This window comes from Acidobacteriota bacterium, assembly GCA_040756905.1.
GTDB lineage: Bacteria > Acidobacteriota > Aminicenantia > JBFLYD01 > JBFLYD01 > JBFLYD01.
Genome location: JBFLYD010000058.1, coordinates 1 through 87,347, shown reverse-complemented (window position 1 = coordinate 87,347; position 87,347 = coordinate 1). Strand labels below are relative to the sequence as shown.

The 87,347-nt window shown below is 34.4% G+C and carries 87 protein-coding genes, 2 tRNA genes and 1 CRISPR repeat array; of the genes, 30 read left to right on the top strand and 59 right to left on the bottom strand.

Going from position 1 to position 87,347, the window contains the following annotated elements; all coding sequences use genetic code 11:
• Nucleotides 1-199, top strand: a 199-nt coding sequence (locus tag AB1410_10485; GenBank protein MEW6457123.1) for a hypothetical protein, incomplete at its 5' end; no start/stop codon positions are given.
• Between the two features lie 171 nt (nt 200-370).
• Here the strand turns inward: AB1410_10485 and AB1410_10480 are convergent.
• Nucleotides 371-2,704, bottom strand: a complete 2,334-nt coding sequence (locus AB1410_10480; protein ID MEW6457122.1) for a M20/M25/M40 family metallo-hydrolase — start codon at nt 2,702-2,704, stop codon at nt 371-373.
• 105 nt (nt 2,705-2,809) lie between these two features.
• On the opposite strand from AB1410_10480, the gene AB1410_10475 reads away from it, so the two are divergent.
• Nucleotides 2,810-3,052, top strand: coding sequence for a hypothetical protein (locus tag AB1410_10475; protein MEW6457121.1), 243 nt, complete (start codon nt 2,810-2,812; stop codon nt 3,050-3,052).
• Between the two features lie 14 nt (nt 3,053-3,066).
• On the opposite strand, the gene AB1410_10470 is transcribed toward AB1410_10475, so the two are convergent.
• The 5 genes from AB1410_10470 to AB1410_10450 form a co-directional block, all read right to left on the bottom strand.
• On the bottom strand, nt 3,067-3,321 hold the full coding sequence (locus tag AB1410_10470; protein ID MEW6457120.1) for a translation elongation factor-like protein: 255 nt from the start codon (nt 3,319-3,321) through the stop codon (nt 3,067-3,069).
• A 65-nt stretch (nt 3,322-3,386) separates the two neighbouring features.
• A complete protein-coding gene (locus AB1410_10465; GenBank protein MEW6457119.1) occupies nt 3,387-4,724 on the bottom strand; it encodes an MFS transporter in 1,338 nt (445 codons plus the stop codon).
• A gap of 99 nt (nt 4,725-4,823) precedes the next feature.
• Complete coding sequence (locus tag AB1410_10460) at nt 4,824-5,156, bottom strand: type II toxin-antitoxin system PemK/MazF family toxin (GenBank protein ID MEW6457118.1); 333 nt, start codon at nt 5,154-5,156, stop codon at nt 4,824-4,826.
• Complete coding sequence (locus AB1410_10455) at nt 5,141-5,335, bottom strand: DUF2281 domain-containing protein (GenBank protein MEW6457117.1); 195 nt, start codon at nt 5,333-5,335, stop codon at nt 5,141-5,143. The genes AB1410_10460 and AB1410_10455 overlap by 16 nt, the downstream gene beginning before the upstream one ends.
• A 122-nt stretch (nt 5,336-5,457) precedes the next feature.
• A tRNA-Ser gene (locus AB1410_10450) sits at nt 5,458-5,550 on the bottom strand.
• A gap of 143 nt (nt 5,551-5,693) precedes the next feature.
• Here AB1410_10450 and AB1410_10445 point away from each other — a divergent pair.
• From AB1410_10445 to AB1410_10425, 5 genes are all read left to right on the top strand, one after another.
• Nucleotides 5,694-6,818: a 6-bladed beta-propeller gene (locus tag AB1410_10445; protein MEW6457116.1), complete on the top strand. Its 1,125-nt coding sequence runs from the start codon at nt 5,694-5,696 to the stop codon at nt 6,816-6,818.
• Nucleotides 6,819-7,061: 243 nt separating this feature from the next.
• Nucleotides 7,062-7,271: a hypothetical protein gene (locus tag AB1410_10440; GenBank protein ID MEW6457115.1), complete on the top strand. Its 210-nt coding sequence runs from the start codon at nt 7,062-7,064 to the stop codon at nt 7,269-7,271.
• Nucleotides 7,272-7,602: 331 nt separating this feature from the next.
• Entirely contained in the window at nt 7,603-8,739 is a 1,137-nt protein-coding gene (locus tag AB1410_10435; GenBank protein ID MEW6457114.1) for an NHL repeat-containing protein, read from the top strand.
• Between the two features lie 30 nt (nt 8,740-8,769).
• Complete coding sequence (locus tag AB1410_10430; protein MEW6457113.1) at nt 8,770-8,994, top strand: hypothetical protein; 225 nt, start codon at nt 8,770-8,772, stop codon at nt 8,992-8,994.
• The gene (locus AB1410_10425; protein ID MEW6457112.1) at nt 8,991-9,620 is read left to right on the top strand and encodes an ATP-binding cassette domain-containing protein; all 630 of its coding nucleotides are present in this window, start codon (nt 8,991-8,993) and stop codon (nt 9,618-9,620) included. The genes AB1410_10430 and AB1410_10425 overlap by 4 nt, the downstream gene beginning before the upstream one ends.
• A gap of 20 nt (nt 9,621-9,640) precedes the next feature.
• Here AB1410_10425 and serS read toward each other — a convergent pair whose 3' ends face one another.
• The 8 genes from serS to coaD all read right to left on the bottom strand — a co-directional run bounded on the left by serS (nt 9,641) and on the right by coaD (nt 18,631).
• Nucleotides 9,641-10,918: a serine--tRNA ligase gene (gene serS, locus AB1410_10420; protein ID MEW6457111.1), complete on the bottom strand. Its 1,278-nt coding sequence runs from the start codon at nt 10,916-10,918 to the stop codon at nt 9,641-9,643.
• A gap of 427 nt (nt 10,919-11,345) precedes the next feature.
• A complete protein-coding gene (locus AB1410_10415; protein ID MEW6457110.1) occupies nt 11,346-12,107 on the bottom strand; it encodes a hypothetical protein in 762 nt (253 codons plus the stop codon).
• Between the two features lie 57 nt (nt 12,108-12,164).
• Nucleotides 12,165-13,334: a glycosyltransferase gene (locus AB1410_10410; GenBank protein MEW6457109.1), complete on the bottom strand. Its 1,170-nt coding sequence runs from the start codon at nt 13,332-13,334 to the stop codon at nt 12,165-12,167.
• Nucleotides 13,315-14,532, bottom strand: a complete 1,218-nt coding sequence (locus AB1410_10405) for an ABC transporter permease (GenBank protein ID MEW6457108.1) — start codon at nt 14,530-14,532, stop codon at nt 13,315-13,317. Before AB1410_10405 ends, AB1410_10410 begins: the two co-directional genes overlap by 20 nt.
• Nucleotides 14,519-15,289 carry an ABC transporter ATP-binding protein gene (locus AB1410_10400; GenBank protein MEW6457107.1) on the bottom strand — a complete coding sequence of 257 codons (771 nt, stop codon included), beginning with the start codon at nt 15,287-15,289 and terminating at the stop codon, nt 14,519-14,521. The genes AB1410_10405 and AB1410_10400 overlap by 14 nt, the downstream gene beginning before the upstream one ends.
• Nucleotides 15,290-15,310: 21 nt before the next feature.
• Nucleotides 15,311-16,648 (bottom strand): efflux RND transporter periplasmic adaptor subunit, encoded by a 1,338-nt coding sequence (locus tag AB1410_10395; GenBank protein ID MEW6457106.1) that lies wholly within the window; start codon nt 16,646-16,648, stop codon nt 15,311-15,313.
• A 104-nt stretch (nt 16,649-16,752) separates the two neighbouring features.
• A complete protein-coding gene (locus tag AB1410_10390; GenBank protein MEW6457105.1) occupies nt 16,753-18,135 on the bottom strand; it encodes an FAD-linked oxidase C-terminal domain-containing protein in 1,383 nt (460 codons plus the stop codon).
• Nucleotides 18,113-18,631, bottom strand: a complete 519-nt coding sequence (gene coaD / locus AB1410_10385; protein MEW6457104.1) for a pantetheine-phosphate adenylyltransferase — start codon at nt 18,629-18,631, stop codon at nt 18,113-18,115. Before coaD ends, AB1410_10390 begins: the two co-directional genes overlap by 23 nt.
• A gap of 234 nt (nt 18,632-18,865) precedes the next feature.
• On the opposite strand from coaD, the gene AB1410_10380 reads away from it, so the two are divergent.
• The 22 genes from AB1410_10380 (at nt 18,866) to trxB (ending at nt 38,277) form a co-directional block, all read left to right on the top strand.
• Entirely contained in the window at nt 18,866-19,783 is a 918-nt protein-coding gene (locus AB1410_10380) for a TIGR01212 family radical SAM protein (protein MEW6457103.1), read from the top strand.
• Between the two features lie 65 nt (nt 19,784-19,848).
• Nucleotides 19,849-20,121, top strand: coding sequence for an HU family DNA-binding protein (locus AB1410_10375; GenBank protein ID MEW6457102.1), 273 nt, complete (start codon nt 19,849-19,851; stop codon nt 20,119-20,121).
• A gap of 100 nt (nt 20,122-20,221) precedes the next feature.
• Nucleotides 20,222-20,293: transfer RNA gene (locus AB1410_10370), tRNA-Val, on the top strand.
• A gap of 55 nt (nt 20,294-20,348) precedes the next feature.
• Entirely contained in the window at nt 20,349-22,085 is a 1,737-nt protein-coding gene (thrS, locus tag AB1410_10365; protein MEW6457101.1) for a threonine--tRNA ligase, read from the top strand.
• A 4-nt stretch (nt 22,086-22,089) separates the two neighbouring features.
• Nucleotides 22,090-22,647, top strand: a complete 558-nt coding sequence (gene infC / locus AB1410_10360; GenBank protein ID MEW6457100.1) for a translation initiation factor IF-3 — start codon at nt 22,090-22,092, stop codon at nt 22,645-22,647.
• A complete protein-coding gene (gene rpmI, locus AB1410_10355) occupies nt 22,616-22,816 on the top strand; it encodes a 50S ribosomal protein L35 (protein ID MEW6457099.1) in 201 nt (66 codons plus the stop codon). Before infC ends, rpmI begins: the two co-directional genes overlap by 32 nt.
• A 17-nt stretch (nt 22,817-22,833) precedes the next feature.
• Nucleotides 22,834-23,184, top strand: a complete 351-nt coding sequence (rplT, locus tag AB1410_10350; protein MEW6457098.1) for a 50S ribosomal protein L20 — start codon at nt 22,834-22,836, stop codon at nt 23,182-23,184.
• Between the two features lie 3 nt (nt 23,185-23,187).
• On the top strand, nt 23,188-24,231 hold the full coding sequence (gene pheS / locus AB1410_10345) for a phenylalanine--tRNA ligase subunit alpha (GenBank protein ID MEW6457097.1): 1,044 nt from the start codon (nt 23,188-23,190) through the stop codon (nt 24,229-24,231).
• Nucleotide 24,232: 1 nt separating this feature from the next.
• The gene (pheT, locus tag AB1410_10340; protein ID MEW6457096.1) at nt 24,233-26,275 is read left to right on the top strand and encodes a phenylalanine--tRNA ligase subunit beta; all 2,043 of its coding nucleotides are present in this window, start codon (nt 24,233-24,235) and stop codon (nt 26,273-26,275) included.
• Between the two features lie 17 nt (nt 26,276-26,292).
• Nucleotides 26,293-26,481 carry a cell division protein ZapB gene (locus AB1410_10335; protein ID MEW6457095.1) on the top strand — a complete coding sequence of 63 codons (189 nt, stop codon included), beginning with the start codon at nt 26,293-26,295 and terminating at the stop codon, nt 26,479-26,481.
• The gene (locus AB1410_10330) at nt 26,478-26,762 is read left to right on the top strand and encodes a cell division protein ZapA (protein MEW6457094.1); all 285 of its coding nucleotides are present in this window, start codon (nt 26,478-26,480) and stop codon (nt 26,760-26,762) included. Before AB1410_10335 ends, AB1410_10330 begins: the two co-directional genes overlap by 4 nt.
• A gap of 160 nt (nt 26,763-26,922) precedes the next feature.
• Complete coding sequence (gene rny / locus AB1410_10325; protein ID MEW6457093.1) at nt 26,923-28,491, top strand: ribonuclease Y; 1,569 nt, start codon at nt 26,923-26,925, stop codon at nt 28,489-28,491.
• Nucleotides 28,481-29,278, top strand: a complete 798-nt coding sequence (locus AB1410_10320; protein ID MEW6457092.1) for a TIGR00282 family metallophosphoesterase — start codon at nt 28,481-28,483, stop codon at nt 29,276-29,278. The genes rny and AB1410_10320 overlap by 11 nt, the downstream gene beginning before the upstream one ends.
• A complete protein-coding gene (gene xseA / locus AB1410_10315; protein MEW6457091.1) occupies nt 29,244-30,638 on the top strand; it encodes an exodeoxyribonuclease VII large subunit in 1,395 nt (464 codons plus the stop codon). The genes AB1410_10320 and xseA overlap by 35 nt, the downstream gene beginning before the upstream one ends.
• Nucleotides 30,639-30,691: 53 nt before the next feature.
• The gene (gene xseB, locus AB1410_10310) at nt 30,692-31,018 is read left to right on the top strand and encodes an exodeoxyribonuclease VII small subunit (GenBank protein MEW6457090.1); all 327 of its coding nucleotides are present in this window, start codon (nt 30,692-30,694) and stop codon (nt 31,016-31,018) included.
• The gene (locus AB1410_10305; protein MEW6457089.1) at nt 30,975-31,853 is read left to right on the top strand and encodes a polyprenyl synthetase family protein; all 879 of its coding nucleotides are present in this window, start codon (nt 30,975-30,977) and stop codon (nt 31,851-31,853) included. Before xseB ends, AB1410_10305 begins: the two co-directional genes overlap by 44 nt.
• On the top strand, nt 31,853-33,730 hold the full coding sequence (gene dxs / locus AB1410_10300) for a 1-deoxy-D-xylulose-5-phosphate synthase (protein ID MEW6457088.1): 1,878 nt from the start codon (nt 31,853-31,855) through the stop codon (nt 33,728-33,730). Before AB1410_10305 ends, dxs begins: the two co-directional genes overlap by 1 nt.
• Nucleotides 33,727-34,512 carry a TlyA family RNA methyltransferase gene (locus tag AB1410_10295; protein ID MEW6457087.1) on the top strand — a complete coding sequence of 262 codons (786 nt, stop codon included), beginning with the start codon at nt 33,727-33,729 and terminating at the stop codon, nt 34,510-34,512. Before dxs ends, AB1410_10295 begins: the two co-directional genes overlap by 4 nt.
• A complete protein-coding gene (locus AB1410_10290; protein ID MEW6457086.1) occupies nt 34,499-35,350 on the top strand; it encodes an NAD(+)/NADH kinase in 852 nt (283 codons plus the stop codon). The genes AB1410_10295 and AB1410_10290 overlap by 14 nt, the downstream gene beginning before the upstream one ends.
• A gap of 158 nt (nt 35,351-35,508) precedes the next feature.
• Nucleotides 35,509-37,011, top strand: a complete 1,503-nt coding sequence (gene glgA, locus AB1410_10285; GenBank protein MEW6457085.1) for a glycogen synthase GlgA — start codon at nt 35,509-35,511, stop codon at nt 37,009-37,011.
• A gap of 10 nt (nt 37,012-37,021) precedes the next feature.
• On the top strand, nt 37,022-37,348 hold the full coding sequence (locus tag AB1410_10280; GenBank protein ID MEW6457084.1) for a thioredoxin domain-containing protein: 327 nt from the start codon (nt 37,022-37,024) through the stop codon (nt 37,346-37,348).
• Complete coding sequence (gene trxB / locus AB1410_10275) at nt 37,345-38,277, top strand: thioredoxin-disulfide reductase (protein ID MEW6457083.1); 933 nt, start codon at nt 37,345-37,347, stop codon at nt 38,275-38,277. Before AB1410_10280 ends, trxB begins: the two co-directional genes overlap by 4 nt.
• Before the next feature lie 46 nt (nt 38,278-38,323).
• Here the strand turns inward: trxB and AB1410_10270 are convergent, their stop codons facing one another.
• Nucleotides 38,324-39,604, bottom strand: coding sequence for a DUF362 domain-containing protein (locus AB1410_10270; protein MEW6457082.1), 1,281 nt, complete (start codon nt 39,602-39,604; stop codon nt 38,324-38,326).
• 84 nt (nt 39,605-39,688) lie between these two features.
• Nucleotides 39,689-41,251: an aldehyde dehydrogenase family protein gene (locus tag AB1410_10265; GenBank protein MEW6457081.1), complete on the bottom strand. Its 1,563-nt coding sequence runs from the start codon at nt 41,249-41,251 to the stop codon at nt 39,689-39,691.
• A gap of 169 nt (nt 41,252-41,420) precedes the next feature.
• Here AB1410_10265 and amrS point away from each other — a divergent pair, with 169 nt between their 5' ends.
• The gene (gene amrS, locus AB1410_10260) at nt 41,421-42,440 is read left to right on the top strand and encodes an AmmeMemoRadiSam system radical SAM enzyme (GenBank protein MEW6457080.1); all 1,020 of its coding nucleotides are present in this window, start codon (nt 41,421-41,423) and stop codon (nt 42,438-42,440) included.
• A 238-nt stretch (nt 42,441-42,678) separates the two neighbouring features.
• On the opposite strand, the gene lpxD is transcribed toward amrS, so the two are convergent.
• The 43 genes from lpxD to AB1410_10045 form a co-directional block, all read right to left on the bottom strand.
• Nucleotides 42,679-43,719: a UDP-3-O-(3-hydroxymyristoyl)glucosamine N-acyltransferase gene (gene lpxD, locus AB1410_10255; protein ID MEW6457079.1), complete on the bottom strand. Its 1,041-nt coding sequence runs from the start codon at nt 43,717-43,719 to the stop codon at nt 42,679-42,681.
• Nucleotides 43,706-44,572: a YihY/virulence factor BrkB family protein gene (locus AB1410_10250; protein MEW6457078.1), complete on the bottom strand. Its 867-nt coding sequence runs from the start codon at nt 44,570-44,572 to the stop codon at nt 43,706-43,708. Before AB1410_10250 ends, lpxD begins: the two co-directional genes overlap by 14 nt.
• Before the next feature lies 1 nt (nt 44,573).
• Entirely contained in the window at nt 44,574-44,927 is a 354-nt protein-coding gene (locus AB1410_10245; protein ID MEW6457077.1) for an ATP synthase F0 subunit C, read from the bottom strand.
• 220 nt (nt 44,928-45,147) lie between these two features.
• Nucleotides 45,148-45,897: a F0F1 ATP synthase subunit A gene (gene atpB / locus AB1410_10240; protein ID MEW6457076.1), complete on the bottom strand. Its 750-nt coding sequence runs from the start codon at nt 45,895-45,897 to the stop codon at nt 45,148-45,150.
• A complete protein-coding gene (locus AB1410_10235; protein ID MEW6457075.1) occupies nt 45,885-46,280 on the bottom strand; it encodes an ATP synthase subunit I in 396 nt (131 codons plus the stop codon). The genes atpB and AB1410_10235 overlap by 13 nt, the downstream gene beginning before the upstream one ends.
• Before the next feature lie 59 nt (nt 46,281-46,339).
• Nucleotides 46,340-46,723: an AtpZ/AtpI family protein gene (locus AB1410_10230; GenBank protein MEW6457074.1), complete on the bottom strand. Its 384-nt coding sequence runs from the start codon at nt 46,721-46,723 to the stop codon at nt 46,340-46,342.
• A gap of 474 nt (nt 46,724-47,197) precedes the next feature.
• A complete protein-coding gene (locus tag AB1410_10225) occupies nt 47,198-47,395 on the bottom strand; it encodes a hypothetical protein (GenBank protein MEW6457073.1) in 198 nt (65 codons plus the stop codon).
• Nucleotides 47,392-47,805, bottom strand: a complete 414-nt coding sequence (locus tag AB1410_10220) for a nucleotidyltransferase domain-containing protein (protein MEW6457072.1) — start codon at nt 47,803-47,805, stop codon at nt 47,392-47,394. The genes AB1410_10225 and AB1410_10220 overlap by 4 nt, the downstream gene beginning before the upstream one ends.
• Before the next feature lie 43 nt (nt 47,806-47,848).
• Complete coding sequence (locus AB1410_10215; GenBank protein ID MEW6457071.1) at nt 47,849-48,016, bottom strand: DUF433 domain-containing protein; 168 nt, start codon at nt 48,014-48,016, stop codon at nt 47,849-47,851.
• Nucleotides 48,013-48,456, bottom strand: coding sequence for a type II toxin-antitoxin system PemK/MazF family toxin (locus AB1410_10210; GenBank protein MEW6457070.1), 444 nt, complete (start codon nt 48,454-48,456; stop codon nt 48,013-48,015). Before AB1410_10210 ends, AB1410_10215 begins: the two co-directional genes overlap by 4 nt.
• Nucleotides 48,425-48,742, bottom strand: coding sequence for a hypothetical protein (locus AB1410_10205; protein ID MEW6457069.1), 318 nt, complete (start codon nt 48,740-48,742; stop codon nt 48,425-48,427). Before AB1410_10205 ends, AB1410_10210 begins: the two co-directional genes overlap by 32 nt.
• 14 nt (nt 48,743-48,756) lie before the next feature.
• On the bottom strand, nt 48,757-49,749 hold the full coding sequence (locus AB1410_10200) for a hypothetical protein (GenBank protein ID MEW6457068.1): 993 nt from the start codon (nt 49,747-49,749) through the stop codon (nt 48,757-48,759).
• A 133-nt stretch (nt 49,750-49,882) separates the two neighbouring features.
• Nucleotides 49,883-50,332, bottom strand: a complete 450-nt coding sequence (locus AB1410_10195) for a gamma-glutamylcyclotransferase family protein (GenBank protein MEW6457067.1) — start codon at nt 50,330-50,332, stop codon at nt 49,883-49,885.
• Nucleotides 50,333-50,398: 66 nt separating this feature from the next.
• Nucleotides 50,399-53,533, bottom strand: coding sequence for a tubulin-like doman-containing protein (locus AB1410_10190; protein MEW6457066.1), 3,135 nt, complete (start codon nt 53,531-53,533; stop codon nt 50,399-50,401).
• Between the two features lie 31 nt (nt 53,534-53,564).
• Nucleotides 53,565-55,634, bottom strand: a complete 2,070-nt coding sequence (locus AB1410_10185; protein ID MEW6457065.1) for a vWA domain-containing protein — start codon at nt 55,632-55,634, stop codon at nt 53,565-53,567.
• A 155-nt stretch (nt 55,635-55,789) separates the two neighbouring features.
• A complete protein-coding gene (gene ltrA, locus AB1410_10180) occupies nt 55,790-58,102 on the bottom strand; it encodes a group II intron reverse transcriptase/maturase (protein MEW6457064.1) in 2,313 nt (770 codons plus the stop codon).
• A 120-nt stretch (nt 58,103-58,222) separates the two neighbouring features.
• Nucleotides 58,223-61,815: a CRISPR direct-repeat array (repeat unit 37 nt; unit sequence GTTTCAATTACCTCAGCGGTTCTTTAATCAATTCCAT).
• A 559-nt stretch (nt 61,816-62,374) separates the two neighbouring features.
• Nucleotides 62,375-62,617 (bottom strand): CRISPR-associated endonuclease Cas2, encoded by a 243-nt coding sequence (gene cas2, locus AB1410_10175; GenBank protein MEW6457063.1) that lies wholly within the window; start codon nt 62,615-62,617, stop codon nt 62,375-62,377.
• 1 nt (nt 62,618) lies between these two features.
• Nucleotides 62,619-63,590 (bottom strand): CRISPR system precrRNA processing endoribonuclease RAMP protein Cas6, encoded by a 972-nt coding sequence (gene cas6 / locus AB1410_10170; protein ID MEW6457062.1) that lies wholly within the window; start codon nt 63,588-63,590, stop codon nt 62,619-62,621.
• Complete coding sequence (locus AB1410_10165; GenBank protein ID MEW6457061.1) at nt 63,591-64,889, bottom strand: TIGR02710 family CRISPR-associated CARF protein; 1,299 nt, start codon at nt 64,887-64,889, stop codon at nt 63,591-63,593.
• 47 nt (nt 64,890-64,936) lie between these two features.
• On the bottom strand, nt 64,937-65,905 hold the full coding sequence (locus tag AB1410_10160) for a hypothetical protein (GenBank protein ID MEW6457060.1): 969 nt from the start codon (nt 65,903-65,905) through the stop codon (nt 64,937-64,939).
• 10 nt (nt 65,906-65,915) lie between these two features.
• Nucleotides 65,916-66,719, bottom strand: coding sequence for a uridine phosphorylase (gene udp / locus AB1410_10155; GenBank protein ID MEW6457059.1), 804 nt, complete (start codon nt 66,717-66,719; stop codon nt 65,916-65,918).
• 57 nt (nt 66,720-66,776) lie between these two features.
• Entirely contained in the window at nt 66,777-66,992 is a 216-nt protein-coding gene (locus tag AB1410_10150) for a DUF2283 domain-containing protein (GenBank protein MEW6457058.1), read from the bottom strand.
• Between the two features lie 53 nt (nt 66,993-67,045).
• Nucleotides 67,046-67,348, bottom strand: coding sequence for a hypothetical protein (locus tag AB1410_10145; GenBank protein MEW6457057.1), 303 nt, complete (start codon nt 67,346-67,348; stop codon nt 67,046-67,048).
• Nucleotides 67,332-68,240, bottom strand: coding sequence for an RAMP superfamily CRISPR-associated protein (locus AB1410_10140; protein ID MEW6457056.1), 909 nt, complete (start codon nt 68,238-68,240; stop codon nt 67,332-67,334). The genes AB1410_10145 and AB1410_10140 overlap by 17 nt, the downstream gene beginning before the upstream one ends.
• On the bottom strand, nt 68,233-68,667 hold the full coding sequence (locus AB1410_10135) for a hypothetical protein (protein MEW6457055.1): 435 nt from the start codon (nt 68,665-68,667) through the stop codon (nt 68,233-68,235). The genes AB1410_10140 and AB1410_10135 overlap by 8 nt, the downstream gene beginning before the upstream one ends.
• The gene (locus AB1410_10130; GenBank protein ID MEW6457054.1) at nt 68,657-69,721 is read right to left on the bottom strand and encodes an RAMP superfamily CRISPR-associated protein; all 1,065 of its coding nucleotides are present in this window, start codon (nt 69,719-69,721) and stop codon (nt 68,657-68,659) included. The genes AB1410_10135 and AB1410_10130 overlap by 11 nt, the downstream gene beginning before the upstream one ends.
• On the bottom strand, nt 69,702-70,502 hold the full coding sequence (gene csx7, locus AB1410_10125; protein MEW6457053.1) for a CRISPR-associated RAMP protein Csx7: 801 nt from the start codon (nt 70,500-70,502) through the stop codon (nt 69,702-69,704). Before csx7 ends, AB1410_10130 begins: the two co-directional genes overlap by 20 nt.
• The gene (locus tag AB1410_10120; GenBank protein ID MEW6457052.1) at nt 70,486-70,878 is read right to left on the bottom strand and encodes a hypothetical protein; all 393 of its coding nucleotides are present in this window, start codon (nt 70,876-70,878) and stop codon (nt 70,486-70,488) included. The genes csx7 and AB1410_10120 overlap by 17 nt, the downstream gene beginning before the upstream one ends.
• A gap of 12 nt (nt 70,879-70,890) precedes the next feature.
• Nucleotides 70,891-72,690 (bottom strand): RAMP superfamily CRISPR-associated protein, encoded by a 1,800-nt coding sequence (locus tag AB1410_10115; protein MEW6457051.1) that lies wholly within the window; start codon nt 72,688-72,690, stop codon nt 70,891-70,893.
• Between the two features lies 1 nt (nt 72,691).
• Nucleotides 72,692-74,182, bottom strand: coding sequence for a hypothetical protein (locus tag AB1410_10110; GenBank protein MEW6457050.1), 1,491 nt, complete (start codon nt 74,180-74,182; stop codon nt 72,692-72,694).
• Nucleotides 74,183-74,184: 2 nt separating this feature from the next.
• A complete protein-coding gene (locus tag AB1410_10105; GenBank protein MEW6457049.1) occupies nt 74,185-76,206 on the bottom strand; it encodes a hypothetical protein in 2,022 nt (673 codons plus the stop codon).
• Between the two features lie 649 nt (nt 76,207-76,855).
• Nucleotides 76,856-78,292 carry an NADH-quinone oxidoreductase subunit N gene (locus AB1410_10100; GenBank protein MEW6457048.1) on the bottom strand — a complete coding sequence of 479 codons (1,437 nt, stop codon included), beginning with the start codon at nt 78,290-78,292 and terminating at the stop codon, nt 76,856-76,858.
• On the bottom strand, nt 78,270-79,928 hold the full coding sequence (locus AB1410_10095) for an NADH-quinone oxidoreductase subunit M (protein MEW6457047.1): 1,659 nt from the start codon (nt 79,926-79,928) through the stop codon (nt 78,270-78,272). Before AB1410_10095 ends, AB1410_10100 begins: the two co-directional genes overlap by 23 nt.
• A 9-nt stretch (nt 79,929-79,937) precedes the next feature.
• Nucleotides 79,938-81,938, bottom strand: a complete 2,001-nt coding sequence (nuoL, locus tag AB1410_10090) for an NADH-quinone oxidoreductase subunit L (protein MEW6457046.1) — start codon at nt 81,936-81,938, stop codon at nt 79,938-79,940.
• Nucleotides 81,939-81,941: 3 nt separating this feature from the next.
• Nucleotides 81,942-82,247 carry an NADH-quinone oxidoreductase subunit NuoK gene (gene nuoK / locus AB1410_10085; protein ID MEW6457045.1) on the bottom strand — a complete coding sequence of 102 codons (306 nt, stop codon included), beginning with the start codon at nt 82,245-82,247 and terminating at the stop codon, nt 81,942-81,944.
• Nucleotides 82,244-82,747 (bottom strand): NADH-quinone oxidoreductase subunit J, encoded by a 504-nt coding sequence (locus AB1410_10080; GenBank protein MEW6457044.1) that lies wholly within the window; start codon nt 82,745-82,747, stop codon nt 82,244-82,246. The genes nuoK and AB1410_10080 overlap by 4 nt, the downstream gene beginning before the upstream one ends.
• Complete coding sequence (locus AB1410_10075) at nt 82,744-83,196, bottom strand: NADH-quinone oxidoreductase subunit I (protein ID MEW6457043.1); 453 nt, start codon at nt 83,194-83,196, stop codon at nt 82,744-82,746. The genes AB1410_10080 and AB1410_10075 overlap by 4 nt, the downstream gene beginning before the upstream one ends.
• A complete protein-coding gene (gene nuoH / locus AB1410_10070; GenBank protein MEW6457042.1) occupies nt 83,196-84,230 on the bottom strand; it encodes an NADH-quinone oxidoreductase subunit NuoH in 1,035 nt (344 codons plus the stop codon). The genes AB1410_10075 and nuoH overlap by 1 nt, the downstream gene beginning before the upstream one ends.
• Nucleotides 84,231-84,293: 63 nt before the next feature.
• Nucleotides 84,294-85,391, bottom strand: coding sequence for an NADH-quinone oxidoreductase subunit D (locus AB1410_10065; protein ID MEW6457041.1), 1,098 nt, complete (start codon nt 85,389-85,391; stop codon nt 84,294-84,296).
• A gap of 40 nt (nt 85,392-85,431) precedes the next feature.
• Nucleotides 85,432-85,926, bottom strand: a complete 495-nt coding sequence (locus tag AB1410_10060; protein MEW6457040.1) for an NADH-quinone oxidoreductase subunit C — start codon at nt 85,924-85,926, stop codon at nt 85,432-85,434.
• Complete coding sequence (locus AB1410_10055) at nt 85,923-86,402, bottom strand: NADH-quinone oxidoreductase subunit B family protein (protein MEW6457039.1); 480 nt, start codon at nt 86,400-86,402, stop codon at nt 85,923-85,925. Before AB1410_10055 ends, AB1410_10060 begins: the two co-directional genes overlap by 4 nt.
• Complete coding sequence (locus tag AB1410_10050; protein MEW6457038.1) at nt 86,389-86,751, bottom strand: NADH-quinone oxidoreductase subunit A; 363 nt, start codon at nt 86,749-86,751, stop codon at nt 86,389-86,391. The genes AB1410_10055 and AB1410_10050 overlap by 14 nt, the downstream gene beginning before the upstream one ends.
• Before the next feature lie 61 nt (nt 86,752-86,812).
• Nucleotides 86,813-87,142 carry a hypothetical protein gene (locus AB1410_10045; GenBank protein ID MEW6457037.1) on the bottom strand — a complete coding sequence of 110 codons (330 nt, stop codon included), beginning with the start codon at nt 87,140-87,142 and terminating at the stop codon, nt 86,813-86,815.
• Nucleotides 87,143-87,347 lie beyond the last annotated feature (205 nt).

Genomic DNA, 87,347 nt, shown 5'->3' with positions numbered 1-87,347 from the left:
AAGTATATATCAATTATTGAAGCACATAAGAAGGTGCAATGTGGTTAGTACAGGAATGCCAGAATACGGTTCTTTTAGTGAATATAAGCATGGGTACTTATCAGGTGAGCTTATTTTAGGGTTGCTTTTCGCAAGGCTAAAGCCTTGCCCTACATGTAAAAATATTTTGTGCGTTTGTATTAGTGTGCTGTCCCCATAAATATCTTCGCAGGCAGACGGTCTCTCTTACAGCACACTGAAGGGGTATGGGGAAGGTATCTTCCCCATGTCTGGGAGGTGCTCAGCGAAGCGTCTAAGGAGATCTTTCTCCCATAGGGAAAGTGTCGTGTCACAGAAGAGTATAACAAAGAGATATTTAAGTGACACGACACTAAAAGGGACGAACATAGAGAGGAGCTACTTCTCTTTCGCCTTTTACTTTTCTGAAAATTTCCCTGAAATTTCCGCCTAATATTTTTCCGATATCATCTCTTGTATATTTGTTCTCAAGCATTATTAATGTTAAATCCAAAAGGGACTTAAGATAATCATCGCAGCTTGAATATTTTGAAAAAATCAAGATATTATCTATTCCGATTTCTTTCTTTATGTTATCAATCCTATGAAAAGCAATGTTTGCTGGTATATCAAATCCTATAGAGATTCCTACAGCCCATCCTTTTTCCTTTATTAACCTGAGAAAATCTTTATCAAGATTCTCATCGGTAAGAATTATCCCTGGTTTTGAAGAAGATTCCACAAGGGACTTCATCTGAGATATTATCTGCTTAGTTCCTATTATTAAAATTCCCTCCTCATTAAATATCTTTAAAAGCTTCTTTCCTTTCTCTGAAATACTCTCTTCTAAGAAAAACGGAGGTTTTCCTTCAAAAAATATGTAATCCATTCCAACTTTTCCGAAAATTCTCGCCCATTCCATATCCTCAACAAATGGCTTCGTATCTGTCAATCCCAGTATAAAAGTTAATTTATTTCCTCTTGGATTTGTAATCAGGTCAGAAGAAGACTTAATCAGAGATACTTTTTTCATTTCTTTTATTTCCTGAGACAAAGAAACAACCTGTTTTAAAATTGTTTCAATCTTCATGTCTTCACCGTAATCTATATAAAAAGGAGTTATAAACTGAAGGTCCACATCGAATTCTTTTTTAATAGCAATTTTATCGTATTCTCTCTTTTCAATTGGATTTATATTTAACAAAGGAGAATACTTAACAATGTACCTTTCTTCTCTTTTCGTTTTAATTAAATTTTCATCATGATTTGCAACAACTAAAGTTGCGTTATAGACTAATTTTCCTGTCTTCTCCAGTATTACTGGATCGATGATGTCCCACTCATCTCTTGGCTTATGGTATTTATAATGTCTCCCATCTGTCATGATGGCGTAAGCTGGTATTCCTTTCATGATAAAGTATGTCTGATCTGAACCGCCAGGGCCTCCTCTTCCAGAAACAGCGTAATCGAGTATTTCTTTGGGTAAGGACTTTTCAATCAAATTCCAAACCTCAGGACTGTAATATTCTCCCCTGAAATTTACTTTCCCAGTTCCATGCCCGACCATATCCATGTTAAAATATGCGACTGTTTTTTCCATAGGAAAGAGTGGATGCTCTGTATAATATTTTGAACCTAAAAGACCCTGCTCTTCAGCTGCCCACAATGCAAAAATCACGGTTCTCTTTGGCTTTATACCAGCTTGTTTCATTTCCCTTGCAATTTCCATGCATACTGCAGTGCCAGAGGCATTGTCATTGGCACCATTGTATATATCTCCAAGAGGAGACTTTCCAAGGTGATCCATATGAGCTCCTACAATTACATATTCACTCTTCAATTTCGGGTCAATTCCTGATATTTTTCCAAGCACATTTTTAGTCTTTCTACCTTTGTCAAAAGTTGACTTACCAGAAACTTCTATCTTAACCCTGGTATCAAAAGAGTAAGGCTTGAAATTTTCACTTATCAGAGCAACAAGGTCTCTTAGATCATACTTTATGTATTTAAAAATAAAATTAGTTGCATTATCCTCAAGGCTACCTATAAAAAAATTCTTTCTGTATAATTCTTTTTTAACTGAAACTCTGAAGAACTGAGTTTGCTGTTCAGGATTCTTAAGAAATATTACACCTTTTGCTCCTTTTTTCTGGGCGGTCTCTATTTTTTTATTAACATTTTCGAAATCTTTCAATTCCTTCTCTTTTCCTTTCGGAATCCCGTATACTACAAGAACTAATTTTCCCTTTGGATCTATATCTCTATATTCATCAAATTTATTCTCCGGCGAGGAGATACCAAAACCCACAAATATTAATTTTGACTTGAATCTGCCAGACCCTGAAAATTTCGTTATATGCCAGTCTTCACCATAAATAAATTCTCTTTTTTCAAAGCCATTGTTTAGCACCATTTTTACATTCTTATCCACATTAAAATATTCAATGGTAAAAAATTGAAAATAAGAATTTTTCTCCCCGGCTCTTTCTATTCCCCATTTTTCAAACTGCTTTGCTATCCAATCAGCGGCTTTCTCAGCGCCTTTTTGGCCGCTCTTTCTTCCTTCAAATTTGTCAGAAGCTAAATGTTTGACATATTTAAGAGCTTTCTTACCATCTACATCTGAAAAGGCGGATGAGGTAGCTAAACAAAAAATCAAAATAAATGTGCTTAAAACTAAAATTGATTTTTTAAATCTCAGCTTCATCTCTCCTCCTTCAATGGTCTTCATATATTAAACCAATTTCAAAAAAGTTTCAAAAAATTAAAATTTTTATTTGACATTATGATAAACTTAAACGAAAATTTTTTTATGGAAAGAAGTATTTTAATAGAAGAAGAGAATAAAAAAATAAAATTGCTAAAATTTGTAATCGATGCATCCCTCTCTGAAATTTACCAATCAAAAAATCTAAATCTTATTGAAGCATATAGAATCTTTAAAAAGGCAAGAAAAATAGCCACGATTCTTTTCCCCGATTCAGAGCTCACTTTTGATTTAATTTACAAGAAGAAATTTTTCAGAGCAATAATGGAGAGATTCCCTTTAAGCTGATAGTAAATTCTCTTTTATGGAATCACCTTGTATATAACATCATTTTCTCTTACATGGTCATCAACTTTCAGAGCTACATTATCTCCAGGCTTTGCCTTCTGAATTGGTTTATGTTCAATCTGAAGAGAGGCGACTTTCTGAAAAAAGTCTGTGGTACGGCCCAATATATGAATTTCATCTCCAACTTCTAAAGTATCTTCAAGATCTAAAACTGCAACACTTATATTTGTGAAATAATGAGTAACCTTACCGATTCTTTTCTCTTCCATAATGCTACCTCCTCCTTACTTTTTTATTTATTTACCACAATAAATAAAATTAATCAAAAGGTTTATTATTCATGAGACCTTAACTCAGGAACATAAACTAAAATTCCAGCAGCAACTATAGCGCATAGAATTGCTCCGAGACAAACTGTTAGTGGAGCACCAATTAATTCCGCAATTATTCCAGCCTGAATGCTTCCGATGGGCATCATCCCAAAAAAAGTCAAAGTGTAAAGACTCATTACCCTTCCTCTTAGATTGTCTGGCACTATCGATTGGATTAACGAATTCGCACTTGCCATCTGAGTTATCATTGACCACCCTACACCAAATATAAATATCGAGGAAATTGTAAATGATTTTGAAATTGCGAAGAAAAAAAGAGTTATCGGAAGAACCAGGTTTCCAGCTGTAAGAAGAAGCCCTTTCTTTTTATAATCTCCCAGTGAAGCAAGACTCAATGCTCCTATCAAAGCGCCTATACCTGAAAATGCCATTAAAAATCCCAGTCCTGAAGCTCCTACCTGCAGGATATCTCTGGCAAAAACTGGCATGAGCATCATGTAGGATGTTCCAAAAACGCTAAAAGAGGCAACAAGAATTATTATGGAGATTATCAGTCTATTATTTTTTACATATTTAAAACCCTCTTTAAGGTTCTCCCATATCGAATCATGAGAATTGTTCGAGTTTATTTTAACACTATTAATCAAAAATAAACTCCAAATTACCGCAAGGAAACTGATTCCATTTATTATAAAGATTCCTGAAATTCCAATCACTGCCATCAAAATTCCTGCAAGGGCTGGGCCAATTATTCTTGCACTGTTGAACATTGTTGAATTTAATGCTATCGCGTTTGTAAGGTATTCTTTCGAAACAATCTCAGCAATAAAAGATTGTCTTGTGGGTGCATCTATTGCGTTTACTGTTCCAAGAAATGTAGCTAAGAAAAGAATATGCCAGACATTCACAGCTTTAGATATTGTTAAACCTGCTAAAATAAATGCCTGCACCATCGCAAATGTTTGAGTTGTGATAAGAAGATTTCTCTTTGAAAATCTATCTGCAAGAACACCTCCAAACAATGAAAAAAAGAGAACAGGAATAGAGCCAGCAAAACCTGCAAGACCTAAATAGAATGGAGAGTTTGTTAAAATTAAAACGAGCCATCCAAGGGCTACACTCTGCATCCATGAACCTGTCAGAGAAATTAGCTGACCAATCCAGTAAATCCTATAATCTCTGATTCTCAACGAACTGAAAGTAATGCTAAGCCATCTGTTTGCCATCCTTTCTGGACTTCCATTAACCTTCAATTCCATAATTTTTCTCTGTTTACTCTTTACCGTCCATTCTTCATTCTTTTTATCTCCATGTTCATAATTTTGCTCAATATTTTTCACAATCTTTTACTACGTACTTTTTGTCTTTTTTGATAATTGTATGTCCTTCTGTTTATAAAAGCGTTTTTTGGTTATCAATATCCCTTGGAAATTGCGAATTTACCTATGAATAATCTCAATCACTTTTTCAATAATCCCATTTACTTTGTCGGGTTTAAGGTTGCCGGCTCGATATAAGACAATGAGACTATCTGCTGTAAATATACGGTTAGGTCTCACATTGCTTGGTTGCTTCAGACTCCCTTGCACAAAATCATCATCATCAATTGGAACAGTATATTTATCCTTAATCGTTTGACTGGTTATCTGGCAAAGAATTAGGTCATCACCTTCCAACACTGAAATGACTAAAGCAGGCCGCCTTTTGGCTTGGGTTAAATCAGAGAAGGGAAAGGGAACAACAACGACATCGCCCTTCACAAATCTTGCCACGCCTCGTCCTCTTCTGGCCTCATCCAATCTTTTTTGAGAGAGGACTCACTTGCAATGGCAGTATCGATACGTTCCTTGATTCTCTTTGTTTTCAAAAAGTGAATAAAGTCCAATACTTCGTCAAGGAAGGATTCAGGAACTTGCTCAATCTCGCTTAGAAATAACTCTTTTTTACTCATAATCTTATCTCCCTAATTTCCTCATTTCAATATATCACAATGACTAATTCCTTGCAATTTCCCGAATTGATAGAAAAATACTAACATGAAATTAACTTCTTCACAAATAAACAGAAAATGGCTGGCGGAGGGAGAGGGATTCGAACCCCCGTCTCCCGGGCTACGAGAGAAGCGATTTTCAAGACCGCCGCCTTAAACCACTCGGCCATCCCTCCAAACTAAATAAATATTATAACTTAAAAGTTTAAAAAATTCATTTGACTTCTTGAATTCTAAGTGTTTAAATAAAAAGCATCAAAGGGGAAAGAAATGACCCTTAAGATTATTTGAAAAGAATAGTGAAAACCAAAGAGGAAATATGTCTATTAAGAATAAAATATATTTCGTTTTAGAAATAATGCCAATTATCACGATTTTAATTTCATGTAGCTCGAAAAGTGATAAAATCCCAAAAATAATCAGCTCTTCGCCAATATATCGAGATAATAATTACGTGTATTTAGAAAAATTATATAGTATCGATGTTACACAAATAAATTTATTTAGTAAGCAATATGAGTATCAGGGTTGCGTCGATTTTGATATGAACAATAATCTATACATTCTTGATAGATATGAAGGAACAATAACCGTATTTGACGAAAATGGGAAATTCGTGAATAAATTTGGAAGACGAGGGCAGGGGCCAAATGAATTTTTAGATGCAAATTTTACGGTTATTAGAAAGGATAAAATCTATGTATTTCAAGGGTTTTTTGAGCTAAAAATTGCCAATCTTCAAGGTGAATATATTTCTAAACATATTATCCAATTAATATATGATAACCCGCTAAAAATAATAGCCGTAGGTGATAAGTTTTATCTTCTTAAGGGGAAAACAGACCGCACCTTTACTAAATTAGAATTGATCTTAACCTCTTTGGAAGAAACTTTTTCTGGAGGAAAAGAGCTCTTTAGATACAAATATCCTCTTGGATTAAGTGGGCCTCCCTGCTGGGAATGGATATTAATATTAGATAGCGGTGAGTTTTATTTCCCTGAAGATAATCTTAATAAATATTCGATAATAAAGTATGATAAGTTAGGAAAACCGAGGCTGATATTCGGCAGGGAATATCAAATAGAAAAATACTCAGAAGAAGCAAGAGAAGAACTTTATTCAAAGCATAAGAAATCGATTGATATGGGAAAAACGAAATTTCCTCCAGCACCTCCCGTTCTTCGAACGATGTTTCAGGATTTGAGGGAGAATATATGGGTAATTTCAGGAGAAACATACGAAGATAATATGAATCCAAATTATGAAAATTCTGTTGATATTTTTAATAAAAAAGGAGAATGGTTGTACTTTTTTAAATCCAAAAATATTTCTAAGAACTGCTTTTATAAAGATGGGAAAATATATAAAGTCTTGCCTATAGACCCTGAAACATATGCTCAGTATATTGAGGTATATAAAATAAAATATTTGAATAGTCAATAAATTGAGACTGCTCAACGCTTGCAAGTAATGATATATCATATAATTACAACTGCCAATTTTTTAACTTACCCCCCATTTTTGGCCGAAAAATACCCCAAATAGCTCATTTCGGGCAAAAGTTACCTCACTATTCATAAAAAATTCCCCCACTATTTCGGTATTATTTTCTATTTACGTTTAAAAGGCATATTTTATGAATCAGAGGAAAAAGAAAATGAGAAAAAATATGAGGTACAAGGGGGTGTGTATGAACTTGTGCATGGGCTGGCGATTAGACTTTATAATCAATGCTATATTCATGCTTTTGCGTTTGGAAAATTAAGCATTGAAAAAAAGAAGTGGTATTGTGCTCATACTAAAAGATCAAAAGAAGATTTATTAAAAATGTATTGTAAACTTTTAGAAAAAAATCCGGAAGGACTTAATTATCTTAGAGAGTATAAATTGACATGATTTAAATTTTTATATAAGGAGGTTTAAATGTGGAGGATTGAAGGAGAAGACTTTGGAGGGACAGTTGCACTTGAAGGGAGTGGTTGTGCATGTATTTGCAGTACGGGAAGCGCTAACACGGATACCGATGCGTATGGCGGTTGCGGTTGTCAATGTAGTTATGGGACTCAGAACGCTATTGCAAATTTTGAGTTGGCCTTTAGTTACATGTTCTAGTGGTAAAGTAGGTATGGGATCTTTCCCCATACCTACCATTCCTATTTTCAAATGTGAAATAATTTATAAAAAAAATTATAATTATATTTAAGGAAGAAGGAAAAGAGAAGTTAAAGTGATAAAGAGTAGAAGATTAAAAAAATACTATTTCTTGTTTGTGGTTTTCACTGTTAACCATTTTATTTATTCATCTCCAAAAAATGTTCATATTTCATTGACAGAGATAAATGAATGTGAAGGTAAAATTAAAATAGATTTAATAAGAGTTTGGGGAGGAGAAGAAGATGATGAAGCAAAGTTCTTCAAAGAGCCAACAGATATAAAAATTAATAAAGATGGTCTATTTTATATAGTTGATTCAAAACAAAATAGAATTCAAGTCTTTGATTCAACTGGAACATTTATACAAACCATAGGAAGAAAGGGTCCCGGCCCAGGAGAATTTTTAAAACCTTATGTTTTATCAATAGACGGGAAAAATCGCCTTATAGTTTCAGACATATTTAACCGTAGGATTCAAATTTTAGATGATAAAGGCAAATATTTAAACAGCTTTAAAACAAAATCGTCTGTTTATTCGATTGACGTAACTCAGAAGGGAGAAATAACAGCATTAGAGAAAATGGGGAAAAATTACAATGATTCTCATATAGTTTTATATGATTTCCAAGGGAAAATGATAAGAGAGATAGGGAAATTTGTTTTCAGGATAAATTCTCATAGTGATTGGGATTCTGTATTTTTCAGTACGGATGATTCAGACAATTTTTATGTATCATACCAAGGAACCCCTTTGCTTCGAAAATACGCATATTCCGGCGAACATATAATGGATATAACTTATGAAATGCCTTTTAAGGTTTACCACAAGATTAGGCCGTTAGCGAATAGCAAAGATATTGAGATAATTGCAGAAAAAACTGAAATTTTGGTATATGGGTTATCCCTTGACGATTATGGAAGGATATACCTTGTTTTGAAAACGAGACCTTTAAAAGAGAAAGAGAAAAAAATCTACGAGAAAGTGGTAGTAGCTGCTGGAGGTGAGTTCTTCGAGTTAGATTCAAAAAAGGAAATTGAATCAGATCATACCGATCTTTTCAGGTTAGTTGTGTTTAATAAGCTGGGTAAAGTTGTGGCTTCAAAGAGACTTGATGTTTTTTGCGATAATATTTATGTTCATAAGGATAGATTGTTTATTCTGGATTCCAATGTAGGGATGAAAATTTATGAATACAGAATTGGTTTTTAACTTTTGGTATCAACATAAAATAAATTGATTATGAAAATTAGGGGTAGTGATTTGAGAAAAAATGAGCCGTTTGTAAAAAAATTTAGAATGAACAAAGGCTACTACATTTATGATGTAAATAGCAATGAAATTTTTAAGGTAGATGAAATTATCTTTGATATTGTTGATAAAATTTATAAAATGGATCTTGAATCAATAGTAAACAAATTTAAAAATAAATATGAAATATCTGATATTAAAAAAGCTACGAAATGATTATTAAATCAAAAGAGGATGTTCTGAAAGGAATTAATCTCATGATTAAACCAGGGGAGAAGGCTTTGATTCAAGGACCAAATGGCTCAGGGAAAAGCACAATAGTGAAGCTAATCCTTGGACTCTATAGAATAGAAAGGGGAAATATCTTTATAGATGGTCATGATATAAATACTCTCTCTCTTTCCTCTTTAAGGGAAAGAATCTCCTTTGTCTCCCAGAATGTATTTCTCTTTAATGACACAATCAAAAACAACATCCTCTACAGCAGACCTGATGCAAAGAATGAGGAAGTAGAAAAAGCAGCTAAATTAGCAGGAGCTTATGAATTTATAATGAATCTTGAGGATGGTTTTGACACAGTGATAGGAGAAACAGGAAAGAAACTTTCAGGAGGAGAGAGAAAGAAGTTATCAATTGCAAGGGCAGTCCTTAAGGACTCTGACATAATCATATTCGATGAGGCAACCTCAGAGCTTGATTTAGAGTCGGAGAGAAGGATTGAGGAGCTTATTGCTGAGAGATTCAAGGAGAGAACCTGTATCATAATCTCCCACAGGAAATGGGAAAGTAGCCCATTGGACAGGGTATATATCTTAAAAGATGGGAGATTTAATGATAACTAATTGTAAGTAGAGATGATAGTTCATTGTTTGCTGATTTTATCTACCCCATCCATATATGGTCTTAAAGCTTCTGGAATCAGGATGCTCCCATCTTTCTGCTGGAAATTCTCAAGGATAGCAGACACAGTTCTTCCTATTGCCAACCCTGAGCCATTTAAAGTATGGAGAAATTCTGGCTTTGAGCTGGAATCTCTTCTAAATCTTATGTTTGACCTTCTTGACTGAAAGCTTTCAAAATTGCTGCAGGATGAGATTTCCATATATTCATTCTTACTTGGCATCCATACTTCAATGTCATAAGTTTTTGAAGCTGCAAACCCTAAATCACCAGTGCATAAACTCACAACTCTATAGGGCAATTCTAATCTTTTAAGAATTTCTTCAGCATCTGAAAGAAGCCTTTCTAACTCTTCATAAGATTTCTCTGGCAGAGTAAATGTCATTAATTCAACCTTATTAAATTGATGCTGCCTTATAAGTCCTCTTACATCTTTTCCATATGACCCTGCTTCAGAGCGAAAACAGGGAGTATAAGCCACGTATCTTTTTGGTAATTCATCTACATTCAAAATCTCATCTCTGAATAGATTTGTAAGGGGAACTTCAGCTGTTGGGATTAAATAAAAATTATATCCTTCAATTTTAAATAAATCCTCCTTGAATTTCGGAAGATTGCCTGTTCCGATTAAACTATCCTCATTTGAGATAAAAGGAGGCAAAACTTCATAATATCCTCTTTCTTTTGTGTGAACATCGAGCATAAAATTTATGAGTGCCCTTTCCAATTTAGCCCCAAGACCGTAATATATAGAGAATCGGGATCCTGCAATTTTTGAGGCTCTCTCAAAATCAAGAATTCCAAGCTCTACCCCTAAATCCCAGTGCGGTTTTGGTTCAAAATCAAATTTCCGAATCTCCCCCACTCTTTTTATCTCAAGGTTATCTGAAGAATCATTTCCAACTGGAACTGAGTGATGGGGAATGTTGGGTAAATTTAACATTAAATCATTTAACAATAATTCTTTATCCTTCAGTTTATCTTCAAGTTCTTTAATTTCCTCCCTAATTTTTTTAACCATTCCTATTTTTCTCTCTGCTGATTCACCTGATTTTTTAAGGACCTCCACTTCTTTTGATATTTTATTTCTTTCTGCTCTTAGCTTTTCAATTCTTTGAAGAAGCTCTTTTCTTTCTCTATCCAGATTCTTGAATCCATTCAAATTAATCTTCTGACCTCTTAAGCTGAGCTTTTCCTCAGCTTCCTGTAAATTCTCCCTCAGCCAGTTAATATCTAACATTTTTAAAATTATACCACATAGTTCCTTATCACTGAATATTTTCTTGAATCGCTTCACTTTCATTCATAATTAAATACAAAAAATGGCTTAATGAGGCAGTGGATACTTTCAAAAATCTGGAAATAAATAGATTTTACTTATATTTTCTTTAGATTCTTGATTAATTTGAAGCTTCTTCTTATTTTTTCCCATTTTTCTATTTTAATTATAAAGATTTTTTTGGAAATTAGGGGCACTTCTAAATTTTCCTTCTGAAATATCTTATGTAATTTTACCATGTTTGTCTATATGGATAAAAAAACAGGTCACTTATAAATTTGATATGATGAGATTCACTTTAATCTTAAGGGTATAAAGTTGTAATATCATTAAAAATACGGGAAGTGTCCCAATTTAAAAAATTCGGATGTGTCCCTAATTAAAAAATTTAGGATTCAACTGAAAGGTCCAATAATTTTAACTTTTCTTTTAGTTTCTCATTTATAGCATCTAAATTATTCTCTTCAAACCGAAAAATTGAATTTTTTTTCATTACATCCTCTCCATATCTTTCCCTTACCACTTTTAAATATCCCTCGCAGATTAATTTTCCATCTGCTTTAGGGAGAATTGGAAAGATTTTTGACTCAAGAAAAAAATTTACATTTCCCGCTTTTTCTGAATCTATCCACCAGATTAAATTATTTACAGGATTGTATTCAGTCCATAACATAATCTCAATTCCAAATTGTTTTATTCTTCTTGAATTATCTACGCTGATAAAAATCTTACTCTCAACGGTTCCTGTTCTGTAAATTTTTATGGAAGAAAGAGCATTCCTGATATCCTTGATAGGAAGGAACCCTTCTTTTTTCTTTTTTGAAAAAAAGCCGAGTGAAAAACTCTTTCCATTTAAAATAAGGTATGCTTCAACCTGAAAATCTTCATAAGGGAATTGGAAACTGTAAGGAGCTACATAAAAATTTTTATTTACCTGTATTAAACTTGAATTTATTTCTTTATAATAACTACCAGCAAAAGTTCTAAATAGTTTAAGCCATCTGATCTTAATCTTTACATCATTAAAATCTTCGCCTGAAAGATTTTCTACAGTTCCATTAATTTCCGGAGTAATAGTTGCAGGTTTTGTACAGCCTATTGAGATAAAAATAGAGCTTAATATTAAAAAAATCACTTTCAATACTTTCATAGAAAATCGATTTTATTTCCTTTATAATAGTCTTTATTATACCAAATTGTAAGAGCATTAACATTTTTTTACTTCATTCAAGATTACTTCAGCAATTCTTAAAGATGCCGCAGGCTTTGCAATTTTTTCTACATTCTCTTTCATTCCTTTCAATCTATCTCTGTCTTTAAGAAGAGACTCAATCTTATACTTAATACTGCTAAGCTGATTTATTTTAATGCCAGTTCCTTCTTCAAGAAAATAGTCCACATTTCTTTCTTCCTGTCCAGGGTAGTTTTCGATAAAAACCATTGGTGCTCCCATTGAAATAGTTTCAGATGTAATTATTCCTCCTGATTTTGTTATAACTAAATCTGAAACAGACAGAATCTCATTCATATTTCCAACCATTCCATATATGAGTATTTTTCTCAGATATGGAAATTCTTTATCTTTAAAATATTCCTTAACTTTTCTCTTCAACTCTTCATCTTTTCCCACAAGTAAGATTAGCTGAAAATCTACTTCCAAAGAAGTTAAATACTTTAATATTTCCAGTATTCTTCTCATTCCCACAATTCCCATTATGAATGAGATAACAGGGCAATCAATCGAAAGTCCAAGTTTGTCCCTCACCTGCTCTCTGTTGATTGGTTCAAGAAATTTCATCCGAACAGGAATTCCAGAAACAATGATATTTTCTTGTCTCATTTTTAACCTATTTAAAAAATGCACCATCTCAATTTTTAACTGCTCGGTTGCAACAAAATAAAAATCAGTTCCTGGAGTTAGCCAGATACTGTGATTTCCATAATCCGTAACTACAACGCCAGTTTTAAACTGCAATTTATCTCTTTCTTTTATGTCCTGAACTATCTTTGAGGGAAGGAAATGGGTAAAAATAAATGCATCTGGATTAATTTCTTTTATATAGCTTATAAACCTCCTTGCCAAGATTCTCATTACCAACCTTGAAAATTTATTAGATTCTGAAACAAATGATACATCCTCTTTTCTTGAATAGAGAAAACCCCATAGATATTTTGCTCTATTTGCAAGAAAAAGATATCCTGAGGCATAGAAAAATTTGAATAATTTAGAAGTGAAATTAAGAATATCGATAACTTCTATTTTAACAGATGGATCTAATTTTATAAGAGCTTCTTTTATAGCCTCAGCAACAGCTTTATGCCCTCCGCCTGCAGATGCATATGAAACAATTATCTTCTTATTCGTATCTGAGGGCATCTATAGGGTTCAAAGAAGAAGCCTTTTTCGCAGGATAGAATCCGAAAAATATTCCCACTCCAGAGGAGAAAAGAAAAGCCAGTAATATTGCCTGGGAAGAAATTAGGGTGGGCCATTTTGCAAAATATGATATCATCTCTGAAGAAAAGATACCGACAATCATCCCTATTATCCCCCCGATTAAAGAAAGAACCACAGATTCAATTAAAAACTGGACTAAAATGTCCCTTTCTTTTGCTCCTACCGCCATTCTTATTCCTATCTCCCTTGTTCTTTCAGTTACTGAGACAAGCATTATGTTCATTATTCCAATTCCGCCAACAAGAAGAGAAATGGAAGCGATACTTCCGAGCAATATTGTCATTATTCTTGTCGTTGATTCAGCAGCTTCTGAAATTTCTGTCTGAGACATTATCGTAAAATCATCGTCCTGGCTTGGAAGAAGTTTGTGCCTTTTTCGCAACACTTGCCTTATCTCCTCCTTAGCATCATTCATCATATCTTTGGAAATTACTGAAAGATGTATTGTATTAATATTGGTTATTCCCATCATTTTCCTCTGGACAGTATAAAGAGGAGCAAAAATAACATCATCCTGATCCCTCCATCCTCCGCTTTGACCCTTTGAAGCCAGGGCTCCTATTACTGTAAAAGGAAGTTTTTTTATCCTTATTATCTTCCCAATAGGGTCCTCGTTTCCAAATAATTTTTCATAAACAGTCTTTCCTATCACACATACCTTGGTTTGACCATGGACATCCTGCATTGTAAAAGATCTTCCTGATACAAGAGGCCATTCCCTTATGTAGAAGAAATCAGGATAAACTCCTTCCACTCCTGTAGCCCAGTTCATATTGCCATATACAACCTGAGCTCCTGTTCTGACTGTGGGAGAAGCCATAGAGATTGATTTAGATTCTTCAAGGAGAGCTTTGACATCATCTTCCTTTAAAGATATAACTGTTCCCATTCCTCCTCTAACTCCTCCTCTGTGGAAAGACCCTGGAAATACTATTAAAAGATTGCTTCCCATTTTTCTGATGTTTTCCTGAACAGAGGCGTTTGCTCCCTGGCCGATGGAAATCATTGCTATCACTGCAGCAACTCCGATTATTATCCCTAACATTGTTAAAAAAGTTCTCATCTTATTTTTTCTCAATGACCGAAACGCAACTTTTATAATATTATAAATGTTCATAATCTCCTCCATTATCTTTATCCATGAGATTTTTTTTGACCTGCATCAATTCTGACTCTGCATTCTTTTCATTCGAATTTAAAACATCTCCGATAATCTTCCCATCTCTGAGCGAAACCATCCTTTTCGAAAAACTTGCGATATCCCTTTCATGGGTGATTATGATAATTGTTCTTCCCTCTTCATTAAGCTTCTGGAATATGTTCATTATCTCTAAACTTGATACACTATCAAGGTTTCCCGTTGGCTCATCAGCTAAAATAATTCTTGGGTCATTAACTATAGCTCTTGCAATGGCAACCCTTTGCTGTTCACCTCCAGAAAGTTGAGCGTTTGTATGCTTTTCCCTTCCTTTAAGCCCAACGCTTTCCAGAGCTTCGTAAGCCCTTTTTCTTCTTTCTTTTGCCGAAGTATTATTGTAAAGAAGTGGCAATTCTACATTTTCAATGGCTGATGTTCTCGAAAGAAGGTTAAAATTCTGAAATACTAAACCCACTTTTTTATTCCTTATCTTTGCAAGCTCATTTCTTCTCATTTTTGAAACATCCTGGTCTTCTAAAAAATATTTCCCCGCAGTTGGAACATCCATGCAACTGATAATATTCAACAAAGTAGATTTTCCTGAGCCTGATGGACCCATTATTGATATAAATTCTTCATTTTCGACTTCAAGAGTCAGTCCCCTAAGGGCTGGAATCTGTACCTCACCCATTTTATAAATTTTAAAAATATTTTCAACATAAATTATCCTCTCCATTTTACTTTACCTGCTTTCTCATTAACGGAACATTCTGAACATAGGAGGGCCTCCCGGAGCCTGGCGCTGAGTGGAGCTCGATTCCTGACCTGAATATCCAATAACTACTTCATCATTTTCTTTTATATTTCCCTCTACTATCTCCACAAAAAACCCATCTGTTATTCCTGTTTTTACCATGAAAGGTTCAAGTTTTCCGCGATCTTTCTCCACATATATCTTTGCTATATTGACTGCTCTCCTTCCAGAACCTTCTGAACCCTCTCTTCTCTCTCTCATTCTTCTCATTATCTCTTCTCTTCTTTCAGGAGGAAGATTCTGGATAAACTCTCTAAATCTTTCACTTCTCTGGCCCATTTCAGAAGGTCTTCCCTCCATGCTTTGTGGCATACTTTGAGGAGATTCGGTAGATGGTCTTTCAGGTTCCTTTACAGGTAATACATCCTCGGGCTTAGGATTAAAAACCACAGCACTTCTTGGAACTTTTAAAACATTATATCTCTCGTCAATTACAACTGTTACATTAGCTGTCATCCCGGGTCTCAACTTCATCTGAAGATTCTCCACATCGATAACCACAGTGTATGTAACAACATTCTGTGCTATTATTGGTTCAAGCCTTATTTGAGAAACAACTCCTCTAAATTTTTCTTCAGGAAACGCATCCACTGTAAAAATAGCATTCTGTCTTTCTTTAACTTTTCCAATGTCAGCTTCATCTATCGATGCTTCAACCTTCATCTTTTTTAAATCTTCAGCGATTAAAAAGAGGGTGGGAGTCTGAAAGCTTGCTGCCACAGTCTGTCCCATATCCACATTCCGTGCTATTACAATTCCATCCACAGGAGATCTTATTGTAGCATATCTTAAATTTGTCTCAGCTCTTTCAAGGTTTGCCTCGCTCTGTTTTAAAGTTGCTTTCGCAGATTCGTATGATGTTTCTGCTTTTATCAACTCAGCCTCAGGAACTAAATTCTGCTTGAACAATTCGAGTGTTCTTTCATAATTTTTTTTAAGCTCATCAAGGGATACCTTTGCTTTATAAAGATTTGCTTCAGCCTCCGCCACCTGAGCTTTAAGAAAAGTCTGGTCAAGCTGGGCAATTACCTGGTCTTTTTTTACGCTTGAATTATAATCAACAAATATTTTTTCGATTATACCTGAAACCTGTGTCCCTACCTGAACAGTGTTCAAAGCGCTTAAATTTCCTGTGGCTGTTACAACAATTGAAATATCTCCACGCTCAACTTTCGCAGTTTTGAACTTAGGTTCATTCTTCTTGTTCTTATATCTATAAAAAACCACAGCACCTGCTATAATTACTATCAGAATCCCGATAATTAGTATTCTCCTTTTCATAAAATCCTCCTTTCTATTATACGCTCTTTCCCAAAATTTTGTTCATTTTTTATCACCTAAAGAAGAGGGAGAAGTTCATTATTCATTTAAAAAGCTCAGGCCTTTCAAAAGAGGGGGAAAATTTTTCCAGGGTTTAATATACCATTGGGGTCGAATACTTTTTTGATCTTTTTCATAATTTCTATTTCTAAGGGAGAAAGCTGTAAATTAATGAAACGGGATTTTGTAATTCCTATACCATGCTCTCCTGAGATAACCCCACCTAATTTTATAACTTCATTAAATAATTCATTTATTGCTTTTTCCACATTTTCAACTTCTTCTGGGTTTGAATCATCAATCATAAAATTTGTATGAATATTCCCATCACCAGCATGACCAAACGAAATCGTCAGTATTTTATATTTCTTTCCTATCTCATTAATTATTTCCAGAATCTCTGGAATTTTCATTCTTGGGACTACTATATCCTGGTTGTATTTTTTTGGCTTTGCCATATTAATGGCAGAAGACACATTTTTTCTGAATATCCAGATATCCTCTTCTTCTTTCTTGTCTTTTGGAATTTTTACTTCCAATGGCGAATATCTTTCCGAGACTGCCAATATTTTTTCTTTAATCTTTTCAATCGCTTCTAATTCTCCGTCTATTTCTGTCAGTATAAACGCTTTAATCTTTTCATCCACTTTTATGTTTAAATATTGAGATGAATACTTAATTGAAAGTTCGTCCATAAACTCAAGGGATGAAGGAAATACTTTCTCTCTTATTATTTCTGAAATGAAATTTGCGGCTTTTATGTATGAATCAAATCCAAACCTTAAAGTTGTTCGGTTGGGAGGAAGAGGAACGAGCCTTAAAATAATTTCTGTTACTATTGCTAAAGTCCCTTCAGAGCCTATCAGAAGGTGTGTAAGGTCATAACCAACCACATTTTTAATCGTCGAGGAACCGGTCTTTATTATCTCTCCATCTGGCAAAACAGCTTTTGTGCCAAGAACATAATTTCTTGTTACTCCATACCTAAAACATCTTGGCCCCCCTGCATTTTCCGCTAAATTTCCTCCAATCGTTGACTTATCAAGACTTGCAGGGTCTGGCGGATAACATAACCCATATTTTTCAACCTCTTTGTGAAAATGCTCTGTAATAACTCCTGGCTCAACTACTCCAATCAAATTTTCTGGGTCTATGCTTAATATTCGATTCATCTTCTCAAGAGAAAGGATTACTCCTCCTCTAACAGCAATAGCTCCTCCGCTGTATCCTGTTCCAGCTCCCCTTGGAGTAACAGGAATTTTTTCTCTGTTCGCTATCTTCATCAGCATAGAAATTTCCTCTGTAGATGATGGAAAAACTACCAAATCTGGGATGAAACTTATTTTGGTCTCATCAGATGAATATTTTTGAAGGGTTAACTCATCATTTAGACATCTCTCTTCCCCGAATATTTTTTTTATTTCATCAATATTCTCTCTGGATATCAATAAATTTCTCCTTGGATACTTTATATTTCTCTTTCATTTTTTCCTCGACAATCTCAGGCACAAGTTCATTCACACAGCCTCCATAATAAAAAATCTCTTTAATAAGTCTTGAGCTTAAAAATGAATATTTCACATTGGGAACCATAAAAAATGTCTCAACCTCTGGATCCAGTTTTCTGTTCATCAATGCCATCTGAAGTTCATACTCAAAATCAGATACAGCTCGTAAGCCTCTTATAACAATTTTTATCTCCTTTTTTTTCATAAATTCTACAAGAAGACCGCTGAACGACTCTACCTTAATTTTACTCTCTTCCCTAAATATCTCTTTTATCATCGAAATTCTCTCTTCAATGCTAAAAAGGGAAGTCTTTTCGGGATTCTCAAGAATTGCAATTAGGATTTCATCAAATATCTCAATGCCTCTCATGACAATATCCACATGCCCATTCGTTATCGGGTCAAAAGAACCTGGAAAAACAGCCTTTATTTTCATTCATTCCTCCAACCATTTCTAATGAAACCCATAAATTAAGTAAAGTTTTGTAGCCGCTAATGATTTGGGCAGTAAAATATTGATATAATATCTCGCATCACAAAACTTTACTTCCTCCTTCAATTATCAATTTTTCAGTTTAAATATTATCACATAACTCTTATCAATCTCAATTTTACTAAATAATTTTTTAAAGCTTGAAAATTAAATGATAATAAAAATAAAATAAAAGCAGTGAAAAAAAGGTATTTTTCATTCAATGAACATCTCAAAAAGGTTTTTAACACAAGGGTTCATAAAATTCCTGTAGATGCTGGATTTTACTGCCCGAACAAAGACGGAACTTTCTCATCAAAGGGATGCATTTTCTGCGATGAGTATGGATCTGGTCCCATAAATAAAAAAAACGTATCAATAACAGATCAGATTATTCAAGGAATAGAGGCAAAAAAGAGAAGATTTGGTGCTGAAAAATTTATAGTATATTTTCAATCTCACACAAACACATATACATCAAGGGAAATTTTAGCAAAATATATAGATGAAGCATTAAAAATAAAAAATGTTGTGGGAATTTCAATAGGAACAAGACCCGACTGTCTGCCGGATGAAATATTCGACCTCCTCGATGAAATTTCAAAAAAAACATATTTCTGGCTTGAACTCGGGCTCCAATCAATTCACCTGAGAAGTTTAAAATCTCTAAATAGAAACCATAATTTTTCAGATTTTCTAAAAAGTTATCTTGAAGCAAAGAAGAGAAACATAAGAGTTTGCGTTCATGTAATCTTGGGAATCCCAGGGGAAGAGAAAGAGGAAACATTAGAAACTGCGAGAGTCTTAAACTTACTTAAAACTGATGGAATAAAAATTCATCCCCTTCATGTATTGAAAAATACAGAACTTGAAAAGCTCTACACCAATAATGAGGTAAAATTGCTTGGAAAAGAAGAATATGTCAGCCTTGTCTGTGACTTTATTGAATATCTTTATCCTGAAACTGTTATACAAAGGCTCACTGGAGAAAGGGAAAAAGAATTGTTTGTTGCCCCTGAATGGCTTTTAAATAAAAGCGAAATCTTGAATTCTATAGACAATGAACTGGCAAGGAGGAATTCTTATCAGGGATGCCGAAATATCGGTAAAATTTAAAAAAACACTTGACAACCCCATTTTTTTGTTTAAAAATAAAGGAAAATTTAAAAAGGAGGTAATAAATGACTAAAGCAGATTTGGTTGCAAAGATGGCAAAGGATTCTGGGATAACAAAGGCTCAATCCACCAAAGCACTTGAAACCGTGCTTTCTACAATTCAGAGTTCATTAAAAACAGGAAAGAAAGTTACATTTGTTGGATTTGGAACATTCACGACTGTCGAAAGAAAGGCAAGAAAGGGAAGAAATCCCAAAACAGGTGAAGAGCTAAGAATACCCAAGAAGAAAGTTCCCAAATTCATCCCAGGGAAAAAGCTAAGAGAAGCTGTAAGGTAATTCTAACAGAACCAAAAACTTAAAGTTGAAAAAAGGCAGCTGCAAAGGCTGCCTTTTTTATTGACTATTTTCAATATTTTATATAATATAAGTTTTTTCCAGGCGCGTAGCTCAGGGGTAGAGCGCTACCTTGACACGGTAGAGGTCAGCGGTTCGAGACCGCTCGCGCCTAAGAAAAAATGGAACGAAATTAATTTAATTGAAATAGATGAAAAAAACAATAGAATATGGATTTAGAAACTTTAAGACATAGCGCATCCCACCTGCTTGCTCAAGCAGTTCTGGATATATTTCCTGAGGTAAAATTAGGAATAGGACCTCCTACAGAAACAGGCTTTTTCTATGAATTTGAAAGAGAAAAGCCCTTTACACCCGAAGATCTTGAGAAGATAGAAATGAGAATGAAAAATTTAGCTCAACAGAATATTCCTATCGAAAAAATCTCTCTTCCAAAAGATGAAGTAATTAAGTTGTTTTCAGAAAAAAATCAGGATCTGAAAGTTGAATTAATAATTGAAAAAGGAGATGAAATGGTTAGTCTCTATAAACAGGGCAATTTCATAGATTTCTGTTTGGGGCCCCATGTTCCATCCACAAATTTTATAAAATATTTTAAATTGCTCTATGTTTCTGGCTCTTACTGGAAGGGAGACGAAAAAGGAAGAAAACTCCAGAGAATATATGGAACCGCATTCTTAGATAAAAAAAGCCTCGAGGAGCATTTACATTTCTTAGAAGAGGCAAAAAAGAGAGACCACAGGAGAGTCGGAAAAGACCTTGATCTCTTCAGCGTTCGGGATGAAATAGGTCCTGGCCTGATTCTCTGGCATCCAAAAGGCTCAATTGTAAGAAAAATAATAGAGGATTTCTGGAGAGAAGAACATCTAAATAACGGGTATGAACTGCTTTTTACTCCTCACATAGCAAGGTTAGAACTATGGAATACAAGCGGCCATCTTGAATACTACTGGGAAAACATGTACCCGGAAATGAAACTTGAATCAGATGAATATGAATTAAAGCCAATGAACTGTCCTTTTCATATCCAGGTTTACAACTCTAAATTAAGAAGCTACAGAGAATTGCCCCTGAGATGGGCTGAGCTTGGAACTGTATATAGATATGAAAGAAGCGGAGTCCTCCATGGATTAATGAGAGTTCGAGGATTCACCCAGGATGATGCCCATCTATTCATGAGAGAAGACCAGTTAGAAGATGAGATTGAGAAACTCCTTGTTTTTAATCTTAACTATTTGAAAGCATTTAGTTTCCAAGATTTTGAGATTTATCTTTCAACAAGACCTGACAGATTTGTCGGAGAAATTAAAGAATGGGAGAAATTTACTCAAATTTTAAAAAATTCTCTTGAGAAATTAAACATTAAATATCGGATTGATTTAGGAGCAGGTGTTTTCTACGGCCCTAAAATCGATATCAAGATTAAAGATGTTTTGGGAAGATCATGGCAATGCTCTACCATTCAGGTTGATTTTAATCTTCCCATAAGATTTGACCTTACATACATAGGAGAGGATGGAAAACAAAATAGAGTTATAATGATACACAGGGCAATAATGGGGTCTTTGGAAAGATTCTTTGGGATTCTTATTGAACATTATGGAGGGAGTTTTCCTCTATGGCTTTCACCTTACCAAGTAGAGATAATTCCAGTTTCTGAAAAATCACTTTCTTATGCAAAAAAAATTAAAGAGAGATTTCAAAAAGAAAAAATAAGAATTAGTCTTTCAGAAAGGTCTGAAAAAGTTGGTTATAAAATCAGGGAGGCTGAAACCGAAAAGATTCCCATCATGATTATAGTAGGAGAAAAAGAAATGAAAAATAACACTGCTTCTTTAAGAATCCATAAAAAAGGAGATATCGGAAAATATAAGATTGATGAAATTATCAGATGGATTAAAAAATCTATTAAAAATAAAACATTAGATTTAGAATTTAGGAGGTGAGTCCCTGAATAAGAGAATCCATCGAATCAATGAGGAAATACGGGCAAAAGAGGTGAGATTAATCGATGAGAATAAAAATCAGATAGGGATAATGGAAACTTATAAAGCTTTAAACATCGCAAGGGAGAAAAACTTGGATCTTGTTGAAATAGCCCCTCAAGCAAATCCTCCTGTGTGCAGGATCATGAATTATGGGAAATATCTCTACGAGCTCCACAAAAGAGCCCATGAATCAAAGAAGCATCAAAAGCAGATTCAAATAAAGGAAATAAAATTCAGGCCGAAAATCAGCTCTCATGACTATCAATTTAAACTTAAACATATCATCAGATTCCTTGAGGAAGGGAATAAAGTAAAAGTGACTGTACTATTTAGAGGAAGAGAAAGATCAAGACCTGAATTTGGAAAAGTTTTAATAGATCGTGTCCTGGAGGACACCAAAGAAATTTCCTTACCTGAATATGACACAAGATTTGAAGGGTATCAAATGTACGTACTCCTCAGCCCAAAAAAACAAGGAGGTCTAAAACATGCAAAAAATAAAGACACACAGGGGAGCTAAAAAAAGATTCAAAATAACGGCGAAAGGAAAAATACTTCGAAGGAAAGCCTTTAAGAGCCATATTCTCACTAAAAAATCTACAAAAAGAAAGAGAAATCTGAAAAAAATAACTCAAGCTTCAAAAAGTGATAAAACAGAAATAAAGAAAATGCTTCCCTATGAATTTTAAAAGGAAAAGGAGGAAAAATGCCAAGAGTAAAGAGAGGGAGTAAGAGAAGGCAGAAAAGAAAAAAAATTCTTAAAATGGCAAAAGGTTATTATGGAGCCAAAAGAAAAAATTACAGGATTGCAAAAGAAGCAGTCGAGAGGTCATTGCTTTATGCATACAGGGATAGAAGAAGAAAAAAAAGAGATTTTAGAAGACTATGGATTATAAGAATAAATGCAGCTCTCAGAAAATACGGCATTTCTTATTCAAAATTTATTTCTGCATTGAAAAAAGAAAGTTTAGATTTAAATAGAAAAATTCTTGCAGACCTGGCTGTAAATGAACCTGAAACATTTGAAGAAATAATAAAAAAATTAAAAGCAATTTAGAAAATGCTTAATGAACTTGAAGAAAAAATTTCAAAGATTAAGACAGAGTTTGAAAAAAAATTAAAAATAATCAAAAGTGAAAAAGACCTTTCAGAACTTAAAGATTTGCTTTTAAGTAGAAAAAGGGGAGAAATTTCTCTTCTATTAAAAAAAATACCAGAACTTTCAGAAAAAGAAAGGCCTTTTGCTGGGAAATTATTGAATGAATTAAGAAATTCTGTTGAGCAAGAAATAAAAAAAGCCCATCAGAAAATTTTAGAAGAAATAGAGGCTGAAAAAAAGATAGAGTATTTTGATATAACTCTTCCAGGAAGGCCTTTTTACACTGGAAGCCCTCACCTAATAAGATTAATAGAAGAAGAAATAGAAGAAATATTTCTAAGAATGGGGTATTCGATTGAAGAAGGTCCTGAAATAGAATCAGACTGGTATAACTTTGAAGCTCTCAACATCCCTAAAGATCATCCAGCAAGAGATCAACAGGATACATTTTATATCGACGATGAAGTGCTCCTTAGAACCCATACTTCACCAGTGCAGATAAGAGTGATGGAAAAAAGAAAACCTCCAATAAAATCTATAATGCCTGGAAGGGTCTTCAGGAAAGATGAAGCAGATGCCTCTCATTCTCCCATGTTTTTTCAGGTAGAAGGTCTTGTGATTGACAAAGGTATTAATTTTGCCCATCTGAAGGGAACTCTTGAAATACTCATCAAAACACTATTTTCTAAAAATACAGAACTCAGGTTCAGACCAAGTTATTTCCCTTTTACAGAGCCATCGGCTGAGGTTGATATGAGATGTCCCCTCTGTAAAGAAATGGACAAAGAATGCAGATTATGTGGCGGAACAGGATGGATTGAGATTTTAGGTGCTGGCATGGTTCATCCTAAAGTTCTTGAGACATGCGGAATTGAGTGGGAAGTTTACACTGGCTTTGCTTTTGGACTCGGCGTAGAGAGAATTGCAATGATAAAGTTAGGGGTTCCAGACATGAGATATTTTTATGAAAATGATTTGAGATTCATAAAACAGTTCGAAAGATAAAATGAAAATAAGTTTGAACTGGATAAAAGAACTGGTGAATTTCACCACACCATTAGAAAAATTGGTTGAAGATTTATATATGAAAGGATTTCCTGGGGAAGAAGTTATAAAAAAAGAGGATGATATAATTCTTAACATCGAAGTTACTCCTAATAGACCCGATTGCTTAGGGCATATGGGAATCGCAAGGGAAATTTCAGCCATATACAATGTACCTCTAAAAAAAGTAAGAGCAACCTATCGAGAAATCGAAGAAGCCATTGAAAATGTGATAGATGTTAAAATCATCGATTATGATTTGTGTCCCCGATACTCCGGAATTCTGGTAAGAGATTTTAATGTTACAGAATCTCCTGTATGGCTAAAAAAAAGACTGGAATACCTCGGCGTAAGGTCGATAAATCTCGCTGTCGATCTAACCAACTATGTTCTTCTTCTTACAGGCCACCCGATCCATGCCTTTGATTTAGAAAAAATTGAAGAAAATAAAATTTTAGTAAGAAAAGCTAAGAATGGTGAAAAAATAATTACTCTGGATGGCGTAGAGAGAATCCTTGACAATGAAATACTTGTGATTGCAGATGGGAAAAAACCCTTAGCTATCGCAGGTATCATTGGCGGAGAAAACTCAGGAATCTCAGAAAATACAAAAAATATCTTTATAGAAAGCGCATATTTTAATCCAGTATCCATAAGAAGAACATCCAAAAAAATCAACCTTGCCACAGAGGCTTCCTATAGATTCGAGAGAGGAACTGATTGGGAATTTCCACCTGTTGCTGCAAGAATCTGTGGAAACCTCTTCTGGAAGTTTGGAGGAAAGATATCCAAAGGGGTCATAGATATTTACCCAGAAAGGATTCCAGAGAGGAAAGTGATTTTGAGAAAAGAAAAGCTTCAGGAGCTGACAGGGGTTTCAATACAGGATAAATTTGTTAAAAAAACTTTGACAAAACTTGGATTCAATGTCGTCAAAACTGGTAAAGGAAAATGGGATGTGACTATTCCTTCTCGAAGAAATGATGTTACTCATGAGGCTGATTTAATTGAAGAAGTTGCCAGATACTTTGGATACGAAAAAATTCCTTCAGAGTTGCCTGCTACAATCGAAAGTGAAATATACATAGGGAAAAGACGAAATAAGATAAAAAAAATCAGAGAAATTCTATTCAAGGAAGGTTATGATGAGGTCATCAATTTCAGCTTCATTAACCCTTGTAATGAAGACTTTTTAAAAGGAGAGCCAATTTTTCTCAAAAACCCCATTTCATCAAAATTTTCTCAGATGAGAAGGTCCCTAATCGCATCACTCCTTGAGAGTATTTCTTTAAACATGAGCAGAGGTATTGATGAGGTAAGGATTTTTGAAGTCGGAAATATCTACAGAAGAGAAAATGGAAAAATCATTGAAAAATTATCCCTGGGAGTTGCAGGCTCTGGTTTTATACATGGAAAAAGCTGGCTTGAAAAGGAAATGCTTTTTGATGTATTCCACTTAAAGGGGAGTATAAGTCATCTTTTAGAAAATTTGGGAATAAAATCAATTAAATTTAAAGAATTATCTGAAAACATCTATGAACAAGACTCCTGCCTTGAGATATTTATTTATAACGAGAAAGTCGGCTCCTTAGGAATTTTAAATGATTCTATTGCGAAAAAATTTCAAATAGAAAAAAAAGTCGTTTATTCAGAATTGGACCTTGATAGAATCCTTGATGAAGAACATAAATTTGAATTTGAACCAATCTCTCGATTTCCATCTATAACCAGGGATATCTCATTCATTGTGGATAGGAAAACCCCTTATTCAAAGATAGAAGAAACAATACTATCATTAAAAATTAAAGAACTTGAGAAATTCTATTTATGGGATATCTTCTCAGGGGGTAATGTTCCTCCAGAAAAAGTTAGTATGACTATGAGTTTTGTATACAGAAGCATCGATAGAACTCTTAAAGATGAAGAAGTAAATCTTTTACATATGGAATTAATAAAAAAATTAAAAGAAAAAATTGATATAAAACTTCGACAGAAAAGTCCGTGAAGAAAGGAGGAATAAATTTGACAATAGAGCAAGACAACATTAAAATGTTAGAAGGAAAAGTAATAAATTTAATTGAAAGTTTAAAAAAACTTAAGGAGGAAAATGAAAAATTGAAAGAAGAAATAAAAAATTTGAAAGAGGACAGAGAATTAATTAAATCCAAGATCGAATATATTTTAAATAAAATTGAGGAAATTGAAATTTGAATGACAAAATAATAAATTTAGAAATTGGAGGAAATCAATTTTCTATAAAACTAAAGGATTATTCGGAGGAAGAGATAAGAGAAATAGCAGAATATTTAGATTCTAAAATGAAACAAGTCGAATTAAATTCTGGGCTGATTGAGCCGTATAAATTAGCAATTCTAACCGCTTTACACATTACAGATGAACTTTTTCAACATAAAAAAAAGTTAGTTAAATATGATGAGGCTTTTAGAAGGATTGAAAAGTGGTTAGAGAGTTTGGAGGAAAAACAGAATTAAACAAATGAAAAAAAAGAATAAAATAAGATTTATTAAAATATATGATAAGAAAATTAAATTAAAAAAAATTTACCTAAATTTTCTTCTAAACTTTAATGCATCCCTCCCAACTTTCGACTCCTTCTAACTTCTAATAAGCCGTATTTAAAGGAGGAGATACATGAATTTAAATATAACATTAATTGCCATTGGAGGTTTAACCCTAATTTTTATGGGTTTATTTACATTCCTTCTATTGAAAACAAAATCTCTAAAGAAGGGACTTAAAAAAGCAGAGGAAGAAATTTCAGTCACAAAAGAAGAAGCAAGAAAAGAAGCTGAAAGAATTAAAAGAGAAGCAGAAATTGAAACGAAAGAAAAATTGATAAATTTGAAATCGGAATTTGAAAGACAGACAAGAGATAAAAGAAATAAATTGAATGAAATGGAAAGGAGGCTTCTCCATAAGGAGGAAACTCTGGAGAAAAAATCATTTGTGCTTGAATCGAGAGAAAGAGAGATTTCAAAAAGAGAAAGAGAGCTATATTCAAAGGAAAGAAGCATTGAAGATCAGAAGAAAAGATATGATGAATTAATCTCCCAGGAAATTAAAGAGCTGGAAAAAATTTCAGGTTTAACCCAGGAGGAAGCAAAAAAGCTTCTTATCTCAAAAATTGAGAGTGATGCCAGACATGAAGCCTCTCAAATCATAAAAAGTATAGAAGAAGAAATAAAAGAGACAGCAAATCTTCAGGCTAAGAAAATACTTTCCCTTGCGATTCAGAAAACTGCATCTGAACATGTAGTAGAAAGTACGATTACAATTGTAGATTTACCATCAGATGAAATGAAAGGTAGGATAATAGGAAGGGAAGGAAGAAATATCCGTGCTCTTGAGATGTGCACGGGTGTGGACTTAATCGTTGACGACACTCCAGAGTCAGTGACAATTTCCAGTTTTGATCCAATAAGAAGGGAGATAGCAAGAATATCTCTTGATAGGCTAATTTTAGACGGAAGAATACATCCCGCAAGAATAGAGGAAGTCGTTGAAAAAGTAAAAGAGGAATTTGAAGAAAAAATCAAACAGGAAGGGGAAACTGTGATACTTGAGTTTGGATTAAAGGATATTCATCCAGAGCTCGTTAAATTATTGGGAAAACTTAAATATAGAACAAGTTATGGGCAGAATGTTCTGAATCATTCAAAAGAAGTTGCTTACTTAAGTGCTTTTATGGCGGCTGAACTCAGAGCCAATTCTCAGATTGCACTCCGTGCAGGCCTTCTCCACGATATAGGAAAAGCTATTGACAGGGAGATAGAAGGAACTCATACTGAATTAAGCGTTGAGCTTGCGAAAAAATATGGAGAAAATGAAGAGATAGTAAAAGCCATTGCTTCCCATCACCAAGAAGTAGAATTTCCATCTATCGAGGCCGTGTTAGTTCAGGCCGCTGATAGTCTGTCAGCAGCGAGGCCGGGAGCAAGAAGAGAGTTACTGGAAAATTACATAAAAAGACTCGAAAAATTGGAGGAAATAGGCAAATCATTTGATGGAGTTTCTAAGTGTTATGCCCTACAGGCAGGAAGAGAAGTGAGAATAATCGTGGAGAGTCAAAGAGTAAATGATGAGGGAGCGATATTTCTCTCAAGAGAAATAGCAAAAAGAATTAAATCAGAGTTAGAATTTCCAGGGCAGATAAAAGTAACCGTGATAAGAGAAATGAGGGCTGTTGAATATGCAAGATAACATTCTCAATGTTCTTTTCATCGGGGATGTAGTTGGAAGACCAGGGAGAAGGTTACTAAGAGAATTCATACCTCCATTAAAAAAAGAATTCTCCATCGATTTGGTAATTGCAAATGGAGAAAATTTAGCTGGAGGCTTTGGCCTAACAAGTGAAAAGGCCTATGAAATAATCAGCTATGGAGTAGATGTGATAACTTCGGGAAATCATGTATGGGATAAAAAAGAAGCACTCGATCTTCTGGAACAAGATCCAAGAATATTAAGACCAGCCAATTATCCTAAAAGAGCACCTGGAAGAGGGGTTTTTTTATGGAAAGATTCCAATGAAAAGCCAGTAGGAATTCTGAACCTTCAGGGAAGAATCTTCATGGAGCCAATTGACTGTCCTTTTGAATCAGCTGTTAGGGAAATCGAAATACTCAAAGAAAAAACATCCGTGATAATTGTTGATTTCCATGGAGAAGCGACTTCTGAAAAAGTTGCGATTGGATGGTTTCTCGATGGAAAAGTATCTGCTGTAATAGGAACTCATACCCATATTCCAACAGCAGATGAAAGGATACTCCCAAAGGGAACTGCTTACATAACTGATGTGGGAATGGTAGGAGCAAAAGATTCTGTGATAGGAATAAAAAGAGAAGATGCAATTACCCGTTTCCTTTATGGAATTCCTCATAGATTCGAAATAGAAAAAGGGAAAAGCATATTCTGGGCTGTAGTAATTAGAATAGATCGAAATACAGGAAAATCTGTTGAAATTAAAAGAATCTTTCGCGAGGAAATATAAATTGAAAGAAGAGTTAATCTCATCTGAAAGAATATATAAAGTTTCTGAAATTACTCAGCTTATAAGGTTAAATCTGGAACTAACGTTTCCTTACATAAAAATAGAAGGGGAGATATCAAACCTTCATGTTCATTACTCATCTGGACACATATATTTTTCTCTCAAGGATGAATGGAGCCAGATCAGAGCTGTTATGTTTAAAAACAGGACGAATAACATAAATTTTGAATTAAGGAATGGTCTTAAAGTTATAGCGGAAGGCAAAATCACTGTTTATGAGCCGAGGGGTGAATATCAGATTGTAGTTGAGAAAATCGAAGAGTATGGAATTGGAGAATTACAAAAAGCATTTGAAAAAATAAAGGAAAAATTGAGAAAAGAGGGTCTTTTCGATGAAAAATACAAAAAACCAATACCTCCCTTTCCAAAATGGGTTGGGATTGTCACGTCTCCAGAGGGTGCAGCCATTTCTGATATGGTAAGAATAATCACATCGAAGTCTTCCAGAATAAACATTCTAATATATCCAGTTAAAGTTCAGGGCGATGGAGCTTCTCAGGAAATCTCTGAGGGAATTCGTTATCTGAACAAACTCTCTGAGATTGAAGTAATAATCACGGGAAGAGGTGGAGGCTCTATTGAGGATTTATGGGCTTTTAATGAAGAGAGTGTAGCGAGAGCCATATTCAGCTCAAGAATTCCGGTAATATCTGCAGTAGGGCATGAAATTGATTTTACGATAGCAGATTTTGTAGCTGACCATCGCTCTCCTACACCATCTGCTGCAGCCCATTTTATTGTGAAGCCAGAAGAAACCCTCAGAAGTCGTGTCAAAGATTTAAAAATAATGGTGATGAATTCGATAAAATTTATCCTTTCAGATTTAAAATCAAGAGTTATTACTCTGGAAAAGAATCGAGCTTTTTCTGAAGTTCAATCAAAGATTCGAAATCTGAAACAAAGAATCGATGATATTGAAATTCTTTCAGAAAAAATCATTCTGGAGAAATTGAAAAAACTCAGGGAAAAAATTTCTGTTTTTGTTAATTTTTTATCATTTGAAAGTCTGACTAAAATTTTACCATCTCATAAATTAAATATATCAGTTCTTGAACAAAAAATACTGGGGAATTTTAAATATAAATTTTTAATCTATAATTCTAAATATGAATCCCTAAAGGAAAGATTAATCTCTCTTTCCCCCCTCAATGTTTTAGAGAGGGGTTATTCAATCACAATGAAAGATAATTTAATAATAAAAGAGGCCTCTCAGGTAGGAAAAGGAGATTCTGTCAATATAATATTGCATAAAGGTGAGTTGATGTGCCAAGTAGAAGATATTGTGAAAAATAAGGATTAAATGATAAATATTTTTAATTTTTTTATATTATAATTAGATAAATGGAGGATACAATGGAAGAGATCAATTTTGAAAAGGCTCTCGCAGACCTTGAAAAAATAGTCGAAAAATTAGAAGCTGGAAACATTCCATTGGCAAAATCAATTGAGTTGTTTGAGAAAGGTCTTAAAATTTCAAGATACCTCAGAGATGAATTGGAAAAGGCTGAAAGAAAAGTCGAAATCCTATTAAAAGACGAAAAGGGAGAATTTAAAAAGCAAGATTTTAAACTAAAAGAGGAAGATTTAGAAGAGGAAGAGGGGGAAGAAGAAGAGGAAGAGGAGGAGGAAATAATAGATGAAGAGGAACTTAACTCGGAAGAGGAAAATGAAGGTCGATGAGTATATAAAACTAAAAAGAGAAAAAATTGAATCAGCCCTTAAACATTACTTGGGAGAAGAAGATTTCCCCCTCAAGCAATCCGTTTCTTACAGCCTCTTATCCGAAGGAAAAAGATTTCGGCCCCTCCTTCTAATTGCAGTTGGAGAAGCATTTGATGGAGAGGAAGAAAATCTTCTCCCCTCGAGTTGTGCAGTCGAAATGATCCATACCTCCTCCCTGATTCACGATGATTTACCAATCATGGATAATGATGACTGGAGAAGAGGAAAGCCTTCAAATCATAAAGTCTTCGGAGATGCATTGGCAATGTTAGCAGGAGATTCTTTAATCTCTCTGGCATTTTACATAATTTCAAAATATCCTTCGAAAAAAGGTTTTGAAAAGAAAAAATTAAAGGCAATTGAAATCTTATCAAATTCATATGGATTTAATGGCCTTTTAAAAGGCCAGGCAATGGAATTGAACATAAATATCTCAAAAGAATCTGATTTTGATGAGATTCATTTGAAAAAGACTGGTTCGTTAATCGCTGCTTCATGCCAAATTGGAGCTGTAATGGCTGGATTAAGCGAAAATTCCCAGAGAAAAATATATCAATTTGGAGAAAAATTGGGACTTGCTTTTCAGATTACAGATGATCTTCTCGATCTAATGAAAGACGAAAAAAAGAAAAACTTTCATGAAAGGAATTATGCCCATCTTTTTGGAGTAGATAATGCAAAACAGAGAGCAAAAGCCCTGGTTGAACAGGCAATTGAAGAAATAGAAACGATGGGATGCAAATATCCTCCTCTTATTTACCTTGCTAAACTAACAGTCGAGAGAAAAAATTAATGGGAAGAATTCTGGATACAATCAATGAACCTCGTGATTTAAAAAGACTATCAAAAGAAGAACTTATTAACCTTTCCCAAGAAATAAGAGAGGAAATAATAGATGTGGTATCAAAAAACGGAGGGCATCTTTCGTCCAATTTAGGAGTTGTCGAGCTAACACTGGCTCTTCACTTTGTTTTTGATACGCCTGTAGATAAGATATTATGGGATGTAGGGCATCAATGCTATACCCATAAATTAATCACAGGAAGAAGGAATAGATTCAAAACTTTAAGACAATATAAGGGAATTGGAGGCTTCCCGAACATCGAAGAAAGTTCCTTCGATATTTATAACACCGGCCATGCTTCCACTTCTCTATCTGCAGCCCTTGGGATGGCAGTGGCAAGAGATTTAAAAGGGGAAGATTTTTACATAATTGCTGTTGTAGGAGATGGCTCTCTTACAGGGGGAATGGCCTTAGAGGCTCTCAATCAGATAGGTCATCTTAAAAAAAAATTAATAATAATTCTAAATGATAATGAAATGTCAATATCTCCAAATGTTGGGGCCATTTCAGGATATTTAAATTATCTTGTCTCAGGGCAATTTTTTAGAAGAGCAAAAGAATTAACAGAAAGTGCTGTTAAGAGTATCCCTGCTGTGGGAAGATTAATGTTTAGAGTTACAAGGCGTTTTGAAGAAGCTGTGAAGAAAATGTTAATTCCAGGAAGTCTGTTTGAAGACCTTGGAATAAAGTATATGGGTCCTGTGAGGGGACATAACATTGAAATGCTCATTCAGACTTTTTATGAAGCTAAAAAATACAATGGACCTATATTAATCCACACAGTTACCAGGAAAGGAATGGGATACATTCCTGCCCAGAAAGAACCATCAAAATTTCACAGTGCTTCTCCATTTGATAAAAAAACAGGTAAATTTATTGTTAAAGATAGTCCTCCAACCTATTCATCAATCTTCGGAAAAACTTCAGTTGAACTGGCAGAAAGAGATAAAAGAGTGATAGCAATAACAGCTGCCATGCCCGAAGGGACCGGTCTGATGGATTTTTCAAAAAAATTCCCGAATAGATTTTTTGATGTTGGTATTGCAGAACAACATGCAGTTAATTTTGCATGCGGTCTGGCCTTGCAGGGATACAAACCTGTAGTTGCAATTTACTCCACATTTCTTCAAAGGGCTTATGACCAGATTTACCACGATGTCTCTCTTATGAATGTACCAATTCTTTTCTGTCTCGATAGATCAGGAATCGTCTCTGATGATGGTCCTACCCATCAGGGAATTTTCGATATGGCATACCTGAGGCCTTTCCCGAACGTAATAATAATGGCTCCTAAAGATGAAAATGAATTAAGGCACATGATGTATACTGGATATTTAGAAAACAGGCCTGTTTTTATAAGATACCCTAAAGGATACGGAATAGGTATAGACATAGATAAAGAATTTAGGGTAACTCCGATAGGAAAAAGCGAAATACTAAAAGATGGTGATATGGGTGTTATAATTTCTATAGGTTCAATGGTTTACCCTTGCCTGCGTGTTGCACAAAAACTGGAAAGGGAAGGAAAAAACTTAAAAGTTATAAACGCAAGATATGTAAAACCTTTAGATACTGAACTCCTTCTTGAACTTTCGGATAATTATAATTATCTTATCACAGCTGAAGAAGGAATTGTAAACGGAGGTTTTGGGTCAGCTGTCAGAGAGTTTTTCGACTCTAAGCAAAAATACAGCATGAAAATTTTATCCCTTGGAATTCCTGATGTAATTCTGCCCCATGGAAAGAGAGAGGAAATCCTTAAATTAATAGAACTTGATGAGGAGAGTACCTATCGAAGGATAAAAAATTTCCTTGAGTCTAAATGAAATACGAAAGAATAGACAAATTAATGGTTGAAAGAGGCTTTGTAGATTCTCGAGAAAAAGCGAAATTGTTAATAATGGAAGGTCTTGTTTTTTCAAAGGCTAAAAGAATTGAAAAGGCAAGCGAAAAAATCTCAACCGATGAGAATATTTTTATCAAGGAAAAACCAAGTTATATAAGCAGAGCAGGAATCAAGCTGGAAGGAGCAATCAAGCACTTTAACTTAAATCTAAAAAATAGGATTGCCGGAGACATTGGAACATCAACAGGAGGATTTGCTGATGTACTGATTAGAAATGGAGTAAAAAAACTCTATTGTATCGATGTCAATTTTAAGCAGTTAGACATAAGAATCAGAAATAACCCTGCAGTAATTCTTCTCCAAAAAAATGCAAGGTATTTAACAAAAGACGACTTTGAATACATCCCTGATTTTTTCACAATCGATGTTTCTTTTATCTCAGTAAAAAAAATACTGGTCCCGTTAAGAGAAATCCTTCAACAGGGAGATATCCTCGCTCTTATAAAGCCTCAATTCGAAGCAGGCAGAGGAAAAGTTGGAAAAGACGGAGTAATAAAAAAGAATGAAATTTTAGAGGACGTTTTACACGATATTATAAATTTTTCTGAAAAAGTAGAGTTTATAATAAAAGATCTCTATGAATCCCCTATACTCGGTCAAAAAGGTAACCGCGAATTTTTTCTCTATCTATGTACTCATGGAAAAAGTAATGATGAAATTTTTAACAAGGTAAAGGAGATAGTTTTCAATGGAAAGAATTGAAAGGATTGGTATAATAGTAAAACCAAATGCCCCTGAGATTCAGAAAATACTTAAAAATTCTTTTGAATGGATATCTTCTAACAATTTAATCCCCGTTCTTGAAAAAAAAGCAGCAGAAATTCTTGGCAAGGAAAAGGGGGTCTCAAGAAATGAGATAGCTGAAAAATCAGACTTGATTCTTGTTCTTGGCGGAGATGGAACACTCTTAAGCATTGCACCATACGCAGCTAAAGAAAGAAAACCAGTCCTCGGAATAAATGTTGGAACGCTTGGCTTTATAGCAGAAACAACTCTCGAGGAAATGTTTGATATTTTAGATAAAACTATCAAAGGAAATGCTCCTGTCTCATTAAGGTCTATGCTATCCATCAAAATTGAAAAAAAAGAATTTACAGCTCTTAACGATGTGGTAATTGCAAAGGGTGCCCTTTCAAGAATTGTTGAATTAAAGGTTTCAATAAATGAAAAATTCCTGGTAAGCGTAAGAGGGGATGGGATAATAATATCAACTCCAACAGGCTCAACTGCTTATTCCTTATCAGCTGGAGGTCCAATTGCAGAACCTTCGATAAAATCTATAATTTTTACTCCAATCTGTCCGCACACTCTCTCCATCAGACCGATGATTTTGCCTGAAGATTCAAAGATATCAGTAGAAATGGTTAACACAAACGAGGATATCCATATAACGATAGATGGTCAAAAGGGGCCAAAAATGGAGATCGATACGCCGATACTTGTAACTCTATCTCCTTTCCAACTCAAGCTTATTGCATCCCCTTACAGGAATTTTTTTGATTTATTGCAGGAAAAATTAAAGTGGAGTGGAAAGCTTTAAATGTTAAATGAGGCAAGCAAAGTTTCTTAATGAAAAAAAATTATATTATATTTGATAGCTTTCATACCAAAAAACTTCGTATGATTAATAAATAGAAATTGACATCATAGTTTTAAATAGATATATTTTAATATAAAAAAATAAAAACTTCTGAGAAAATGAAAAAATTTAATGAATTAAAGAACACTAACTTAAAAATATTAATAGTAACCCCAGAAGCCTTTCCATTGGCAAGGACAGGTGGACTGGGGGATGTCGCCGGTTCTCTCGTGATAACTCTTTCAAAATTAAATCAGAATGTTGCTTTAGCAATGCCAAAATATAAGAAAAAGGAAATAGATCTTGTATCCCCCCAGCTTGAAATGAACAATATAACTCTTTCTCTCGGTAATGAAAAAGTAAAAGGAGCAGTTTATTCATCAAAGATTGACTCGGACATTGATGTATACTTTATAGATAATCCAAAATATTTTTACAGAGAAGAACTATATGGGACAAGTCATGGAGATTATCTGGATAATGATGAGCGATTTATATTTTTTTCTAAAGTTCTCATCGAATTTCTAATCAATTCTAACAAAAGGTTTGACATTATACATTGCAACGACTGGCAAACAGCTTTAATTCCTCTTTTCTTAAAAACAATCTATTCTAATAATGGAATCTTTCAAGAAACTGCAACAGTGTATACAATTCATAATTTAGCCTACCAGGGCCTTTTTCCTCCAGAAAGTATACTTCTTACAGGTCTTGGGTGGAGTTATTTTACTCCAGATAAACTTGAATTCTGGGGAAAGCTGAATTTTATGAAGGCAGGCTTGCTTTATTCAGATGTAATAAATACAGTATCAAAAAAATACTCTCATGAGATTCAAACAGAAGAATTTGGTTGCGGACTCGAAGGTGTTTTAAAAAAGAGAAGAGATTCCCTGTTTGGCATTCTTAACGGAGTCGACTATAAGGTCTGGAATCCAACTGATGATAGGATGATTAAAGCAAATTATTCAATTCGATCTATCTATAAAAAACAAATAAATAAAGAAGATTTGATTAAAGAAACAAATTTGAAAATAAACCCTAAATGGCCACTGATTGGAATGATATCAAGACTGGCTGAACAAAAGGGATTCGATCTATTAACTAAAATATTGGATAAGCTCATGGAAATTGACTTAGGGATAGTAATACTGGGAAAGGGAGATAAAAAATATGAAGATGAATTGCTAAAATTCAAGGAAAGATACCCGAATAAAATGGCAGCAAGGATTGAATTCAATGAAATACTCTCCCATAAAATTGAGGCTGGAGCTGATATATTCTTAATACCTTCAAAATATGAACCATGTGGTTTAAATCAGATGTACAGCCTAAAATATGGAACTGTTCCAGTTGTAAGGGCAACCGGTGGACTTGATGATACAATAATTGAATTCGATCCCAAAACTGAGACTGGAAATGGTTTTAAATTTGAAAATTATTCCCCTGAGGATTTTTTAAATGCCATTAAAAAAGCTCTGGAAGTTTATAAGGATAAAAAGAAATGGGAAAAATTGATTAAAAATGGGATGAAGCAAGATTTCTCCTGGGGTCAATCTGCAAAAGAGTACCTCAATCTTTACAAATTTGCCATAGAAAAAAGATTAAATAGAAAAATTTTTTGAAGAAATAATAATGTCAGAAAAATTGGTTGATCTTACGGATGAAGACTTTGATGAAAAAATCAACAGTTCAAAATTGCCCTATCTTATAGATTTTTATTCCAACTCCTGCCCTCCCTGTCTGGTATTAAATCCAATCCTTAAAAACCTTTCGCAGATTTTAAATGGAAAAATAATCGTTGGAAAACTCGATGTTGAACAAAATACAAAGACAACATCCAAACATATGATTAGAAGTATTCCCTGTATGATCCTCTTTATAAATGGAAAAGAAAAAGATAGATTAATCGGATTTCATCCGAAAGAAAAAATAAGGGAGTTTCTTGAAAGATACCTATGAAAGATTTATTAGATATTATCATTATAGGAGCCGGACCAGCGGGTTTAACTGCAGCAATATATGCAGGGAGATCTCGAACTTCCGCCATAGTTATGGAAAAATCAGCTCCAGGGGGAACAATTATTCTATCCGATATAATAGAAAACTACCCAGGATATCCTGAGCCGATACCTCCCTTTGAACTTATGGATAAATTCAGAATGCAGGCTGAAAAATTCGGAGCTTCCATTGTTTATGATGAAGCAAAAAAAATAGAAAAAAATAATTTTTACTGGAAAGTTATTGGAAATGATGGAGAATATTTAGGAAAGGCAGTAATCGTTGCTACAGGAACAAGACATAAAAAATTAGGGATCCATGGAGAGAAAGAATTTACAGGGAAAGGCGTTTCCTATTGTGCTGTATGTGACGGGCCTTTTTACAAAGACAAAGAGATTGTGGTGGTAGGATGTGGAAATTCAGGAATCCAAGAAGGCTTATTTTTATTGAAATTCGTTAAAAAAATAACCTTTGTGGAATTCTTGCCCCAGATGACCGCTGAAAAAATTCTTCAGGAAAGAATAATGGAAAAAAATAACGTAGAAATCTTTCTCAATCATGAACTTTTAGAAATAAATGGAAGAGGAAAAATTGAATCAGTAAAGATAAGAGAAAGAAACACAAACAAGATAAAAGAGATAAATGCTCATGGGGTTTTTATATATGTTGGATTATTGCCCAACTCTGAATTTATAAAAGACATAGTTAAGACCGATGATTATGGGTACATTATCACTGACAATAATTTACAAACCTCAGAGCCTGGCATATTTGTAGCAGGAGATGTAAGAGCAGGCGCATTTCAACAGGTTGCAGTATCAGTTGGAGACGGCGCCACTGCTGCTCACAATGCTATAAAATACATAGAAGATATTTCTCCTGGATTTTAAAATATTCCAAAATACTCTTCTCTCTCATTTTATTTCATTGTCCTTCTTAATGCTCGATTCTTTCTCTTACCCATCCCTTTAAATGACTCAACCAAAGGAATGGATAAGCATCTATAAGGAGATCCAAACGCATGAGTGGTGCTCTAATGAAGGTCTTTAGAAAGAAATGAAGAATGAGATCCTTGTGTCTTACTGGGCAACCTTTTATTCTTGAAATCCTCTTTGCCTCAATCCTTCCATTTACCTTAGTGCAGTCACCCAGCAATATAATCCTTTTTGAAGAAACATCCCCATTATATTCTCCAATCACAACTGTTAAGTCCCTCTTTTTGTTAAATGTGGATGGTGCTCTATCCTTCAACATATAAAGCCAGTCCAGCATAATACCTTGGCATCCTCCAATACAGTACGGCTCACCACTTAGAACTCTTATAGGTCCATCGAGATTTTCAACCCTTATGAATCCTATATCCCTTTCTCCTGTTTTTCTCCTAAGCTCCTCCAGATTTATATCGGTGTCAATATCTATATCGTTGAGCTCAAGGGAGCCATACTCTCTCTGAGATGCCTCTACAAGCAAAGGAAGTTTCTTCGGCTCAAGATTCAATATGTGGGCGCAAATCATATCGTGAGCTAAGGAATGATTGGACATGATAACAGCACCGAGATGGAGAGGATATTCTGTCATCTGGTTTCCACCCATGCCAATCTCAATGGCATCAGTGGCAATAAAATCAGGATAACCAATTTCCAGAAGATCAACAATCTTTTCAGGAAGTCTATAGGTGTGATGCATCATCCTTTCCTTATCTCCTATAATTCCAATGTTTAACTTTATTGAGGCGGTCATACCAGAGGCAAGAACATTGGTCTTAAGCTTGGGTGCGTAGACAAGAAGGTCATTTTCAATAAGATCTCTTTGAACCGTAATCTCAGAATGGACCTTCCCCTTTTTAAGTTTAACTCTTGTCTTCCTGGATTCCTCAAAGGCTCTAAGTTTCAGATTATACATTTTTTTTAATTTTAAATATCCAGCCCTTTTATACATCCTGGATGTAGGAACTCCTGTTCCAGAATTCTCGACAATGGAAAATGAGAGGGGATCGATCTTTACTTTCTCAAAAGCAGAAAGGAGAGCGGAAATAAATTCTGGTCTTGTAAATGCAGAAGGAGCAACCTTTGGATGAGCTAAGACCACATTAGGTTTTATAGTTATTTTACCTTTAATACGGCTTTTAAGATTGAGAATCTCCATTCCTTCTAAAAATATCCTGATCAACCTTTCTTTATCATACTCATCGCATTTCCTTATTATTATTTTTGGCATTTATAACTCAACCCCTTTCAAAAATCATAATATCAAAATCATAATTAAATCCCGAATCCAAATACCAAAACTCCTATTGACCCATTATCTATAAAAAAGAAACCATTTAACAATGGATGGAATCAGTTTGATCTTTTCCATAATATTTTTTCCAAAGATAAAGGTAATTCCATTCTTCAATATTTCCAATTTCTCCTTTGTATATGGATACCACCACAACTCTCCTTTTTTTCTTTCCCTCTCCATACATATTAGCTTGGGATTTGTAGCTTCCAGAAGTCCAAATCTGCCATGAACCCTTCCGATACCACTCTCTTTAACCCCTCCCCATGGGCACTGCATGGCATTGAAGGAATAGAGAACATTATTTATCCACACAACCCCAGCCTGAAGCTCTTTAGCAATCTCCTTTGCCAAGGAGATATTTTTTGTCCATATGCTGGCTCCAAGTCCATAATCGGTTAAATTGGCCAATTTCACCCCTTCTCTCCAATCCTTTACAGGAATAAGCTTTATAAGGGGACCAAAGGTCTCCTCATTCCAGCATCTCATGGAAGAATTTATGTCTGAAATCAGTATGGGAGAAAAGAAAAGCTCTTTCTCATTTTTTGTTTCCGTTTGAGCCAAAACTCTGGCCCCTTTTTCGATGGCATCCTCTAAATGCTCCTTCACTTTATTAAACTGAGCTTGATTCTGAATGGGACCAATATCCACTTTCCCTTCATTCATTCCATTACCCACTCTTAATCTCTTTACTTTCCCCTCCAACTTCCTGAAAAACTCCTCTGTAATCTCTTCTTCTACAAATATTCTCTCAACAGAGCAGCATGTCTGACCACAATTGAAAAGACTTCCAAATATAGCACCATCTACTGCAATATCAAGATCTGCATCCTTTAACACAATCATTGGATCCTTCCCTCCCAGCTCAAAGACCACAGGCTTCAAGGATCCAGCGCATTCCTTCATGATAATCTCTCCTGCCCCAGAGCTTCCTGTGAAAAATACCTTTTTTACAGGTTTTCTTATTATCCTTTGCCCAACCTTTCCATCTCCATAAAGAATATTCAATACTCCTTCGGGAAAGCCTGCTCTATCAAAGATCTCCTTTATCTTCTTTCCTATTAATGGGGTATACTCTGATGGTTTAAAAAGAACAGTATTTCCTGCGATGATAACAGGGACGAGAGTTGCCATTGGAATTGATAAAGGGAAATTCCAAGGTGATATCACAGCCACAGGTCCCAGTGGTTCATATTTTATCCAGGCCTTCTTACCCCATAGAAATGGTTGATAAAGCCGTATCTTTTCATTTTTAAGAATCTTTCTGGCATTTTTGCAATAATAGGATATGGCATCTAAGGTTTCAATCAAGTCACTGGAATAGGACTCCATTAGAGGTTTCCCAGTTTCAGCTGTTATAAGCTCTGCAATCTCATCCCTTTCATCAAATATTATTCTTCCTACTTTTTTCATCAATCCTATTCTCTCTTCTATGAAATATTTCCTCCAGGATTCAAAGGCTATCTCTGCGGACTTAAAAGCCCTATCCACATCCTCATCAGAAGAGATTGAAACTGAACCAAGAAATTCTCCAGTAGCAGGATTAAAGGATTTCAATTCATTTTGCAAAGATTCTTTCATCATACATTAATACCTCCATCTTATTTTTGGAATTATACAATAAGTAACTGGAATAAGAAAGAATAGCTTTATTTGTTATTTCTATTTTTCTCAAGAGATTGAAAGAAATCAGAGTAAACAAAATAATTTCTGCTGGAAAAATTTTTGCCATTGAACAATAATAATATATCCGATGAAAGAAGCGATGTTCTGGGAAGAGATGGGGAATGGGAAGGTTCGGTGTGAATTATGTCGTCATAGATGTGTTATTTATGAAGGGAAAATTGCAGTTTGCGGAGTAAGAATAAACAAGGGTGGGAAGCTATTTTCTTTAGTGTATGGAAATCCAATCGCAATGCATGTCGACCCTATTGAAAAGAAACCCCTCTTTCATTTTTACCCGGGAACAACTTCTTTCTCAATCGCTACAGTGGGATGTAATATGAAATGTTCAAACTGCCAGAACTGGGATATATCTCAGTATAAATTTGATAAACAAAAAAACAAGGTTAAAAATTCTTGGGTTACCCCTGAAGAAATTGTAAAAATGACAATGGAAAAGAAATGTAAAACGATTTCTTATACCTATACTGAACCAACTATTTTTTTCGAATGGGCTTATGATATATCAAAACTTGCCTCAGAAAAGAAAATATACAACATATTTGTAACCAATGGATACATGTCTGAAATAGCTCTGAAAACAATTTCTCCATATTTACACGGAGCAAATGTTGATCTCAAGTCTTTCAGAGAGAATTTCTATCACAAAATACCAGGAGCAAAGCTCAAAGGAGTTCTTGAATCCATTAAGTTGATGAAAAAATATGGAATATGGGTAGAAATCACGACCCTTCTGATTCCCACATTAAACGATTCAAAAGAGGAGATTAGAGATATTGCAAGATTTATAAAGGAAGAAATTGGACCGGAAACCCCCTGGCATATAAGCAGGTTTTATCCAAACTATAAACTTCTTAATCTTCCCCCCACAGAATTAAGATCGATAAGAAAGGCAAGAGATATTGGGGTTACTGAAGGTCTGAAATTCGTATACGGAGGAAATGTCCCAGGCGACGAAGCTGAAAATACTTACTGCCCCAATTGCAAAACATTATTGATAGAAAGATATGGATATACCATATTGAAAAACAGAGTATCAAAAGGCAAATGTCCTGAATGTCAGGAAAAAATTGAAGGAGTAGGATTGTAGTGTCATGTCACTTAAATACCTTTTGTTATAATATTGTGACATGACACTTTCCCTATGGGGGCAAGCCCCCCTTAGACGCTTCGCTGAGCACCCCCCAGACATGGGGAAGTGTCCTTCCCCATACCCCTTCAGTGTGCTTTGATATAAATAATTTTTCTTTGAAAAGTCATATGGCAAAGCACACTTAGTGTCATGTCACTTAAATACCTTTTGTTATAATATTGTGACATGACACTATTTATTTTTTATTCTTCTCCAGTTGTTCTAATCTTTCTTTTAGCTCTCTGAATTCTCGGATTAAATCAGGAAGAAAATAAAGAGATACATAAGATTTTCTCCACTTTTTTATGTCCATATCAGGATATCCAGCCACAAAAGAGTCGGGTTTTAGGTTAGAAGCCACTCCAGATTTAGCAGCGATGATTGAGTTATCACCTATTTCCAAATGATCACCAATACCTACCTGACCCCCAGTTACCACATTATTCCCTATCACTGTGCTTCCAGCGATGCCTGTCTGACCTGAAAGAATAGTGTTTGCACCGATTTTTACGTTATGCCCAATCTGAACAAGATTGTCTATCTTCGTTCCTTTTTTTATAACTGTTTCACCTATTGCAGCTCTATCGATTGCTGTATTCGCTCCTATTTCCACATCATCTTCAATTATTACTTTTCCGACCTGAGGAATTTTCTTATATGTCTTGTCTTCGAGCTTTAAATAACCAAAGCCATCTGATCCGATAACAACTCCATTATGCGCAATAACATTGTTTCCAATTTCAGTTCTTTCCCTTATGGAAACATTAGAATGAATAATACAATTTTTCCCAATCTTTACATCAGGATATACTGTGCAAAGGGGGAAAATTACTGAATTCTCTCCTATTTCAACATTTTCCATAATCACTGAAAACTGTCCCACAGAGACATTCTTTCCAAGTTTAGCAGTTTTTGAGATAAAAGAAAGTTTATGGATTCCATGAACTGGAATTGTTTCTTTATAATAGTGTTCGATAATCTTTATAAAAGTTAGCTGGGGATTTTTCGATTTAATAACAGGTTTTTTTCTGTACCCTTCCATATCTGAAATTATGATTGCTGAGGCTTTTGTTGTTTCAAGGTATTTTTTAAATTTTCCTCCAGCATAAAAAACTATATCCCCCGCTTCAGCCTGGTCAATACTCGATATCCCAGTAATTTCTACATCTCCATCCCCTTCATAAGGGCATCCTACAATTTCTGCCAAATCTTTTAATTTTATTCTATTTACTTTCATCTTTCCCTGAATTGAATACAAAAGTTAATTCAGCTCCAAACAGTAAAATATAAATGGATAAATTTACCAGAAGAATAAACCCAACCACTGAAGATAAGGTTCCATGGAGCTTTCCATATAGAGCAATATTTCCCAGATACCAGGAAAATATTCTTTTTGCAATCTCCCACAGAAAAGTTGAGACAAGAGCTGTTGCAACAGCAACATTGGTCTTTATTTTCATTGGAGGCAAAAATTTGTATAGAAAAAAGAAAAAAGAATAAGAAAGCAAAACAGGAACCATGTATCCTACAAGTATGTTATCTACTATTGAAATAAAGTAGGGATTGAGATATTCAGAAATCAATTCGTTCTCGAAAAAATATCCATGTAAAGTTGAGGTTGAAATTGAAATCACCAATGATAAGAATATAAGCGTTCCTGTGATGAAAAGCATTGAAATTTGAAACAAAGTATTCCTCAAAAAAGACCTCTTTATGGTTATTTCAAAGATTCTATATATAGACTGGGTGATTTTTGAAAATACAACAATTCCCAGGGGAATAGTTAATGCGAGTCCAACCCATCCAAGCTTCTCAATGCTCCTTGAAAGATAACGAACCTTGACAAAAAAGGATGGGTCAAGCTGGGTAAAATAATCCTCTGAAATCACGTGTAAGGATCTGAAAAGTAAAAAATCTGTTCCAAATACTTTTGAAAGAAAAAGTCCAAACACTCCAGCAGTGGGAATTGCTGCAAGGAGCATGTAAAATGAAATTATCGCAGCCTGGTCATCGCATCTGTCCTGAGAAAATTTTTTTAAACTCTCTCCGATTTTTTTAAGGATTTTTAATATAGATCTAAAGCCTTTCAAGTTAATAGGATATCAAATCCTTCCATCTAACAAAATAGATGATTATATTAATGAATAAAACATAGATTACAAGGGATTCAATAAAAACAAGTCCCAGTAATAATAATACTCTTATCGGACCGGCTGCTCCTGGATTCCTTGAAATTCCATCAAAAGCTGACCTAATCGCATTGCTCTGAGCTATTCCTCCTACCATGGCTGAAAGAGCTAAACCTGCTATGCTGACAATTACTGCAATTATCAAAGCGTTTGAACCCGATGGCTTTTTGCCTTCAACTTCTTCTGCAAACACAAAACTGTTAAAAAACAGAATTACTGCTACTAATGTAATCACAATTTTTTCTCTGTTACTCATAAAGTTCCTCCTCAATGTTTTAATTTTAATTTAATTTTATTTTTTCTAATACTTCAACAATAATTTTCATATTAATAAAAACGCACAAATATTTGTTACATTCTATTTTTACCCCTCACCCCGCATCAAGTACGGGGCAAGCTTTAATCCTCTCCCCTTAGGGGAGAGGGGAGGTTGAGGGGGCAGAAATGTATTAAAATTAAATACATTCTCATTAAGTTTAATGTTCATTTTCCTCTACGGCAATGGCTCCACCTATATATACTATTGATAAAAATATAAAAACTAAAGCCTGAACGAAAGATGTTATAATTGCAAATGCCATAATAGGAAGAGGAGCTACAAAAGGAAAAAGGGATGCCAAAACTAAAATTAGTAGCTCCTCCCCCAGAATATTACCAAAAAGTCGAATAGAGAGGGTAAGCGGTCTTGATATATGGCTTATTATTTCTACAGGAAAGAAAAGCCATGAAAGCCACCAGATGGGACCCATGAAATGTTTTATGTATCCGAACAATCCATGGGCTTTAATTCCCTGATAATGATAATAAAGAAATACGAATGTAGCACATCCGACAGTTACGTTTAAATTACTCGTTGGTGACATAAAACCTGGAACAAGCCCCAGTAAATTTGAAATAAAAATAAACAACCCCAAGGAACCTAACATTGGAATATACTTTCTTCCAGCAGGTCCAATAAATTCAAGAATGATTCCTTCAAAAAATTCATATATTAATTCAAGAATCTGTTGAAATGGGGAGGGAAATATTTTCAATCTTCGTGATCCAAGGCCAAATAACAATATCAAAAACAGCATAACAAAAATTGCCATAGCTATATGATCTGGAATTAAATTATCAGGATTACTTATTTTTACTCCAAAGAGGGAAAGAAGATAAGCGATAGGTCTTCCAAAGACTGAATTAAGCAATGCAGACAAAAAAGGTTTATGCTCTAATCCTTCCATTTCAGCCTGAAAAATTGCCCAATAGCCTCTATCATTATAGAAGCTATAAAAGCGGAAAAGCCTATAAAAAAGTAAACAAAATTAAATTTTGAAAAATAAATTATAGCGTAAAAAACGAGCCCAATCAATGCTATTCGAGCTATGTACATAAACACAATCCTCCAAACCCCTTTTTTCTCAACGATGCCAAAAGCAATGTATTTAAGCCAGATAAACAATAAAAGTGCAAACCAACCTCCAAACAATATATAAATCCCAGAAATTAAAGAATTGAAAATTATGAATATAATTGAAAGGAAGAAACTGATGACAATTGTTAATAACAATATATGATTTATTATTTTTTTCTCTTCCAGTTTAAAAATCCCTTTAGTTTCATCCATTTTTTCCTCTCTATCAATAAAGAAAATTTTTTAGATTAAATGACCCAGCCTTAAATAATTCATTCCTTTCCAGCTATTTTATAGACATTGTAAAACCCGGCAATTATGCCCAAAATCGTGAATATTAAAAGAAGCCATGGAGATGTATTAAGAATAGAATCAAGAAAATATCCAATGGCTAAACCAACTGCAATCGATACAGGAAACATCAATCCAACGGATGAATACTCTAAAAGTCTCCAGTCTATCCTCGGCTTCTTCTTGTTTTTCAATTCTTTATTATTTTTTCCTTCATTCATAACATAAAAATTCCCCCTATAATATTCCACTTCCAATTTTTCTTCAACAGGATTGTAATAACTTTTCTGCCTTGGTTCAGCAGCAATCATAAAAACAATCTTTTTCTTCTCACCAGAAAGTCTCAAGGTGATAGTTTTAGCCATAATACATTTTCCTTCTAATTAATTCATTTTTAATTGTCAATGGCATTAATATAAGAGTTCTTTAAAAATCTTACTCTTACTTTATAATTATATATCAATATTATTTGTTTAAACTCCGAATCGTCTCACTTAAAAACTAACCAAAAACTGATTCTTTGCATTTATATCCATCCCTCATAATTTACTCTCTTTGGATGAGTCTAATCTCTCAACTCTAATAAAAAATAATTCATCAATTACCAAATTAAAAAATGTTGGAAATTATGAGGAAGTTAACAGATAAAAAGGCATAAAATACATATAGCATTATCCTGGTTAAAACATCTTACCCAATCATAATTTCTCTTTTTCGTGAGTGATGATATTTCTCAACCTTACCCACTGGGAGAGACTTTCTGATTCCTCTTTATCAAATCCCTTTACCAAGGTGAGAGAGGAACTATTTCCTTATAGGTATCCGGGATTGTTATACCTTCAGCTGGAAGTACTAATTTTTGATATATCTATTGAGGAATTCACTAAATTTTCTATCCATTTTTCCACATTTCTTCTTTGGTTCCTATCAGTTCTATAAATCTCCCAGGTAATATTTCCAAAATGAGAATAGTCATTTATTTCCTCTTCGATGAAATTCAAATGTTTTATGAGCCTTTCTTTAACTTCTTCTCTCATGATTTTTCGATAAAATCTTTTATAAGTAGATTTCTGAAATCTATTGCCTCTGAGGTTACATATTCCATAAAATCCAGATAAAGCCCCCAATCTCTAATCACAATGGGAATTCCTCTTATTGCACTGGCTGCAATTGTAGCAGGTGCTCGGTTAAGGACAAGAAGTTCTACTTCTTTCTTCAAAAGTCTCTCAATATCAAGCCATATTTCATCTTCCTTTTCATAATAGACCAATTCTTCAAACTCAACAGGTCTGCGGTTTTTGGGATAAAAATAAATAGCAATATCAATATCGGATAACGATGTAGCCACTCCCCTTGCCTGAGACCCATACAAAAAAGAAAAGGCAACCTCTTTTCTATTTTTAAAACATTCCTCAAGCTTTTCCGTCATGCGATTTTCTATTTTCAATCTTCTTCCTGGGCCAATAATCCGGCATAACTAATACACGCTTTTATATCCTCTCTTCATCAAGATTGGAATAGGCACTCTTTCTCCATTCATAACTCTCTCCAGCAGATAAATCAAGAATAAGATAAACAGGAATCCGAGTTTTCTTAATATAATGTTTGTCACCACAGATCTTGGGATCGCTGATTATTCTTCCTTCAAATTCTTTCATCTCTTTTTATCTCTTTCTGTCCCATTGGGGAGGATTTTTAGTCTTTGGGTGTTGGATTGGGCATTTAGGACTTTTTCTCCAAAGAATTCCCTCAGTTTTTTCAAAACTTCCCTAAGTTTCTCCTCTTTGACTACCGCAACTTCCCTAACTACTAAATTCCTATGACAGGTAAAAAGTTTTGATATCTTGATGGTTGATTCTTTGGGAATAACCCCTTCAGTCAAATCCTTTTGAGCCAAAGGCACGTCTAATTGTTTTAATGGTTCAGAAGTTATCAATGTCACAGCCGCTAAGACGACATCTTCATAGGCTTGATTGAACCAACCAGGCGACACAACCAGAGCAGGTCGCTTCTTAGTGGTTGAAAGGTCAGTAAAGGGAAATGGAATAAGAACCAAACTGCCTTGATTATAGGTCATTCCATATTTCATCAGTTTCATTATCCCAGAATTTGAATGCACTTTCAGCAAGTTTTAGCCAATTAATAGATTCCTCTCCAATTACAACTGGTTCTTCTGCTATTTTGGCAGTTTTGATAACTTCTGGGATTTCAGCAGGAATTAATATAGTATCTTCCTTACACCAGGGTATGGAATAAGTAATCCCTGGAACCAATAACAGTTCAATGTTCAATTGCCTTTGAATAGCACGAAAGTAACTCGACGGTCTTATTAAAAACCCATAGTTCAAAGTTTCTTTTTTTATAGAAGATGTAGAAAGTTCCATTTTTTCACCTCGTCTTAATTAATCCTACACCAACCAATAGGTTTTATATTGACTGCAGCTTGAATTTGTCCTGGGACTTGTTCTATCCGCCTTATTTCCGCATTAAAAAGGAATCCGTCCGAGCCGTAAGCACTTTCGATGTAAGAACCATAATAAGAAAATGAGCTGACTTTTTCATCTTTTAGTATCTCTAATGGATCAAATGGTTGATTAAGTTTCATTTCCTTTTCGTATTCCTCATATAGAGTCCACATTAATGTCTCCAATTTCTCATCTGGTTTAATAATATTTAGCCCAATTTCTTTTTCCGCCTCTGTCCGAGAAATTAAATAGCCATGAATGCAAAGTTTTTCTGTTAAATTCTGAACTATCGTTTCAATTTTGCTTTTTTCTTTATGGATATCCATGTGGAGACCGAGTAATTTCTCTGTTAGAGATCTAGCCATTCTATAAGCTCTATAAATATTGCCTAAAGCTAAGGGATTAATTTTATTAGCTAATTCATTAAATATGCTTACCATTTGCTCATCCCTAATTCCTGCCTTTTCTTTTGCTAAAAACAAATAAGAAGTAACATCCTCAACGCTGATGGGAATCTTTTGCTGCGGGTTGGTAGGATCCTGAGGATTAAAAGGGTGAACAGTTGTGGGATCTACTGGGCTAAGTTCGCCTAATTTGCCCATCACAATTTCATCTGCACCTAAAGCGATTGAGGTAGCAGCACTATGAGCACGATAAGGTATTAAAACACTAAAAACCTCGCAGTGTTCTCTAATCAATCTTACAATCCGTAGAGGAGCTACCATATCACCCCCACGGCTATAAAGGAATAAATCAATCTTTCTGTTTATCCCTATACTATCGAGATGCCACATGATAACTCTGACAGCATCATCGGCAATTTGGGTAGTAAATGGAGGTCTGTCCCCGGTAATATAAGCTATGACTTTGGAAGACTGCTTATTTTCAATCTCTTTGATTAACTCAGCTCTAATTTCCTTTGACATAATTATTATTTTTAAATGTTATATCTAAAATCAAAAAAGTGTCAAGTTCCTGCGTAAGAAATTACTATGATTTTTTGCTTTTAGGTAGTATTGGAAAACTGGGCTCAACCAAAAGAATTTTCATCTACAGCCTTTAATCAAACGTCTTAAAACTTTTTAAATAAATAATATATTCTTTCGGCAAATTATGCTCGGTTGCTCCATCTATTAAATAACCCAAATAATCACGTTTTGGCAGTAGATTATCATCGATCATATCCGGATTAGCTATATATACCTCGGCATTATAACTACCTTCTGTTGTGCAAATTTCTTTTGAAACTCTATTATAATGATCGGGAACCCCTTCGTACTTATCAAGCAGTTTTATTTCTTCATTACTTAATTGATACAATACGCCCCATATCTTACTACCTTCTTTAACCTCTATATTAGCATATCCAGAACCATCTCCTTTAACTTTATTAAAACAAAGATGGTAATTCTCAAGAAATCCTACCTTCCAAATTAAACCCTTTCTTTTCACTCGCTCCTCTAATCTCGATTGTTTCATATTTGACCCATAAGCAAAATACCAAATCATTCGTTCAATTCCTTTAATGATTCTTTTATATCTTATAAATTTACACTGAATATTGACCCTTTTTTATCACTTTTCAAATACCTGGGCATGTTCCCACAATATTATTTTCATTACCCTCATGAGGTCATTTTCTGGAGACTCTTCTGGACTTATTTCCATACTCTTAAATTTTTCTTTTAGTTCTTTTGAATAAGCCACTGGATTTTTTGCCTTTGATTTATCTATTTCATCTGTTTTTTTCTCAATATCCTTTTTTACCTCTTGAATCAATGGATCTTCCGAAAAGAGAAGTTTTTCAAGAGTAGAAACCAAATCCTCTTCAAATTGAGCTTCTTCCACTTTTCCTTTAATCTCAATGGGGTAAACATAAATGTTTTTGCGATTTCTGTATTGCTTTGGAAGAATATCGAAAAACCATGCTAATGTAAAAGTTTTCAAAAACCTTTCTTCTTCAAGTAAATTTACTATTCGAGGATTTAAAGACCTCACCTTTTCTCCCAAAACCGACTCTAACTTGATCTCATATCCAGAAGCATTCTTCTCGGCAAGGAATATGTGAAGAGGTGTAACTCTTAATCTTCTTTTAATTAGTTGATTATAATGATTTCTATAAGGAATTTCAGTGGCCATAAGGTTAGGAAATCCCCTCATTTTGATAAAATGCTTCATTTCCCATCGAATTATCTGATGTAAGTCATGAAAAGAAGGTTTATTTTGAAATTTTTTTGCAAGCCTATCTGCAAAATCCTTGCCAGGTGGAGAAACATTCCATTCAGCAAAGACTTGAATATTATCAGAGGTAACCCTTGTAGCTCCTGCACCGAGTTCTCCTCTTTGTTGCTCTATTGAGGAAAAATCAGCCAAAGGAGTAGATTTTCGTTCAATCTCAGATGCAAAAGAATCAACCTCAATGTTTTTAAAAACTAAAATGTCCATTATGGATATATTTTTTAAATCTTGAAATTTGCCAAGCCTTAAGAAATTATCTACAAAGACATAGTTCCATTCTATGGGTTTTTCTTTTAGTTCTTTCCAGGGAGAAAATTGGGCAGGGAGAAGGCATGAAAGAGCGTTAAGAGGCTCTTCTGGAATGTCAAATTCCCACTTAAAGGTTCTAATTATCTCATCAAAATTTGGATGGGGAAGTTTCTTATAAAGCATTTTCTGAAAGAGGTCTAAAGGTTCTTGTTTCTGAAATATCAATTGATAAAGCTTATTTTCGTATTCATCATCTGGTTCTGTGACATATTCCCTAATTTTTATAGCTTTCTTATCTATGCGAACTTCTAAATGCTCTCTATACGCATTTTCAATGTATTTCTTTCCTTCTTTGAAAGTTTCTATCCAATTTTCAATCTGATTGTATAAATTTCTGCATAACTCAAGCTGCTCTCCAGCGATTTTAACCACATATTTCATCACTAATTCATTCTGGCGATATTCTGCAAGAATTTTCATTTCATTTCGATATTTTTTTTGACTGTTTCTAACTTTAAACTCAGATGCTTTTTGAGTAGAAAAACGGATTTTATCAGGGATATTCAAGCCATCATACTGAGTTTTTATGGAATCAAGAAAAATATTTAAAAAAGAAACAAGATCATCAAGAAATTTTTTAGCATGATCAATTGAACCTTTTCTATCCCCTTCTTCCAGAATATTTATAATATTTTTCTTTAAAATTTCAGAGAATTTCCTTAAATGGAGCTCAAAATAATAATTGAGCACTCCATAGTATGATCTTTGAGTACTTTTTGGAGTGCATTTATCGCTTTCTTCTCCTAAATTCTTATGAATTCTTTCTTGTATCATCTTCTCTATCTCTTCTATCGGTCTTCTAAAAATTATTTTAACTGGGATATCTTCTAATCTCAATTTGGGTAGAGAAATATCCTCTCCCTTAGATCCAAGCTCTATATATCTAAAAAGTATATCCTTTGTTGGCCTTATATCTCCTGGATGCTCCACAAGATATTTGACAAGATTTCTATTAAAGGGTGTATTGGCCGGGCTTCCGAGAAAATCCTGAGCTTCACTCTTTATTTCTGTAGAACCCTTAGAGCTCGGTAAAAGGAAAAAAGAAAGAACATCTGAAGCAAGTTTATGAGCAAAAGTCTGAATTACTTCTTGCACATCAAAAATATATCGATAAATTCCAAAAGTGCTGTATATAGGAGCCTGGATAGGATTATTTGCTGATTGAGCGATAAATTCACCAAGATGACGAACAACATTGGTGAGATAAGTCTGAGGACTCGAATCCTCTTTCAAATGTAGGAAAACATAATCAGCAATAGCAGGAATTATTCCCATATAATGTTTTATTTTACTTCCAGCCTCTCCTCCTATTTTGGTTCCATCTATAAAATAGCATAGAGAGAACAGACGAACCTTCCCTGCATTGACATTTTTAAGGCTATCACTGTAATCGATTTTTATATCGGGATTAAAAAGATGACGGTGCAATTCGCGAAATGCAGCAAAACAATTCTTTTCCATTGAATCCATGGATACTTCACTTCTTTCAGTAATAGCCACAGCTTCAAATCCTCTGGGAATAACCAAAAAAGCTGTAATTCTTGCTGGGGTTTGTTCTTCTCCTCTATCAATTATTGCGTTGTGAATAAGGTAAATAAAATCTAAAAAAGTTCCACAGCCTGTTCCTCCTGCAATGGAATTTACAATAAAAACTTGTATTTCCTGAGTAGGCTTTCCTTCATTGCCTATTGGAAGTAAACCTCCTATCCTAAAAATTGCATCTCTAACTTTGTTGTAGATATTTTCCATATTCAAGAACAGGGAATCTCGACTTGTCTGTCGTCTTTGTCCTGCCCCTGTAATATTATTTATTTCCTCTCTTGATAGATTGTAGCTCTTTGCATCATCTTCTTTTAGCCATTTGTAAATATATGGCCATTCCATGCCTTTTCCATCGGCAATATCAAAAATAGGCATAGCCCACATTCCACTGAAATTGCAAAATTCGGGCCCTCCTTCATAATTTAAGGAGAATACCTGTTTTCTTCCTCTTTCGAAAAGGAATCTCTCAATTCGAGGGGTTTCCTGACCAACAAGGTCAAAGGCAAGGAGAGAGATATTTTCAGGCATTATTCCATTGTTAGCTTCCAGGATATTCTTTTTTAAGTCAGTTATAAGCCATTTACCTGTACCACCTAATCCTATGACAATTGCTGGAAACATCTTTTACCTCCTCATTGAAATTTTAAAAAAGTTAACTTCTATATTCTAAAAGAAATTTTTCTTTTATGGTAACACTGTCTCGATCTTCTAACTCTTTTTCCTCATCGAATTTCTTTATCTTTAGAGTAGAGCTATATCGAATTTTTGGAATGGGTTTCTTTAGTCCTTCTTCTGTCTTTCTCCACACTGCTGCAATATATCCACATTTCATTCCAACTCTTTTTCCTATATCAAACTTTCTTTTTCCATACAAATAATAAATTAATGGCTCTTTATCATGCTCTTTTATTTCAATCTCGCCAGAAAGTTTAGGAAGACTAAATCTCCATAACCACCACTCGTTTTCCCTTAGAATGCGGCTCCAATCCCAAATAATTAATAAAAGAAAACTGAAAACAATTAAAAAATACCATCTATACATAAAGAAATCTATAAAGGTCATTCTTTTAATGAATATTACCTCCTCTGGATAAGCTTTGTATCGAACGCCAGTTTTTAGATTTCCACTAAGTTGGAAAATAAGTTTGAAAGTTCCTTTATTATGGAACTCTTTTTTAAAAAATATTCCTTCAAATTTATTTAAGTTTTTTACTTGTTTTAGAGGTATTGATTTTATTATTCTTTCTGAAAAATCTGAGATTTGTACAAAAATAAGACTATTTGGATCATCGATAAATACATCAGAAGGATTTACATCCGTCCCCTCTTTTTTCAGCTTTGCCTCAACTTTAATATCCTTAGAAAGAGCTATTTTTGAATATTCAAGTGGTTTCATATCATCCAAATATGGAATAGGTTCTACTGAAACTTCTATCTTTTTTTGAGAAATAACTAAATTACCTCCCTTCATCGTGGTTTCTATGGTATATCTCCCAATTTGAGAAGCAACAATGGATTTCTTTCCAATATAAATTCCAGGGCTCTTATTGAGAAACTCTATAAATTCCTCTTCTTCTTTTGGATTTATTATCTTTGCCCCAAGCCAAAGCCTGTATGCTGGATTTTCTTTAACAATACTTTTATCTCTCTTCAAAAAACTCGCTTTAATTTCAATTTCTTTCCCTTGAGGAAAGGGAGAATAAGGAGATATCAGTCTAACCTCAACTGGAATAATGGCTTTTCCAACCTCGACTTTCCCTTTTCCTTTCTCAATTTTGTATCTCCAATTTCCTGGAAAGGGATCATCTATGGAATAAATTTCTGAGTATTTTCCAGGAAAATATTTTGTATCAGGGTCGAATTTTTCAACTTTTTTACCATCATTGCGAATGATTACAAGATTAACATCTGGATTTTCCTTTAAAATCGAAAAAGTCACTTTTTCAAGATAGGGCTCAATTTCTATTTCTAATCCTTCCCCTGGAATCTCATCCCAATGGATATCAGGAGATTTAAGGAGCTGAAGAAGAATAGAGCTATAAAGTTTTTCTAATTCTTTTTCATCCATTTTGGATATTTTATATGTTTTATTTTTTGTGATTTCATTCCAATATATCTCATCTCTATCCCAAAAAGTATTTTTTACATCTATAGCTACCACATATATGGTACAATCCTTAAAATTTTCATTAACAAAATCCCTGATTTCAGAAAAATATTGTTCTTTAGTCCATCGTCTTTTGTCATCAGGCTCTCCATCTGTAAAAAAAACTAAAGCCTTCTGTCTTTCTTTTAAATCTCCTACTTTTTTGAAACCATCGTATGTCCTTTTTAAAGCAGAAATAAAGCTTGTATTACCCAAATCCATAGGTTTTATAAAATTTTTTATCTCATTTAATTTTTTTCCCTCTATATCATTTAATAAAAGCATCTCTTCTTGTAAATTTTCAGGAGCTCTATCTCCAAAATTTATTATTCCCACTCGATGATTAAAAAAATCTGACCTCTGAGAGGCTAAAAAATCTACAAAATATTTTGCAGAAGAGATTCTTATTCCATTAGGATCAGTAGATTTCATACTTCCTGATTGATCAATTGCCAAAAATACATCCAGTGGTTTTGGAAATTCTGTAATTATATCTTTTTCATTGGAATAAAGAATTGAAATAGATAAATAAAAAAATAGATATATGCTTAAAAAGGAAATCCCTTCTCTTCTCACTCTCTTCCTCCTATACATTTCTATTTTCTTTTTTTCAAGATTATTAAAAATTAAACCCCCTGTCAATCTCTACTTTTCCTTCTTATTTCCTTATTTTTTTAAGATTTTTTTCTAAATATTTAATTTTATATCTGACTTTTACATCCTAATAAAATTTACCATTTATCCACAAAAGGTTTATAAAAAACTTTGTTTTCTAAAAATTTAGCTATGGAATCAGCTTGGTATTTTATTATTTCTAAAAGGGTAAGTATCTTGCCCTGAAATTTTATTTTTGAATTTAATCTTTTTAAAATTTCTTCAACGAGTCTTTTTCTTGTTTCCTGAGTTAGTTCAGTCCCATCCATTTCTAACTTCTCCTTTCTTCTAATCATTTTGATAACCGCTTTGTCCACTACTGGTTGTCTAAATTCTTCAATTAAATCAAAAACAAGGGTTGGTTTTCCAATCTGTTCTTTATGTAAGAAACTAATATTAGGATTTAATCCAGCCAGTATAATTGCTTCGAATATTCTTGAATATAAAACTCCATACCCGTAGTTCAATAAGGAATTAACCAGATCAGTTGCTCCTTTTCTTTCTCGTCCTTCAAAATAAACCTCAGAACTAAGGAGATTTCTTATCAAATTCCAGTAATGGGAAGCTGATTGTCCCTCCAATGCAAAAAGTTTTAATCTAACTTTTTCAAAATCATTTTCTTTAGATAAAATTTTTAACTCTTCTAACAGGGAAGTCATTTTCTTAATGGATTCACTACATTGATTAAGAAAAGCAATCTCCTTTCTCTTTTTATATTTATTATAGTATTTTAATAAACTTATTTGATTTTTTATTTTTGCCTTCACAAAGGATATCGCCAGACGCAATCCTTTTTCATTTCTGGATGCTATAAGCTGCTGAGCACTGACTCTGAAAAGTGGAAATCTCGGTGAATAAATCTGAGCATATGGTTTTCCGTATGAATCCAGGAAATGTATAGGAATTTCATTTTCTGAGCAAAATTTTATCAAATTAGATGAAAGAGCCACTCCTTGAGAAAGAATTATTATATTTTTTAACCTAAAAAATGGCATCTCTAAGACTCTCTTCCCTTTTAGTTTAACAACAACTCTTCTACTTGTCTTTCCTAAAAAGGATCCAGGTTCTGAAATTAGAATTTCTGTTTCTTTCGAGAGAATCTTTTCATACTCTTTTTTCTTTTTCTCAACCACCCTTTCAACTGATAGAGGAGTTTTATCTTCTTCCTGCATAATAGAAACCGATTTTTCTGGAATTTTCTTGATTCCGCTCCGAGCAATTAAAAATTCCAAAAATTTCTTCTTTTCTTCTGCAGATTTTTCAATAAAAAATTCCATCTTATTCAAAGAACTTCTCAATTCATCTATCCTATCTTTAAATTCTTGTTTTCTTTTTAAGAAAACAGATAGATTGTAGAATAGAAAATTATCGAGGAATTGAAATTGGGTTTTAACATCACCAACCATATAATATCTTTTCCATCCTTCAATTGATTCATTTAGATCAACGACCAGCTCATCCATTGCAGAGATGGCATGATCTCTAAGAATTTGTTTTATTTTTTCTTGGATCTTTAAGATCTTGCTATCAGCAATGGCCTTTCTTTTATCTTTGAAGAGAAATCCTAAAAAGATAAATCCATCTTGAATGCTTCTTATCGGAATATTCTCAAAATTGAGTCGAAGGAAAAGCTGATTTTGGAGAAATATCTGAGCATCCTTGAATGCTTCTACTGCCTCCGCCCTGCTTTTGCCCAGAACAGTGAAATTATCTGCATATCTGATTAAAGAATATCCTCTCTTAGTCATTTCTTGATCAAAAGGATGAAGATATACGTTAGAAAGAAGAGGGGAGAGAACATTTCCCTGAGGAATCCCCTCTCCAACATCAGTCCATACACCTCTGTCAATAACTCCCATTTTAAGCCATAGCTCAACCAACCTCAGGATGCTCTTTTCCCATATTCTTCTTGAAAATAACGAAATCAGGAGATTGTGATCAATGGAATCAAAGAAATTGTCTATATCACAGCTAAAAGCCCAGGTTCTTCCCTCTTTTATGTATTCTTCGACTTTTTGAATAGCTTTTTGTGGACCTTTACCAGGTCTATAACCATAGCTACAATCAAGAAAAATGTGTTCAAATAGTGGTTCTATAACAATTTTAACCGCCTCCTGGACAATCTTATCCTTGATGCTGGGCAAAGCAATTATTCTTTTTTCTTCAGGCTTATCATGTTTTGGAATATAAATTCTTTTTACAGGCTCAGGAATATAAGTCTCTCTTTCTAATGAGATACCCAAAGATTGAAGATTCCTATCTAAATTTTTCTCAAAAGATTCAAGCGTTATTCTATCTATTCCTCCTTTTGAACCCTTTTCCTTAACCCTTCTCCATGCCTGCCATAAGGTTCTAATATCACAGATTTTTGGAAATAATTTTCCCTTCATTTTTAATCCCCCAATATAAAAATTTTTTTAGCTATTAGCCTTTAGCTTTTAGTGTTATTGAGCTATGGCTAATAGCTTTTTTTGTTTTTTAATTCCTTTCAGAGGCCTTATCTCAATTTAACACTAATTACCTCAGCGGTTCTTTAATCAATTCAACAGGGTTTAAGCAGGGAGCTTCGGGCAATTGCTATCATTGTTTCAATTACCTCAGCGGTTCTTTAATCAATTCAACTACAGATGAACTAGTCCAATATTGGGTCAAAATAAAGGTGTTTCAATTACCTCAGCGGTTCTTTAATCAATTCCACAGCAGGAAAACTCTGGGTCGAACGGTCGAGAGGAATATCGTTTCAATTACCTCAGCGGTTCTTTAATCAATTCCATGGGAATACCGGCAAACGGCCGGATGGTCCGATACTCAGTTTCAATTACCTCAGCGGTTCTTTAATCAATTCCATTAGTATACACAACAGAATCAAACAATCCTTTATTGGTGTTTCAATTACCTCAGCGGTTCTTTAATCAATTCCATATAACCTTAGACTGTCCAGTAAAATATTTAAAATTACTTTCGTTTCAATTACCTCAGCGGTTCTTTAATCAATTCCATTATTCCACCCTGCCTCGGCACTTTTAAATTTTATTTAAGAGTTTCAATTACCTCAGCGGTTCTTTAATCAATTCCATCTGATTGAAGAAATACGAGCCAGAATTGCCAGACTGGCTCGTTTCAATTACCTCAGCGGTTCTTTAATCAATTCCATGCCGCCCGGATGGTCTATTGGGCTCAAGCTCATGTAGACATGTTTCAATTACCTCAGCGGTTCTTTAATCAATTCCATGGCAGCTGAAGCCATTCAGAGGGCTCGTTCCTCGAGGTTTCAATTACCTCAGCGGTTCTTTAATCAATTCCATCAAATTTGGCAAAAAGGCATCAGGTATAAGCCCTTGGTGTTTCAATTACCTCAGCGGTTCTTTAATCAATTCCATTGTCCTTCCATACATCGAACCACCATCAATTGCTCTCAAGCGTGTTTCAATTACCTCAGCGGTTCTTTAATCAATTCCATCTTGCTCAAATCCCTGGACCTTACGCATGCTATATAGTGTTTCAATTACCTCAGCGGTTCTTTAATCAATTCCATTATCGATATTGTTAACTCGATAGTGACCCAAGAAAAAAGTTTCAATTACCTCAGCGGTTCTTTAATCAATTCCATACTTACTCCAAACCCACCAACCAATAAAACCAACCGCGTTTCAATTACCTCAGCGGTTCTTTAATCAATTCCATTGAACCCATTAAACATGGGGAACACGTATACGTCACGTTTCAATTACCTCAGCGGTTCTTTAATCAATTCCATGCAATGAAGACCAGGGAATCCCCGTCACCTACGGTAAGATGGCGTTTCAATTACCTCAGCGGTTCTTTAATCAATTCCATTATTAGAGGGGTTTCCGCATATGCTACATATTACGTGGCGTTTCAATTACCTCAGCGGTTCTTTAATCAATTCCATTGCTACATATTACGTGGCATATGTGCAAGGGGAAAATGGGGTTTCAATTACCTCAGCGGTTCTTTAATCAATTCCATGTTCTCATATTACACACAAGGGTATAATATAAAAGGAGGTGTTTCAATTACCTCAGCGGTTCTTTAATCAATTCCATCTTTTGGAGACTCTCCTGAACATTCAGGAGAGAAAAGAGTGTTTCAATTACCTCAGCGGTTCTTTAATCAATTCCATGAATGAAAATGGCGAGCCTGTATATGTAAGAACATTTCAAAGGTTTCAATTACCTCAGCGGTTCTTTAATCAATTCCATCCACCAAAAGGTAAAGGAGGAGGAAAAATGAAAAAATTTTTTGTTTCAATTACCTCAGCGGTTCTTTAATCAATTCCATGATGCTTTGATGGATGTATCCTTAGTGATTATCGATGAACAGTTTCAATTACCTCAGCGGTTCTTTAATCAATTCCATTGAGGAAGAAATAGAGCCTCTAGGGAAAAGAGAAGGGCTGTTTCAATTACCTCAGCGGTTCTTTAATCAATTCCATATTTTAAATAAAGGAAGCGGTTAATTTCTGCATTTTTTGTTTCAATTACCTCAGCGGTTCTTTAATCAATTCCATGAATACTTCGAGGGAGTCACTATAGCTTTCGGACACCTTGTTTCAATTACCTCAGCGGTTCTTTAATCAATTCCATCAAGAGTATGGACTGAAGAACATCTGGGAGTTAAAAGGTTTCAATTACCTCAGCGGTTCTTTAATCAATTCCATTCCGATGTTATTAAGGAGATAGAGGGGCTCCAAGTGTTTCAATTACCTCAGCGGTTCTTTAATCAATTCCATTTAATAAGAAGCTGATTCCAAAAAAAAGGAGGTGACGTTTCAATTACCTCAGCGGTTCTTTAATCAATTCCATTGGGAGCAGCCGCCCTAGATAAGTCAGGTGAAATAAGTTTCAATTACCTCAGCGGTTCTTTAATCAATTCCATTTCGATAAAAAGAAGGCGCCGATTTCTGGCAACATATCAAGTTTCAATTACCTCAGCGGTTCTTTAATCAATTCCATTGGGGTCGGAGGTTCGAATCCTCTCGCCCCGACATTTGTGGTTTCAATTACCTCAGCGGTTCTTTAATCAATTCCATTGAATAATTGGAGCGCGGGTTCGAATCCCGCCCTCTCCGGTTTCAATTACCTCAGCGGTTCTTTAATCAATTCCATAGGAGAAATGAAAAGACTAAAAAACAAATGGGGAAAAGGGTTTCAATTACCTCAGCGGTTCTTTAATCAATTCCATTTTAAAAACGCAATTATAGAGAAGTGTAGAGAAATAGTTTCAATTACCTCAGCGGTTCTTTAATCAATTCCATTTTACATAAACCCATTTTTCTTCATAAGCTTTCACTAGTTTCAATTACCTCAGCGGTTCTTTAATCAATTCCATTCTCAGGGAATAATCAGACAATATTGGACAGGTGGATTTCGTTTCAATTACCTCAGCGGTTCTTTAATCAATTCCATATTGTGGAGAAACCCAAAAAGTGGGAGCGAGCCATCGCAGTTTCAATTACCTCAGCGGTTCTTTAATCAATTCCATCTTTGCGGTTCGCAAAAGCCCATGCTGGGATTTCAGGGTTTCAATTACCTCAGCGGTTCTTTAATCAATTCCATTTCAAAAAAAAGGAGGAAACAATGAAAACGGTCGTGGTGTTTCAATTACCTCAGCGGTTCTTTAATCAATTCCATAGATATTATCCATCGAAAAGAGAAAGAGAATCTTCTGTTTCAATTACCTCAGCGGTTCTTTAATCAATTCCATATGAGATCAGGAAACAGTTCGCCTCCAAAAACAAATAGTTTCAATTACCTCAGCGGTTCTTTAATCAATTCCATAAAAAAATTTTTGGGTAAATTAAAATACTTCGACCTGTTTCAATTACCTCAGCGGTTCTTTAATCAATTCCATTAAAGACCATGAAAGTAATGCTTCCAAATTAATAAGAAAGTTTCAATTACCTCAGCGGTTCTTTAATCAATTCCATGACTACGTCCCCTACGAGGGCGAGCAGCTGGAGTTCGTGGTTGTTTCAATTACCTCAGCGGTTCTTTAATCAATTCCATAAAAAATGGAAGTCAGAGAAGAAATGAGAGTAAAAGCGTTTCAATTACCTCAGCGGTTCTTTAATCAATTCCATAGCTCAATTTTCCTATATTCAGAAGCTAAAATCAAGAGAATTTTTTTGCTGTCCATTTTTATCTTCATAATATCTATTCTCCCAAGGTTCAAAATTTTCGAAAATGACCTCCCTTTGAGCTCTGAAATTTTAGTATTTGAACATTTAAAAATTTTAACACATTGATTTTAAATAATTTACTTACATCATTTTTTCGAAAATCATTTTGGCCTCTTGAGGTTTCTTGCCATTTTCGAAAATTTATCTCTATATTTAAATTTACCCTTTTTTAAATCCTTTATTTTTAATGCTTTCGAGGAGATCAATTTTAGCATCTATTTCATTTTTCGAAAATTGATTTCTTTATCCATTCGAAAACCTGATTTTCGAATTTTTTCTAAAGCTTTCATAAAGATATTTTTGAACCAAAATTCAATTATCTTCTGAATAATCAGTTACTTAAAGAAGATAACTAACTTTTTTCATTTTTTCGAAAATCGATGGTCTTCTCGTTTCACCTGAAAAGGTCTCTTATTTTCATAGAACTATTTTCCCTCTAACCCGAGAGGGAATTTATTTATTAGCCTTTACCATCCACTTCAATTCTTTCAATACAACTCCCACACAAGAAGTAGTAGCGGATACTGTCTTCTTTTCCATCTATTACTCTACGTAGTTCAGCCTGTAGATTTTCTATCTGTTTCTTATTGAGATCGCATTCAAAGACACTATATTGAACATGATTTCCATAATTTTTGAGTTCATTTAACACCCTGTTTCTCCTCTTATCATCTACTATATCATAGCTTACAACTACAAACATTTCAATAATCCCAATCGATTTTATATCTTCCAAGGCCAAAGCTTGTTCCATTACCTATATGAAGAGCTTCACCCAGTTCAATCAGGGGAAGCCATTCTTTTATCTCTCCATTGAATGAAATATTTCCTGTAAAGCCTCCTAATATTATTTTCTCTTTTAATCGGGAAGAGAAATGCGTCCAATCATTCCATCTTAAGTTAGAATGATTAATTTTAATTGAACGACTTTTCTCTACAAGAGATTTTAAGTCAAGCTCTATTTTAGAATCGCAGTGAAAATTTGAAAGAAGAGAAAGCCTGATAAGAAGGCTTTTTATGATGTTAGAGAATTGAGGTTCTACAATAAGGTCTTTTTTCTCTTTTATCCTCGTAGGAGTTAAAAAATTAAGGTTTAAATTATTCCCTTTTATTGTTTTTTCATCATTAGTGGAGCAAAGGTCTTCTTGAGGGATCTCTTTAAATAACTCTGTGGAACCATCAAAAATAGTAAATTCTTTGTTATTTTTTAAAAGACTAACAGAGTCCAATCTATATTTAGCATGGCTTGAACCTAATCCTTTTCTACCGATTTCTCTAAAGGCAAAGACCACATAAGGAAGATAATTTATTGCCTTTCCTATGAGGATTAAATCAAATTGAAATATCTCACCAGCCTTATATTGTGTTTTTTCATCAAGATGAGGTTCAAGAACAAATGGATGGGGAACAGAGGTTTTCAATGAAAGAAAATATACCTCTTTTTTTAAATTTGGGGTCTCAAAGAGATAGCTATAGACACAGGATTCTTTCATTATACAGTCCTCGCAAAGCTTAATTTGCCTTTGGACACAGAAAATCTTTCTTAACATATATCCAAATGCACCTCTTAATAAAGCGCCTTTGTAAGAAGGGATCGAAATATCATCCTGAAATAATAGATTGAATCTGTATTTTTCAAATTTTAGAGACTGAAATTTTTCTTTTAGGTTCAGCATTTAAATTATCGCCTTTATCTCTGGAAATAAAGCCTTTTCAAGAAGATGGAATTTCTCTAATTCAGGAATAAAAGAATTTGCCAATTTTAGAGTCTCCTCTTTTAAATTTTCGTAAGTCTCTTTCCCTACAGAAGCAATTCCATGAGCTAAAATAGAGTTATTTCGAGAGTGAAGAAGGTTCTTTAAATACTCATTTTTTAGATATTGATCTGCCCTTTCATCTCCTAAAGCTTTTAGTAGCTGGAAACCTCTTTCAATGCCGACTGCAATAGCTTTTTTAGAAAAGGAGAATTCAGGGAAAGAGGGATGAAGCTCCTGAGGAATTTCTTCAGGTTTTAAATTGGATGTATCTTTTCCTTTTTTGGCTAAAGCAATTTGTGCTATCATTTCCACAACCCTGTAAAGCCTTGCCACAGCATCATCATATTTTCCTTCTTCAGCCCGACGTTCTGCATTGATAATCAAATCAGAAAGAAGCTCTGGGGAGAATTTTAATATAAGAAGTTCTGTCTTTTCTTCTTCAGTTAAATCCTTTCCTTTTGATTTAACCTTTTCATTAAAATCCTTAAGTTTCATCGAAATTCTATTCAGAAGTTCTTTATTTTTAGAAATGTCTATTTGAATTTCCTGTATCTGTTCTTTGGATAAAGTTTTTATTATCTCATTCGCCTTAATGTGGTCAAATCTATCCCAGTACCAGTAGGTCTCAAAAAGGGATTCCCAGAATAAAAACTCTTTCTGTATATCAGGAAGATTGGAGGATTTTAAAATCTCATCACACAATGCAAGGCCAGCCTCAAATAACCTTTTATTAAAAAAGAGCTTAAGCTGACGCCTCTTATTATCGATACTCAGTTTTGTTGGATAAATTATCAAAACTCTCTCTGTTCCTGTAATTACTCTACCTGTAATTGGGTCTCTCTCTCCTGTCACATAGACTAATCTTTCCACCCCCAGAGAAGATGCAGCGATACTGAGCCCTGCTGTCATAGCTTTTGTTCCGCTTGTAAAATCAGCATCGATATTTTCTATGGGAATACCTTGGTTGACCAATTCAAGAATGATCTTTTTTGCCTCTTCAGCACATTTCTCCACATCATCTTCATTTCTTACAAAATGAAGAGGCTGAAAGCGAGATGAGATTTCAGGAACAAAAGGTTTCAATCTTTCAAGGAGGCTTTGACTTCGAGAACTGGCAAGGAAGATAATGCAATCGGGGTTAAGGCTCTTTATAGATTTAGCCAATCCATGTTCCACCCCTTCTCCGGTTCCTAAGGTCATAATCAGATATTTGGCCATTGGATTATTTTAATTATCTTTCTATACAATAAAATTATAAGCCATCTCTAATTACCTCTGAGAATTGCTAATCTTTCTATTACTGGAATAAGGCTTTCGGTTAATGATAATTTCAGGTTGTTTATTACCTCTGAATATAACATTTCAATTCTAAAGATTAAAAGAGCTTCTTCGCTGGAAAGCTTATGTAGGTGATTTTTTTGTTTAAATTTAAGATCCATATATTCAGCATCCATATAAATTGGTAAACTCCAGTAACTTGCAGAGCGCAGGTGATTAGGGAGATTATGAGAAGACAAAATAATTGGTCGAGAGGATCTTTCAAATGTTTGATCTAAATTTATATTCCCTTTTTTATCAAAAAGATAAATTCTAACTTTAGATTTATCGATTCCTTCAGGGTTAAGTTTCTCAAAAAGGAGATATTCATTTTCCTCGCCCCTTATATTTAATAACTCGTTCTGCCTTACCCAAAGTTCTCCCTCCTTTGTAATAATGGCATTGGGCCTGGTAGCAATTCTTCTGGCATCAAGAGGTATGATATGGGGTAAGAAAATTCTGGCTAACCTGTAACTATGTTTCAACTCAGTAATTTCTTGACCCTTGCCATAGATAGTTTTTAGTTCATGATGAATTTCTGAATCTGGTTTCCGGATTATTTTTAAATATTCATCTGTGATTTGAGAAATTACTTCCTTCTGATCTCTATTTTCAAAAAGCTCTGGATTTCTAAGTATTTCAATAAATTCATTTCCTACATTACGATAAGTTCTTCCCACGATTCTACAATCAGTTATTTCATCCCAGATGAGAAACTTGGCTACAGGGCTTCTTGTAAATCTCCAGTCCTTAGGAGTTTGGGATTCCAATTTTTCTTTGATTCTTTTGATATGGTTTTCAGCATCAGGCTCTGTTAGTGGAGTTCTTATCTCTGCCTCACCCCCTGATTTCCAGCATCGCTCTATCATTCTTTCTATTAAATGACCCTTATTCTTTTCAATTGTTATGAAAGCCATTGTTTTGTTCTTATTTTTCTTTCATAACAAGAAATTCCATTGCTCTTATAGCTACCTTGATAGCATTACTTTCGCCCAAATCTAAACCCTTTTTTGTAATTTTTTCTTCCTTTGTGCGATTCACTATCACACCTGTTACACATCCCCCTCTCAGTCCTAAAGCACTGCAAATGGTGAGAACAGTTGAAGATTCCATCTCATAATTTAAAGCGCGTAGTTTTCTCCATTCTTCGGTCATGCCCTGAAATTTTCTTAATACGTATTTAGAAGAAGAATCATAGCGTTCCTGGCCAGGGTAGAAGGTATCCGATGATACAGTTATCCCGACATGAAATTGATTTTTTAAGTTATTCATGAGATTTTTAGCAGCTTCAATCAAAGCGAATAACACCTTATGATGGGCAACTGCAGGGTATTCTATCGGAGCATAATGAGTTGAGGCTCCATCAAGCCGCACAGAACCTGAGGTAATTATGACATCCCCAATATTTATACGAGGTTGTATGGCTCCAGTTGTTCCCACTCGAATGAATGTATTAACACCTAGTTGAGCCAACTCATCAATAGCAATTGAGGCGGCCGGCCCTCCAATTCCAGTTGAAGTAACAAGAACCTTTATATCCTTAATTTCAGTTAGATATGTGCAATATTCTCTTTTCCAGGCTAATTTCTCTGCTTTTGTATTGTAAGCTTTGGCAATCTCCTCAGCAATCGCTTCTGACCGGAAAGGATCCCCTGGTAGAAGCACATACTTTGCACCCTGGATTTTCTCTTCATCTAAGTCTAAATGATAAACATAACGATGAGGAGGCATTACAACCTCTTTATTTAATAATTGGTCTAAACATTCCTTCTTATATTCCTTGTTTTTCTACTCAGGCTGAATATTTTCCAATTCTACTCGTGGCTTATCCTTTTGTATTTCTAAGTGTTCAGAAGCATCAAGGATCTCTATGCCTACAATTTCTTCATTTGGGCCGAAATCAATGGCTACATCTTCGGTCAACCTTATTGTTGTTACCTGCATCGGACCTTTCTTGAAAGAAATATAAGCTGCATCCACCTGTGGATCATACTTTATTTTCATGCTTTACCTCATCTATAAAAACATAGAATGCCACATACTGATATGTGTTTTTATTATCTTTCCTTTTCTGGATAATAATATCTTCTTAATCTATGTGCCCAACCAAGAATATCGCGTAATTCATCTAAAGTGTAATCATTGGTTAAAGCATTAATCTTTTGTGCTGCTACAGACCAATTCTTTTGATTTGCATCGCTTGCGTGAGAAGCATTGAGAAAATTTCTAAAACTTGAAATATTTTTAACTCTTCGAAGGTAATTAAATGCCCACTTTATTTGTTTTGATGGATCTTTACCTAAATTTCCTACCAATTTATTTGCTTGATTCAGAAGAGTCTCTTTAGATTTTGATTTCATCAGGTGCTCCCTTTTGAAATTTTCTTATTATTGCTTCTACCTTAGTTTTAATATTCCACTCTCCACATTTGTTCCAATATTCTGTTATAAAAGATTGGAAATCAGTCTGAGGAAGCTTATTTCCAAGCCATCGCTTAGAATAACTTTCACCCTTAATGCATAAGCTTTTTCTTGCATCTAATTCTATTCTCACCTTTCCATGCTTTCGATTTTTAGCTCCTCCTAATTTTAAAGAAAACATGTGGTTTTTATCGCATCCCATCGATAGAAGAAACAAACCTAATTCCCAATTTTCAAAGTTTGTAAATTCTATAGAGGAGTCAAATTGAGCATCTTTCTTTATTGTTTCAATCCTCTCTTTTCTCCCCTGCGAAAGATTAGGGTGATCGAAGAAGTAAAATTTTCGTCCTTCACAAGCTTTCCATTCTCGAGGACCCCATCTTTGAAATATTTCCACCGCTTCTTTTGATTTTGCATTAGAAGATATAGTGTCATTGAAAAATATTCTTCCTTGATAATTTTTTGCTCCAAAGATGCGACAGGTAGGGCAAAAATCATCGCCATCACAATTCGCATCAAGACAGGAAGGAGAAAGAGCTTCGGAATAAATTCTTATGGTCCCTTTCAGGGAGGAGCCTGGAATTACTATTTTATCGCCTACCCTTGCGAATTTGATAACTTGCTTATTATTTTTAACTTCGGCTTCACCTGCGCCGATAAATAAATCACTTTCTGCTATAATGCGGATAAACAGTTGGCCTGAAAAATTGTTCTTATGGATAAAGCTATGTTCCACAAAAGGCAATTTTTCAATTGGGATGATCTCCACACAATAATAGTCAAATGTTTTAGACTGGGGATCTTGTTTATCATAACAATACTTTTTATTCATCTTTAACTCCTTTATCAATCATAGATTTAAATTTTCTGTATATGATTTTATTTTTTTTATCTTTGAATTCCTGGACAAGAATTTTTTTATAAGAAGAAAGAGATTTTAACCCATTATGACGTTTTATATCGGTTTCAAGCCAGATCTCTTTTTCGGTTACTTCATATTCACCATCCTCACAAATCACAGCATAGATTCCTTCTTCCCCAATCCAGGCTATTTCCTTCTTATCATTGAAAAGACGGACATTAAATAGGTTACCATATTTCTCTTTTAATGAATTAATCTGATTCTTTATGTGAGTCTTATCTCCATTTTTAATTTTCAGCCCATTTTCGTAATCTTCAATAATAAAAGTAAATCTTTCATCTATTTCTCTATTTATAATCTCATCAAGGGAAGAAAAAACTTCTATTTTACCTTTCATCTTCTTTACCTTTTTCCTCCACTAACTTAGAAAAAATCTTTAGAGCTTCTTCTTTAAATTTCGTGATTACTTTTTCTTCCTTAAGGATAAACTGGCTTGAAAATGTCAGGGGTTCGGACTTAATTCCATCTAATAGAATTTCATCCTCTTCCAAAAGGTCGTATTTCTTTATGAGGTCTTTGATATAACCTATCCCACGAATTTTTGAATCATTCTTTAGCATTCCGAATTGCTCTATTTTGAGTTCTTCTACTTTTAAATTTACTTTCCCAAGACCTCTTGTCTTGCCATAACCAATTTTCTGGAAGCCCTCGTCAATCTCTGAGAATGCTAGAAAAAGCAGAGACAATTGCCAGAGTTGGTAATTTTTTATCAATACCTCTCCATAAAAATTCCCCCCTGTAATTATTTCCAACTCAAAAGGACCATGCTTCACAGAACCTTTCCTTCGGTCTATAGAGACGCCTGGTCTTATCTGGATATATTTATTCTCAATTTCTGTTGCAATTTTTTTCTTTTCTTGTTCAGAAATTCCAAATCCCCAAGGAAAAATGTCGGTAAAGAAAACTCGAGATGCAATGTTAGTAGAGCCGAAAGTTCTACAGGCATAACAATGACCAGAATAGAAAAGTTTTTCAGGAGGTTCCGGAATATTTACAATGCTTGAGAGATATTTTTTCAGCGGCCTTAAGGTTATTGATTCTAAATAGTTCTGTCTTTCTCTTTTTTCTTTGATAACATTGATATATTGGCGGTAGAATGCACTACAGCTTTTGTCTTCCTCCTCAATTTTCTCCTCTACTATATTGCATACATCCAGATTCGAAGTTCTAAGGATTCTTTCAGCGCAACTTCTTATAACTCCTTTAATACTGGAACCAGGAATATAAACTACCCCTTGAGGAACAAAGGATGTTTTTAGACGAATGAATTCCATATCGGGTTTCGTAGGGTCGAGGGTTTCACCGCTTTTTATTAAAAAGGGTGTCACTGGCGTTATCTTTAAAAGTAAATTTACTTGATTATAAATTGCTTTAAGACCCAGATTTTGCATTGTCACCTCCAGCTTTTTTCTTTAACTCTTCAAGACATTTTTTCTTGAACTCTTCCACATTTATTTCCTCAATCTTTCTATCAATAAGGGTCTGAGGAGTTGCTTCCGTGCATTTTTCAATATTAATTTTTACCTTTCCTAAGCCTCTTGATGCATTGCCTCCTAAAAACCCGTAACCATTATTAAAACTATCGATGGCAAAAAATAGGAGACCTAACTCCCAATTCTCGGGATTTTCTATAAAAACTTCTAACTTAAATTTTACACCTGCAGGTATTGTTTCAAAATCATATTTTCCTCCTTCTTTTGCTACTCCTGACTCTCTGTCTATTACTACACCATCTCTGATTTGTAACATTAGCTCATGCCAGGTGTCTTTTTTAACTGGAAGGTCAAGGAAACGAATCCTTGAGGCGACCAAAGGATGCCCAAAAATTCCGCAGACAGTACAGAGTTTTTCTAACTTTTTCTCGGGGGACATGTTTTTAACTGATTCATCCTTTGGATCAATACAATTAGTGTGGTCTTCATCTATAAGATTACAGGTTTTAATATTAGGAGAATTAAAGCCACGGATAAAGGATTCAATAAATGAGCGAACAACACCCTTAAATGAAGAACCTGGAATGAAAGGATAACCTGGGAAATCTTTAATAACTGGCATATCACTTAAAGCACCTGCGTCAATTGCTCTTCCTTTTCCAATATGAAGGGCTGATAAAACCTCAATGCATCCTTCAAGTTTTACAATTCTTTCTAATTTACTAAGGTCTTTTCTCACCTTCTCCTCCTATTTTTTCAAGGTATTTCGCATACCTTATCAGGTAGCCGATAAAAAGCCTTATTGAATAAAGAGCTGTATCTGGGTTACTTGAAAAATATGTTTTTTCTTCTTCAATCTTTTTAATGAGAGCATCACCAAATTTCTTTCCTTCTTTTTCACTGAACCATTCTTTAATTCTTCCCATCTGGTATTTAATGTAATTTTTTATCTCTTCAATAGATGAGGTCGAAAAGGCAACGGTTCGAAGGTTCTGAAGTTGAGCTGTTTCAGGTATTTTTTCTCTTCCATAGTCATTGCAAAGTTTTTCTGCTTCTTTCACCAAGTGATCTTTTCTTTTCTCTATGCTTTCCAATCTTTCTAAAATACCTTCCATATTCACCTCCATTTATTTTTGTCCAAATAATAAATGAAACTTATCACCAAAAAAAACCTTGCCAAAGCCTTCGTATATTCTTAAGCCTAAGCCTTCTTTTTCTATATCTTTGAGCTTGCCAATAAGCCCGTCCCTTTTCATTTCTGTAGATAAGAGTAAAACACTACCCTTAGAAATCGTTGTTCTTAATTCTTTCCTGATATTCAGGGCAAAATTATATCCACCAGCAATTCCACTTCTGAGAAAACCAGCTTCTATGTTAAGATTTTGGTCGATCTTATCTTTTAACAGCTCATGCAGGCTTTTATTAAAGGGAAGAATAATATCTGAAAATAGGGTAATGGAAAAATAGGTTTTCTTATCAAATCCAAATAGATCTTCGCCGGCAATGTTTAAATTCCCCCTAATATCTTCAATCCTATTTTTAAGTTTTTGATTGAATTCTTCTAATTTTTCCTTAATTCCTTCCTCTGGATAAGAGCTTACCTCTATTTTCATTTTGCCAAAGCCACGGCTTCTTCCTCCACCCACAAATATTTCTGTAATATCAGATATTTTCTGAATTACCTCTGTATCTTTTCCATCCATTAGACCTACAAAGGAATATTCGGTAAATCCTCTTTGGGCTTTTATCTTTTTATCCCAGACCTCGTAGGAATAAAGGTTTCCTTCCTCAGCTGCCATAAGCTTTCGGTCTAACTTGAGTTTGGTTTCAAAATGGCTCTGCACTGGTATTTTTTGAGGAGATTCGCTAATCCATACATAGAAACCCTCGATTGCATCAAGTGGATTATTGCAGTAATTACACCTTTCAAAATCAGAAAGAAACACATTGACCCCATTTTCCTTAAGTTTTTTAAAGATAAAACTTTCTATCAACATATCCCTTATGCCATGAGAAGCTTCGGTTTTCCAACTGCTGGAGGGGGCCCGAATCCCTAACCCTGGAAATGCTTTACAGCACCGAGCAGAAAGAGGAATTGGTTTTGAAATAACTTTTCCTATGGAGGGATAAAAATGGGTAAGATGAATAGGGTTTTTAAGAAATGTATCGGAAAATATATCATCCTTGCCATATTCCTCAATCCATTTTTTCGCTAATGCGCCACGCAATGTAGAGCCTGGAATATAGTTAATAGATTCATAGAGAAATTCCCTTGGTTTCAAAAAACTTACTCGAAATTCCTCTTCTGGAATCAATCGGATTATATAGGTACTTAATTTTGTTATTTGTCTGTTTTTGTCTTTAGGAGGTGATAAAACTTCTTCAAAATCGAATTCAAAATAACCACAGCCACGGGATTTATCACCACCAATAAAAATTCCTATTTTTTTAAGAATATTTAGGTATCTTAAAAACTTATCTTTAATAGAGCTATCAAAATGTTCCTCATTTTTAACTTGAGCTTCAAATAAGAGATTCCCTAAAAAAGGTGCGGTTGTTTCGAAATTAAATAGATATTCTTCTTTTGATGTTCTCAGCTTTCTCGAGATTGCTACTCCTATACGAGAGGTATAACCTATGGAACACATTAATTTGCTTTTTTTAAAGAATTCTACTGACTCTCCAGAAAGATCACCATTTTCGAAACGAAGTATAGATTCTCTATTTTCATTACCAAAGATTAAATCTGTATCTGAGTCATTTGGAAAAATACGCTCATACTCTATCCTTAAAGCACCCTTTATTGCAGTGGCAGGAATTATCGGAATTCCTTCTTCATTTCTGGCAGTGGCCTTATCAAAAAATAAAGAAGAGGTATACCCACTAATAGAAAGAGCGGTTTTTAATTTAAATTTTAATTTTAACATTTTAAACCTCTACCTTTCTTTTATAAAGCTCCATTAAATCTAGAAAAGGGGTTTCGTATTGAGTAGGGCTAATCCTTTTTATAAAAAAAGATTCCCACTCAGAAGAGTAAAAATTCCCAGTTATTTCTTCTAACTTTTTCTGCCATTCATCACTTCTTGCCACCTGATACATAATATTGAGCTTTGCAACCTCAGGATGTTCGAGAAGATGCTCAAGGACGATATATAGTTGAGACGAGGGAAACCTATTTAGTGCTTCCAAGCTTTTGATTATTTTATCATTGAATTCCTCCCATTTATAAGGCTTTGATGTTAATCGATACTCTATATGAGATATTTCTCTTAATAATTCAATTCTTCGTAATTCTTCAATACTCAAATTTAGAGGAGAGCCACCTTTTATAACCATATAGTCAAAATAATCAAAGGTAAATTTTTCATCCTTTTGATAGGCTAATCTTTTTGCATTTTTCATAAGAGCATTTACATATTGAAAAAGATATCGGATTGGGAAATGGTGACTCGCTATAACCAAACCAATATCAAGAGAAAGATGCTTTAGCTTATCAATAAACTTAATCTGAGTTCTAAATTTATCTATGATTTTCCTTATTGCTAGAATAGACTTTTTAGCTGGAAGAAGCAGGACAAGATCGTCTCCACCTATTACTGGAGCTATATATCTGTGCTTGAGCTTCAATTCATTTATTGTATCTTCGAGGATCTCTCTACTAATTTCATAAAGTTTTTCTGGAAATTCTCTGAACTCCGGAAGAGTAAAGGTTTCCAGAATTGAGCCTGTGTTATGCCCGTCAGCATAAATAATAGCAAGATAATCCTCTTCAGAATTTTCTTTATTTTCTTTAACAATATTTTCAAGCGTTAAACCTGAGGACAATATTTTTTCTCTAAATTTCTTTCTCTTATTAAAACAAGAATCGCAGATATACCTCTCTTCTTCATCACGATATTTATAATCATATTGAGTAACAGGATATACGCCGCAAGAACCGCACCTTTTGAAATAGGGTGGTATCCGAATGCTATAGCTACTGATGGCAAGTTTTTGGTCCTTTTTAAAGCGTAGCTTTTCTGAAAGGTGTTTAAATATTGTGCTAAAATTGTTTTCAATTTCTTTGACTTGAACTTCAATTTTCTCTGCAGTTAAGCTCGCTGTAACTGAGGCTTTATGAAATTCATCTTCAATCTTTTTTATGATTTTATCTGCGTTAGACACAGGTGAGATAATAAGACCACCTCCTCCATGAGCATATATGACATTTTCTTCTGTTAACATGTTGTCAATTTCTTTTATCCACTTAAAAATCTGATCCTTATTTAACTCACGAACAATCTCACTGGCTCCCCCTATCTCTATCGGTTTACTTGTAGCAAAGACATATTCTTGAATCTTATCTGCATCGAAACCGATTATAGAGATATAACCATTTTCCTCACAAGATTTGATAATATTTTTATCTATTTCTTCCATTTTTAAATCTCCTTCTTTTCAATCTCGAAATTATTAATACCCATTCCTTTTAAATAACCTTGAATAGGGCTCAATTCTCCTTTTATATCGTTCTCTATCATCCCAAGTATTTCTTGGTTTGAATCCTTTTCCGCAAAGAGAAATGCTTTTAAAATATTGGTTTCCCTTTTTAAGTAAACAAATCTTACTGAACTATGTTTTACAAAGTCAACCCATTGCTTGGCTTTAAACACAATTCTATTTTTTAAACTTACACACTCAAGTTTATTCCAATCCGAGCCATTTAGGGCTTCTTTGAATTCTTTTGCAAGAGAGCAAACCAATTCTTTTAAATCCTTTTCTATTTTGTTAATCCCATTTTGTGTAAAAGTATTTTTTTCGCATTTATTTATAAACTCTTTAATTTTTTGATTATTACTGCAATCTAAATTGTCAAGTTGTTTTTTACAGAATTCTATCTCCATATCTGTTCTTTGTTTACGCATTTTTTTATATGAGGGGTCAATAACTCTATCTGCTTGAACATCACAGGCATCAAGAAGACGAAGGAGAGCTGTGATTAGAAGAACATTATCTTTATTAATTTTACCTTTGAAATGATTAAAAATGCTATTATCAGAAAGAACTTTTTCTAATGGACAAATTTTATTGGTTAATATTCCTGCGGAGTAAGGATTATTAATCGGATTATTATTATTTAATGGCATTTTTTTGCGATGATATTCTGAAATAAGTGCGACCAATTTTTTACCTTCCTTATCCTCTATATAATTTCCATCTCTAATCATTTGTGCAGAAGAGAAATGATGCCACTCTCTTACCAAGGATGGCATCAAAGAAATAGGTAAGATATTTGTATCATCTTTATATTCAAGAGCAGAATGCCCTATATCATGAAGCCAGATAGCACATAATAAAAGATATAAACCTGCACTCTCTCCTATATTTTTATAAAGTTCTGGATAATATTTAAATAAATAATAAGCCATTTCTAAGAGTCTTAAACTATGACCTCTTGCATGTTCCACTGTTTCTGGAATTTGATCTCCAATCCAAAGATGTTCCCAATCTGGCAATTTATTCTTAATGATCCTTTTGTAATTATTATCAAGTTGCTCTATAAGATAATATCCATAACCATATCTCCTTGTTTTATTTTCAATATAATAATTATATATAAGTTCACCAAAAGCCCCTCTTTTATAATAATTATACTGATCATAGAGGAACTTACACCTTTCTGGAAGAATATTCCAAACCATTCCATTAATTTTGTCTTGTTGAATTATCCCTCTAATTTCATCTACCCGTCTTATGTCCCAGGAAACAGGGAGAGGAGGTGTTATAATAACTGTTCTCGATTCCTCATGGGCATAGAAAACCTTTATCTTTTCATCAACAAAGCCAAGCAGTGATGTAATTGGTACTATGCCTTTATAACCTCCTGTAATATTTACATAAATTTCGTCATAATCTTTGGAAGATATTTCCTTATTTATTTTATCTGCTAAAGAAGACAATCCTTGAAGGAAATCACTTGAATAATTTGCGCTAATATTGACTCCTGAAATAACATTAAATTTAAAACAGAAATTTGCGAAATTATATTTTGTTTTTATACTTTCTTGGTATTTTTCAAGAGAAGATTTTATTTTTTCTGCTAACTTATCTGTCTCAGTTGTCGGAATGAAGACAATGGCTATTTCATTTTTTTTATTTCTTTTAAACTCTTCAAAAAGAAGAAGTAGACTCTGAATTTCTGCACATGGATATCTATCCTGATGAGCATTATTCTGAAATTGGCTAAAAAATTCATTTAACTTATTATCTAATGTTTTATTTGCCACTAATTGATTTTCTTCTCCTTTCAAAATATTACAGATTTCGTTCACTAAAGTAGTCTTATCATTGGCATTTAATAAGTTTAGATTAATGCACTTTTTATTTTTCAATTTTTCTAATCGGTCTTCTCTATATTTCTCGATTAATGATTTACCCACTGGAACAATAATTTTTATCTTCATTGTCATTCCATTTATTTAAATAATTGAAAATAACATTTTATTTTTCTTCCAAAATTTTTTTTCTAAATCTCATTTAGAAATCATCTCTTTTCCCCTTTTGAGTTTGGAAAGTTATTTTCTTTTTAATCTTTTTCATAAATTCAGCATCACCTTGTATTTTTAGTGATTTCAAATTCTTTTATTTTTTATATTAATTATTTTTTTATTCTTTTCCCTCATTCTATTTATTGAAAATATTTAACTACAGAACCTAAAATCATGTCAAGCATCATTTTTCCACTCTCAGCAACATATTAAAATAATTTGTTTTATCCTCTTTTAACATTAAATATTTTTTTACCTCAGTTTTAATTTATTCCTCTATTATATATTTAGTGGCAAAAAATGGAACTGCAGAAAAAATTTTTGAAATTTGGATAAATTGAAAAAGCAAGGTAAATATAATAGTCTAATTGATATCCACGTTTTTTTGATTTAGAAAGAAATGGATTTTAAAGCAAACACATTATATAAATGTAGGGCAACCCTTTAGGGTTGCCTGATGCAAGGCTAAAGCCTTGCCCTACATGTAACATTATTTATTGTATTTGTATTAGTTAATCGAGGTTTGGTTAATTGAGTCTGTAGGATTGATTTAAGAGAATTGATTTTAGGGGAGGAGGGTGGAGGATTTTGAAAGGACTGCAAAGGGCTGGGGGAAAATACCTAAGATTAAAATGGCTAATACTGCAATTCCTAAGGCTATGGATAGAGATGGGGATGGAGAGAATTTAACCTCCTCTGAGGGTTCTTTCATGAAAACAGCCTGGCCGATTCTGAAATAATAGAAAAGAGATATTGCTGAATTCAACACCCCAGCAACTGCAAGCCATACAAGTCCCTCTTTTATTGCAGAGGAGAAGATAAAATATTTTCCAAAAAACCCTCCTGTTGGTGGGATTCCAACAAGAGACATTAAAATTATTACTATCGCAAAAGAAAATAAAAGAGAATTCTTGGCAAGGCCATTGAAATCATCAACATCTTCTCCCCATTTATCTCCCTTTTTCAAAAATAATATCAATCCAAAAGCAGCTGAGTTCATGAAAAGGTATGCAAGAAGGTAGAATAAAATTCCTGGCTCCCCAAAGTCTCCTCCTGCTGCAAACCCTATAAGTATATATCCTGCATGGGCTATCGATGAATATGCAAGCATCCTTTTCAAGCTCTTTTGAGTTAAAGCTGCAAAATTTCCATATGTCATCGTAAAAAAAGAGACCCAGGCAATGAGTGTTCTCCATTCGCTACTTAAGGATGAGAAAGCTTCCAGGAATATCCTCAAAAAAATTGCAAAAGAGGCTGCTTTTGGGCCTGTCGAAATAAAAAGAGTTACAGGAGTTGGAGCTCCTTCATACACATCAGGTGTCCACATGTGAAAAGGAACAGCAGCGATTTTAAAAAATAGAGCTGATGAAACGATAAGCATTGTGAATATAAGGTATGGATTCTTTCCGAGGACAACTAAATTTGTGGATATAGCTTTAAGAGAAGTGTTTCCTGATAATCCAAATACAAAGGAAAGTCCAAATAGAAAAATTCCAGTAGAAAGAGTCCCTAAGATAAAATATTTTAAGCCTGCTTCATTCGACCTCAAATCTTTCTTCAGATAGCCTGAAAGAACATAGGAACTGATAGCCATAAGCTCATAACTTATAAATATGGAAATTAAGTCGATAGAGGAGGCCATAAACATCATTCCCACAGTGCACAGGAGAATAAAGAAATAGTATTCGGAAAGCTGAAATTTCTCATCATTTAGAAATCTTATTGAGAATAAAATTGCAATAACAGATGAAATAAGGAATATCGATTTAAAAAAAAGAGAAAAGTTATCGAGTGTTAAAGCTTCAAAGAAAAAAGATTCACCTTTTTTCTGAAAAAATAGTATGAAAAATGAAATTGCCAGACCTGAAAGGGCTATATACGGGACAATCCTCTTTTTTTCTTTTGAAAGAAATGGGTCAAGAATCAATATTAAAAAAGAGACAATCGATAAAAAAATTTCAGATAATATTGAACCTAAATCACCTGCTATCGAGGACAGCATCTTTTTCTCCAATATTTTTATTTTTTAATCTTTCCAATCCTGATGGCGTGTAACTTATATGACTTTTTTTAGTGGGCTTTATGAGAAGATGATTGGTTGGGGAAATATTTATGGGAAAACCCACTGATGCTTTTTTTGAAAGGAAATCGGGTTGAACCCTTTCAACAATTTTTGTCACTGAAGCATCCATTGCCTTTATGTAAGGCTTTGGATAGATTCCGATCCAGAATGCAAGAATAATCAACGGCACAAATGATGCAAACTCTATCAAGTTCAAATCTTTCATCTCCAGATTTTTTTCATTTTTTATCGTACCGAGCATCACTCTCTGATAGAGCCAGAGCATGTATGCAGCTCCGAGTACAATTCCAGTTGCTGCTAAAGCAGCCCATAGCCATTTAACCTGAAAAGTCCCAACTAAAATCATAAATTCACCTATAAATCCGTTAAGTCCTGGTAATCCAATCGATGAAAACATCATGATTGCAAAAACTGCAGAATATAAAGGCATAATTTTAGCAAGGCCTTCATAATCAGAAATCATCCTCGTATGACGTCTGTCATAAACATTTCCTACAATCATAAATAGAGCCCCTGTGCTTATTCCATGATTCACCATTTGAAGAACACTTCCCTTGATTCCAACAGGAGTCATTGCAAACATACCGAGCATCACAAACCCCATATGGCTCACTGAAGAATATGCGACCAGCCTCTTCCAGTCTTTCTGCATCATAGAAACCAAAGCTCCATAGATTATCGCAACTATCGCCAGAAAAACCATCAACGGGATAAATTTTTTCGAAGCGTCAGGAAGGATTGGAAGGGAAAACCTTATAAATCCATATGTTCCCATTTTTAGGAGAATTCCTGCAAGAAGAACTGACCCAGCTGTTGGAGCTTCAGTATGAGCATCTGGCAACCATGTATGGAATGGAAACATCGGAACCTTTATTGCAAATCCGAAGAAAAATGCCAGGAATATCCAGAATTGAGCTTTTGGGTCAAAATTAAACTCCATCATTTTTAAAGCATCAAAGGTGTAATCTCCAGTGGTTCCTCCATGAATGAAGTAAAGAGCCAGAATTCCGAGGAGCATTAGAACTGACCCAAAAAGGGTATAAAGGAAAAACTTTATCGCTGCATATAATTTGTTGTAAGTTCCCCATATTCCAATCAGAAAATACATCGGAACGAGAACGATCTCCCAGAATACATAAAAGAGAATAAAATCAAGGGAAACAAAAACTCCAATCATTCCTGTCTCTAAAAGAAGAAGGAGAATATAGAACTCCTTTAATCTTTCAGTTATTCCTCCCCATGAACATAAAACACTTATGAATGAAAGTAGAGTTGTAAGGAGGACAAGAAGAAGACTTATTCCATCAATTCCCATAAAGTATTGAACTCCAATCGCTGGAATCCAGCTGACTTTTTCCACAAACTGCATTCCTGACAAAGAGGGATCAAAATAAAGGAGCAAAAGAAGGGAAATTAAAAAATTCAAACCTGCAACTATGTTAGCAATCCATTTTATTTCTTTTTCTTTCTCTCGCTGCACAAATAGGAGTATAAGTATTCCAAATACAGGAAAAAATGTAATTATTGTTAATAACGGCAAATTTTGAAAATCCATATTATCCTCTCATAAAAATAAAGTTACAGTTACAAAAATCAATATTCCAAAAATTATGGCAAGAGCATAATTTTGAATTAGTCCTGTCTGAAGCTTTCTGAATATAATACTTCCTATGCTTATAATCTTTCCTACAAAGTTTACAAGTCCGTCCACTACTCTGTTGTCAAAAAGAACTGAAGAAGATGATGTCTCTCTTGTAAATAATGCTGTTCCATTTATAAATCCATCTATAACTTTTAAATCATATTCAGAAAGAAAAGTCCCCATGTTAAGGGTTCCTTTTACAAATGTTTTTCCATAGATCTCATCAACAAAATACTTATTGTAAAGGAGGTTGTATATTCTCTTGAATCTCTGGGAGAGTATCTCTGGAAGGTTTCTTTTCTTTATGTAAAATAACCATGAGATAAGTATTCCAGTTAGGGCTGCTAAAGAGGAAAGAGTCATGAGGATGAATTCTCCTTGATGGGAGAGAGAGTGGTGTTCGTTTTTTAGCTTTATAACTGGTGAGAGAAACTCTTCAAACCAGTTTCTCCCTCCCAGGACTTCTGGAAGACCTATGTAACCACCTATAAAGGAGAGAAAAGAAAGGATGAGGAGGGGATAAGTCATGATAGGAGGAGATTCATGGGGATGGGAATCATTTCTTTTTTCTCCATAGAATACTAAAAATATGAGTCTGAACATGTAGAAGGAGGTTAAAGAGGCTGTTATAAGAGCAAGGATGTAGAGAGAGAGGTTTCCACTTTGATATACACGGAGTAATATTTCATCTTTTGAGAAAAAACCAGATAGACCAGGGACTCCTGAAATCGAGAGGGCTCCTATGAGAAATGATGGAAATGTGAGTGGAAGGTATCTCTTCATTCCTCCCATCCTCTCAATATTCATTTCACCAGAAAGGGAGTGAATCACTGAGCCTGCAGAGAGAAAAAGGAGTGATTTGAAGAATGAATGGGTTACAAGGTGAAACATTCCAGAGGAGAAAGAGGCAACACCACATCCTAAAAACATATAACCTATCTGGGAGATTGTGGAGTAGGCGAGGATTCTCTTTATGTCATTTTGAACCAGTGCCATTGTGGCAGAGTAAAGGGCAGTTACACCACCTACAACTGCAACAACTAAAAGGGAGACTTCAGAGAATGTAAAAAGAGAATTCATTCTTGAAACCATGTAAACTCCTGCAACAACCATTGTGGCTGCATGAATGAGTGCAGAGACAGGAGTTGGTCCTTCCATGGCATCTGGTAACCAGACATAGAGGGGAATCTGGGCTGATTTTCCTACAGCCCCACAGAAAAGAAGAAGGGATATTGTGATGGATACTCCTTTTCCTATCTCTCCAGAGAGAATCTCTTTCTCTATCTGAAGAAACTCCAGAGAACCAAAGGTGAAGTATGTGAGAAGAATTCCCAGAAGGAAACCAAAATCCCCTATTCTTGTAACTATGAATGCTTTTTTTCCTGCATTTGAGGCAGAATCTTTCTCATACCAGAATCCAATGAGGAGGTAAGAGCATAGTCCAACTCCTTCCCATCCTACAAACATCAGTGCTAAGTTTGAGGAGAGAACTAATATTAACATAGAGAAGGTGAATAGGTTTAAATAGGTGAAATACCTTCCGTATCCTCTATCCTCTCCCATATATCCAATGGAGTATATGTGAATGAGTAATCCTACTCCTGTGACTACAAGGGACATAATTGCTGATAGGGGGTCGAATTGGAAAGACGCTGTTATGTTGAAAACAGAATCTTTTCCGTTGTTTAAAACTGTAACCCCGCCAGGAATCCACTCAAAAAGAACTTTCCTTATTAATCTTTCTTCAGGTTTAAGAGATAAAAGCTCTAAATAAGAGAAAAAAGACAATAGGAAAGAAAAAAGAGGCGCGCCAATCGCAAAAATATTAATTCCTTTTTTCGGGAAATATTTTATCCCGATCAATCCATTTATCATTACTCCCACTGCGGGGAGTAGTGGAATCAACCAGAAATAATCAAGCATATTCTAACCTTTCATAATATTCATCTCATCTATATTGAAACTATCTTTGTTTCTCATAAAGGATATTATCAAGCCAAACCCAACAGCAGCCTCTGCCACAGCTATAGCTATAACAAAAAGAGCAAATATCTGAGCCTGAATGTTGTTTAAATAATTTGAAAATGCAATAAGGTTTATGTTTACACCATTGAGGATGAGTTCGATCGAAAGGAGAATAATTATTATGTTTTTTCTTGTTAAAACTCCAAGCACTCCGATGAAAAAAACTGCTGAGCCAAGAAAAATCAAAAGTGTTATGTTCGAAATCATTGGATTTTTCTCCTTGCAAGATAAATTGTAGCAATCATTGCAACTAAAAGAAGAAGGGAAGCTATTTCAAACGGAATCACATAATCCTTTAAAAGAACATTTCCAAGAACTCTTACATTATCCACAATGGGTTCTGGAGACGAAAAATAAGCAGGCATGTCCTTGGATAAGAGTAAATAAATAATTTCTAAAAAAAGCAATAAAAATAGAAACCCAGTCAAAAATAAAAGAGTCTTTGAGCGAGCTTTTCCTCCAACCTCTTCAAGCCTAATCAACATTATGATGAAAAGATAAATGACCATTATACCGCCTGCATAAACAAGGATTTGAACAGCTCCAATAAATTCAGCACCGAGCAAAAAGAATAAACCCGCTATCGAAAGAATCGTAAAAATTAAAAAAACAGCACTGTGTATTGCATTCTTCCGGGTTATGACTCCAATTGAAAAAATCAGGGTCATAAAAACAAAAAGAAAAGTGAAAAAGTTATATAAATTCATTTTTCACCCATCAATTTCTTTTTTATGTCTGTTTCTGGATAAAGGTCTTCTTTTTGGAAATACAATTTTTTCTTGTCATAAACAGCTAATTCATAATCTCCTGTAAACCTGATTGCATCAAAAGGACAGGCTTCTACACACAATCCACAGAACATACACCTCGAAGCATTCCAGGTAAAAGTTTTTGGGTATAATTTTTTATCCGGTGCCCTTTCTCCTTCAATTGAGATTAACAAATCAGGACATGCTCTAACACACTGCATACAGGCAACGCATAAATCTCTTCCATTCTCATCTTTATATAATCTGATCATACCCCTGTATCGAGGCTGAACATGAATTTTTTCTTCAGGGTATTCCACAGTCACTTTTTTCATGAAGAGATACTTGAGAGTGACAGAAAGTCCGATAAGCAAGTCAATCAATAAAATCTTTCTCAAATATTTCATCATCTTATAAGAATCAGTATAAATCCTGTTACAATGATATTTGCCAGCGCAAGGGGTATAAGGCCTTTCCAGCTCAATTCCAAAAGCTGGTCATATCTGTATCTTGGAAAAGTTCCCCTTATCCAGATGTAGAGATAAATAAAGAATCCAAACTTTAAAATAAACCAGACAGAATCAGGGACTACATCAAGGAATGAAAGAAATTCAACATTCGGAAAAGGTCTGTACCACCCTCCCAGGAATAAAATCACAACAAGAGCTGAGATGAGAACCATATGGGCATACTCTGCAAGGAAATAAAAAGCAAACTTAATTCCTGAGTATTCTGTATGGAATCCTCCCACAAGTTCACTTTCAGCTTCAGGCAGGTCAAATGGACATCGATTTGTTTCTGCAATACCTGCAATGAGAAAAATAAAAAATGCAACTGGTTGAATAAAAATAAACCATACTCCCATCTGCTTCTGAGCTTCAACAATATCCACAAGGCTTAATGATTTTGAGAAAAATAAAACTGAGATGATTGAAAGCCCGAGGGCAACCTCATAGCTAACCATCTGGGCTGCAGAACGAAGACTTCCCAGAAGGGGATATTTGCTGTTTGCAGCCCATCCTCCAAGAATTATCCCAAATATTCCAAGAGATGAAAAAGCGATAACGAATAAAAGGCCTATATTCAAATCTGCCAGGTATAAAGATACTTCTTTCCCAAATATTTTAATGTTTCCTCCAAAGGGAATGAGAGCAAATGCAACAGCAAGGGGAACAAAAACTACAATTGGACCAAGATTAAACAATCTCCTGTCAGCTTTATGAGGGACGATGTCCTCTTTCAAGAGTAATTTTATTGTATCAGCCACTGTTTGAAGCAATCCAAATGGGCCTACCCGGTTTGGGCCAAGTCTTGACTGAATAAACCCAACAACCCTTCTTTCCAGCCATACTAAAAGCAGAACAGAAATCACAATAAAACCAAAGATTGCTAAAATCTTCACAAAAGGTATAATTAGCCAATCTATTATATGGGAGCTCATCTATCTATCTCACCCAGAAATATTTTCCAAAGAAATTCACAATTCAAGACCTGACCCCATTTTTCATCGATCTATCTCTCCAAGAACTATGTCCAAAGACCCGATGGCTGCAACCACATCTGCAACTAAATGTCCATCTATTAATTTTGATAAAGACTGAAGGTTTACAAAGGAAGGGGGTCTTATCCTTACCCGATAGGGAATTGTAGAGCCATCGGATACAACATAATAACCAAGCTCTCCTTTTGGAGCTTCAATTGAATGATAAACCTCTCCTGGTGGCGGTTTTATTACCTTTGGAACTTTTGCCATTACTTCTCCATCAGGAAGGTTTTCGATTGCCTGTTTAACTATTCTTGTGCTCTGCCTCATCTCTTCCATTCTTACAAGATATCGGTCATAAACATCTCCGATTTCTCCGGTCGGGATTATAAAATCCATCTCAGAATAAACTGAGTATGGATTCGATTTTCTTATGTCCCATTTAACTCCTGAACCTCTTATGCTCGGCCCGCTCAGCCCAATGTTTATTGCATCTTCGGCTGTTATTACCCCAACATTTTTTGTCCTTTTAAGCCAGATACGGTTTTTCGTTAAAAGTCTTTCATAATCATCTATGTATTTTGGAAATACATTTACAAATTCCAGCACTTTTTCTTTAAACCCATCTGGGACATCCTTGGGAAGACCTCCTATTCTGAATGCATGGGTTGTAAGTCTTGCACCCGTTACCATTTCAAATACATCGAGTATGGCTTCCCTTTCTCTGAAACAATAAAGAACAACGCTCATAGCTCCGATATCAAGAGCATGTGTCCCAAGCCAGACAAGATGGCTTGCAATTCTTGTAAGCTCTGTAAGGATGACTCTGATGAATTCTGCTCTTCTTGGAACTTCGATTCCCATTAATTTTTCGATTGTCTCAACCCAGGCTAAATTGTTAGATACTGAAGCTATGTAATCCAATCTATCTGTTACTGGACCAAACTGAGGGTATGTTCTATGCTCACCGAGTTTTTCAACTCCTCTATGAAGGTAACCAATTATCGGCTCTGATTTCACAACAACTTCTCCATCAAGCCATAATTTCAACCTTAAAACTCCATGGGTGGAAGGATGCTGAGGACCCATGTTAACTATAATTTCTTTAGCTTCAATCATTCTTCAGCCTTTAACCCATCACTGTTCACTCTTCACAGTTTTAATATGGCTGTTTCCCATCTCCTATCAATGGATAATCCTTTCTTAAAGGATGGCCCTCCCAATCCTCAGAAAGCAAAATCCTTTTTAAGTCAGGATGCCCTTCAAATTCAATTCCAAACATATCAAAGATTTCCCTTTCGAGCCAATTTGAAGCTTCCCATATCCTTGTTATGCTTGGAGCCTTCTCTTTTTCTGAAATCCATAATTTTATTCTCAACCTGTTTTTATTCGGAATCGAAAAAAGATGATAAACAAGCTCAAATCTTTTCTCCCTATCCGGATAATCCACAGCAGTCAGATCGGATAAAAAATTTAATTGAGTAACTTCATCTGTCTTTAAAAATTCAAGAAGGGGTATTAAAAATTCTTTTTTTATTCTTACTGTCAATTCACCGAACTGAAACTTCACATCCTCAATCGATTGGGAAAAATTCTCTCTTATTCTTTTTAAAATTTTTTCAAGATCTAAAGGAAGGTTTTCTATCTCAATCATTTTTTCAAAATTGACATTTTTTTTATTTTTTTCTGCAGTTTTATCAGAGCATCTAAAAGAGCTTCTGGTCTTGGAGGGCAGCCGGGAAGATAAACATCTACAGGTATAATCTGGTCAACTCCCATTACAACATGATAGGTGGGAAAAGGTCCTCCTGCATTTGCACACTCTCCCATAGAGATGACAAATTTTGGTTCTGCCATTTGGTCATAGAGCCTCTTTATGATAGGACCCATTTTTTTTGTTACAGTTCCTGAAACTATCATTAAATCAGCCTGTCTCGGAGAGGGTCTAAAAACTTCAGCACCAAATCTTGATATATCAAATCTTGGCATGCCAACCGCCATCATTTCAATTGCACAGCATGCCAGTCCAAAGGTGAGAGGCCAAAGAGAATTTTTTCTTCCCCAGTTAATCAGGTAATCTAAAGAAGTTATGAAGACATTCCCTGGAATTTCATTTTCATTCTGCTCCATATTTAAGGGCTCCTTTCCTCCAGACCCAGAAATATCCAACGATAAGGATTCCAAGGAAAATTAACATCTCTAAAAATCCAAAAAGGGCTAACCTGTCGTATATGATAGCCCAAGGAAATAAAAAGACAGTTTCTATATCAAATATTATAAATAATAAAGCTATTAAATAATATTTTATTGAATATCTATCCCTGGAATCAGTTTCTGGATTGACACCGCATTCATAGGCTATATACTTTTCAAATGCTTTCTTTTTTTTCTGGAGAATTTTAGATAAGAAAAAAGCTATGTAAACAAAGATAATTGAAACCAAAAGAATTAACACTAATGTCCAATAATTGTATAACATCGGTAATTAAATTCGAATTCTATCAGAAAAAAAGGAATTGTCAAGGATTGAAGAAGACTTTTTAATATTCATCTTCATGGTCTTCTTCAGTGTATTCAACTTCTTCAAATTCCTCTTCATACTCTTCCTCACCAGTCTCTTCATACTGTTCCTCTTCGCCCATCTCTTCCTTTCTTTTTTTAATAGCAATTTGAAATTCCTTATCATCCTCATATCTTCTTATGTAATTGGATTCAAGGTCATTATAATAAAGCTCGAGTAAATCATCCTCAATCTTGCAGAAAATCGAAAGTCCAGCTCCTGACTCTAAGCTTCCAACTTTTTCTACTATCTTTGCTCTTTTCTTCAATGCATCAAGGGTAGCAAAGCTTAAAATTTCTATCTCTTCCATACTAACAACCTCCACTCAAATGTAATGTAAGGAATCTGTTAATATATTTTTTTTTAGTTGTCAATACCATATATAAATTATGTCAACTAAAAATTAAAAATGGACTATTATTCAATGATTTAAAGTTTAAAAGTGGACTTTTTGGACACGCTATGATTTAAACCTTCTTTCGATAAAGGAGGTTTAAATTATGGCTAAGCAACTT

What these genes read in the sequence shown, in the direction of transcription:
- amrS (MEW6457080.1), top strand. Translation starts at nt 41,421, where the DNA reads ATGAAAGAAGCGATGTTCTGGGAAGAGATGGGGAATGGGAAGGTTCGG.
- AB1410_10150 (MEW6457058.1), bottom strand. Translation starts at nt 66,992, where the DNA reads ATGAAAATAAAGTATGATCCACAGGTGGATGCAGCTTATATTTCTTTC.
- AB1410_10060 (MEW6457040.1), bottom strand. Translation starts at nt 85,926, where the DNA reads ATGATTGAGATAGAAAACCTTCCTTTAGATCTTGAAAAAATTTTAAAA.
- AB1410_10195 (MEW6457067.1), bottom strand. Translation starts at nt 50,332, where the DNA reads ATGATTTGGTATTTTGCTTATGGGTCAAATATGAAACAATCGAGATTA.
- AB1410_10280 (MEW6457084.1), top strand. Translation starts at nt 37,022, where the DNA reads ATGTCAGAAAAATTGGTTGATCTTACGGATGAAGACTTTGATGAAAAA.
- AB1410_10395 (MEW6457106.1), bottom strand. Translation starts at nt 16,648, where the DNA reads ATGAAAAGGAGAATACTAATTATCGGGATTCTGATAGTAATTATAGCA.
- AB1410_10160 (MEW6457060.1), bottom strand. Translation starts at nt 65,905, where the DNA reads ATGGCTTTCATAACAATTGAAAAGAATAAGGGTCATTTAATAGAAAGA.
- rny (MEW6457093.1), top strand. Translation starts at nt 26,923, where the DNA reads ATGAATTTAAATATAACATTAATTGCCATTGGAGGTTTAACCCTAATT.
- trxB (MEW6457083.1), top strand. Translation starts at nt 37,345, where the DNA reads ATGAAAGATTTATTAGATATTATCATTATAGGAGCCGGACCAGCGGGT.
- AB1410_10075 (MEW6457043.1), bottom strand. Translation starts at nt 83,196, where the DNA reads ATGAAATATTTGAGAAAGATTTTATTGATTGACTTGCTTATCGGACTT.
- AB1410_10215 (MEW6457071.1), bottom strand. Translation starts at nt 48,016, where the DNA reads ATGAAAGAATTTGAAGGAAGAATAATCAGCGATCCCAAGATCTGTGGT.
- AB1410_10410 (MEW6457109.1), bottom strand. Translation starts at nt 13,334, where the DNA reads ATGCCCTCAGATACGAATAAGAAGATAATTGTTTCATATGCATCTGCA.
- AB1410_10270 (MEW6457082.1), bottom strand. Translation starts at nt 39,604, where the DNA reads ATGCCAAAAATAATAATAAGGAAATGCGATGAGTATGATAAAGAAAGG.
- AB1410_10045 (MEW6457037.1), bottom strand. Translation starts at nt 87,142, where the DNA reads ATGGAAGAGATAGAAATTTTAAGCTTTGCTACCCTTGATGCATTGAAG.
- coaD (MEW6457104.1), bottom strand. Translation starts at nt 18,631, where the DNA reads ATGAAAATAAAGGCTGTTTTTCCAGGTTCTTTTGACCCGATAACGAAT.
- thrS (MEW6457101.1), top strand. Translation starts at nt 20,349, where the DNA reads ATGGATTTAGAAACTTTAAGACATAGCGCATCCCACCTGCTTGCTCAA.
- AB1410_10200 (MEW6457068.1), bottom strand. Translation starts at nt 49,749, where the DNA reads ATGTCAAAGGAAATTAGAGCTGAGTTAATCAAAGAGATTGAAAATAAG.
- AB1410_10205 (MEW6457069.1), bottom strand. Translation starts at nt 48,742, where the DNA reads ATGGAACTTTCTACATCTTCTATAAAAAAAGAAACTTTGAACTATGGG.
- AB1410_10375 (MEW6457102.1), top strand. Translation starts at nt 19,849, where the DNA reads ATGACTAAAGCAGATTTGGTTGCAAAGATGGCAAAGGATTCTGGGATA.
- AB1410_10305 (MEW6457089.1), top strand. Translation starts at nt 30,975, where the DNA reads ATGAAGAGGAACTTAACTCGGAAGAGGAAAATGAAGGTCGATGAGTAT.
- AB1410_10050 (MEW6457038.1), bottom strand. Translation starts at nt 86,751, where the DNA reads ATGTTATACAATTATTGGACATTAGTGTTAATTCTTTTGGTTTCAATT.
- AB1410_10140 (MEW6457056.1), bottom strand. Translation starts at nt 68,240, where the DNA reads ATGAATAAAAAGTATTGTTATGATAAACAAGATCCCCAGTCTAAAACA.
- AB1410_10055 (MEW6457039.1), bottom strand. Translation starts at nt 86,402, where the DNA reads ATGGAGCAGAATGAAAATGAAATTCCAGGGAATGTCTTCATAACTTCT.
- AB1410_10245 (MEW6457077.1), bottom strand. Translation starts at nt 44,927, where the DNA reads ATGAGTAACAGAGAAAAAATTGTGATTACATTAGTAGCAGTAATTCTG.
- pheT (MEW6457096.1), top strand. Translation starts at nt 24,233, where the DNA reads ATGAAAATAAGTTTGAACTGGATAAAAGAACTGGTGAATTTCACCACA.
- dxs (MEW6457088.1), top strand. Translation starts at nt 31,853, where the DNA reads ATGGGAAGAATTCTGGATACAATCAATGAACCTCGTGATTTAAAAAGA.
- lpxD (MEW6457079.1), bottom strand. Translation starts at nt 43,719, where the DNA reads ATGAAAGTAAATAGAATAAAATTAAAAGATTTGGCAGAAATTGTAGGA.
- AB1410_10295 (MEW6457087.1), top strand. Translation starts at nt 33,727, where the DNA reads ATGAAATACGAAAGAATAGACAAATTAATGGTTGAAAGAGGCTTTGTA.
- AB1410_10065 (MEW6457041.1), bottom strand. Translation starts at nt 85,391, where the DNA reads ATGATTGAAGCTAAAGAAATTATAGTTAACATGGGTCCTCAGCATCCT.
- nuoL (MEW6457046.1), bottom strand. Translation starts at nt 81,938, where the DNA reads ATGCTTGATTATTTCTGGTTGATTCCACTACTCCCCGCAGTGGGAGTA.
- AB1410_10115 (MEW6457051.1), bottom strand. Translation starts at nt 72,690, where the DNA reads ATGTTAAAATTAAAATTTAAATTAAAAACCGCTCTTTCTATTAGTGGG.
- rpmI (MEW6457099.1), top strand. Translation starts at nt 22,616, where the DNA reads ATGCAAAAAATAAAGACACACAGGGGAGCTAAAAAAAGATTCAAAATA.
- AB1410_10230 (MEW6457074.1), bottom strand. Translation starts at nt 46,723, where the DNA reads ATGGCTAAAACTATCACCTTGAGACTTTCTGGTGAGAAGAAAAAGATT.
- AB1410_10405 (MEW6457108.1), bottom strand. Translation starts at nt 14,532, where the DNA reads ATGAACATTTATAATATTATAAAAGTTGCGTTTCGGTCATTGAGAAAA.
- AB1410_10145 (MEW6457057.1), bottom strand. Translation starts at nt 67,348, where the DNA reads ATGAAATCAAAATCTAAAGAGACTCTTCTGAATCAAGCAAATAAATTG.
- AB1410_10105 (MEW6457049.1), bottom strand. Translation starts at nt 76,206, where the DNA reads ATGAAGATAAAAATTATTGTTCCAGTGGGTAAATCATTAATCGAGAAA.
- nuoH (MEW6457042.1), bottom strand. Translation starts at nt 84,230, where the DNA reads ATGAGCTCCCATATAATAGATTGGCTAATTATACCTTTTGTGAAGATT.
- AB1410_10425 (MEW6457112.1), top strand. Translation starts at nt 8,991, where the DNA reads ATGATTATTAAATCAAAAGAGGATGTTCTGAAAGGAATTAATCTCATG.
- glgA (MEW6457085.1), top strand. Translation starts at nt 35,509, where the DNA reads ATGAAAAAATTTAATGAATTAAAGAACACTAACTTAAAAATATTAATA.
- cas2 (MEW6457063.1), bottom strand. Translation starts at nt 62,617, where the DNA reads ATGTTTGTAGTTGTAAGCTATGATATAGTAGATGATAAGAGGAGAAAC.
- AB1410_10470 (MEW6457120.1), bottom strand. Translation starts at nt 3,321, where the DNA reads ATGGAAGAGAAAAGAATCGGTAAGGTTACTCATTATTTCACAAATATA.
- AB1410_10400 (MEW6457107.1), bottom strand. Translation starts at nt 15,289, where the DNA reads ATGGAGAGGATAATTTATGTTGAAAATATTTTTAAAATTTATAAAATG.
- AB1410_10190 (MEW6457066.1), bottom strand. Translation starts at nt 53,533, where the DNA reads ATGTTTCCAGCAATTGTCATAGGATTAGGTGGTACAGGTAAATGGCTT.
- AB1410_10415 (MEW6457110.1), bottom strand. Translation starts at nt 12,107, where the DNA reads ATGAAAGTATTGAAAGTGATTTTTTTAATATTAAGCTCTATTTTTATC.
- AB1410_10235 (MEW6457075.1), bottom strand. Translation starts at nt 46,280, where the DNA reads ATGGATGAAACTAAAGGGATTTTTAAACTGGAAGAGAAAAAAATAATA.
- AB1410_10135 (MEW6457055.1), bottom strand. Translation starts at nt 68,667, where the DNA reads ATGAAAGGTAAAATAGAAGTTTTTTCTTCCCTTGATGAGATTATAAAT.
- cas6 (MEW6457062.1), bottom strand. Translation starts at nt 63,590, where the DNA reads ATGCTGAACCTAAAAGAAAAATTTCAGTCTCTAAAATTTGAAAAATAC.
- AB1410_10480 (MEW6457122.1), bottom strand. Translation starts at nt 2,704, where the DNA reads ATGAAGCTGAGATTTAAAAAATCAATTTTAGTTTTAAGCACATTTATT.
- AB1410_10210 (MEW6457070.1), bottom strand. Translation starts at nt 48,456, where the DNA reads ATGAAACTGATGAAATATGGAATGACCTATAATCAAGGCAGTTTGGTT.
- atpB (MEW6457076.1), bottom strand. Translation starts at nt 45,897, where the DNA reads ATGGAAGGATTAGAGCATAAACCTTTTTTGTCTGCATTGCTTAATTCA.
- nuoK (MEW6457045.1), bottom strand. Translation starts at nt 82,247, where the DNA reads ATGATTTCGAACATAACACTTTTGATTTTTCTTGGCTCAGCAGTTTTT.
- serS (MEW6457111.1), bottom strand. Translation starts at nt 10,918, where the DNA reads ATGTTAGATATTAACTGGCTGAGGGAGAATTTACAGGAAGCTGAGGAA.
- AB1410_10225 (MEW6457073.1), bottom strand. Translation starts at nt 47,395, where the DNA reads ATGAGAGAAGAAGTTAAAGAAAGGCTCATAAAACATTTGAATTTCATC.
- AB1410_10165 (MEW6457061.1), bottom strand. Translation starts at nt 64,889, where the DNA reads ATGGCCAAATATCTGATTATGACCTTAGGAACCGGAGAAGGGGTGGAA.
- pheS (MEW6457097.1), top strand. Translation starts at nt 23,188, where the DNA reads ATGCTTAATGAACTTGAAGAAAAAATTTCAAAGATTAAGACAGAGTTT.
- AB1410_10455 (MEW6457117.1), bottom strand. Translation starts at nt 5,335, where the DNA reads ATGAGTAAAAAAGAGTTATTTCTAAGCGAGATTGAGCAAGTTCCTGAA.
- AB1410_10320 (MEW6457092.1), top strand. Translation starts at nt 28,481, where the DNA reads ATGCAAGATAACATTCTCAATGTTCTTTTCATCGGGGATGTAGTTGGA.
- AB1410_10120 (MEW6457052.1), bottom strand. Translation starts at nt 70,878, where the DNA reads ATGGAAGGTATTTTAGAAAGATTGGAAAGCATAGAGAAAAGAAAAGAT.
- AB1410_10130 (MEW6457054.1), bottom strand. Translation starts at nt 69,721, where the DNA reads ATGCAAAATCTGGGTCTTAAAGCAATTTATAATCAAGTAAATTTACTT.
- ltrA (MEW6457064.1), bottom strand. Translation starts at nt 58,102, where the DNA reads ATGAAGGGAAAATTATTTCCAAAAATCTGTGATATTAGAACCTTATGG.
- rplT (MEW6457098.1), top strand. Translation starts at nt 22,834, where the DNA reads ATGCCAAGAGTAAAGAGAGGGAGTAAGAGAAGGCAGAAAAGAAAAAAA.
- AB1410_10080 (MEW6457044.1), bottom strand. Translation starts at nt 82,747, where the DNA reads ATGAATTTATATAACTTTTTCACTTTTCTTTTTGTTTTTATGACCCTG.
- AB1410_10445 (MEW6457116.1), top strand. Translation starts at nt 5,694, where the DNA reads ATGTCTATTAAGAATAAAATATATTTCGTTTTAGAAATAATGCCAATT.
- AB1410_10290 (MEW6457086.1), top strand. Translation starts at nt 34,499, where the DNA reads ATGGAAAGAATTGAAAGGATTGGTATAATAGTAAAACCAAATGCCCCT.
- AB1410_10475 (MEW6457121.1), top strand. Translation starts at nt 2,810, where the DNA reads ATGGAAAGAAGTATTTTAATAGAAGAAGAGAATAAAAAAATAAAATTG.
- AB1410_10100 (MEW6457048.1), bottom strand. Translation starts at nt 78,292, where the DNA reads ATGCTGTCCTCGATAGCAGGTGATTTAGGTTCAATATTATCTGAAATT.
- AB1410_10265 (MEW6457081.1), bottom strand. Translation starts at nt 41,251, where the DNA reads ATGATGAAAGAATCTTTGCAAAATGAATTGAAATCCTTTAATCCTGCT.
- AB1410_10110 (MEW6457050.1), bottom strand. Translation starts at nt 74,182, where the DNA reads ATGGAAGAAATAGATAAAAATATTATCAAATCTTGTGAGGAAAATGGT.
- udp (MEW6457059.1), bottom strand. Translation starts at nt 66,719, where the DNA reads ATGCCTCCTCATCGTTATGTTTATCATTTAGACTTAGATGAAGAGAAA.
- AB1410_10430 (MEW6457113.1), top strand. Translation starts at nt 8,770, where the DNA reads ATGAAAATTAGGGGTAGTGATTTGAGAAAAAATGAGCCGTTTGTAAAA.
- xseB (MEW6457090.1), top strand. Translation starts at nt 30,692, where the DNA reads ATGGAAGAGATCAATTTTGAAAAGGCTCTCGCAGACCTTGAAAAAATA.
- AB1410_10095 (MEW6457047.1), bottom strand. Translation starts at nt 79,928, where the DNA reads ATGGATTTTCAAAATTTGCCGTTATTAACAATAATTACATTTTTTCCT.